The following is a 112,763-nucleotide window of genomic DNA, read 5'->3' as shown; positions in this document are numbered from 1 at the left end:
ATGACCCGGCTCGCGGACGCCGTCGCCGACAAGCTTGGCGCACTGGAACCGTCCTCGGCCGCAACCTTCCGGAGCAACGCGGCGTCGTTCAAGGGATCACTCGCGGATCTGGAAGGCAAGCTCGCGGCGGTGAAGGCTTCCGCGGGGCACGCGGCCGTGGCTGTCACAGAGCCGGTGCCGCTGTACATGCTCGAAGACGCCGGGCTTGAGAACAAGACCCCCGCCGAGTACTCAAAAGCGATTGAAGAAGACGCCGACGTGCCGCCGGCGGTCCTCAAGGCCGCCGTCGATCTCGTGGGATCCGGCGGAATCCGCTTCCTGGCCTACAACCCCCAGACTGAAGGTCCGCAGACCGTGGCGCTGAAGAAGGCGGCCGAGGCGGCGCATATTCCGGTCCTGAACTTCAGCGAGACCCTGCCGGAGGGCCAGTCCTACGTGCAATGGATGACCGGCAACGTGGACAGCATCCGAAAGGCCCTGGGCTAGGACAGCGACACGGGCGAAGCCGGCCGGGACCGCCCGGCCTAAGATGTACGGAAAAGCGCGAGCATATGGCTGCGCAGGAAATCGAGGAAACCTCAGTTGACACCGGTAGTGAGCCTCCGCGGTGCTTCCCTCTCGTTCGGCAGGCGGACCCTCTGGGAGGGCCTGGACCTGGACATCAACCCGGGTGAATTCTTCGCCGTGCTCGGCCCCAACGGCAGCGGCAAGACCACCTTCCTCAAGGTTCTTCTCGGTCTGCAGGAGCTCAGCGCCGGCACGGCCGTGCTCGACGGCAGGCCCGTGGAACGGGGCAGCCGGCGGATCGGCTATGTCCCGCAGCAGAAATCCTTCGACCCCGACACGCCGCTGCGCGCCCGCGACCTCGTGGGCCTTGGCGTCGACGGCCACCGCTGGGGCGTTCGCCTGGGAGCGGCGAAGGTGAACCGCCGGATCGATGAACTCCTGGAACTCGTGGGTGCCGCGGACTACGCGAAGGTCCCGGTGGGCCAATTGTCCGGCGGAGAACAGCAGCGCCTGCGTGTGGCCCAGGCACTTGCGGCGGACCCGAGGGTGCTGCTCTGCGATGAACCGTTGCTCTCCCTTGACCTTCAGCACCAGCAGGCCGTCAGTGCGCTCATCGACAAGCAATGCCACTCCGGGGACAGCGCCGTGGTGTTCGTCACGCACGAGATCAACCCGATCATGGACTATGTGGACCGGGTCCTGTATCTGGCCGGGGGACGGTTCCGGGTGGGGACGCCGGCCGAGGTCATGACCACCGAGGTCCTCTCCGATCTCTATGGCAGCCACGTCGAGGTTGTTGAGGCCAACGGGAGGCTCATTGTGGTGGGGCTCCCGGACGCCACCACGCACCACCACGAGGATGCCCACGTGGTGGCAGGGGAGGTGGGCTAAGTGGATCTTGGCAACGCGCTGAATTCGATCTTCAACTTCGAGAACTACGGCGAGCTGCTGGTTTTGGTGCAGAACTCGATCTGGGCCGGGGCCGTACTGGGGCTGCTGGGCGGCCTGATGGGCACGTTCGTGATGAAACGCGACCTGGCGTTCGCCGTCCACGGGATCTCCGAGCTCTCGTTCGCCGGCGCGGCCTTCGCCCTGCTGATCGGCGCGGACATCATCCTGGGCTCACTGGCCGGATCGATCACCGCGGCCCTGGTGCTGGGGGTGATGGGGGTGCGTGCGCGGGACAAGAATTCGATTATCGGCGTCATCATGCCGTTCGGCCTCGGGCTGGGAATTCTCTTCCTTTCCCTCTATGAAGGCCGCGCGGCCAACAAGTTCGGGCTGCTTACAGGGCAGATTGTGTCCGTGGGGACCGTCCAGCTGCAGGTGCTGGCGGGCGTCGCCGTCGTCGTCATGCTGGCCCTGGTGGCCATCTGGCGGCCACTGACCTTCGCCAGTGTGGACCCCGACGTCGCTACGGCCCGCGGTGTGCCCGTGCGGGCTCTCGCCATCGGCTTTATGGTGCTGCTGGGCATAAGCGTGGCGTTGTCGATCCAGATCGTGGGCGCCCTGCTGGTGCTTGCACTGCTGATCACGCCCGCGGCTGCCGCGCTGCGGGTGACGTCCTCGCCGAGACTGGTGGTGATCCTGAGCGTGGTCTTCGCGATGACGGCCACAGTGGGCGGCATCCTACTGGCGCTTGGCGGGCGGCTTCCCATCAGCCCCTACGTGACCACGCTGTCATTCCTGATCTATGTGGCGTGCCGCGTGATCGGCGGGATACGGACCAAGCGCGGAATCAACGGGCGGGTCCTCAGGAATTCCCCGGTTCCGGCAGCCTGAGCCGCGCCTCTTCCGTTTGCGCTATCACTTTTGGTCGCTCTGAGACCCTCAGAGGCACCAAAAGTGATAGCGCAACCCGGGTAGGCGGTGCGCAACCCGGGGCAGGCCGCTAAGCGCCGGCCTGGCGGGCAGTGCACTCGGGGCAGAGCCCGAAGATTTCCACGGTGTGCTCCACCGCGGTGAACCCGTGTTCGTTCGCAATCCTCGCTGCCCAGGCCTCGACCGCGGGTGCTTCCACTTCCACGGCCTTGCCGCAGCTGCGGCACAGCAGATGGTGGTGGTGGCCGGTCACTGCGCAGCGCCGGTACACCGACTCACCGTCGGCGTTTCGCAGGACATCCACCAGCCCGTCGTCGGCGAGGGACTGAAGAATCCGGTACGAGGTGGCGAGGGACACCGCGGTGCCGCGCTCCTGCAGGATGCGGTGCAGCTCCTGCGTGCTGACGAAGTCCGCCAGCTCGTCCAGGGCCGCGCTGACGGCCAGGCGCTGCTTGGTGACGCGCTGTTCCTTGCCCGCCGCGGGCGCCGTTGCCGGAGTCGCGCTGCTGCCGGCGGTGGCGCCCTGGGACATCGGAACTCGCTTTGCTCAAGTAGGGGTGTGAGGTGGTGGCAATGTCCAAGATTACCAGCCGGGGTGCGTGGACACCGTGACGGCGGTTGCCTAGGCTGGCCGGATGAAGCTCACGAAATTCACCCACGCCTGCGTCCGCCTCGAGAAGGACGGCCGCGTGCTGGTGCTGGACCCGGGAAACTTCTCCGAGACCGATCAGGCGCTTGCCGGCGCCGATGCGGTGCTGATCACGCATGAGCATGCTGACCACGTGGACGCCGACGCCGTCGCGGCCGCCCTGCAGGGCAGCGCCTCACTGCAGCTGTTCGCGCCGGAGGGTGTGGCGGCAACGCTGCGGGGGAAGGCCGATGGTGCTGCGGACAGGATCCACACGGTCGCTTCCGGCGAGGAGTTCGAAGCCGCCGGATTCGCCATCCGCAGTTTCGGCGGCCAGCACGCTTTGATCCACCCCCAGATTCCGGTGGTGGCCAATCTCGGCTACCTCGTGGATTCGAATGTCTACCACCCGGGGGACTCGTTTGCCATTCCCGACGGCATCGACGTGAAGACCCTGCTGGTGCCGATCCACGCGCCGTGGAACAAGGTGGGCGAAGTGGTGGACTTCGTGATCGGCGTTCGCGCTCCGAAGGCCTTTCCGATCCACGACGCCCTGCTCAACCCGAACGGGCTCCGGCTGATCGAGGGCCATGTCACCCGGATCGGCGCCAGGTACGGCACGGAATACCGGCACCTCTCCAGCGGTGACTCCGTCGAGGTCTAGCCGTACTAAGCCGGCTGGCGCCACGAGGGGGCTACGCCGGCCACACTCCGCTTACGAAGAATTCGCGGATGACCGCCTCGAAGGGTTCCGGATCCATCCCCTGGGTCCGCAGCCAGTCAGGGTTGTAGTAGTTCCCGGCATAGCGGTCGCCGCCATCGCACATCAGTGAGACCACGCTGCCTTGGCTGCCCTCGGCGATCATTCCGGCGATGAGTTGCCACACACCCCAGAGGTTGGTGCCGGTGGACGGGCCCGCGTGCAGGCCGGCATGGTCCTGCAGATGCCGCATCGCCGCCACCGAAGCCGCGTCCGGAACCTGGATCATGTGGTCGATCACGGCAGGGACGAAGCTCGGCTCCATACGCGGCCGGCCAATGCCCTCGATTCGCGAAGGCTGGCCAGCCGGTGCCGCAGCCGTTGCGGCCGGTCCCGCCGCGCGGCTTGCCAGCCAGCCCGGATGGAACGCCGAATTTTCAGGATCGACGACGACCAGTGCCGTGTCATGGCGGTGGTAGCGCAGATACCGCCCGATGGTGGCGCTGGTGCCCCCGGTCCCGGCGCCCACGACGATCCAGCGCGGGATCGGGTGCTCTTCCAGTGCCAGCTGGCCGAAAATCGATTCGGCGATGTTGTTGTTGCCCCGCCAGTCCGTGGCCCGCTCGGCGTAGGTGAACTGGTCCATGTAGTGGCCTCCGGTGCTGTGCGCCAGGTCCTCGGCCGCCGCATAGACCTCCGACGCATGATCCACCAGATGGCAGGAGCCGCCGAACTGTTCGATCAGGGCGATCTTCTCCCGGCTGGTGGTCCGCGTCATCACCGCGATGAAGGGCAGCCCCAGGAGCTGGGCGAAGTAGGCTTCCGAGACCGCCGTGCTGCCGCTGGAGGCTTCCACGATGGTGGTTCCCTCCCCGATCCAGCCGTTGACCAGGCCGAACAGGAACAGCGAACGTGCCAGCCGGTGCTTGAGGCTGCCGGTCCGGTGCGTGGACTCGTCCTTGAGGTAAAGCTGGACACCCCAGCGCGCCGGGAGCGGCACCGAATACAGGTGGGTGTCGGCGGAACGGTTGTTTTCGGCATTGATTCGGCGGACGGCCTCATCGGCCCAGGCCCGGTCCTGCAGCTGCGTTTTGGTCACCGCATCAGCCTACCGGGGCAGCCGCGCCCCAAGGATAGAGTTGGTGAATGGACACCCTCTTGGACGCAGCCGCCCTCAAGGAACGCCTTAAGGCCGGAAAACGAACGGTACTCCTCGACGTGCGCTGGGCGCTTGGCGATCCCCACGGCCGGGAGCACTATCTTCGTGGACACCTTCCCGGCGCCGTCTTCGTGGATCTCGCCACAGAACTTGCGGCACCGGCGGACCCGCGCCGGGGGCGCCATCCATTGCCGCCGCGTGAGCAGTTCGAGGAGGCCGCCCGCCGCTGGGGCGTCAATAACGACGACGTTGTGGTGGCCTATGACGACAGCGGGAACATGGCCGCCGCCCGGCTGTGGTGGATGCTGCGCGACGCAGGGTTCGGCAGTGTTCACCTGCTTGACGGCGGCCTGGCCGCTTGGCGCGCAGCGGGGTTCGAACTGGCGTCCGGGCCGGAACAGCCGGAACCGGGCGATGTGACCCTGGGAGACGGGGCCATGCCGGCGATCGATGCCGGAGAGGCTGCTTCCTGGAGCCGTCACGGGTTGCTCCTCGATGCCAGGGCGGGGGAGCGGTACCGCGGGGAAGTCGAGCCGATTGATCCCCGCGCCGGGCACATCCCGGGCGCAGTCAGTGCGCCGACGTCAGCGAATCTCGCTGCGGACGGCCGTTTCCTGTCCCCCGCAGAGTTGCGGGCACGCTTCGAGGCCCTCGGGGTCGGGGCCGGCGTTGCCACCGCGGTCTACTGCGGGTCCGGCGTGACGGCCGCCCACGAAGTCGCCGCCCTCGAGATCGCCGGCTTCCGTGCAGCGCTCTATCCCGGTTCATTCTCCGAGTGGTCCACCGACCCCTCCAACGATGTTGTGACCGGCACGGCGCCCTACGGCCAGGAAGCGGCTTCACGCTAGCGACCGTGTGACCGGGCGCTCCAAAGTGGAATACCTGCCCTGACCGGGGGTAGCGTCGAAGCATGACACCTGGACGTCCCGTACCCCCGCCCCTTGCCCAGCCGCTGCCCGACGTCAAGGACGCCCACGAACGAGGGCAGGCGGGCCCCACCCTTGTTGCCGCCTATGGCGCCACCGCACCTGATAGCGGCCTGGTGCCCCTGACCGTGTCCCGCCGGGCACCCAAACCGGACGATATTGAAATCGCCGTCGAGTTCTGCGGGCTGTGCCACTCCGACGTGCATGCCACCCGCGGCGAATGGGGCGGCGACACGTACCCGCTGGTCCCCGGGCACGAAATCGTCGGCCGGGTGACCCGGGTCGGCTCCGACGTGGACGACTTCACCGTCGGTGAGCGGGTGGGCGTGGGTTGCATGGTCGATTCCTGCCGCGAATGCGAGGCCTGCCTTGACGGACTCGAGCAGTACTGCGAGAACGGCTTGATTGGAACGTACGGCGCCCCCGATCCCCGCAACGACGGTGCGATCACCCAAGGCGGCTATTCCACCTCCATCGTGGTGGACCGCCACTACGTCCTGCGCGTTCCCGAGAGCCTGGATCCCGCGGCCGCGGCGCCCCTGCTGTGCGCCGGCATCACCACCTATTCGCCCTTGAACCACTTCGAGGTGGAGCCGGGCGACGTCGTCGGTGTCGTCGGGCTGGGCGGGCTGGGCCACATGGCGGTCAAGATTGCCAAGGCCATGGGGGCGGAGGTCAAGGTCTTCACGACGTCGGAGACGAAGTTCGCAGCGGCCCGCGAGCTGGGTGCCGACGACGTGATTCTCTCCAAGGATCCGGCGGCCATGGCGGCGGCCCAGCGCAGCATCGACGTCATTATCGACACTGTTGCGGCTCCGCACGACCTCAACCCCTACTTCAACACCCTTCGCCGGGACGGCGCCCTGTTCCAGCTGGGCCTGCCCTCGGAGGCCATGCCCCCCGTGAACCCGGGCGCGCTGATCCGGCGCCGCATCGCGTATGCCGGCTCGCTGATCGGCGGCATCGCCGAGACCCAGGAGATGCTGGACTTCTGCGCCGAACATGGCGTGGCGTCGGACGTTGAGGTCATTGGGGCTGACCAGCTCAATGAGGCCTACGACCGCATGGTGGCGGGCGATGTGAAGTACCGTTTTGTCCTGGACGCCAGCACTCTGGGGTCCCCGGCAGAAAAGGCGGACGCATGAGCACCCTGTTTACCAAAATCATCAACGGCGACATCCCCGGACGCTTCGTGTGGCGCGAAGAGGACGTGGTGGCCTTCCTGACGATGGGCCCCCTCGCCGACGGCCACACGCTTGTGGTACCCACCGAGGAAGTGGACCGCTGGACGGACGCATCGCCGGAGGTCCTGGCCCGGGTCATGGAGGTGGCCCGCAAGATCGGCGCCGTCCAGGTGGACGTGTTCGACGCCGCCCGGGCCGGCCTGATCGTGGCAGGCTACGAAATCAACCACATGCACGTGCACGTGTGGCCCTCCAACTCCATGGCCGACTTTGACTTCGGCTCGGTGGACCAGCACCCGGACCCGGCCAGGCTGGACGCCAATGCGGAGAAGCTCCGTGAAGGCCTCCGCGCAGCGGGCCACGCGGAGCACGTCCCGTCCGCCTAGCCGGGCGGAGGACGCGGGAACGCGGCTGGTGCCGCCTGATGCTGGCGCCTGCTTGGAGCCCCGTCGGGGCGCTAAGCCGGCGCCAGCACCTTGTTAAGTGCGGCGCGGATGCGCTTTTCGGAGACCGAATAGGCGGTCCCGAGCTCAACGGCGAAGAGACTCACCCGGAGCTCCTCGATCATCCAGCGCACCTGGGTTAATTCAGACCCCGCCCGGCGGCCAGGCAGCAGGGCCGAGACGGCGTCGTCGTACTCGTCCTCCAAGGCCTGGACGACGGCCATGTTGAGGGCATCCCGCTGGACATTGCCCGGCAGTTTCTCCAGCCGCTTCTCGATAGCCGCCAGGTAGCGCGGAAGCTGGCTGAGCTGGGCGTAGCCCGTGCGTGCCACAAAACCCGGATACACAAGCTGCTCCAGCTGGCTTTTGACGTCGTTGAGGGCGCTGATCAGCGCCAGGCTGGTGGTCCCCTTGAGCTGTCTTTCAATCCTGCGGGTGCTGGCCAGGATGCGTTCCACGACGGCGGTGACGGTGAACACCGTATCGATTAGCTCCGCCCTCACCTGTTCGTACAGCGCCTTGAACGATGCCTCGTCCCACGGGAGCTCGGCCGGGGTGAGCTTATCGATCGCGGCCAGTGCACAGTCGGCGATCAGGGCGGACACCGAGCCGTGCGGGTTCTGGCTGAACGTCAGCTTCTCGACATTGTTCAGATGCTCCAGCACGTAGCGGTCCGGCGGCGGCACCTTCAGGGCCAGCAGACGGATGACGCCGCCGCGCATGGCCTGTTCCTGCTCGGACCGCGATTGGAACAGCCGAAGGGCCACGGAGCTGCCCTCGTCCACCAACGCGGGGTAGCCGGTGACCGTGTGCCCGCCGACGCTGCCCTGGACTTGGCGCTGCACCGTTCCGAAAGACCACTCGGTGAGCCCTGAGCGCTCGGCGAAGCCGGTGCTGCCGGCGGAGGGCGTGCCCTGGGCGCGCGGGGTGACGGCGGTGGTGCCCCTGCCCGGTGCGCTCCGGGAAGTCTTCCCGTCAATCCTGGGAGCCGTGGTGGCCGGGGTGGCGCCGAGCGATTCGGCGATGGCCCGGCGGGTAGCCGGGGCCAGACGCTCCTGCAACGCGGTAAGGTCCTTGCCCTCATCCAGCACCTTGCCCCGGGAATCCACCACGCGGAAGCTCACACGCAGGTGCGGCGGCACGGCGTCCCAGTTCCAGGATCCCGGCGGGATGACCTGCCCGCGGATCCGGCGCAGCACCAGTTCGAGCGACGGCTCGAGCTCGTCCGTGGCGGGGTCGAAGTCGGCTTCCAGCGCCGCGACGGCCTGGCGTGCCACGTCCGGCGCGGGCACGAAGTTCTTCCGGATCTGCTTGGGCAGCGACTTGATCAGGGCAGTCACGAGTTCCACCCGCTGCCCGGGGATCAGCCAGCGGAACGCGGCGTCGTCGAGCTGGTTCAGGAACAGCACCGGGACCTCGGCGGTGACGCCGTCCGATGGGTTGGGGGGTGAGCCCGGCGCGACGGGGTGGAACTCATAGCTCAGCGGCAGCTCGAAGCCCTTGTGCAGCAGGGTCTTCGGGTAGGCCGAATCGTCCAGGGCAGCGGCGTCCTCGCTGATCAGCAGGGACTGGTCGAAGTCCAGGAGTGCGGGATCCTGCTGCCGGGCATCCTTCCACCACTTATCGAAGTGCCGCTCCGAGACCACGTCCTTGCCGATCCGGGCGTCGTAGAACTCGAACAGCGTCTCGTCATCGACCAGGATGTCCCGGCGCCGCATCCGGGCCTGAAGCTCCTCGACTTCGTGGAGCAGGGCACGGTTGCGGTGGAAGAACTTGTGGTGGGTCTGCCAGTCGCCTTCAACCAGGGCGTGGCGGATGAACAGCTCCCGGCAGAGCTCCGGATCCACGTTGCCGTAGTTGACGCGCCGGCTGGGGATGATGGGCACGCCGTACAGGGTGACCTTTTCGTGGGCCATCACCGCGCCCATCTTCTTGGACCAGTGCGGTTCGCTGTAGCTGCGCTTGACCAGGTCCGGGGCCACCTGCTCGGCCCAGAGCGGATCGAACTTCGCCGCGACGCGGGCCCACAGCCGGCTGGTCTCCACGAGTTCCGCCGCCATGACGAACGTGGGTGACTTCTTGAACAGTGCAGAGCCGGGGAAAATCGCGAAACGGCTGCCGCGGGCCCCGGCGTACTCACGCTTGCGCTCGTCGAGGATGCCGATGTGGCTCAGCAGGCCCGAGAGCAGGCTGATGTGGATGCCGTCGTGGTTGCCAACAGGGTCAGCCAGGCGCTTGTTGTCCAGGCTGATGCCCAGCGGACGGGCGAGCTGGCGGAGCTGGGCGAAGAGGTCCTGCCATTCCCGGACCCGCAGGTAGTTGATGAACTCGTTGCGGCAGAGCCGGCGGAAGGCGGTGGAGGAGAGTTCTTGCTGTTTCTCCTGCAGGTAGTTCCACAGGTTCAGGAAGCCCGTGAAATCCGAGTTCTCGTCCCGGAAACGGGCGTGCTTCTCCGCGGCGAGCTGCTGCTTGTCTGTTGGGCGCTCCCGCGGGTCCTGGATGGTCAAGGCTGCGGCGAGGATCATGACCTCGCGGACGCAGCCACGTTTGCCGGCCTCCACGATCATTCGGCCGAGCCTCGGATCCACCGGCAGCTGGGCCAGTTTCTGCCCGACGGCGGTGAGCCCGCCGCCGTTCCTGCCGGACGCGCCGGCCGCGCCTGCACGCGGGGCGCTGAGGGCGCCAAGTTCCCGCAGCAGGCTGACGCCGTCGTTGATGGCGCGTGAGTCCGGCGGCTCGACGAAGGGGAAGTTCTCCACATCCTTGGGCCCCCGGGCCACGCCCATGGCGGTCATCTGCAGGATAACGGCGGCGAGGTTGGTGCGCAGGATCTCCGGGTCGGTGAACTGCGGCCGGGACTCGAAGTCCTCCTCGGAGTACAACCGGATCGCGATGCCGTCGGACACGCGGCCGCAGCGGCCCGAGCGCTGGTTGGCCGAGGCCTGCGACACCCGTTCGATCGGCAGGCGCTGGACCTTGGTGCGGTGCGAGTAGCGCGAGATGCGGGCTGTTCCGGTGTCGATGACGTACTTGATGCCGGGGACCGTGAGCGAGGTTTCGGCGACGTTGGTGGCCAGCACGATCCGGCGTTTGCTGCCGGGGTGGAAGACCTTGTGCTGCTCCTGCAGGCTCAGCCGGGCGAAGAGGGGAAGGATCTCGGTGCCGGCCAGGCGGCGGTTGCCCGGGATCCTGGCCTGGAGCGCTTCCGCGGCGTCACGGATCTCGCGCTCGCCGGAGAAGAAGATAAGGATGTCCCCGGGCGCCTCGAGCGCCAGTTCTTCGACGGCGTCGCACACGGCGTCCAGCGGGTCGCGGTCCTCCTCGAGTTCGTCGTCGGACGCTGCGACGGCGTCCTCATCGGCTCCGCCGGGACCGCCGGCTCCGGCTGCTCCGCCGGCGGGTTGTGACAGCGGCCGGTAACGGATTTCCACCGGAAAGGTCCGGCCCGAAACCTCGATGATGGGGGAAGGCTCGTCCTCGCTGCCGAAGTGCTTGGCGAAACGCTCCGGATCGATGGTGGCCGAGGTGATGATGATCTTCAGGTCCGGGCGCTGAGGCAGGATCCGCTTGAGGTAGCCGAGGATGAAGTCGATGTTGAGGCTGCGCTCGTGGGCCTCGTCGATGATGATGGCGTTGTATTTGCGCAGCAGCTTGTCGCGCTGGATTTCCGCCAGCAGGATGCCGTCGGTCATGAGCTTGACCTTGGTGGACTTGCTGACTTCGCCGGTGAAACGGACCTGGAAGCCCACCTCCTGGCCGATTTCCACCCCGAGTTCCTCAGCGATGCGCTCGGCAACCGTCCGGGCCGCGAGGCGCCGCGGCTGGGTGTGGCCGATCAGGCCGTTGTCCCCAAGTCCCAGCTCGAGGCACATTTTGGGGATCTGCGTTGTCTTTCCGGAGCCGGTCTCGCCGGCAATGATGGTCACCTGGTTCGCGGCGATGGCCGCCATCAGGTCCTCGCGGCGCTCGGAGACCGGCAGCTCGGCGGGGTAGGAGATATGAAAAGTCATGGCTGGACACAGTCTACTGCGGCAGGGACCGTCCGCTGCTTTCCGCGGTTTCCGCCGCCTTGCCCGGATAGGCCGCTGCAAGTCCCGAGCGGGATGTCACTTTGAGCTTGGCGTAGATCCGTGTCAGGTGGTACTGGACAGTCTTGACGGAGACATAGAGCTCGGCGGCTGCTTCTTTATTGCTGAGCCCCGAGGCGACCAGTGCCGCCACGGATTTTTCCTGCTCGGTCAGGTCGTCCGGGCCGCCGCTCGCCGGCGGACTCGCGGCCCCGTCGGCCTGGCCCGCAGTTCCCGCGGTGCTGACCCCGCTGGCCCGTAGTTCGCGTGAGCACCGGTCCACGTAGGCTTTCGCGCCCAGGACGGAGAACAGTTCACGCGCCTCGGCCAGCATGGTGGCGGCCTCCTTCCTCTTGCCGGCGCGCCGGAACGTCTGGCCGTAGGCGAATTTAACCCGGGCGCGCGCATAAGGCATGGGGAGGGCATCCAGTTGTGCGAGGCCGCCTTGAAACGTCGCGCGGGCGGCGTCGAGGTTGCCGGCCGCGGCCTGGATCCGGCCACGAACGTACGACAACCGCGCCGAGGTGGACCTGTGTCCGCGCCGGGCTGCCAGCTCCTCATGCGGGGCAAGGAAGGAATCCGCTTCACCCACCCGTCCCACCATGACCAGCGCATTGGCGTAGTGGTCCTGCCAGGGCCAGAAACCCGGCTCGTCGATCCCGCCGCCGCGCTGCATGCGCACCACCGGCATCAGCGCGCGGATGACGCCGTCGTAGTCCGCCTTCGTCTCGGCCACCTGGGCCTGTGCGAGGCAATAGGGCAGCAGCATGGTGGGGTAACTGTCACTCGCCGCGGCGCCCCGGTCCAGATGGTGCGCGGCGGCGTCCCAGTTCCCGCGTAGTGCATGGATTTGGGCCCCGCTCCAGTGCAGGAGCGGCCGGAGGAGTTCGATGCCGGATTCTTCCTGCATGGCCACCGCGTTCTCCACGGTCCTGAGGGCTTCGTCCCAGGCGCCCAGGGCGAAGTCCGCCCGGGCAAGCCAGCCCTGGGCCCACAGGGAAATCCGCTGTGAACCCTGGGCGAACTCCGTGGGGACCGCTCCGGCAAGTTCGGCACGTGCCTCTTCCACCCGGTCCATGGCCAGGTGCAGCCAGCCCCTGCCCATGTCGATCCGCTGATATTGCGCGCCCCGCTCCGGCCAGTGGTCCGCGGTCCGGTAACTCATTTCCGCCTCGTCATACCGGCCCATCGCGCCCAGGCCCAGGCCCTCGATCGCCTGCGCTTCCACGGCCGGGGGACTGCCGGGGGACGCCAGACGCTTGGCACGCCCGGCCCACGTGACCAGGTCGCGCCCGTGAAAGCGGGCCAGCGCGTGCAGGACCTGCCGCTGGCAAATGCCGCTGGCAGTCGCGGCATCGGTGGAGGGGTCGACGGCGGTCCAGGCCTTGTGGAGCAATGCCTCCGCTTGGGCCGGGCGCCCCCGAAGGATGGCGAGGTAGCCGCGCACGGCATCGCTTCGGGGGCTCGGGGCGAAGGAGTCCAGGGCCTCCAGGGCCGCTTCGGCGCGGGGCAGTTCCCCCGCCCCCACCATGGCGTCCACGGCCTTGACGAGGAGCGACTCCCGCTCGGAGAGCTTCGGATTTAGGCGGGCCGCCTGGGCGTAGGCCTCTGCGGACCGGTGCCAGGCTCCGCCCGAGGCAAAGTATTCGGCGGTGCTTTCGAGCTCCGCGGCGAGGGAGGCGTCCGGCAGCAGCGCGGCGGCCGCCCTGTGGTTGAGGCGTTGGAGCGGGTCCGTCATGATTGCTGCCGCTGCGGTATGCAGCGCGACCCGACGGCCGGGGCCGAGATGCTGGTAGACGGCCGCACGGACTACCGGCAGGGGAAATTCCAGGCGCGTTTCAGCATGGGCCGTGCTGATGCGCAGGAGCCCGGCGGCATTGGCGGAGTCCACCGCCGCCACCGGGTCCCTCACCCCGGCCAGTTCCACGGCGCGGGCAAGCTGGGACCGCACGCCCAACACAGCGGCCGCTTCCGTGAGTGCGGCGCCTTCGGGAGGCATCCTCTTCAGGGACTCAGCCACCGAAACGACGTAGTCCGCCGGTGCGGGCAGGTGCTCCGGGCTGCCGGACCATACGGCGGCGTCGAACTGCTCCAGGAGCGGGCGTACCAGTGCGGGGTTTCCGCCCGTATGTTCCACAACGGCCCGCGCTGCCGAGGTTGTGAGTCCGGGCCCCGGGGAACCACGCCACATCGAGAGGACGTCAGAGGCCGTTAGCGGCCCCAGCCGGATGGTGACGGCGCCGGGCAGGCTGATGAGGTCCGTGAATCCGTCCTCCGGTTCCGTGTGTTTCCCGTATTCCCGGTGTTCCCCGTACTTTGCCGCGGCCGTGTGCTGATCGACGCACAGTATGGTCAGCAAACGGACGGGACCAACCCTGCGGAGTGCGTAGAGGAGTGCCTGCAGGGAGGCGACATCGCCCAGTTCAAGGTCGTCCAGCCAAAGGACCAGCGTGTGGCCCGGCCGGGCAAGCTCATGGATAACGTGCAGCAGGTTGTCGCCAACCTGGCGCAGCCGCGCCGAACTCTTGGCGGGTTCCGCCGGGCCGGCAGGCTGTGCGCCAACGGAGGCTGCCGTGCCTGGACGCTGCGCAAGAAGTTGTTGGACCAGGCCGAAGTCAAACGGTTGTTCCCAGGCGGCACCGGCGGCACGGAGGACGGTGGTGACCTCCCGGGTGACCTCGTCCTGGCGGAGGAATGCTTCCACCAGGGACGTCTTGCCCATGCCGCGGCCCCCGCTGACGATCGCCAGCGCAGGCAGGCCGGAGCGGACGGACCGCAACAGCGCCAGCAGTTGCTGGAACTGTGCGGTCCGCCCGTTGTGGAAGGCTCCGGCGTCATTGTCAGGCATGGATTTCAACCATATCGGACCCGGTCACGATCCCCAGTGGCCGGCTCCCTGCTCAACGCTCTCGCGGGAGCCGCCGTCGAAGAGCAGGGCGGCGGCGGCAATGCCCATCACCCAGCGGAGGGTTATCGTGCGTTTCGCATCCGCGGATGCAGGGAGAACGTTCATAGTTGGCTCCAGTGTCCTGGGCCGCGTCATCGCGGCAGGGTGGGGTGGAACGGGGATAAACCGGGGCAAAGAACTACAGAGACGGAAGGGGACATTGGACGGGAACAGGACAGGGCGGGCGAAATCAGCCCAAATCGCCACCGGCCACGGCAAGTACGCTGCCGGTGATGTAGGACGCCTCATGTGAGGCCAGGAAGGCGATGGGCCCGGCCTGTTCTTCGAGGGTTCCGTAACGCTTCATCAGGGAGGAATCGATGGTCTGGTCCACAATCTGCTGGTACCAGGCCTTTTCCGTTTCGCCTTCGGGCTGCGGGCCCCGGACCACGCGGCGGGCCGGTGCCTCCGTTCCTCCCGGAGCCGTGGCCACCACACGGATGCCGTGCGGCGCCGCCTCCAGGGCCAGGGCGGCCGTGATGGCTTTGACCCCGCCCTTGGCCGCGGCGTAAGGGACACGGTTGATGCCGCGCGTGGCCACGGAGGAAACGTTCACGATCACGCCGCCCGCCTGACTGATCATGTGCGGCAGCACCGCGCGGCAGGTCCAGAGGGTGGGGAACAACGAACGCTGTATCTCCTTGCTGATTTGCTCGGGTTCGTAGTGTTCAAACGGCTTGGCCCAGATGGTGCCGCCCACGTTGTTGATCAGGACGTCGATGCGTCCGTGCCGGTCCAGCGCTGCCTCAACCGCGTCATTGGCTCCGGCGTAGTCTTCGAGGTCGGCCGTGACGGCGAACGCGGAGCCGCCGTCCGCCGTGAGTTCGGCCGCGGCCTCATGGACGAGCTCGGCGCGGTCCACCAGGACGGTGAGGGCACCCTCGGCGCAGACGCGGGCGGCAACGGCACGCCCGATGCCTTGGGCGGCTCCGGTGACAACCACCACCTGGCCGGCGAACCGGTCCGGGGTGATCACCGGGGATCGGCCGGTGCCCCTGCTGCCGGCGCTCAAGCGGTTGCCCCTGCGAGCGCCGGAGCAGCCGGCGCCACAGCTGAGGTGGCGCCCACGGCGAAGCGTTCGTAGTAGAAGTTCGCGGGGGTGATTCCCCGGGCGTCCCAGTACTTGCGGACGGCGTCCACCATGGCCGGCGGCCCGCAAAGGTACACGTCGACGTCGCCGTCGTTCAATTGCCCTGCGGTGATGTACTGCGTCACGTAGCCCTTGTTCTCCGCGGCGCTCGCCGGGTCCGCCACGCAATAGTCAAAGGAGAAGTTCCCGATGACGTCGGCGTAGCGCTGCAACTTCTCCAGCTCCACCAGGTCCTTGTCGAAGGTGACCCCGTAGACCAGGTGAACGGGGTAGGCGGGTGCTTCTTCGAGCCCGGTGGCGATCTTCTCCAGCATGGACAGCAAGGGGGCGATGCCGGTGCCGCCGGCGAGCATCAGCACCGGGCGCTTGATGTCCCGGAGGAAGAAGCTGCCCATGGGCCCGGTCAGCGGAACCGTGTCCCCGACGGCGGCGCGTTCCTTCAGGTAGGTGGTCATGGCGCCGTCGGGAGCCGTGCGGATCAGGAAGCGCAACTCATCCGCGGCCGGTCCGCTGCTGAACGAATATGACCGTACGGCGTCCGTGCCGGGTACGGCGAAGTTCATGTACTGGCCCGGGAGGAACTTCAGCTCGCCGCGGTTCTCGACTTCGAGGGTGACGGCGGCGGTGTTGTCCGCGAACCACGTCAGTTCCCTGACAGTGGCGGGGAAGGTGGTGGCGCTGACCTTCGCCATTTCCGAGGTTCCGGAGACCTGAAGCACCAGGTCGCTTTCGGGCACCATCTGGCAGGGGAGGCAGAAGCCCTTCTCGGCTTCGTCCTCGGTGAGGGCCTCGTCGATGTAGTCGCCGCCGTCGTACTTGCCGGACTCGCAAAAAGCCTTGCAGGTGCCGCATGCGCCGTCCCGGCAGTCGAAGGGGATATTAATGCGGGCCTTGTACGCGGCGTCGGCCACTGTTTCATTGGGGTGTGCGGTGACAAAACGGGTGACGCCGTCTTCGAAGCTGAGGGCAATCTGGTGGCTCATGGGGGACTCGATTCCAGCCGTTCGGATCTTAGATGTGGTAGATATCCACGACGTGGTGGATGTAGTCGTTCTTGAGGACGACCTTCTTTTTGGTGATGACGGGCTGCGTGCCCGAGAAGTCGATGGTGTAGAACGATGTTCCGAAGTACGGGTCAATGTTCTGGTAGCGGTAGTAGAGCGTGTGCCAGTTGAAGCGGACATCAACCTGGCTGCCGTGGGCGTCCACGATCTCGACGTTCGTGATGTTGTGCCCGGTGCGCGGTTCCGGCAGGCTCGTGGCGCTGGAGCGGTCGGTCTTGATGCGGAAGACCCGGTCCTCCAGGCCGCCACGGTTGGCGTAGTAAATGAGTGAGATTTCGCGCTGCGGGTCGCTGGTGAGCTGGTCGTCATCCGCCCAGGCCGGCATCCAGAACTCGGCTTCCGGGTGGTAGCAGTCCAGCCAGCGGTCGAACTCGCGGTCATCGAGGAATCGTGCCTCGCGGTAGAGGAAGGAACGGATCTCTTCCAGGGAGGCCGGGCTGTCTGTGGCGGCGTCCTGCGTGCCGACGTCGATGGTCTGTGTCATGTGCTCTGGTTCTCCTCGGGCCTGGTGCGGGCTAGTTCTGGGTTGCGTTGTTCGGTGCTGCGCTGTTTGAGCCCTGCGCGGCTGCTTCTTCGGCGGCTGCCGCCGCACGCATCGTCTGCACCCAGTAGCCGTGCTGGACGGGGTACAGTCCTTCGTCCTCGGTCCGGACCCCGCTGGAGATGGGCTTGAGGCCGATGACGTCGGCATTGGCGTCGGGGCCCGTGATCTGGTGAGTGGCGCCGCGGCTGAGGTCATTCCACGGAGCCGCCGTGGCCAGATACGTCTTCTGGCAGGAACGGAATTCCTCGAGGTCGTCCGGCGTGGCCATGCCGGAGGCGTTGAAGAAGTCCTCGTACTGGCGGATGCGGCTGGCGCGTGCCTCCGCACTCTCTCCCTTGGGGGCGATGCAGTAGATGGTCACCTCTGTCTTGTCGACGGAGATGGGGCGGAAGTGCCGGATCTGGGAGCCGAACTGATCCATGAGGTACACGTTGGGGTAGAGGCACAGGTTGCGGGAGATGTTGATCATCCAGTCGGCCTTGGCTTCGCCATACTTCTCCACGAGCTCGGCCCGGCGGTCAAACAGGGGACGGTTGCTGGGGTCAAGCCACTCAGTCCAGAGCAGCAGGTGACCGTGGTCGAAGGAGTAGTAGCCGCCCTTCTGCTTGGCCCAGCCGCCCGCATCCATGTTTTTGGTCTCGTTGGCGGATTCGCCGGTGGTGCGGCGGGCCGTGGTGGCGGCGTAGTTCCAGTGGGTCGCCGAGACGTGGTAGCCGTCGGCGCCGTTTTCGGCCTGCAGCTTCCAGTTGCCGTCGTAGGTGTAGCTTGACGCCCCGCGGAGAACTTCCAGGCCTTCGGGGGACTGGTCCACGATCATGTCGATGATTTTGGTGGACTCGCCCAGGTGTTCCTCAAGAGGCTTGACGTCGGGGTTGATGCTGCCGAACAGGAAGCCACGGTAGCTCTCGAACCGGGCCACTTTCGTCAGGTCGTGGGAACCTTCCTTGTTGAACTGCTCCGGGTAGCCGGCATCGCGGGGGTCCTTGACCTTCAGGAGCTTGCCTGTGTTGTTAAAGGTCCAGCCGTGGAAGGGACAGGTGAACGTTGTGCGGTTATCCGTCTTGCGGCGGCACAACATGGCGCCGCGGTGGCTGCAGGCGTTGATGAGTGCATTCAGGCCGCCCTGCTTATCCCGCGAGATAATGATCGGCTGGCGGCCGATGTACGTGGTGAAGTAGTCGCCCACGCTGGGGATCTGGCTCTCGTGAGCCAGGTAGACCCAGTTGCCTTCGAAGATGTGCTTCATTTCCAGTTCGAACAGTTCTTCGTCGGTGAAGATGCTGCGCCTGGCGCGGAAGATGCCGTTTTCGTGATCCTCCACCAGGGCCTCGTCAAGGTGGGCTCGGATGCCCATCAGTGTCTCAGTCATGTTGGCTCCTGTCGGTTTCGGGCAGCGTCGCCCGGGTTGGCGGGCTACGCTGCCCGGCAGACCGCCGAACGATCGGTCGGTCGATGGTGAATGCAGCCAACTCTGCCAGCCGGTGGCGCGCGTCACACTAGGCATTTGCCTAACCTTGCCTAGGCGCCTATTCGGACTTTTTGCCTCTAAATCACCCCTAATTGAGTATTTGTTGAATACAAAATTCGGCCTTACGCTGTTGAACCAACAACCGATCACGACGCTGGGCCAGGCACCTGGCCGGGCCGGCCCTTCACCGTTGCGGGCCGCCGTCCCCACCCATGAGAGGAGCCGATGCATGGAACTACGTCACCTGCGCTATTTCGTGGTGGTTGCCGAAACCTGCCATTTTGGCCAGGCGGCCGAGCGGCTCCAGATGGCGCAGCCGCCGTTGTCCCAGCAGATACGTCAGCTGGAAGCCGAACTGGGCATCGAGCTCCTCGCCCGGACCACCCGGAGCGTCAAGCTGACTCCCGCCGGGGAAGTGTTCCTTCAGGATGCCCGGCGGATTCTGCGGAGCGTCGATGAGGCTGCGCGCCGTGCCCGCCGCTTCGCGGAAGGGAAAGCTGGCACGCTCCGGATCGGCCTGACCGGCACGGCGTCCTACTCGCAGTTGCCCCTTTTGGCCCGGCTGGCCAAGGAGCAGCTGCCGGGCGTTGTCCTGGACATTCACACTGAAATGCTTACCCCCGCCATCGAACAGGCGCTCGCCGCCGGGGAGCTCGACGTCGGCGTATTGCGGCCGCCGGTCAGGGACACGTCCCTGGCGCTGCGTCCCATCGCCCGTGAGGAGTTTGTGGTGGCACTCCCCGCCGGCCACCGGCTGGCCGCAGGGGAATCAGTGGCCATTGGTGAGCTGCGGGCCGAGGATTTCATCATGTACACCGCGGGTTCCCGTTCGGTGGTCAATGATGCGGTAATCCGCGCATGCCTGGCGGCCGGCTTCCATCCCCAGGTGGCCCACGAGTCCTCGAAGACCTCCACACAGCTCTCACTGGTGGCGGCCGGCCTTGGTGTGGCGGTCCTGCCGGAATCCGTCAGGAGCATCGCGCTGGACGGCGTGCAATACCGTGCAATTTCCGGAACCGAACCCGTGGAACTGGGGCTGTCGTGGCGGCGCAACGAGGACTCGCCACTCGTCGACTCGTTCCTCGCGATGCTCGAGGACAACAACATCTTTATCGACTCCACCCATGCCGGAGGGCTCCCGTGAAAATCACAGCCATGGAGGCGATCCCGTTCGCCATCCCCTACACAAAGCCCCTCCGCTTCGCGAGCGGCGAGGTCCACAGTGCCCAGCACGTCCTGGTGCGCGTCCACAGTGACGACGGGGTAGTGGGCCTCGCTGAGGCGCCGGCCCGGCCGTTCACGTACGGCGAGACTCAGGAATCCATCGTGGCGGCCATCCAGACACTGTTCGCGCCTGGGATTGTGGGAATGTCCGCTATGGACCGGGAAGCTGTTCACGCCGTCATGGACAGGACCGTTGGCAACCCGACCGCCAAATCTGCCGTGGACATGGCCATCTGGGACGTTATTGGAAAGACGCTGGGCCAGCCCGTTACCGCCCTGCTTGGCGGGTACTCGGACAGCATGAGGGTCAGCCACATGCTTGGCTTCGCGGAGCCCGCGAAGATGGTGGCCGAAGCCGAGCGCATGCGTGAAACCTACGGGATCACCACATTCAAGGTGAAAGTGGGCAGGAAGCCGTTCAGGCTCGACGTCGACGTCTGCCGCGCTCTGCGCGAAGAGCTCGGCGAGGAAATCGAACTGTACATCGACGGCAACCGCGGGTGGACGGCGTCGGAATCGCTCCGGGCGCTAAACGCCATGGCCGAGCTCGACCTGACCCTGGCCGAGGAACTGTGCCCGGCGGACGACGTCCTGGGTCGCAAATGGCTGGTGGAACGTTGTCCCGTGCCGTTCGTGGCCGATGAGAGCGCAACGCGGCCCGGCGAGGTCACCCGTGAACTGCTCAACGGTGCAGCCAACGCCGTCAGCATCAAGACGGCCCGGACCGGGTTCTCGCACTCCCAGCGTGTGTTGTTCCAATGCGACGGGCTCGGTGCCGAAGTGGTTATGGGCAACCAGATCGATGGTCAGCTGGGCACCCTGTGCACGGTCACCTTCGGCGCCGCCTTCAAATCCACCACATTGCGCGCCGGCGAACTCTCCAACTTCCTGGACATGAGCGATGACCTCCTGGCGGAGCCGCTGGAGATCGTCGACGGCCGCCTGGCTGCCCGTCAGGTGCCCGGCATCGGGATCGCCATTGACCCGGAGAAGCTTTCCAAATACCGCCTCGACCAGGGCAACTAAGCCCGAAACCAACCCCCGATCAGGCGCCCACACCGAAGTGGCGCCGGTAAAAGAAAGTGAGTCAACGATGACAACCGAGCTGAGTGAATTTGATGCCAAGGCCGCGGAATCCGGCAGCCTCGCAACTGAGCGCTTCCGCGACAGCGGCAAGACGGCGACACTTGAGGTTCCCAAGGAACGAGTGTCCCTGCTCGCCAACGAAGTCCTGGGCGCGGTTTACGGGACCATCCGCAAGCACAAGGTCACCTACGACGAATTCAACGCGCTGAAGTCCTGGCTCATCAGCGTGGGCGAAGACGGCGAATGGCCGCTGTTCCTGGACGTCTGGGTGGAGCACGTGGTCGAAGAGGTTTCCACTGAGGACCGCGAAGGCAATAAGGGCACCATCGAGGGCCCCTACTACGTGCCGGGTTCGCCCCGGCTGGAAACCCCGGCCACGTTGCCCATGCGGGCGGACGAGGGCGGCACCCCGTTGCTGTTCCAGGGCCAGGTCCGCGCCGTTGACGGTACGCCATTGGCCGGTGCCAGTGTGGAAATCTGGCACGCGGATGACAACGGTTTTTACTCGCAGTACGCCCCCGGCCTGCCCGAGTGGAACCTGCGTGGCACCGTCCTTGCCGACGGCGGTGGTAACTTCGCTCTGAACACCGTCCAGCCTGCGCCGTACCAGATCCCCACCGATGGCGCCTGCGGGAAGCTCATCGCGGCGGCCGGATGGCACGCCTGGCGCCCCGCGCACCTCCACCTCAAGGTGTCCGCTCCGGGTTATCAACTGCTGACCGCACAGCTCTACTTCGAAGGTGACCAGCACCTCTCCGACGACATTGCCTCCGCCGTCAAGCCGGAACTGGTCCTCAGCCCCACGGCCCGTGCGGCTGAAGCCGGCAATGAGGTCACCTACGACTTCGTACTGGACGCCGTCCCCGCCTGATTCAGGCGCGAAGCCGAGCTAACGCTCACCAGACACATCAAACAAAGGAGCGCCGCGTGCTGTACGCAGTACGAATGGACGTCAATATCCCGCACCACATGGATGCGCGGGCCAAGGCTGAACTTCTCGCCACGGAGAAGGCGTATTCGCAGAAGCTGCAGCGCCAGGGCGAATGGCAAAGCATCTGGCGTTGCGTCGGCGAATACGCCAACCTGAGCATCTTCGACGTCACCGGACATGAACGCCTGCACGAGATCCTGTGGGGGCTGCCGCTGTTCCCGTACATGAGCATCGACATCACGCCCCTGGCGGAACATCCCTCGGACATCGCCCGGGGCTGACTTTGATGCCAGTAACGCAGCGGGACCCGGCTCGCTGAGCCGGGTCCCGCTGCGTTGTCCGTTTGCTTTGTCGGTGTTCTGGCGGGAGTGCCGCCTCCACGAGCTTCAGTAGTTCCGCAGGCCGTGGGTGTAGTTGGTGCTGGGCAGTTCCCGGGCAGACCAGTCCCTTTCCGAGCGCTCCGGCGGGGTGTGCCCCCGGCCGTCGTGGAGCAGGTCCGCGACGGTGGCTGCAAGGACGATGAGCAACAGGATCACGAGTGCGACTCCGATGGTTTCCATGTCTCTATGGTTCTCCGTCAGAGTGCCAGCGACCAGTGGCAGAAATGCCCAAAAACCTATAATTTCTGCCACTTTTTCTGCCACAATGGAAGCATGCTCAAATCAGTGGCAATGATCGTTGTCCCCAACTTTTCGATCTTCGAGTTCGGGACGGCTTTTGAGGTGTTTGGCATCGACAGATCCGCCCGGGGGACCGGAGTTCCCGCCTTCGACTTCCGGGTCTGCACGCCGGAGCCGGGCCAGATCCCGCTCAAATCCGGATTGTCCATGCACGTGGAGCTGGGATTGGAGGCCGCGGCTGACGCCGACCTCGTGATCATGGCACCCTACGGGCGGGATGCGGATATTCCCCGCGCCGTCCTTGAGGCGCTGCGGGACGCCCACAGCCGCGGGGCCTGGGTGATGTCGATTTGTTCGGGCGCGTTTGCGCTGGCGCGCGCCGGTCTGCTCGATGGCCGCCGCTGCACCACACACTGGCACTACTCCGGTGAGCTTGCAGCCAGCTACCCGGACGCCCGCGTGGACGAGAACGTCCTGTACGTCCAGGACGACAGGATCATCACCAGCGCGGGCACGGCTGCGGGCATCGATGCCTGCTTGCACCTGGTGCGCGTCGAGTTCGGCGCGGCCGTGGCAGCCAGCATCGCCCGGGACATGGTTGTCCCTCCGCACCGCGACGGCGGCCAGGCCCAGTTCATCGACCGTCCCATTCCCGCCTGCGGTTCCCAGCCCATGGAGGAGCTGCTGCAGTGGATGGTCCGCCACCTGGAACAGGAACACAGCGTCAACGAGCTTGCGGCCCGCGTGCACATGTCGCCGCGTACCTTCGCCCGCCGCTTCCGATCCGAGACCGGTGCCACCCCCGCCGCATGGCTGAATTCGCAGCGCGTGCTGCGGGCCCAGGAGCTGCTGGAATCCACGGAGCTCAACATTGACGAAATTGCCCGCGAATCCGGGTTCGGGCACTCCGTGCTGTTGCGCCACCATTTCGGCAAGGTGCTTGCCACCAGCCCCCAGTCCTACCGGCGAGCCTTCAGGGGGCATCTTGAGCCGGCAGTCTAGGAACCGCCGGGCCAGCCGCGGCGCGACTAGTCAGGATTGCCGGCTTCAGCCGCGGCCCTGGTCTGCTCGACGAGCTCGCGCCACGGCCCCGTGACAGCCTGTTCCGGAATCGTGGCCCGGTGCCGTCCTGCCCGGATGGAGAACGTGAACCTGTCTGCCTGCTTCAAGTCGCCTCTTGCGGGCACAGCGTCCCACGGGCACGCGTCAATCAGCGGCGCCCAGCGGCTTTTATCCGTTGGGGTATCCGCCCGCACGCTCCACACCCGCGTCAGCCCAGCGACGCCGCCGGTGCGCTGGACAGTTATCTTCATGGCCCGGTGCCTGTGCTTCCTGCCGTGCTGCTTCCTGCCGTGTTTCCGGGCATCCCTCCCGCACCCCTCCGGGATCGGAGGGCCCGGTTACAGCCTTACTTTGACAGTGTCCCACGCCTCCCGGACCGCGTCGTGCTCCGGGGATTGAGCCCCGTGCAACTCCTTGGCCGAGCCAGCGGTGGCCTTGGCAAACCTGCTGAAGGTGGCGGAGGCGGGCAGTGATCCTCCAGTCAGTGCGTCGTACCAGATCCGGCCCGGAGTCTCCCAGGCGTTACCGCCAAGTGCGGAGCACACCAAGAAGAAGGCGCGGTTGGGGATACCCGAGTTGATGTGCACGCCGCCGTTGTCGGCACTGGTGCGTACGTATGAATCCATGGTGTCCGGCTGGGGATCCTTGCCCAGGACGTCGTCGTCGTACGCCGTGCCGGGGGCCTTCATGGACCGGAGCGCCGCGCCCTGGACCTGGTCGGTAAAGAGACCTTCACCGATCAGCCAACTGGCTTGGGAGGCCGGCTGTTGCCTGACGAACTGTTCCACGAGCGCCCCGAAGACATCGGACAGTGACTCATTGATGGCACCCGCCTGATTGCGGTAGGCCAACCCGGCGGAGTATTGCGTCACGCCATGGGTGAGCTCATGCCCGATCACGCTCAGCGAGCGGGTGAAGCGTTGGAAGATTTCGCCGTCGCCATCGCCGAACACCATCTGGCGGCCATCCCAGAAGGCGTTGTCGTAGAGCTTCCCGAAGTGGACGGAGGCATCGAGGGCAAGTCCCCGGCCGTCAACGGAGTCCCGGCCAAAGGCTTCGGCGTACAGCCGGTGTGTGTGGCCGAGTCCGTCGTAGGCCTCATCCGCCGAGGGATCCCCGGTCACGGGCTCGCCCTCCTTGCGCACCACCTTTCCCGGGAGGGATTCAGTGGACTGGGCATCATAGATGGTCCGCTCGGCTGGCCCCGGGGCCGTCTCCCGCAGCCCGGGCGGCACAGCGGCCGTAGGCAGTGCCCGGGATGCCTGGACGGTTCGGACATGCGCCAGGGCTTCCTTGGCCGCGCGGGCGACAGCCGAGAGCCTGGGCTCGTCACGGGCCGCAAGGCGCCTGAGCATGTAGGGCGGGACGATGGAACAGTACATGTAATTCCCCTCTGCGCTTCGGCGGGGAGGGCGGCTTCCGCATCCCGGTGCAAGGCGCGAATGCCGGCGGCCGCGTAACCCCGCTGCCGATGGGAACAGCCTACGAGTGGGCCCCGACATTGAACGGGACCGGACACGCGGGAGACCTCAGGTAGAGGGGGCAACAAAAAATCCCGCCAGCTTGGCTGGCGGGATGTATTTGTGCCCTCGATAGGATTCGAACCTACGACCTTCTGCTCCGGAGGCAGACGCTCTATCCCCTGAGCTACGAGGGCATCCAGGGTTCCTGCCGTTGCCGGTGGGACGTCCTAGAGCTTAGCAGGAAGGAGGCCCTCAATGGAAAATCGGAGCGATGAAACGCGCCCATCCGGCCCCCGCGACGCCTCGACGCTGGCCACGCGTCCCTCATTCGAACAGCGCGCCCGCAAAGCCGGCTGAGTATTCCGCGCTGCCGCCCGAGAAGACCCTGAGCCAGGACAACTCGAATTCCTGCTCAAGCACGTCTCCGGAGACGAAGAACAGAGCGGTGGCCAGCGCATCGGAAACCATGGCGGTCCGGGCCATGGCCCACGTTGCCACCACGGTCCGCACGGGGACGCCGGTGAGTCCGTCGAGCACGTGATGAAGGCCGTCGCCCCAGGAACGCCGGTTGGCAGCGGATGCGCAGAGGGCGCCCGCACCAAGCTCAACGGTGCCAATGGCGCGGGAAGCGTCATACGGATGTTCAAGCCCGACGGTGAGCGGGGAGCCGCCGGAGTTCAGCAGGTCGCCGCTGGCGTCGATGACGTATTCGGCGACTCCCTGCGAGCGGAGTTCGTCGGCGAGCAGATCAGCCAACTGTCCCTTGCCCGCCGCGCCCACATCCAGGACCACGGGCGCCGTGGTGCAAAGCACGTTCCCCTGCCAGTCCAGCACCTCGTCCCATGCCGGCGCCGGAATCGCCTCTCCCTGAGGGTGAAGCGAATAGCGTGCGTCGTAGCCCAGCTGTTCCAGGCCGCCGCCAATCAACGGCGTCATGGCTCCCGCACTGAGCCGGTAGAGACTCCGGTAAAGGCGGCCCAACCCCGCGGCTTCCTCCGGCATGGCGTAGCGCCCGGGCCGCGTGGCCAACCCGGCCACCACGGAGTCGGACCTGAAACGGGACCACACGGCGTCGTACTCTTCCACGATTCCCAGAAGCCTGCGTCGCTGGGCGGCACCCAGGGGCAGGGGCGTGGAAATCTGCCAGCGGGTGCGATTCCCTCGAAATCAAAATCGTTCCAGCCCCGCACCATCAGCGGTTACTTCGCCTGTGCCTTGATTTTGGCCACAGCCTCGTTGAATCCGCCACCGGTCAGCGAGGAACCGGCCACCTTCGAAACATTGAGTTCATCCAGCTTCTTGCCCACCACCTGATCCTTGATGCCGGCCGCAAACTCGCCCTGGTACTCGCGGGTATTGGGATCGGTGGGATGCGGCGTGATGGTGACATCGGACACCGTTCCGTTGGCGAGGGTCAGCTGCACGCCCACTGTCTGCGGGCCCCCGGGGGAAAGATAGCTTCCGTCCGCGCTGTAGATGCCGTCCTTGTAGCCGGCAGCCGACGCGGTGGCGGCGGAGCCTGCCGCTCCGGTCGGGGATTGCATTGCCGGGGCAGCAGTGGACTGTGTTGCCGTGGATGGGGCCGCTGTGGACTGGACAGCGGCGGACTGGGCCGTCGGTGCGCAACCGGCCACCGTGCCGGCCAGGGAGAGGCCGGCGATACCGACGAAAATGCTCTTGCGGGCGGGGGAGGTCATGGGAGGACTCGTTTCGTGTGCGGGAGGTGCGCCTGCATGCAGACAGGGATTCAGGGTAGGGACTCCACCTGTGACCACCCCGGTGGTTTCCTGTACAGACGCCTGCCGTCGTTGCGGATCCCTGATTCTGCCGGTATGCGGGCCCAACGGTAGGCTAGAGGCGTGACTCCCGAAGAACTCTCCCTCGCCATATCCGCCTGCCTGAAAGACGCCGTCGCCGCCGGCGAGATCGCGCTTTCGGCGTCAGCCGTGCCGGACGAGGTGCGCGTGGAGCGTCCAAAGAACCGGGAGCACGGCGACTGGGCCACCAACATCGCGCTCCAGCTGTCCAAGCAGGCAGCCACCAACCCGCGGGAGTTCGCCTCGATCCTCAGCGCCCGGCTGAAATCGATTGACGGCGTTGCCTCGGTGGACATCGCCGGCCCGGGCTTCCTGAACATCACCGTTGACGCCGCTGCCGCGGGCGCCTTGGCCCAGACCATCGTCGAAGCGGGTCCCGGGTACGGTACCAACTCGGCGCTCGCCGGCCATGTGGTGAACATGGAATTCGTCTCCGCCAACCCCACCGGTCCGCTGCACATCGGCCATACCCGCTGGGCGGCGCTGGGCGACTCGATCGCCCGGGTGCTCCGGGCCTCCGGCGCGAAGGTCACCGCCGAGTATTACATCAACGACGCCGGATCGCAGATGAACGTCTTCGCGCATTCCGTGCTGTCCCGGCTGCACGGACGCGGCGTGCCTGAGGGAGGCTACCCCGGCGAGTACATTTCCGAGTTGGGCCACCACGTCCTGACGGAACACCCGGACATCCGGGAACTGACCGACGTCGCGGCGCTGCCGGTGATCCGCGGAGCGGCGTACAAAGCGCAGATGCACGACATCAAGGAAACGCTCGCCGACTTCGGCGTCGCCTTTGACGTCTACTTCTCGGAGCAGGAACTGCACGACGCCGGCGCCATCGAAAGTGCCGTCGCCCGCCTTCGCGAGCAGGGTCACGTCTTCGACGACGGCGGTGCCGTCTGGTTGCGCACCACGGACTTCGGGGACGACAAGGACCGGGTGATGATCCGCGCGAACGGCGAACCGACCTACTTCGCCGCGGATGCCGCGTACTACCTCTCCAAGAAGGACCGCGGCTACGACCAGAAAATCTACCTGCTGGGAGCGGACCACCACGGCTACATTAACCGGCTCAAGGCCATCGCGGCCGCCGCCGGGGACGATCCCGAGGTCAACATCGAGGTCCTGATCGGCCAGCTGGTTTCTGTCAACGGAGCCAAACTCTCCAAGCGCGCCGGCAACATCATCGAGCTCAAGGACCTCATCTCCTGGCTGGGCAAGGACGCCGTCCGCTACTCCCTCGCCCGGTTCCCCGCCGACTCACCTCTGACCCTGGACCCCGAGCTGCTCAAGAAGCACAGCAACGAGAACCCCGTGTTCTACGTCCAGTACGCCCACGCGCGTTCCCGCGGCACGGCCAGGAACGCCGTGGCCGCCGGAGTGGACCGCAGCGCCTTTGATGCCTCGTTGCTGGAGCACGCCACGGAGAACGAGCTGCTGTCTTACCTGGGCAGCTACCCGTCCATCGTGGCCAAGGCGGCCGAGCTTCGCGAGCCACACCGCGTGGCCCGCCACCTCGAGGTCATCGCGGGCGCCTACCACCGCTGGTACGACGCCTGCCGCGTGGCGCCCCAGGGCGAGGAACCCATTACCGACCTCAACCGCACACGGTTGTGGCTCAACGACGCCACCAGCCAGGTGCTGGCCAACGGCCTTGAACTGCTGGGCGTTTCGGCGCCGGAACGGATGTGAGCGCGATGACCGGCGAACCACTCAACCACGCCTCGCCGCTGGCCCCGGAATGGCTCGCTGTTCCGGCGGACCCCAACGCTCTCCACGAACCGCTTTGGGCGGCCGGGGTGGAGCGCAACGTCGACGGCGAACTCGCCATTGACGGCATGACCGTCAGCGAGCTGCAGCGACAGTACGGTACGCCCTTGTTTGTCATGAGCGAAAACGACTTCCGCGCCCGGGCCCGGGCGTTCAGCGACGCCTTCAATGATGCCTTCGCGGACATCTGCGGGGGAGTGGACGTCTACTACGCCGGCAAGTCCTTCCTGTGCACCGCCGTCGTCCGGTGGGTGGAGGAAGAAGGGCTTCGCCTGGACACCGCATCAGGCGGGGAACTCGCTGTGGCCGCGCGCGCCGGGATTCCCGGCGCCGACGTCGCGCTGCACGGCAACAACAAGTCCGACGGCGAGATCCACCGCGCCCTGGACATGCAGCTTGGCCGGATCGTGGTGGACAGCCTCGCCGAGCTTGAGCGCGTGGCCGCCATTGCCGCCAGCCGCGGCGAAACCGCCAAGGTGATGCTGCGCCTGACCCCCGGAGTGCATGCCCACACCCACGAATTCATCGCCACCGCCCACGAAGACCAGAAGTTCGGCCTCTCCATGGCGGAGGACTCCACGGACCAGGCCGGGCTCTCTGCCGCCGAGGAAGCCGTGGCTGCCGCGGCCGGTCATGCCAGCATCGAGCTGCTAGGCCTGCACTGCCACATCGGCTCACAGATTTTCGAGCCGGACGGCTTCGCCCTCGCCGCCGTGAAGCTCCTGACGTTCCTGGCCGCCATGCAGAAGAAATACTCCATCGTGCTGCCGGAACTGGACCTGGGCGGCGGCTACGGCATCGCCTACACCCCCGTGGACACCCCGCGTCCGGCGGCCGAGATCGCGCAGGCGATGGCCGCCGTCGTCCGCTCCACATGCGCGGACCTGGGCATCACCGCTCCCCGGATCTCCATTGAGCCGGGACGGGCCATCGTGGGAAGCAGCACCTTCACCCTGTATGAGGTGGGCACCCTTAAGACCGTGCGCGTGGACGCACCGGCCGCCGGAACGCACGGTTCCGGTGAGGAACCGGCGGGAAAAAACGTTACGTACCCGCGCCGCTATGTGTCGGTGGACGGCGGGATGAGCGATAACCCCCGTCCGGTGCTGTACGACGCGGATTATTCGGCAATTCTGGCCTCGCGCACCTCCGGCGCCGCGCCGCAGCTGTCCCGCGTAGTGGGCAAACATTGCGAGAGCGGCGACATAGTTGTTAGAGATGTATATCTGCCCGAGGACGTGGCAGCCGGTGATCTGCTCGCTGTACCGGGGACCGGCGCCTACTGCTGGGCCCTGTCAAGCAACTACAACTATCTGGCCCGGCCGGGCGTTGTCGCGGTGCGCGACGGATCCGCCCGGCTGATTGTCCGCGGGGAAACCGAAGAAGATCTGCTCAACCGTGACATGGGAGTCTGAATGACCGAATTGCGAACCCTGAAAGTGGCTCTGCTGGGCTGTGGCAACGTCGGGGCTCAGGTGGCACGGATTCTCATTGACGACGCCGAGGCGCTGGCGCCGCGGACCGGCGCACGCCTGGAGCTGACCGGCATCGCCGTGCGCAACCTCGAGGCCGAGCGTGACGTGGACCTGCCCCGCGAGCTGTTCACCACCGATGCGGAGACCCTGATCAAGGACGCCGACCTCGTGATCGAGCTGATGGGCGGCATTGAACCTGCCCGTTCGCTGATCCTCGCCGCCATCCAGGGCGGAGCGAGCGTGGTGACCGGCAACAAGGCGCTCCTCGCGGCGGACGGCCCCACCCTCTACGAGGAGGCGGACAAAGCCGGCGTCGAGCTTTCCTATGAAGCTGCCGTGGCTGGGGCCATTCCCATCCTGCGCCCCATCCGGGACAGCCTGTCCGGCGACCGCATCACGAGGGTTCTGGGCATCGTGAACGGCACCACGAACTTCATCCTTGACCAGATGGACTCCACCGGCGCGCAGTTTGCCGACGCCCTCGCCGAGGCGCAGCGGCTTGGCTACGCCGAGGCCGATCCCACCGCCGACATCGAAGGATTCGACGCCGCGGCAAAGGCCGCCATCCTTGCCTCGCTCTCGTTCCACACCCGGTTTGACCTTGCAGACGTGCACCGGGAGGGGATCACCCGCGTCAGCGCCGCGGACATTGCCGCCGCCAAGGAGGCAGGCTTCGTCATCAAGCTGCTGGCCATTGCCGAGAAGCTGACGGACGCCGAGGGCAACGAAGGTGTGTCGGTCAGGGTCCACCCCACGCTCCTTCCGCGCGAGCACCCGCTGGCCGCCGTGCGCGGGGCCTTCAACGCCGTCTTCATCGAAGCCGAGAACGCCGGGGAACTGATGTTCTATGGCCAGGGCGCCGGCGGGACCCCCACGGCGTCCGCCGTGCTGGGCGACCTGGTCTCCGCTGCGCGCCGCATTGTCCTGGGCGGGCCCGGGCGGATTGAATCCACCACCGGCCACGTTCCGGCGCTGCCCATTGACGCCGTCAACACCAGCTACTACATCGGCCTGGACGTGGCAGACCAGCCCGGCGTCCTGGCCAGGATCGCCCAGCTGTTCGCCGAACACGGGGTCTCCATCGAAATCATGCGGCAGACAATCCACCGTGATAGTGATTCCAACGTGGAATCAGCAGAACTGCGGATCGTCACCCACCGCGCAACCGAAGCTGCGCTGGCAGCAACCGTCGAGGCCGTCAAGGGACTGGACGTCATCATTTCCGTTACATCCGTACTGCGGGTAGAAGGAGTCTAAGTGGCTCACCAATGGCGCGGAGTCATCCGCGAATACGCTGATCGTTTGCCCGTAACGGAATCCACCAAGGTGATCACCCTTGGCGAGGGGGGCACGCCCCTGGTCCACGCGCGGAAGCTGTCCGAGCTCACCGGCTCCACCGTGTACCTGAAGGTGGAAGGGATGAACCCCACCGGATCCTTCAAGGACCGTGGCATGACCATGGCCATGACCGCGGCCGTCGCCTCCGGAGCCGCGGCCGTGGTGTGCGCCTCCACCGGAAACACCTCGGCCTCCGCCGCCGCCTACGCCACCGCGGCCGGGCTCAAGTGTGCCGTCCTGGTTCCCGAGGGCAAGATCTCCATGGGCAAGCTCAGCCAGGCGATCGCGCACGGCGCCACCCTCCTGCAGGTGGACGGCAACTTCGACAACTGCCTGGACATTGCCCGCAAGCTCGGCGAGTCCTATCCCGTGTTCCTCGTCAACTCGGTCAACCCCGCCCGAATCCAGGGCCAGAAGACCGGTGCGTTCGAAATCGTTGACGCCCTCGGTGACGCCCCGGACATCCACGTCCTTCCGGTCGGCAACGCCGGCAACATCAGTGCCTACTGGAAGGGGTACAAGGAGTACGCCGCCCCCTTTGAATCGGATACGGCCGGGACCCTTCCCGCGGTATCCACCAGGACGCCCGTTATGTGGGGCTTCCAGGCCGCAGGCGCCGCCCCGTTCGTCGCAGGCCATCCCATCACGGAGCCGGACACCATTGCCACGGCAATCCGCATCGGCAACCCGGCCTCCTGGGACACTGCGATCGCGGCCCGCGACGAGTCCGGCGGCCTCATCGAAGCCGTGACCGACGACGAGATTCTGGCAGCCCACCGCTGGCTGTCAGCCCGAGAGGGTGTCTTCGTTGAGCCCGGCTCCGCCGCCGGAGTGGCGGGCCTCATCAAGAAGCACGCGGCCGGGGAAGTTCCCGCCGGCAAGACGATCGTGATCACGGTGACCGGTCATGGCCTGAAGGACCCGCAGTGGGCGCTCCGCACCGAGGACGGCAGCGAGGTAGTGCCCGTCAAGGTCTCCAACGACGTGGTCACCGTGGCCGCTGAACTGGGCCTGGAAGAAAAATAGCCTTGGAAACCACCCTCACAATCCCGGCGGAATCCGCGGCCGGCGCGCCGGCTGTTCCGGCCGGCCAGTTGGTGACCGTCCGTGTGCCGGCCACCAGCGCCAACCTCGGCCCCGGCTACGACAGCCTGGGACTGGCGCTCTCGCTGCATGACACCCTGACGGTGGAGACCCTGGCCAGCGGAGAGCTCCATTTCGAGCTCAGGGGTGAAGGCGCCGAAACACTGCCCCGCGACGCAAGCCACCTCGTGGTCAAAGCCGTGACTGAGGCGTTGCACCGGCTGGGATTCCGCCACGAAGGTCTGCGGATCACGGCAGACAATGTCAATCCGCACGGTCGCGGCCTGGGATCGTCGGCATCGGCAGTGGTGGCGGCGGTGACCGCGGCCAATGCCCTGGTTCCCGAGCAGTCCCGGCGCGGCAAGGAGTGGATCCTGCAGCTCACCAGCGAGATGGAAGGCCACCCGGACAACGTCGCACCGGCCATTTTTGGCGGACTGGCGCTGTCCTGGCAGGACAGTGACCAGTACAGCAGCACATGTGCCACCGTGGCTGACGCCGTGATTCCCGTGGTGGCTGTGCCCGACTACGAGCTTTCCACCGAGGCCGCGCGGGCCCTGCTTCCGGCCTCGGTGGGCCACCACGCCGCCGCGATGAATTCCGGACGGGCCGCCCTGTTGATCCACGCGCTGACCAGCAAACCGGAATTCCTGCTGCCGGGCACCGAGGATTACCTGCACCAGAGCTATCGGGCGGAGGCGATGCGTCCCAGTGCGGACCTGATCCGCGCGCTGCGCTACGCAGGACACGCGGCCGTTGTTTCCGGCGCCGGACCAACCGTCCTGGTGCTGGCCAACGGGGAAAAAGAGGCAGCCGCAGTGCTGAAGTTCATCGACGCCTACACTCAGGCCAACACGCCGGACGTGGCCTGGCGTGTGATGAAGCTGGCAGTGGACGTCGAAGGTGCTAAAGTGGAGTTGCACCGGCGGTAAATCCGCAGGCAGCGAAAAGATCCCGACAATGGCCATGGTGCCGGTCTGATCTTGTGTTGCTTTGATCTTTCTTCTGCGCAATCTTCTCCGGTGCCGCCTGCTTTGGTCTGTCGCAGGAATCTGCAGAGCATTATCTGTACCCCTGAAGCGTCAGCCCGCCATTCCCCATTTGGAGTGTCCAAGGTGAATCAGTATCCGGTCCTGCTGGCCGAAATCCATCCGGCAAGGCCGAAATCCGGCTGCAGATCTGAACTGCAGCCCAGATCAAATCATCGCGTCCAGCTCCCAGTCTGGACGCCGTCGAGGGGGAAGGATCCTTCGTGACCGAAACCACTGAGCTGTCTTCAGCTGTGGACATTACAACTTCTGCTGCCGAGTCATCTACGGCCGCACCCGCCAAGAGCAGTGGCCTTGCCGGCCTAAAGCTCGCCCAGCTTCAGGCTCTTGCCAGCCAGCTTGGCATCTCCGGCGGCTCCCGGATGCGCAAGGGGGACCTGGTTTCAGCCATCTCCGCCCATCGCGCCGGTACCCCTGTCAGCAAGGCACCCGTCAAGGGCGCCGAAAAGACCGGCGAGAACATCTCTGCCCGCACCGCTGCGCCGGTTGCCGCTGCTCCCGCGGTGGAAGCCGCTGAGGCTCCGGCCCAGGAAGGCACCCGTGCCCGTGGACGTGGCCGCAGCCGCCGCGCAGGCAGCGATGGCGTGGTGAGCACCCCCGTTGCCGAGGCACCGGTCGAAGCCGCACCCGCCGAGGCTCCGACAGCGCCTGTCCATGGCGCAGCTGGCGAATCCGCGGGAACCGAAGGTGCTCCTGAGCGCCGTCAGCCCCGGACCCGCAACCGCCGCCGTGGCGAAGCCGCCGCAGCGCCGCAGGGCTCCGGGCAGGCTGTGGAAGCCGAGAGCCAGGGTGAGCAGGCAGCTCCCGCCGAACAGCGCACCGAACAGCGCGGGGCCGAGCAGCGCACCGAACAGCGCGGTGCCGAGCAGCGCACCGAACAGCGTGGTGGCGAGCAGCGCGGTGCTGATCAGGGCGCCGAGGCCGGCGAAGCCGGTCAGCGCACCGACCGCCAGTCAAGCCGGACCCGTGGTGGCCGCGACGGCGGCGAGACGGTAACCCGCGAGACCCGCCGCGAGGACAACCGCAGGGAAGAGACCCGCGAAAGCGAAGACACTGACGGCGGAAGCCGCCGGAACCGCCGGAACCGCCGCGACCGGAACGACCGTTCGGGTTCGCAGGACAGCCGCGACAGCAACCGCAATGACCGCTTCCGCGACCGTAACGACCGCCGTCGCGGACGTGCTCAGGGTCCCGACGTCGACGACGTCGAGGTCACCGAGGATGATGTCCTGCTGCCCGTGGCCGGCATCCTCGACGTGCTGGAAAACTACGCGTTCATCCGCACCTCGGGCTACCTGCCGGGCCCGAACGACGTGTACGTGTCCCTCGCCCAGGTCAAGAAGTACAACCTGCGCAAGGGCGACGCCGTTGTTGGCGCCATCCGCGCTCCGCGTGAAGGCGAGGACCGCAGCCAGCAGTCCGCCCGCCAGAAGTTCAACGCCCTGGTCCGGGTCACCTCGGTCAACGGCAAGACCCCTGAGGAACTCAAGGACCGCGTCGAATTCGCGAAGCTCGTCCCGCTGTACCCCTCCGAGCGTCTGCGCCTCGAGACGGACCCGAAGAAGATCGGACCCCGCGTCATCGACCTGGTCGCCCCGATCGGCAAGGGCCAGCGCGGCCTGATCGTCTCCCCGCCGAAGGCCGGCAAGACGCTGATCCTGCAGTCCATCGCCAACGCCATCACCACCAACAATCCTGAGGTCCACCTCATGATGGTGCTTGTTGACGAACGCCCCGAAGAAGTCACGGACATGCAGCGCACGGTCAAGGGTGAGGTCATTGCCTCCACCTTCGACCGTCCCGCCGATGACCACACCACCGTGGCTGAGCTTTCCATCGAGCGTGCAAAGCGCCTGGTGGAAATGGGCATGGATGTTGTGGTGCTCCTCGACTCGATGACCCGTCTGGGCCGCGCGTACAACCTGGCAGCCCCGGCCTCCGGCCGTATCCTGTCCGGTGGCGTGGACTCCGCGGCGCTGTACCCGCCGAAGCGTTTCTTCGGTGCAGCCCGCAACATCGAAAATGGCGGCTCGCTGACCATCCTGGCAACCGCGCTCGTCGAGACCGGTTCCAAGATGGACGAAGTCATCTTCGAAGAGTTCAAGGGCACCGGCAACATGGAACTGCGACTGTCCCGCCAGCTGGCGGACAAGCGCATCTTCCCGGCCGTGGACGTCAACGCGTCCGGCACCCGCCGCGAGGAGAACCTGCTTTCCCCCGAGGAAGTCAAGATCATGTGGAAGCTGCGCCGCGTACTTTCCGGACTCGAGACGCAGCAGAGCCTTGAACTGCTGACCAACAAGATCCGGGAGACCCAGAGCAACGTTGAGTTCCTCATGCAGGTCCAGAAGACGACGCTTGGCGCGAAGTCCGATAACGACAAATAGCTGAGCAGGGGGTGGGGCCGTCGCATATTTTGCCGGCCCCGCCCCTTCGCGTTGCTGCTGACGTACTGCCTACGCCAGCAGCAACGCTCCGACAGGCCCGATGCCACTCCCGGGCCGGCAAAATATGCGACGGCGCCCGTCAGGTCACCTACCGCTGCGTGCGTCACTAGACTTGGTTCCAAGTCGAAAGAGGTTGTGAAAATGTTTGAGTCCGTACAGGGCCTGTTGGATGAGCATGCTGCTATCCAGGCGCAGCTGGGGGATCCTGCTGTTTACGCTGACCAGAAGCTTGCCCGAAAACTGGGGCGGCGTTCGGCTCAGTTGAACGGAATTGTCGAGGCTTACCACCGCTGGGAGGGTATCCGCGACGATCTGGCGGCCGCGAAGGAAATGGCGGACGAGGATTCTGAGTTTGCCGCTGAGGTGCCTGAGCTGGAGGCCGCCCTGGAGACGGCCTCGGCCAAGCTGCGCCGGCTGCTGATCCCGCGCGACCCGGACGACGCCCGCAACGTGATCCTCGAGGTCAAGGGCGGCGAAGGCGGCGACGAGGCTGCGCTGTTCGCCGCGGACCTGCTGCGGATGTACAGCCGATACGCGGAATCGCGCGGCTGGAAGACCGAGATCATTTCCGCCACTGAATCGGACCTTGGCGGATACAAGGATGTTCAGATGGCCGTGAAGGGCAACTCGAACGATCCCGCGGAAGGCGTGTACGCGCGGCTGAAGTTTGAAGGCGGCGTGCACCGCGTGCAGCGCGTCCCGGTCACCGAGTCGCAGGGCCGGATCCACACCTCGGCCGCCGGCGTTCTGGTGCTTCCCGAAGTGGACGAACCCGAAGAACTTGAAATCAGCCCGAACGAGCTCAAGATCGACGTCTACCGTTCCTCCGGCCCGGGCGGCCAGTCCGTCAATACCACTGACTCGGCCGTGCGAATCACCCACCTTCCGACCGGCATTGTCGTGGCCATGCAGAACGAGAAATCGCAACTGCAGAACCGCGAAGCCGGCATGCGCGTGCTCAGAGCCCGCATCCTGGCACACCAGCAGGAGCTGATCGACGCCGAGAACTCGGCGCAGCGCAAGTCTCAGATCCGCACCATGGACCGCTCCGAGCGCATCCGCACCTACAACTACCCGGAAAACCGGATCGCGGACCACCGCACTGGCTACAAGGCCTATAACCTGGATCAGGTCATGAACGGCGACTTGGAACCGGTGATCCAGTCGGCCATCGAACTGGATGAGCAGTCCCGGCTCGACGCCATCGGCGAGTAAGCGTTGGCCGGAGCTGAGATGAATCCCGGCAGCGGGCAGAGCCTGGTGGACGCGGTGCGTGAGGCCACGGCCCTGCTGGCGGACGCCGGCGTTCCCAGTCCCAGAGTGGACGCGGAACTGCTGGCCGAGCACTTGCTCGGAGTAGGCCTTGGCCGCCTGCGCGCCCTGATGCTGGGCGACTCGCCCGCGCCGGAGGGGTATGCCGGCCTCGTCGCTGAACGGGCGCAGCGGATCCCGCTGCAGCACATCACCGGAGTGGCGCACTTCCGCCACCTCGAACTCGCCGTTGGCCCGGGTGTCTTCATTCCCCGCCCCGAGACCGAATCCGTGGTGCAGTTGGTCATTGACCGGCTGCAGGGCATGGCGCATCCCAAAGTCGTGGACCTTGGCACCGGATCAGGCGCGATTGCCGGATCCATTGCCTATGAAGTTCCCGGAGCGGAGGTCCATGCGGTTGAATTCAGCGAATTCGCCCATGCCTGGGCGGCGAAGAATCTACAGCCGCTGAGGGTTTCGCTGGTCCGTGGCGATCTGCGGGACGCACTGCCGGAACTCAACGGAACCTTCGACGTCGTGGTTTCAAATCCGCCGTACATCCCGGCCGAGGCGATCCCGAACGAACCCGAAGTGGCCCTGCACGATCCGCCTGAGGCACTCTACGGCGGGGGAGCGGACGGAATGGAACTTCCGACGGCGGCTGCCGCATCGGCCGCGCGGCTGCTGGTACCGGGCGGCTACTTCGTGATGGAACACGCCGAAGTGCAGGCGGCCTGGATCGCCGCGATGCTCCGGAATACCGGTCTGTGGACCGACGTGAGAACCCATTACGACCTGAACGGCAAGGAACGGGCCACCAGCGCCGTCCTCCGCGGACCAACTCACCAAGCGATGAAAGAATAGGCCAGTGACCACAACCTACAACTGCACCGTACCTGACCAGCGCGCCGAAGGCCTGGAGCACGCACAGCGGGCCATCCGGGCCAACAAGTGCGTGGTGTTTCCTACGGATACGGTCTACGGGATAGCGGCCGACGCCTTTTCGCCGATGGCTGTGACCATGCTGCTCGTGTCCAAGGGCCGCAGCCGCACCATGCCTCCCCCCGTGCTGATACCCCGACTGAACGCACTGGACGGGCTGGCCACGGATGTTCCAGCGGAGGCCCGGAAACTGGCTGAGGCCTTCTGGCCCGGCGGACTTACCTTGATCCTCCACGCCCAGCCCTCCCTTGACTGGGACCTGGGCGAAACCAAGGGCACGGTTGCGCTGCGGATGCCGGCTGACGACGTCGCACAGGACCTCCTGACCCTCACGGGTCCGCTGGCGGTGTCTTCGGCGAACCGCACCGGCCAGCCGCCGGCACAGACCGCAGAGGAAGCACGGACCCAGCTTGCCGAGTCCGTGGAGGTCTACCTTGAGGGCGGATTCCGGCCTGCGGAAGGCGCCGACGCCGTTCCGTCCACCATTGTTGATGCGACGACGCTTCCGCCAAGGGTGGTGCGGGCCGGCGCCATCAGCCTGGAGCGCCTCCGCGAAGTCGTCCCGAACCTGCTGGACCTGGACGGGAACGCCCCCGAGGTTGCTGAGCCGGAAGCAGGCGCCCCCGAGGTTACTGACCCGGCAGCAGGCGCCCCCGCCGTTCCGGACCCGGCCGAATGACCTTGAGCCGGCTGACCCTGACAAGGCAAGACATTCCCGTCCTCGGGGTTGACGCCACCCCACTCACGGTCGCGGAGCTGATCGAGGTGCTCAGCACCTTTGTCGCTGAAGGGGCTGCCCGCACGGTGGTGGGGCACAACCTGCACAGCGTCACGCTGTTTCATTCCGACCCCCGGTTCCGGTCCGTCTACGAGAACAGCGATGTGGTCCTGCTGGACGGCGCCCCCGTGCTGTGGCTCTGGGGGAGGAGCGGCGCGGCAGATGCGCCCGTCATGGACTACAGGTTGGGCTCCACCGACTGGATACCGGCGCTGGGCGGGGTCGAGGGCCTTGAACGGATTGCGGTGATAGGCGCCGGTGCCCTGGCTAATGCCAAGGCTGTGGCACGGCTTCAAAGCATGGTCCCGGGGGCTGCTGTGGCCGGGTTGCCCGGGGAAGGCTGGAATGACGAGCTCGAGGAGGCCGCGGTAACGTGGCTGACGGAGCAGCGTCCGCAACTGGTGCTCATCGGCCTGGGGATGCCGCTGCAGGAATCGGTGCTTCAGCGCAGGTGGGCTACTCTGCCGCCGGCTGTTTATTGCGCCGTGGGCGGTGCCATAGAACAGATCGCCGGGGTCCAGAAACTGGCACCGCGCTGGCTCGGGCGCCTTGGCCTGGAATGGGCCTGGCGGCTGATGCTCCACCCGCGGCGGGTGGCGTATCGTGTTTTCGGCGAGCCCTGGGTGCTGTTGGCCCTGCTGGTGCGCCGCCAAGTGCGACGCCGCTTAGGCTCGCGGCGCTAGAACTTCTGGTCCTTCAGTGGACCGAATCCCTTTCCGCGAAGGCCGGCGGAAAAAGCTCCAAACCAGTTGGCGAGGCCCCTGAAGTCTCCGCTGCGCAGGAAGTAGCCCAAGTAGCCGCCCACGTCAGCGATGAGGGACTTGACCCTGAGATGGCGGCGGATGAGGTATCCGCGGTTGCGGTAGTAGTAATGCCGTTTGAATGCCGAATCGGGCACAATCACGTGCCAGCGGGCGCCGAACACGTGCTTGGTTTCGGCGAACGCATGCGGGTGCGTGATGGCCGTGGTGGTGACTGTGCCGAACCTGATGCCGGCCTTCCGCAGCCTGATCGTGAAATCGACCTCGTCGCCGCGGATGAAGAGACGCATGTCCGGCAGGCCCACTTTGAAGAACACATCCGAGCGGATCAGCGCGCCGTTGAAGAAGTGGCCGTCGCTCGGCAGGAAACCGACGGTTTCCACCGCGGCGCGGTCATGCGTCACCTTGCCATCAAGACGGAAGAAGAAGGAAAGCTTGTCGGGGTGGCCGGGTGCCACCACGAGGGGAACCACTGCATCGAGCCCGCGTGCCTCAGCCTCGCGGAGCAGCGTGGCGAGGCATTCCGGGTCGGCGGGCTCGGCGTCGTCGTCCATCATCCAGATCCAGTCAGCGCCGCTGGCAACCGCCTTGAGGATGGCCAGGGAGAAACCGCCCGCGCCGCCAAGGTTGGCCTCTGAACGGATATAGTCCACACGGGCATGCTGTTCCGCGACGTCCTTTGCGGGCACCGTGCCGCTGTCGACGAGGCAAATGGAGCGCACCTCGGCGGTCTGGTTATTGATGGCGTTCAGCAGAACCGCCAACTCCCGCGGACGGTCAAACGTCACGGCAGCGACTGCAACCGACATGGTCATTGCTGGTTCCTTTCAGCACGGCCGTCGGTGGAATTCCCGCCGGTTCTGGGCCATGTGACGCGAGGCCGGGGAGCCGTTGGCATTAGTATCTTGACTAGAGTCCACTGTAATACAGCCCTGTCAGGCACTATGCACTGCCTGCCGTGCGCCCGGCGACGGAGAAGTTCCATTTATCGAAGGTCAGACCCACAGCAAGCGAGCCATCACCTCATCCACAGCCGGGAGCGGACTCCGTGGCTGCCGGGCGGGTGCCGGGACGCTGCCCCAACTGACGATCGTGGACGGGTTCCCTCACCATGATCATGTATATGCTCATGCTGCTGACGGCCGCCTGTGTGTCCTACGCCGCAACGTGGGGCGCGCGGCTGATTGGCGACCGGCTTGAGCTGTTCTCTCCGATCCGCAGCCGGGACACCCATTCCCACCAGGTCTCACGGCTCGGAGGGTTGGGAATCTTCGCTGGCTTCCTCGTGGCGCTCATCGTCGCGAGCCAGTCCTTCTTCGTCAAGGACATCTTCCACGGCAACGCCTCACCGTGGGGAGTACTTGCCGGCGCGGGAGTGATTGTTGTGGTGGGTCTGGCAGATGACCTCCTGGACCTGCGCTGGTGGGTGAAGCTGATCGGACAAAGCGCGGCGGCTTCGGTAGTGGCCATCTGGGGCGTCCGGATGACCGTCATCCCCTTCGTCCCCGAACCGATCCGGGTTGAGTCCGACATCGTCCGGATCGTCCTCACCGCAGGGCTCATCGTGACCACGATGAACGCCTTCAACTTCATCGACGGACTGGACGGGCTTGCAGCCGGAGTGGCCATCATCGGGGGTGTGGCGTTCTTCCTGACAGCGTATTGGGTCCACCGCAATGCGCCCCTGACCGACTACTCGGACCTCGCTACTCTCCTTACGGCCGTGGTGGTGGGAAGCTGCGTGGGCTTCCTTCCGCATAACTGGTTTCCCTCAAAGATCTTCATGGGCGACTCCGGAGCCATGCTGATCGGGCTGCTCATGGCCTCGGCCGGTATTGTTTCCACCGGCCAGATAACGTCCGGCCTGTATGACCGGGCCAATGGTATTCCCACCATCATCCCCATCCTGTTGCCGTTCGCGGTTCTGTTCCTCCCGCTGCTTGACCTCTCCCTGGCGGTTGTCCGGCGGACCGCACTGGGCCGTTCACCGTGGTCCGCGGACAGGGGGCACCTGCACCACAAACTGATGGACATCGGCTACTCGCACCGGACCGCCGTGCTGCTGATGTACATGTGGACCTGCATCCTGGCCTTCGGCGGCCTGGCCTTCGCGGTTTTCCCGTGGCAGATTGTCCTGGCAGTGGACCTTCTGGCGACGCTGGTCATGGGCCTCATCACGGCCTGGCCCTACCTGAGCCGCAGGGATGTCCAGGAGGTGCGGTGAACGCGGCGCAGTTCTTACGGTCTTCACAGGAAAGTCTTCTACAATTCGGGCTTTTCCGAATTATTTCTATCTCATGTAGAATTCAGATGCGGCTCACCACCGCACCCACCCTGACCAGCACGCGCTACACGACGATTGGGATCTTATGACCTCCAACGCCGAACCCGGACCCCGTTCCGGCAATGGACCCGTTGGTGTCTCCGGCCCCACGAAATCCCTGTGGCTGAGGTTGCTGGCCATGAGTTCCGCGGCAGCCGGCGCCGCACTTCTGATCACGGCGATTCCCGCGGTGATCATGAACGGCCCTGCGGGAGCGTTGTCCAGTGTCTTTGGCGGCGTCCTGGTGATGCTGTTCTTTGCCATCAGCCTGCTGATCGGCCACTTTGGGGGCCGCAATAATCCTTCCGGAGCCATCGGACTCTTTGTCGCAAGCTATTTCATCAAGGTGGTCGGCTTCGCGGTGATTCTGTTCGCGATCGGCGCCCCAGAGTGGCTCCATGGACGCTGGTTCCTGATCGGAGCCGTGGTGGCTGTGGTGTTCTGGCAGGCGGCCGAAATTTACGGCTTCAGCAAAGCCAGGCACCAAATCTACAACGACCCCGAGACCCGAAAAGGCGGCACCAATGTTTAGCCGCAAGGAACCGCGGAAAAAGCAGCCCGAACCCGTCCATGCCCCGACGGCTCCGCACGATGAAGCGAGCGGCGGCGGTGACGGCGGATACAACGCCGGCATGGCCGTCTTCAGCTACATAATTGGCGGAATCATCGTCTGGAGTTTGATAGGGTGGGGTCTGGATTATCTGTGGGGAACCCGCTGGATTGTGCTCGTAGGCGCTCTGCTTGGAGCTGCGGGAGGGTTCTATCTTTCTCATATGCACGGCCTCACCAGTCACAGAATTTCAACTGGCGGGAACAGTGCAGCCAGCGGCCCGTCCAAGGACGAGGAACAGTAATGCCAAAAAATTTCACATGGGGAAGGGCGGATTTGAACATCGCCGGACCCTCACCAAAGCCCAATGATGGACACTGCAGAGAGGAAACGCGTTGATCGCGCTTGCGCTCCCGGCCCAAGATTCAGGAACCTTCACGCCTCCCGGAATCGAAGAATTGCACCTGCCGGCTATCCTGCCCTGGGGTGCGGCGGACGGATTCTCCAAGCAGATGCTGCTGGTAATCCTGTCGGTCGTTATTATCGCTACATTCTTTCTGCTAGCTGCGCGGAAGCAGCAGCTTGTTCCCGGCAAACTGCAGTTCGCAGGCGAGATGGCCTATGGCTTCGTCCGCAACGGCATCGCCAAGGACATCATCGGCGGCAGGGACTTCATGAAGTATGTCCCGCTGCTGTTCAGCCTTTTCTTCTTCATCCTCGTGAACAACATCTACGGCGCAATCCCCGTGATCCAGCTCCCGAGCTTCTCGCACGTCGGCGGGGCCTATGTCCTCGCAGTGATCGTGTACGTCACCTGGATCGGCATCGGCATCAAGAAGAACGGCCTGCGCTACTTCAAGCTGGCCACCGTTCCCTCCGGTGTTCCTATTTACATCCTGCCGATCGTTATTCCGATCGAGATCATCTCCAACTTCCTGGTCCGCCCCGTCACGCACAGCCTCCGTCTGTTCGCGACGATGCTGGCAGGCCACCTCATCGTGATGATCGCCGGATCCGGAATCGAGTTCCTGGTGATGCAGGAGAACGTGCTCCTGAAGGGCGCGTCCGTACTGGTCCTCGGCGGCTCGATCGCCATGTACATGCTCGAAGCCCTGATCATGGCGCTTCAGGCCTACGTCTTCACGCTGCTGACTGCGATCTACATCGAAGGCGCGCTGCACGCGGACAGCCACTAGGCACCCTCAAACTTCCCCTCGCGGGGATGAAGTACACCAAACAACCTGCCACACAGATGGCATCTTGAAAGGAAAAAAATGGAAGGCTCCATCAACGGCTCCCTCAACCTCATCGGCTACGGCCTCTCCGCTATCGGCGGTGGTATCGGTGTTGGTCTCGTCTTCGCGGCCTACATCAACGGTGTGGCACGCCAGCCGGAAGCTCAGCGCGTACTGCAGCCGATCGCATTCCTCGGCCTCGCGCTGACTGAAGCCCTCGCCATCCTCGGCCTGGTCTTCGCATTCGTTCTCAAGTAAACCTTCAGAACTAGCGAACATCCAGAACCGAGTAGATAAGGACGGGTGAATTATGCATCAGATGATCATCTCAGCCGCCACTGAAGCGGCGCCCAACCCGCTCATTCCCAACCCATGGGAAATGGGCGTAGTCCTCGTCGGCTTCGCTGTCCTCTTTTACATCGTGGTCAAGTTTGTTGTCCCGATGTTCGAGAAGACCTTTGCGGAGCGCGCCGAGGCCATCGAAGGCGGCATTGCCAAGGCTGAAAAGGCTCAGGCAGAGGCTTCGGCCGCACTCGAAGAATACAAGCAGCAGCTCACTGATGCCCGTGCCGAAGCCAACCGCATCCGCGAGGAAGCCCGTGCCGAAGGCGCTCAGATCCTTGCGGATCTGAAGGAGAAGGCGGCTGCAGAGTCTGCCCGCATCACGGCCCAGGCTCACGCGCAGATCGAGTCCGAGCGTCAGGCCGCCGTTGTGTCCCTCCGCTCGGAGGTGGGCACGCTGGCCACCACGCTGGCAAGCCGCATCGTTGGCGAGTCGCTGAGCGATGACGCACGGGCAGCCCGTGTGGTGGACCGCTTCCTGGCAGATCTGGAGAACCAGAACGCAGGTGTGGCTCAGTAATGGCAGGTGTATCGAGCGAATCGCTGACCGCGGCGCTGATTGCGCTGGAAGCCAAGCTTCCCACCGCATCGCTGCAGTTGGCTAACGAACTCTTCGGAATCCTGGGAACGGTGGACAGCTCGGCCGGCTTGCGCCGCGCATTGACTGACCCGTCCCGCAGCGGTGCCGAAAAGTCGGCGCTGGTCAAGGAGCTCTTCGGTGGAAAAGTTTCCCCCGATGCTGTGGAGATCGCGAGCGGACTGGCCAGCTCACGCTGGGCGTCGGCCCGGGACATCGGCGATGCACTCGAGACTCTTGCCGCTTCGGTGGTAATTGCGGTTGCCGAGAACAAGTCGGCCGTCTCTGCCTCCGGACTCACCGGGCTGGAACAGCTGGAGAACGATCTGTTCTCCTTCAACCATGCCGTGGAGTCCAATCACGAGGTTCAGCGTGCTCTGTCCGAGCCGCAGGCGAGCCCGGCGGCCAAGATTGCACTCGCCGGGAAGCTCGTACCCAGTGCAAGCGAGGAAGCGAAAGTCCTTATCGGACAGGCAGTTTCGCAACCGCGCGGGCTCAAGGCAACCAAGCTCGTCGGCCGTTTCGCCGAGCTTGCAGCCAAGCGCCAGCAGCGCTGGATTGCAACGGTCAGCGTCACCCGTCCGCTGTCGGAGACACAGACCAGCCGCCTGCAGGCAGGGCTTAACGCCCTCTATGGGCGCGAGCTTAAGATCAACATGAACGTTGACCCGGCACTGATCGGTGGAATCCGGATCCAGGTCGGGGACGAAGTGGTTGACGCTTCGCTCCTCGCCCGCCTGGGCCAGCTTCACCGTCAGCTCGCTTAGCCAGCCGGACAAGCACAACTTAACTGATAGAAACCCCGGTCATCGTGAGCAACGATGATCACGAAAACAGGAGAGCAGGGACTGCAGATGGCCGAATTGACCATCAACGCCGACGACGTCCGTAATGCGTTGAACGAGTTCGCGGCGTCCTACGAACCCGGAAACGCAGAGCGCGTAGAGGTCGGCCGTGTAACAACCGCAGGTGACGGCATCGCCCGTGTTGAGGGCCTTCCCTCGGTCATGGCGAACGAGCTGCTTCGCTTCGAAGACGGTACCCTGGGCCTGGCCCAGAACCTTGACGTGCGCGAGATCGGCGTCATCGTCCTCGGCGACTTCACCGGAATCGAAGAAGGCCAGGAAGTACACCGCACCGGACAGGTTCTGTCCGTGCCGGTGGGCGACGCCTTCCTTGGCCGTGTTGTTGACCCGCTGGGCCAGCCCATCGACGACCTCGGCGAGATCAAGGCCGAGACGACGCGTGCCCTGGAACTCCAGGCACCCGGCGTGACCCAGCGCAAGTCGGTCCACGAGCCGATGCAGACGGGTCTGAAGGCTATCGACGCCATGATCCCGATCGGCCGCGGCCAGCGTCAGCTGATCATTGGCGACCGCCAGACCGGCAAGTCGGCAATCGCCATCGACACGATCATCAACCAGAAGGCCAACTGGGCTTCGGGGGATGTCACCAAGCAGGTGCGCTGCATTTATGTCGCCATCGGCCAGAAGGCATCCACCATCGCGGCGGTTCGGCAGACCCTCGAGGACAACGGCGCGCTGGAATACACCACCATCGTGGCTTCCCCGGCGTCCGACCCGGCAGGTTTCAAGTACCTGGCACCATACGCCGGCTCGGCGATCGGCCAGCACTGGATGTACGGCGGCAAGCACGTCCTCATCGTCTTCGATGACCTGTCCAAGCAGGCCGAAGCCTACCGTGCGGTGTCCCTGCTGCTCCGCCGCCCGCCGGGACGCGAAGCTTACCCGGGCGACGTCTTCTACTTGCACTCCCGCCTCCTGGAGCGTTGTGCCAAGCTCTCCGACGAGCTCGGTGCAGGTTCGATGACCGGCCTGCCGCTCATCGAGACCAAGGCGAACGACGTTTCCGCCTACATCCCGACCAACGTGATCTCCATTACCGATGGCCAGATCTTCCTGCAGTCGGACCTCTTCAACGCCAACCAGCGTCCCGCTGTTGACGTCGGTGTGTCCGTCTCCCGCGTTGGTGGAGCCGCACAGGTCAAATCCATGAAGAAGGTCTCCGGTACCTTGAAGCTGGAACTTGCCCAGTACCGCGACATGCAGGCTTTCGCAATGTTCGCGTCGGACCTCGACGCCGCATCGCGCCAGCAGCTGACCCGCGGCGCACGCCTGATGGAACTGCTCAAGCAGGGCCAGTACTCGCCGTTCCCGGTCGAGAACCAGGTAGTCTCCATCTGGGCAGGCACCAACGGCCACCTCGACGACGTCCCGGTTGAGGACATCAACCGCTTCGAAACCGAGTTCCTGGAGCACCTCAAGCACAAGTCCTCCATCCTGACGACGCTGGCCCAGACCAACGTTATGGACGATGACACCGCAGAAGCACTGAAGACCGCGATTGTGGACTTCAAGAAGGGCTTCTTCGGCGAGGGCGACAGCCTCCTGGTGGGTGCGGGGCACGAGGAGTACGCCCCCATCGACGAGGACCAGGTCGACCAGGAAAAAATCGTCAAGCAGAAGCGCTAGTTTCGCTGGCAGGGACTGCCGGGACCCCCGCGGGTTCCGGCAGTCCCGGTCATCGGGATCTTAGGAAAGGATAAGTATGGGAGCCCAGATCCGGGTCTACCGCCAGAAGATCAGCTCGACGACGTCGATGCGCAAGATCTTCAAGGCGATGGAACTGATCGCTACCTCGCGCATCGGCAAGGCCCGGGCACGCGTAGCAGCTTCACTGCCTTACGCAAACGCGATCACGCGTGCCGTTTCTGCTGTCGCAAGCCAGAGCGAAATTGACCACCCGCTGGTCACCGAACCGGCGCAGATCCGCCGCGCCGCCGTTCTGGTCATCACCGCTGACCGCGGCCTTGCAGGGTCCTACTCGGCAAGTGTGCTCAAACAGGCCGAAGGCCTCGCCGAGTTGCTCCGTGAGGAAGGCAAGGAAGTTAAGACGTTCTTGGTTGGCCGCAAGGCCCAGGCGTACTTCGACTTCCGCAGCCGTCCCTACGCTCAGGTGTGGACCGGTAACACGGACGCGCCGGTGTTTGCGACCGCGCAGGAAATCAGCGAATCGTTGCTGGCCGAATTCGCAACGGCCTACGAAGAGGGAGGCGTGGACGAGATCCACGTTGTCTACACCCGCTTCAAGTCGATGGTGACTCAGGAGCCGACGGTCGTCCGTCTTCTCCCGCTGGAAGTTGTTGAAGAGAAGGCGTCCGAATCGGATCTGCTTCCTCTCTACGAGTTCGAGCCGGAAACGGAGCAGGTTCTCGATGCTCTGCTGCCGCGGTACATCGAATCACGTATCTTCGCGGCCATGTTGCAGGCGGCAGCTTCCGAGCTCGCAGCCCGCCAGCGGGCCATGAAGTCCGCCGGTGACAACGCCACGGACCTCATCAAGAAGTACACGCGTCTGCGCAACACTGCCCGTCAGGCTGAAATTACGCAGGAGCTCTCCGAAATCGTGGCCGGCGCCGACGCTTTGAGCGCGTCCTAGCCAGCACGAGTGCGGATCCAGCTGTACCTGCACCAAAAGATAAACTTAACCCCAACGCCATCTACTGAGTGAAGTGAGAGAGATGACTGCCACTGCTACCGAACACGTAGCCGCGACGACCGGTGCTTCCGGCCGTATTGCACGTGTTATTGGCCCGGTTGTCGACGTCGAATTCCCGGCTGACGCAATCCCCTCGATTTACAACGCCCTCACCACGGAGATTACCCTCAACGGTGAGACCAGGACCATCACGTTCGAGGTTGCACTGCACCTCGGCGACAACCTGATCCGTGCGATCTCCCTCCAGGCCACCGACGGGCTCGTCCGCGGTACCACGGTTGTGGACACCGGCGGTCCGATCTCCGTTCCCGTGGGCGACGGCGTCAAGGGCCACATCTTCAACGTCCTCGGCAAGCCGCTTGACGTGGAAGAGTCCGAGATCAACGCCTCGGATTACTGGCCCATCCACCGCAAGGCCCCGGCCTTCGCAACCCTTGAAGGCTCCACCGAGATGCTGGAGACCGGCATCAAGGTGATCGACCTTCTCACCCCGTACATCAAGGGTGGAAAGATCGGCCTGTTCGGTGGCGCCGGCGTGGGCAAGACCGTGCTGATCCAGGAAATGATCACCCGTGTGGCCCGCAACTTCGGTGGCACCTCGGTGTTCGCCGGCGTCGGCGAGCGTACCCGTGAAGGTAACGACCTCTGGGTTGAAATGGAAGAGGCTGGAGTCCTCAAGGACACCGCGCTTGTATTCGGCCAGATGGATGAGCCGCCGGGAACGCGTCTGCGTGTTGCGCTGTCCGCCCTGACCATGGCGGAGTACTTCCGCGATGTGCAGAACCAGGACGTGCTGCTCTTCATCGACAACATCTTCCGCTTCACCCAGGCGGGTTCCGAGGTGTCCACCCTCCTTGGCCGCATGCCGTCGGCCGTGGGCTACCAGCCGAACCTCGCGGACGAGATGGGTCTCCTCCAGGAGCGCATCACGTCCACGAAGGGCCACTCCATCACCTCGATGCAGGCCATCTACGTCCCCGCGGATGACTACACCGACCCGGCTCCGGCCACCACGTTCGCACACCTCGACGCAACCACGGAACTTTCCCGTGAGATTGCTTCCCGTGGTCTGTACCCGGCCGTGGACCCGCTGTCGTCGACCTCCCGAATCCTGGACCCCCAGTACATCGGCAAGGACCACTACAACACGGCCGTCCGCGTGAAGCAGATCCTGCAGAAGAACAAGGAACTCCAGGACATCATCGCCATCCTCGGTGTTGATGAGCTCTCCGAGGAAGACAAGATCGTCGTGTCGCGTGCACGCCGTATCCAGCAGTTCCTCTCGCAGAACACCTACACCGCCAAGCAGTTCACCGGCGTCGAAGGATCCACTGTTTCGATCAAGGACACCATCGAAGGCTTCACGGCCATCTGCGACGGCGACCTTGACCACATCGCAGAGCAGGCGTTCTTCAACGTCGGCGGCCTCGATGACGTCGAGCGCCAGTGGGCCAAGATCCAGGAACAGACCAAGTAATATGGCTGAGCTTGAGGTTGAGATTGTCGCAGCGGATCACTTCGTGTGGTCCGGAGCGGCCAAGATGGTCAAGGCCCGCACCAGCGATGGTGAAATCGGAATCCTGCCCGGCCACTCGCCCCTGCTGGCGATTCTGGCCGAAGGTGAACTGGCAATCGAGCCGGTTTCCGGTGACCGCATTGCCGTAGTTGTCGACGGAGGATTCTTCTCCGTGGACAACAACAGGGTGGTTATTGTTGCTGACAACGCCCAGCTGGGTGACGCGGCTACTGCGGGGATCCGCTAGCACGACCTTGATGGACGATCCAGGTTTTCCGTTCATCGCGTTGGCAGCCGCCTTTGCGTTGCTGATATTTGCACTGTGTCTTTTCGGGGTGCGCCGCTTCAATTTGCGGCGCGCCCTGGGCACGGTGGACGCCTCCATCTGCACGGCTGGGAACAGCTGGCAGTTGGGGGTTTGTCGTTATCAGGACAACGAGCTGGAGTGGTTCAAGCTGCTCTCGCTCAGCGTGCGCCCCAAGTACACCTTCCGCCGCAGTTCCCTGGAGCTGCTGGGGCGCCGGCAGCCCACTGAGACTGAAATCGTGAAGGTGCAGCCCGACGCCGTCATTGTCGAGTTGCGCTACGAGGGGCAGGACGTGCTGCTTGCCATGAAATTCGATGCTTACACCGGCCTGTCATCCTGGCTTGAGGCCGGACCCGTCATCGGCGTGGGCACCTGGCGCTAACGTCAGTGGACTTTATCGCGGATATTCATCTCACCGACGGTCCCGTGCTGTGGCTGGCCTGGGCCGCCGGCGCGGCCGGCGGCGCGTGGCTTTTGTGGCGGCGCGGACCAGGGATCCGGCGCTGGGTCCTGGTCGTTGCGGCCGCAGTGCTGATTTCAGGCGCGCTCATCGCCGCCGTGCATTGGCTCCTGATCTATGTATTATCGACCCTGCCCGAGGAGCTCCCGCGCGAGGTCCTCGCCTGGTTCATCCCCGCAGTGACGGCGCTGCTGCTGTGGGCATATCGTCTGTGGACACTCCGGACCCCCCGTTCCACATCCCCCGGCCGGCCCGCGTTGCGGGGGAGAGTCACGGCGTCCCTGGCCCTGTTGGGTGTCATCCTGCTCACGGCCGTGCAGGTGAACGCGTACTTTGGCCTCAACCACACGGTCAGCGACATCCTGGGAACGGCAGTGGCCCGAATTCAACCGCTTGACTCCGCCTTCACGCGTCAGCGCGGCCACCGGGCCGCCATTCCCCTCGCGGAGTGGACGGCGTCTGCGGACATCCCCGACGGCGGTGTCCTGGGGACGGCCGTTATTCCGGGGGCTGTTTCCGGATTCAGCTCCCGCGAAGCCTATATCTATCTCCCCCCTGCCTATCAGGCCACCCCCCGGCCCGCGCTGCCGGTGCTCGTGCTTTTCTCCGGCCAGCCCGGCGGCCCATCCGATTGGCTCACAGGCGGCGCGCTCCGCAGCCGTCTTGACCGGTTCGCCGCCGCGCATCACGGCGTGGCACCCGTGGCGGTGGTCATCGATCCGAACGGGTCCGCCACGGCCAACACGCTATGCATGGACAGCCGGATTGCCAAGGCAGACACGTTCCTCTCGCAGGACGTGCCGCGGTGGATCAGCCAGACGCTCGACGTCGACACCAACCACCGCCGGTGGGCTGTGGGCGGATTTTCCTTCGGGGCCACCTGCGCCATGCAAATGGGAACGCGCCACCCTGACGTTTACCAGTCCGTGCTCGCCTTCTCGAGCGAGAGGGAGCCCACCCTCGCCAAGGAAAGGAAGAAGACAGTCGAGGCTGCCTTTGGCGATGATACGGCAGCCTTTGACGCCCAAACGCCCTTGAACGTGATGAAGACGCGGCAATTCCCGGGTAACGCCATCTATTTTGGCGCCGGTGCGACGGATCCGGAGTTCGTCGCCTACATGGGCGAGCTCTCAGGCGCTGCCCGCGAGGCCGGCTTCGACGTCGAGGCCGAGCAGATTCCCAATGCGGGGCATTCCTGGGAGACGGCGTCCAAGGGGCTCACGCGTGCACTTGACTTCATGGCAAGTCGATGGGGGATAGCTCCATGACAATCGCCGATGTGCTGCGTCAAAACCTCGTCCGGATGCTTGGCCATTTCAGGGCCGTGCCGTTCACCCTGGCTGTCCTGGCACTGTTTCTTGGCGTGGGTGCCGCAACCCACAGCTTCCTTTCCGGGCCGCCCGAGTCCATTCTCGATATCGCGGCCGTCAACGCAACCGGTTTGAGGGAGGGGCGCTGGTGGTCCCTATTTACCTCGCTCTTTTTCGCCACCAACCCCTTGGCCTACTTTGCGGCCGCCCTGATGATCCTGCTCCTGCTGGGACTCGCCGAGCGGAAGCTGGGCACAGTGCGGACGGCGGTCATCTACTTCGCCGGGCAGTTCGTGGCTGTGTCCCTCTTCCTCCTGCTGACCCAGTTGGCGCGCTACGCCGGCGACGGGTGGCTGGGGCTGATGGTCAACGCGCGGCTCATCGGGCCGTACGCGGCGGTCCTTGCGGCAACTCTTGCGGCCAGCGGTCTGCTGCCCACCCTGTGGCAGAGGCGTTTGCGGACAACGGCCGTCTCCGCCTCACTCCTGCTGGTGCTGTACGTGGGGCACGCCGAGACCGTGGTTGGCCTCATGGGCGCCTTGGCCGGCCTCGGGGCCGGCTGGTGGATCCAGAGTGAGAAGGGAACATTCCACCGGCACCGTTCCACGGGCCGTGAGAGAAGGAACCTGCTCGCATTGACCGTGGGTATTTTTGCCGTCGGTCCCATCCTGACGGCGGCAGTGCGGAGCCCCACGGGGCCGCTTGCCCTCTTGCGCGATGTTGTCCTCAATCCGCTGCCCACGCTGAACCAGCTTGAGCAGAACTGCGGCGGGACAGTGGATCCCGCCTGCCTGGAGGTGGGCCGGGCGGGCTTTGCCGGGCCTCTGGGCTTTGCGCTGGCTGTGGTGCCGGTTGTGCTCCTCCTCATCTGCGCGGACGGCATGAGGCGCGGACGCCGGCTTGCACTGCGGATTGCCATCATCGTCCAGCTCGCTGTGACCGCCCTGGCTGCCGTGTACCTGACACTCTTTGCCCGGATCCCGCACTATCCCAACAGCCCGCACACTGCGGTAATGGGTTCAGGGTTCGTTCACGTCCTGCCCCTCGTGGCGGTGCCGTTGCTGCTGGTGGTGCTTTTGTGGGCCAACCGCCGCCAGTTCCGCGTGGAGTCGTCCTCGCACGCCCGGCGTCTCCTTGGGTTATGGGTCGGCGGAGCCTGGTTGACGCTGGCCGGCGGATACACGGTGGCGTGGTTCGCCGCCGGCGGCATGGACCGGGACGGTGGCCTGCTGGGGCTGGCCGCGGAGCTTGCCCGGCAGTACCTTCCCCTCCCAATACCCGGTTCCTACAACCGCATCTTCCGGGACCGCAACGCGGTCGAATCCTTTCTGTTTGCCTACTCGGGGATTGTCTTTTGGGTCATTGCCCTGGTGGCTGTCTGGCTGGTTCTCCTCCGCAGGCACCACGGCACGGATGCCGGCACCGGGGATCGGGAAATCGCCAAAGGACTTATCCGGCAGGGAGGGGACTCGCTGTCCTGGATGGCGCTGTGGGAGCCCAACAAGTACTGGTTCACGCCAGGCTTCCGAAGCGGAGTGGCCTACCAGCAACACGGGAACGTGGCCCTCACCCTTGCCGGTCCGTTTGGTCCCGCCGGGCTGCGGGAGGAAACAGCGGCCGGATTCATGCGTTATTGTGCCGAGCACGCGCTGATCCCGTGCTTCTACTCATGTACCGAGGAATTGTGGCCGATGCTCCAGGCCCGGGGCTTTCAGCGGGTGACGGTTGCCCAGGAGACCCGGCTCGCGGTGCGGGAGCTTGAATTCAAGGGCAAGGAGTGGCAAAACGTCCGCACTGCCCTGAACCGCGCGGCGAAGTCCGGCGTCAAGGCGGTCTGGGGCCGCTACAGCGGCTTCCCGGCACACCTCCGCGCGCAGCTGATTGAGGTTTCCGAGGAGTGGGCCGCGCAGAAGTCCGTCCCCGAAATGGGCTTCACCCTGGGCGGCATCGACGAACTGGCGGACAATGAGGTCCTGTGCTGCCTGGCGGTGGACGCCGAGGGCCGGGTCCAAGGGGTCACCAGCTGGCTTCCTGTCTATCAGGACGGACGGATCGTGAGCTGGACGCTGGATCTTATGAGACGCCGCACCGACGCGTTTCCCGGAGTCATGGAATTCCTGATTGCATCCGCGGTCAACAAACTGCGCGATTCCGTGGAGGTCATATCGCTCTCCGGATCCCCCCTGTCACAGGACATGGCCGCGGGTGATTCGGGTGGGACCGGAAATGACTCAGGGCAGCGGGCGGATGCCGAACCCGAGGGGTTGGCCGCGATACTGGACGTGGTGGGACGGGCACTGGAACCGGTGTACGGATTCCGCTCATTGGCCACGTTCAAATCGCGCTTTAAGCCCGATTACCGCACCCTCTACCTTTATTATCAGGACCCTCTGCAGCTGCCTGCCATGGGCCGCGCGTTGAGCCTCGCGTATCTTCCCGGTCTCTCCGTGCGCCAGAGCGCCCGGTTGCTCAGGACTCTGGTGCGGTAATTACGGAATGGGGGCGTGAACGTTTTACTTTCGGGAATATATTTGTGACTCCAAAACAATGCACAATGCACATGACGTATTGGCCGAATGCAAAAAATGGCCCCCGGCACTAATGCCGGGGGCCATTGATTCGTGGCTCCCGCCCAAGGGCGGGGTCCGACGGGTGACTAGACCAGCGTTACGCCGGTAGCCTGGGGGCCCTTGGCGCCCTGGCCGATTTCGAACTGAACACGCTGGTTCTCGTCGAGGGTCTTGAAACCACCGGTCTGAATCTCCGAATAGTGAACGAAGACATCGCCATCGGAGTCGTCCGGGGTGATGAAGCCGAAGCCCTTTTCAGCGTTGAACCACTTGACGGTTCCCTGTGCCATTTATTTCTCCTCATTATGGAACTTGTTTAAGTCCGGCACACTTCGTGCTGGACTTGGTCACTCTGCGAGAAGAATCCTGGCTTGCCGCCCGGTGGGACCGGACACTAGCTGCAGAAGCTTCGCGCTCGCAACATGTCTTGCGAGCATGAAAAACACCTACACAAAGACTTAGATAAGAATTTCATGGGACGTCCCTCAGGTCAACGGGCAAAACGGGCAATTCGATAAATTTTGCGTAAAGCCGCAGTGAAAAGCACCCGCGCTAGAACAGCCGTGATTCGCTGTCGTCAACCCCGCGCATGGCGTCGTAGTCGAGGGTGACACAGTCGATCCCGCGGTCGTTGGCCAGTACCTTGGCCTGCGGCTTGATTTGCTGGGCGGCAAAGATGCCCCTGACGGGCGCAAGCAGGGGGTCGCGGTTAAGCAGTTCCAAGTAGCGGGTCAACTGTTCGACGCCGTCAATGTCTCCGCGGCGCTTTAGCTCGATGGCCACTGTGGCACCGTTGGCGTCCCTGGCCAGGATGTCCACCGGGCCGATGGCTGTGAAGTACTCGCGCCGGATCAGGGAGAACCCGGTGCCCAGCCTTTCGATCTGGTCCGCCAGCAGGCGCTGAAGGTCAGCTTCGACCCCGTCCTTGATGAGACCCGGGTCCAGCCCCAGTTCATGGGAGGTGTCGTGCAGCTGCTCGTGGATGTTGATGATGAGCCGGTCATCGGTCTTGGCGGACTGTACTGTCCACTGCTCCGTGACCCCGAGCTCCAGGTCCACTTCGTCCGGGGTGGAGACCCGGAGGCTGGCCGGGGGGCTCATCCAGTTCAGCGGTTTGTAGGAGCCGCCATCGGAGTGCACCAGCACGGACCCGTCGGCCTTGACCAGCAGGAGCCGGGTGGCGAGGGGCAAGTGGGCCTTCAGACGGCCGACATAATCAACAGAGCAACGGGCTATAACGAGACGCACCCGGTACACACTACCGTCTGGGCGGTAAACGGGAACAGCGAACCGTGACGGCGCACCGGGCCGCGCTGGGGCAGAATGGAACCATGCCCCGTTCCAACCGTCCCCGCCGCCCAGCGTCCGGCAAACCAGGGCAGGCAGGCGGGAAGCACTCCGCCGGGCCGGTGCCTGAGTTGGATCTGGAGCGTGCGCGCTCGGGGATCGTCCGGCGGGAAAGTGCGCCCGACGGCGAGTGGATGGTGCGCACCATGACGGCCAAGCGCGCGGAAAAGTCCTACATCTGCCCGGGCTGCTCCACCGCGGTGCCCCCCGGGGTGGCCCACCTGGTCGTTTGGGCCGAGGACCACCTCTTCGGTGCGGCGGTAGCCCTCGCTGAGCGCCGCCACTGGCACTCCAACTGCTGGACCTCACGCAGTTACCGCTATCGCTAAGCTGTTGAGCATGACTTTTGACCCGGCGTCGTTCGTTTTCAGCCAGCCCTCCGACGTGACCCCCATACGCGCATCAACCGTACTCCCGGCCCGCCGGGAAAACATTGAGTTCCGCACGGCGGACGGCCACGTCCTGGTGGGTGAGCTGGCCCTTCCCGAGTCCGGTGTTATCCGCGCCACGCTGATCACGCTGCATCCGCTGCCCACGCACGGCGGCTTTATGGACTCGCACGTGTACCGCAAGGCCTCGTACCGGCTGCCCGCTCTCGCCGGTATCGCCGTTCTCAGGTTCAACACACGCGGCACCGCCTCACCGCGGGGGACCAGCGGCGGGAAGTTCGAGGAAGGAATCGGGGAACGGCTCGACGTCGAGGCCGCCGTCCGGTTCGCGGCTGAGCGCGGATTGCCCAACCGCTGGCTGGTGGGATGGTCTTTTGGCACCGAGCTTGCCCTGATGTACGGAGCCGTGGAACCGGTGGCATCGCAAGTGGAAGGCGCCGTACTTCTCTCGCCGCCGCTGCACCGTGCCACCGACGTTCATCTGAAGGAATGGGCCGCGTCCCGGAAGCCGCTTAAGGTGCTGGTGCCCGAGCACGACGATTACCTGCAGCCGGCCGAGGCCGCTGAACGGTTCAACCTGGTGCCGCAGGCCCGGGTCGTGGGGGTCGAAGGCGCCAAGCACCTCTGGGTGGGGGAGAAGTACGCCGCCCGCGTCCTCAACGAGGTGGTCGAAGAGGTGACCGGGGCCGCTTCCGGGGCAGTGGAGCTTCCGCAGGAATGGGCAGGTCCGGTGGCATCAGCCACCCCCTGAGCCCTGCGCCGGCTGCGTTCCTGCCTCTGCCAGCTTGACCTTCAGTGCTTGTCCTGGCGAACGATGAAAATCTCTTTCACCAGGAGCATCACGGCGGCTGCGGTGGGGATGGCGATGAGCGCACCCAGGACCCCGAGCAGGCTGCCGCCGGCGATCACGGAGATCACGGCCACGGCGCCTGGCACGGCCACCGCCTTCTGCATGATGCGGGGCGAGATGAAGTACGCCTCGAACTGGAGGTAGGCGAAGTAGCAGACGGCGTAGACGACGGCGGTTTGCCACCCGGTAGTCAGTGAAACCAGGATGACCACCACGCCGGCGATCATGCCGCCCACCAGGGGAATGAAGGCGAGCAGGGCCACCACAAACGCCAGCAGCACGGCAAAGGGTATGCCCAGGATTGACATCACAATGAACGCGAAAGTCGCATTGAGCAGGGCCACGCAGGCCTGCCCGATGACGTAGTTGCCCACGGAACCGGTGATCTCTTCGGACAGCGCCTCCACGCGGGCCCGGCGTGACCGCGGCGCCAGCCGGTAGCCCCACTTCTTCATCGCCGGAAGTGCGGCCAGGAAGTAAAGGCTGAGGACCAGCACGATCAGTGTCCCGAAAAGCCCGTTGGCAACGGTGGAGCCAAAGCCCAGGACACCGCCGAAGATGCCGCCCATGGCGTCCGGGTTCTTGACGAACTTGTCCAGTTCCTGGGTGATGCGGTCCCGCACACCGAACTGGGCGTCCATGGTCCGGAAGAATTCCGAGTCGATGAAGTCCCGCACCCACACCGGCGCCTGCACCACAATCTCGGTGACCTGTTCGACGATCGTGGGGATCAGCGTGGCGAAGAACCCGGCAACCGCGGACACCAGGACGCTCACAGCCACCAGGATTCCTATGGGCCTGGGCAGCTTGCGTCCTTCCAGCCACCGGACCACGGGGTCCAGGCCCAGGGCGATGAAGAGGGCGGCCACGATCCACAGAAGGAGCTGTGTGGTGTTGGAACCGATCCAGTAGACCAGCAGCGCCACGCCGACGCCCACGGTTCCCATGAACCCCACGTACAGCGGGTGCTGGGCGGACATCCGGGGTCCCGGGGCCCCGAACCGTGTGGTGTCTTCGCCCTCTGCCCCGTGTTCGGGGCCGGTGGCGAGTTCCGGGGGCATCTCAAACCGCAGGCGGGGCTGGGCGCCGGGGAGGGGCTGGCGCAGCCGGCGCAGCACAGACGCCGCGAGTGCCGGCATTCCCGGTTTCCGGACCGGCTGCATGGCGGCATCGCCGCTTCCCTGGCCGCCGGATCCCCTGGTGTCTTCCCGTCCGGGAGCGGACGAATCCGCGTGTTCAGTCACTGCGCTCAGGTGCCTTACCGTCCGTGGCGCCGCTATTGCGGGCCGGGTGTGATGATCATCGCAAACACTATCAGCAGGCTTGTCTGCGCCCGGATTCAGGGGTGCGCGGACGTCGGGCGGGGCACTGCGCCACGGCTGCCCGTCGGGCCGAAACTGACTCCCTGGTAACAAAATGGTTACTATTGAAGTTAAACCCCCCGCTGATGATAGGTATCCCTTTGCGTTTCAAGACTGCAGTTGCACTAGTGCTGCTCGGCCTCCTGACACTGCTGGCCGGCGTAGGACAGAAGACCGTATGGGCTCCGGCCGAGACGGTCACGGCCACGGCCCCGTCCGACGGCGCCGCCGCACCCCTCACCGTGATCGACCAGAAGCTGCGGACGCTGCACGGGGGACCGGTCAAGATCAGCGTCAAGGGCGAAGGCAGCTTTATGCTCGCCGCCGGCCGCCCCGACGACGTCGACGCCTGGGTGGGCAAGACCGCCCACAACACCGTCTCCGGAGTGTCTGACGACAGCAAGTCACTGCAGCTCAAGCACACCGACGGGGAAGCCTCCGCTCCCTCGCCGGCCGGCTCCGACCTCTGGGTCACCACGGAAAACGCCAGCGGCGAAATGAACTACACGTGGAACGCGCCAGCCGACGGCGAATGGTCGTTGCTGCTGGCATCGGACGGAACCAAACCGGCGCCGTCGTCGATCTCGATGACGTTCCCCAATGACACCTCCACCCCGTGGGCCGTGCCCCTGATGGTGCTGGGCGGACTGCTGATCCTGGCCGGCGCGGCACTGGTGCTGCTCAAGCCCAAGGGCGGCGCCCCTGCTGAGGGCGACGGCGAAGACGGCGGCCACGGCAACGTGGGCACGCTTGCAAGCAGGCTCGCCCAGCGTGCCCGTGCCCTGGCCGGAGCGAAGACCTCCGCTAACGCTGGCCAGCCTGCCGCCGACGCGACAGTCACTGGCACGCCCGGCGCGCCCGGCCCTAGCAAGACCGGCCCTGGCCCGACCGGCCCGGGCAAAACGGGCTCGTCCGGCGCTGACACCGGACGTGCCGGCATGGCCGTGGCACTCCTGGCAGCAACCATCGTGGCCGGATCGGGCGTCGCCGCCCAGGCAAGCACCACTCCCGCGCCGGCACCAACATCCAGTGCGTCCGCGGCCGGCGGGCCGGACAAGGCCTCCGATGCGCCTGTCCTCCTGGATGCGCAGTTCCGCAGGATCCTTGAGCAGGTCTCCAGCACGGTGGATGCCGGAGACGCCGCGAAGGACGCCAGCAAGCTCAAGCCGCGCGTGGACCGGACCGAGCTCGAGGTCCGCACGCAAAACTACAAGATCCGCTCCCAGGTGGGTGCCTACGAGGCGCGCATGCCCGTGCGGGCCACCAAACTGCTGACCACCGTGGTGACCAACAAGCGCGCCTGGCCCCGCTCGGTCATGGCCGTCACCCAGGGTGAGGGCAATGTTGTGCCGCAGTTGCTCACACTTGTGCAGAAGTCCCCGCGGGAGAACTACAAACTGGTGGAGACCACACCGCTGCAGCCGGGCACCACGTTCCCCGCCATTGCCCGGGCAGGCACCGAGACGCTTGCCGCAACGGACAAGTCGGGCCTGCTGTACAGCGGCGCGGAAGCACTCGCCGGCCTGGGCGACCGTCTGACCACGGCGGATTCCCCGTTCAAGGACAAGCTGGTTGAGGGCAAGTCATCGCCTTACATAGCCGACACCCTGGCCTACCAGGCCGATATCGCCAAGACCGGCGTGAACGGAAACTTCAACTTCACGCACAAGGTGGTTCCGGAGGAAACCACGGTGTTCCGGACTGCCGACGGCGGCGCGCTGGTGCTCGGACGCCTGAACTTCGAGTTTGACGGCACCCCGAAGGCTTCCGGAGACAAGCTGGCAATCGGCGACGATGCGGCTGTCCTGGCCGGCGGCAAGGAAACCAGCACGGGCATGGTGCTCAACTTCGCAGAATCCATGGCCGTGTACATCCCGCCCACCGGATCCAAGGATCCGATGAAGCTCGTGGCCGCCACCCGTGGGCTGGTTGGAGCCAGCTTCAAATAGCACCGGCTTCCGGTATGACCGGCAGCGCCCGGAGTGGCTAGAGTGGGGGCTATGAGTTCGCCAGCCTCCCGCCCAGTCCCTCCGGCCGCTGCCAGCCAGATAAACCTGCATGGCGCCGTCGACCTCTCCAGCCTGAAGCAGCGGCCCGCGCCGGCCGCGCCGCCGTCGGGTCCGGCCCCAGGAGCGCCCGGCGCCCCGGGCGAGGCCCCCGGCGCCCACCCCTTGCGGGTCACCGTCACCGAGGCAAATTTTCAGCAACTCGTGGAGCTTTCCGCCCAGGTGCCTGTCGTCTTCGCCCTGTGGGCCGGCTACTCGCCAGCATCCGGGGCGTTGCTGGATGTGCTGGAACAAATTATTGAAAGCTATGCCGGCCGCCTCGTCCTCGGCACCGCGGACATCGAGGCCTTTCCCCAGCTGGCCCAGGCCTTCCAGGTCCAGGCTGTTCCCACTGCCGTCGCCGTGGTCAAGGGCCAGCCGGTTCCGCTCTTCCAAGGGGGCGCCGAGGAACAGCAGGTGCGCGCCCTCCTGGACGAACTGCTCAAGGTTGCTGCCGCCAACGGCGTTACGGGCCAGCTGGATGCAGTCGCCGCGGAAACCGAAGCCGGACCTGCACCACTTCCGCCGCTTCACCAGGCTGCATTCGACGCGATTGAGGCCGGCGACTACGCCGCCGCCGCTGCGGCATACCGCCAGGCCCTCCTGGAAATGCCGGCTGACGCCGAAGCCAAGGCGGGCCTGGCGCAGGTGGAACTCATGGCGCGGCTCCAGGAACTCTCAGGCCCGGACGCTGACGCCCTTCGCCAGCTCGCTGCCGACCAGCCGGACAACCTTGACGCCCAGCTGGGCGTGGCGGACCTGGACATCGCCGGCGGCCACATCGAAGACGGACTTAACCGGATCGTGAGCTTCATCGGCCGGAACTTCGGGCCCGAACGCGAGACCGCAAGGATCCGCCTGCTGGAACTGTTCGACGTCGTCGGGACCTCCGATGACCGCGTCGCCAAGGCACGCCAAGGGCTGGCACGGGTGCTGTTCTAATGGGCTCGGCTCTCTTTGCGCCCCTGGAGCTGCGCTCCCTGAAGCTGCAGCATCGGGGCTGGGTGTCACCCATGTGCCAATACAGCTGTGGTCCGGAAACCGGTGAAGGCGTGCCCCACGACTGGCACCTGATGCATCTGGGATCCTTCGCCGCCGGGGGTGCGGCGCTCATCCTCACCGAGGCTGCGGCAGTTAATGCCATCGGAAGAATCAGCCCGCTGGACGCCGGGATGTACAACGACGACCAGGCAGCGGGCTGGGAGCGGATCACCGCTTTTGTGCACCGGTACGGCGCCGCGGATGCCAAGATCGGCACCCAGCTGGCCCACGCCGGCCGAAAGGCCTCAAGCTACTGGCCATTTTCGGGTAAGCGCGGTTCAGTGCCCGAGGCAGACGGCGGCTGGGACACCCTTGGGCCGGGCACCTCTGCATTCGACGGCTACGCAGCCCCGGCGGCCATGACAACGGAAGAGATTGACGGTGTGATCAGCGATTTCGCCGCCGCGGCCGTCCGTGCCGTGGATGCGGGATTCGACACGATTGAACTCCACGGTGCCCACGGCTACCTTCTGCACCAGTTCCAGAGCCCGCTGATCAACGACCGGACCGACCACTGGGGCGGGGACGAGACCGGCAGGAACAGGCTCACCCTGGCCGTGGTGGACGCGGTGCGTGCCGTCATCCCCGATTCCATGCCGTTGTTGCTCCGGATCTCGGCGTCGGACTGGGCCGAGGGCGGGATCGACGCCGAGGCCTCGGTCAGGCTTGCGGCCGCAGCCGCCGAACGTGGCGTGGACCTGGTGGACGTTTCCAGCGGCGGCGCGGTGGCGCACCAGCAGATTCCCGCTGGCCCGGGATATCAGACAGGCTTTTCGGCCCTGATCCGGCGGGAGGCCGGAGTCCGAACCGGAACGGTGGGGCTGCTGACATCGGCCGGGCAGGCCGAACACGCTGTTGCCACCGGGCAGGCCGACGGGGTCTTTATTGCGCGTGCGGCCCTTCGGGATCCTCACTGGTGGCTGCGCGCGGCATTCGAGCTCGGCCACGAGCTTCCGTGGGTGCCGCAGTACGAAAGGGCAATACCCAGGCACAGCTTCTAGCGCGGGTGCGGGCAGCATCCGGTTACGCTGGCACCATGACTGATCCGCATCCGGAACACCGTCCCCCTGCCGGCCCGCCCGCGGACAGCCGGGCGGGTGTTGTTCCTGCGCTCGTCCTTCGCGGGCTCGCCAAGCGATTTGGCGGAAAAATTGCCGTCGACGGCATCAGCCTCGACGTCCCTGCCGGCTCGTTCTATGGCATCGTGGGGCCCAACGGTGCGGGCAAGACCACCACGCTGTCCATGGCGACGGGACTGCTCCGCCCGGATCTTGGCACGGCGATGATTCACGGGGTGGATGTCTGGGCCAGGCCCCTGGAGGCCAAGAGGCTCGTAGGCATCCTTACCGATGGCGTGCGCCTCTTCGACCGCCTGACCGGGGAACAACTGGTCAGCTATGCGGGCCTCCTGCGCGGCATGGCCCGGGACGTGGTGGCTACCAGGGTGGCGGAACTACTGGCCGCCCTGGACCTCAGCGCCGACGCCGGGACGCTGGTTGTGGACTACTCCGCAGGCATGACCAAGAAGATCGCCCTCGCCTCCGCCCTGATCCATGCTCCGCGGTTGCTCGTCCTGGATGAGCCGTTCGAATCAGTGGATCCAGTGTCCGCCGCGAACATCCGGGACATCCTGGACCGATATGTTGAGTCGGGCGGAACTGTGATCGTCTCCAGCCACGTGATGGATCTGGTGCAGCGGATGTGCGACCACGTTGCAGTGGTGGCGGACGGGCGGCTGCTCGCGGCCGGCACTGTGGAGGATGTACGGGCCGGGGCGACCCTCGAGGACCGCTTTGTGCAGCTGGTGGGCGGCCGGAGCCGGACGGAAGGTCTGGAATGGTTGCGCACCTTCTAAGGCTCAAACTCACTCTCTTGCGGAACAGCCTGCGCCGGAGCCCCTGGCAGCTCGTGGGGCTTGCCATTGCCGGCCTGTACGCCCTGGGAATCACGGGAACGTTGGGCGCGGGGTTGATCCTGCTCCGCAACGCCGACATGGGACTGGCGCAGACCGTGGTGGTCCTGGGTGGCTCCGCTGCCGTCCTGGGCTGGGGGGTCATACCGGTGGTCGCCTCCGCCGCTGACATGACGCTGGACCCGGCGCGGTTTGCCACAGCCGCAGTGCCGATGCCCCAACTGCTGACAGGGCTCGCCCTTGGCGGACTGATCGGAATTCCCGGGATTGCCACATCCTTGGTCGCCCTGGCCACCGTGGCCACCTGGACCAGGGGTGCCCTGCCGGCTGCGGGGGCGGCTGCCGGCGCGGTCCTGGGCGTGCTTACGTGTGTTGTCCTTGCCAAGGTGGTCACCACCCCAACGGCGGGCCTGGCCTCGTCCCGCCGGTTCAAGGACGTCAGCGACCTGGCGTTTCTGGTTCCCTTGATGCTGATGGGCCCGATCATCGCCGGGGTGGCGAAGGGCATGTCCGGCTCCGCCGTTTTTCTGAACGATTTGGCCCGCAGCCTGGCGTGGAGTCCGGCCGGCGCGGCCTGGTCGCTGGGCGGGGACCTCGCAGCCGGAGACGTTGTGGGCGCGGTGCTGAAACTGTTGATCGCGGTCGCCACGCTGGCGGGGCTGGCCTGGGCCTGGAAGGTGCTGCTCCAGCGGGCGCTCACCACCCCCCGCTACGCGGCCAGCGGCCGGAAGCGCGGCGGCAGGATGGGTCTGTTTGGGGTCCTGCCGGCCACCCCCACCGGTGCCATCACGGCACGCGCCCTCAGTTACTGGATCAGGGATCCCCGCTACACGGGATCGCTGGTGGTCATTCCCCTTCTGCCGGTCCTCCTGCTGTTCCAGGCGGGCCAGACCGGCAACTATGGTCACCTCACCATTGCCGGACCCCTGGCGGCCTTCCTGCTGGCCTGGTCCATCTCGGCCGACGTTTCCTACGACAGCACGGCCTTTGCCCTGCACGTGGCAAGCGGCGTCCGCGGCCTCCACGACCGCCTGGGCCGGGCGTTCGGCTGCCTTGCCTTCGCCCTTCCAATCGTGCTCCTGTTCAGCACCGCCCCATTCTTCTTCACCGGGGAATGGGAGCGTCTGCCGGGTCTGCTGGGGCTCTCCCTCGGCGTGCTGTTCACAGGACTGGGTCTGGCATCGGTGGTGTCGGCGCGCTACACGGTGGTGGTCCCCCTGCCGGGCGATAGTCCTTTCAAAAAGCCTCCCGGCAACGTGGCCCAGACCATGGCGGTGCAGTTCGGCGGAATGGCCGTACTGCTGGTGCTCGTGCTGCCGGAAGCGGCCCTGTTCACGGCCCAACTGGTGACAGGTAGCATGTTCCCGGGCTGGCTCAACCTTGTGGTGGGGCCCGCCTTGGGACTGGGGCTGTTCGCCGCCGGGGTCCGACTCGGAGGGACATGGCTCGACGCCCGCGGACCGGAACTGCTGGCGCAGCTGGCGGTCAACCGCTAAACCTGCATGATTGGTACAGGACGTGGAAAGGCGGTTGACCATGGAAGTCGTTATCCTTCCCGGTAGCAGGCAGGTTGGAGTCCTCGCGGCTGACGCCATTGAGGCCCTCCTCCGCCGCAAGCCCCACGCCGTACTCGGACTGGCCACCGGAGCCTCGCCCCTGCCCATTTACGACGAACTTGCCCGCCGGTATGTGGAGGGAAGAATCGATTTCAGCCAGGCCCGCGGCTTTGGCCTGGATGAGTACGTAGGCCTTGAGGAGGGGCATCCGCAGTCCTACCGGGAGGTCATCCGGCGCGAGTTCGCCGACAGGGTGAACATCGCCGCGGAGAATGTGCACAGCCCCGACGGTGCGGCGGCCGACATCCCCGCGGCCTGCGATGCCTATGAAGAAGCCATCAACACCGCCGGGGGCGTGGACCTCCAGCTCCTGGGAGTGGGCACCGACGGCCACATCGGCTTCAACGAACCAGGCTCCTCCCTCGCCTCCCGGACCCGGATCAAGACCCTCATAGAACAGACACGCCGTGACAACGCCCGGTTCTTCAAAAGTGTCCGTGACGTTCCCCACCATGCAATCACGCAGGGCCTGGGCACTATCCTGGACGCCCGCCATGTCATCCTCGTGGCCACGGGGGCCCAGAAGGCACAATCTGTCCGGGATCTGGTGGAGGGCCCCGTAGCAGCCATCTGCCCTGCCTCTGTTCTTCAGTTGCATCCGCATGTCACCACTATTGTTGATGAAGCCGCGGCCTCATCGCTGAGGCTGGCGGACTACTACCGCCACACATACGACAACAAACCAAAATGGCAGGGCCTGTAGTCGCAGCGGCTAAGATGGATGCCATGACCAGCATGACGGATCCCCTCGAAAACGACCCGATGCGTGAGCTTTCCGGAGCCGGAACGTCCACTGCCACAATCGAGCGCGAGGAACTGCGCCAGGAAGTGGAACCCGGAGACCGGGAGCGCTTTGCGCACTATGTGCGTAAGGAAAAGATCATGGAGTCCGCCCTGTCCGGTGAACCGGTCATTGCCCTGTGCGGCAAGGTGTGGACGCCCGGCCGCGATCCGCAGAAATTCCCGGTGTGCCCCGAGTGCAAAGAGATTTACCAGGGCCTTCGGCCCGGCAACGACGGCGGCAAGGGCCCGGGCGGGGACTCCGGCACGTAAGCGGCTTCTTTCGTGACCCCGGCTAAGCGGGGTTAGACCCGCCCGCGTGGGCGGGACGACACTTCCCGGCACGCCGTCGGGCTTTTCGTTCTTATGCGGTCCCGTTCCGGGGATTTCACTTCCTGACCCGTGCTGCTTTACCGCAACAGATTGGTGTTTATGTTTATGTGCGTTTCGCTGACGGCTGCTCCTTTGCGGGGAATTGTGGGCCTCGCATGACAGAGACGCTTTTTGGCGGACCGACACTGCCTCCCGCCTATCCCGAACGGGCGGCCTGGGGCACGGCACCGAAGCTTCGCGCCTGGCAGCAGGATGCGCTGGACCGCTACCTGGCGGCGAGCCCTAAGGACTTCCTGGCCGTGGCGACCCCCGGGGCCGGGAAGACCACCTTCGCCCTGCGGGTGGCCTCCATGCTGATCGAGGCCGGCACGGTTAACCGTGTCACCATCGTGGCGCCCACCGATCACCTCAAACGGCAATGGGCCGACGCCGCTGCGCGGGTGGGTATAGCCATCGACCCGAACTTCAAGAATTCAGACGGCCAGCACGGGCGCGGCTTCATCGGCGTCGCTGTCACCTATGCCCAGGTGGCCAGCAAACCCATGCTGCACCGGGCCAAAACGGAGGCCGCCCGCACCCTGGTCATCCTGGACGAGGTCCACCACGGCGGCGAGGCGCTGTCCTGGGGCGACGGGCTTCGCGAGGCCTTCGATCCCGCCGCGCGGCGGCTGTCCCTGACCGGCACACCCTTCCGCTCCGACACCTCTCCCATCCCGTTCGTGGAGTATGCCGAGGACCGCGACGGGATCCGCCGGTCCAAGGCCGACTACACCTACGGCTACGGCAACGCACTGCGCGACCATGTGGTGCGGCCCGTGATGTTTATGGCGTACTCCGGTCAAATGCGCTGGCGCACCAGCGGCGGCGAGGAGATGGCCGCCTCGCTGGGCGAATCGGCCGTCACCAAGGACATCGTGTCCCAGGCCTGGCGGACGGCGCTGAATCCGGCGGGGGAGTGGATTCCCGCCGTCCTTGCCGGGGCGGACAAACGCCTCAGCGAGGTCCGCAGGTCGGTTCCCGACGCCGGCGGACTGGTTATTGCCACCGATCACGAGGACGCCCGCGCCTATGCGGGCCAATTGAAGAAGATCACAGGCGAGTCGCCCACCGTGATTCTTTCGGATGACGCCAAAGCCTCGAGCAAGATTGAGGAATTCACGGCCAGCGAGAAGCGCTGGATGGTGGCGGTGCGAATGGTGTCCGAAGGCGTTGACGTGCCGCGCCTGTCGGTGGGTGTCTACGCTACGTCGACCTCCACACCGTTGTTCTTCGCCCAGGCCGTGGGACGCTTTGTGCGGGCGCGCAAGCGCGGCGAAACGGCGTCGGTCTTCCTGCCTTCCGTTCCCCAGCTCATGGCGCTGGCCAACACCATGGAGGCGGAGCGGGACCATGCCCTGGACCGTCCGGAGAAGGAGGACGGAGACGGGCTCTTTAATCCGGAGGACTCGCTGATGGACGAGGCGAACCGGGAAGAGAAAGCCTCGGACAGCCTCACCAAAGGAAAATTTGAAGCCCTCGACTCCCAGGCCTCGTTCGACCGCGTCCTGTTCGACGGCGGTGAATTCGGTACCGGCGGGGAAGTGGGCTCGGAGGACGAGCTCGATTTCCTGGGCATCCCCGGCCTCCTGGACGCCGAACAGGTGGGAACCCTGTTGCGCCAGCGGCAGCATGAACAGCAGAGCCGGAAGAAACAGAGGGCGCCCGAAACCGCGCCGGCCGGCCCCGCGGTTCCGGATCACCGCATGCTGATGGACCTGCGCAACGAACTGGCCAAGAACGTGGCCGCCTGGGCGGCGCGGACGGGGACTCCGCATGGTGTGGTTCACACCAAGCTGCGGACCGTGTGCGGTGGCCCTCCGGTGGCCCAGGCCAACGAGGAACAACTGCAGACCAGGCTCCGGAAGCTTCAGGACTGGTTCATCGGCCGCAAGTAGCGTCACCGGCGGCATCGCGACGCGGCCCGGCACGGCCCGGCACGGCAGCAAAAAGGGACCGGGTGACCCGGTCCCTTTTTGCTCTTGCTGATTGTTGTCCGGCCGCTACTGGCCGCTACTGGCCGCAGACCGCGCCGAACTTCTGCCCGGCGTCGGTGTACTTGGCCTTCAGGTCATCCACCTTGGCGGAATCGGGGTTTTCTTTCGTTGATTCGTCCAGGTAGGCGATAACGGACTTCAGCGGGTCCTTCAGGTCATTGGAGGAGGTCACCTCGACGGGCCGCAGCTGGTTGGCGAGCCGGATCATGCCGGGCTTGTCCGAGCCGGCGGTGGGGGAGGAGACGATGGTCTTGATCCGTGCGCAGGTTTCCGCGTTGCTCATCTGCGGCGCGGGGGAGCAACCGGCTGCGGTGAGCAAGGTCCCGGCAGCGATCAGGATGGTGAGGGTTTTCTTCATGGTGTACTCCGGGCCTAACTGGTCAGACGATATTGGCAGGGATTTCGAGTCTACTGGGAGGACAGGAGTTTCCTGCCAGCGGCCGCTCGCCAGCGCCCAGTAAGTCCCGGCAAGCCGGGGGTGTTGTTCAGGCGATGTCCACTCCGCCGAGCTCCATCTCGGCGAAAGCATCCTCCAGGTCATCGGCGATGCCGGCGGTCAAGCTACGCAGCACCGTGACCGAATAGCCCGCCTGGACGGCGTCCAGGGACGTTGCCCTGACGCAGTAATCGGTGGCCAGGCCCACGATCACCACCTCCTCGACGTCATGGCTCTGCAGCCAGTCATCGAGGCCGATGGCATCCTCGTCGATGGCGAAGGCAGCGGCCAGGGACGCGGAGTCCTCCGGCAAAGGCATGGTCCCCGGCTTGCGGTCTCCGGTGGGGACGGCGTCTTCCGGGGCAAGGATGCCCTCGAAGCCGGAGTAGGCGGCCGTGAACTGGCCCTTCTGGAAGTAGGCCTGGATGTACTCAGTATCGAGTTCGGGGTGCAGTTCCGCGCCGCGCGTGCCGGCCACGCAGTGCGGAGGCCAGCTGTCCACGAAGTCAGGGGACGGCGAGAAATGGGCCCCGGGGTCGATGTGCCAGTCCTGGGTGGCCACGATGTGGTCGAACTGCGAGTGGTGGCCGTCGACGTATTCGCTGATGGCGGCCGCGATTTCCGCGCCGCCTGGGACGGGGAGGGAGCCGCCCTCGCAGAAGTCGTTCTGGACGTCGACAATGATAAGGGCGCGGGACATCAGTTCTCCTCGTAGGTGGTGGGGATGGCGGCCTCGCCGCGCTGCAGGCGGTTAACCACTGCGGGCAGTTCCGCCATGGAGTCCATGTGCCGCCGGCGGGCCCGCATGACGCCCTCGGGACCGGTCCAGCCCGGAAGCAGCTCGCCGTTCTTGACGAACTGCTGGAGCAGCGAGCGGTCGTTGCCGTCGTCGTCGGGACGGCGCCCCACGCCGACGATCTCCTGGGTGGCGATACCGCGTTCGTTGAGTTTGCGCAGCGCGTACTTGCGCCCGCCCTTGCTTGTTTTGTTCTTGGCCGCCTTGGCCACCGGGACGAACTCGCCGGAATCGTCGGTGCGGCTGACCAGCTTGTAGACCATGCTGGCGGTCGGGGCGCCGGAGCCGGTCACCAGGGAGGTGCCCACACCGTAGGTGTCCACCGGGGCCGACTGCAGCGCCGCGATGGCATATTCGTCCAGATCCGACGTGACCACAATCTTGGTGGTTTCATTGCCGAGGTCATCCAGCAGCCGCCGGACCCACTGGGCCTGGGCCACCAGGTCGCCGGAGTCCAGGCGCACCCCGCCCAGGGCTGGCCCCGCGAGCTCAACGGCCGCGCGGACGGCGGTTTCGACGTCGTACGTGTCCACCAGCAGCGCCGTTTCGGGTCCGAAGGCGGCAATCTGCGCCTCGAACGCCTGGCGTTCCGAGTCATGGAGGAGGGTGAATGAGTGTGCCGCGGTGCCCACGGTCTTGATGCCGTAGCGGCGCCCGGCCTCTAGGTTGGAGGTGCTGTCGAAGCCGGCAATCACGGCGGCCCGGGCGGCAGCGGTGGCGGACTCCTCCTGGGTGCGGCGGGACCCCATCTCGATGCACGGCCTGCCGCCGGCGGCGGTGATCATGCGCGAGGCCGCCGAGGCGATGGCGCTGTCGTGGTTGAGCACCGAGAGGATATACGTCTCCAGGATGCATGCCTCGGCGAACGTGGATTCGACGATGAGAATGGGGGAATTGGGGAAGTAGGCTTCGCCTTCGGCGTAACCCCAGATGTCTCCGGTGAACCGGAAGCCGGCCAGAAAGTCCAGGGTCTCGGTGTTAACCACTCCGGTCCGCCGCAGGAAGTCCAGTTCCTCGTCGCCGAAACGGAAGTTGGCGATGCCCTCAAGAAGGCGCCCCGTGCCCGCCACGATCCCGTAACGGCGGCCATCCGGAAGCCTGCGGGCAAAGGCCTCAAACACGGACTTGCGGTGCGCTGCTCCGGAGTGCAGCGCGGCCTGCAGCATGGTCAGCTCGTAATGATCGGTGTACAAGGACGTGCGGGGATGGTCCCAGCCAGCAGGGGTACTCACGAATTCACTCTAGTGGGCATCACCCTAGAATGGACAGATGACCCTTAGCGTTGCGCTCGGCCCGGATACCCAGGAGAGCACCCAGACCGGAACAGTGACGTCCATCGACGCCCTGACCGCCCCGGATATTCCCTGGAACCTGGTGGTCTGGAACGATCCCGTCAACCTGATGAGCTACGTCAGCTACGTGTTCCAGAGCTACTTCGGGTACTCGGAACCGAAGGCGAACAAGCTCATGATGGAGGTCCACAAGAAGGGCCGCTCCATCGTTGCGCACGGCAGCAAGGAGCAGGTGGAGCAGCACGCCGTCGCCATGCACGGCTACGGACTATGGGCGACGGTGGAGAAAGCCACCGGCGGGGGTAAAGACGGCGGTTCCGGCAAGGGCAAGGGCAAACGTGGCTAAGGCATTCAAAAACGGACTCAAAGGCATTACGGGGTACCTCGAACCGGCCGAACGCGAGTTGCTCCGCAGCCTCATCGATGACGTCATTTCAATGCTGGAGCCGGAGGAAAGCGCCAGCCAGGATCCGCTGACAGCCCTGATTGGCTTGGACATGGACGTCCAGGAGCCCTCGGACCGGGCGCTGAAGCGGTTGTTGCCCAATGTTATGAAGGACGACGACGCCGCGTCCCTGGAGTTCCGCCAGCTCACCGAGCGCTCGCTGCGGGAAAACAAGATCGGCGCGCTCCGGGCGATGGCCCTCGGGCTCGACAAGGACGATTTGGTCCTGACGCCGGCGGACGCCCGGCACTGGTCCCAGGGGCTCAACGATCTGAGGCTGGTCCTGGCCGAACGGCTGGACATCCGGGACGATGCCGACGCCGAGCATGTCCACCTCATGCAGGACTGGTCGCAGGCCGAGGACGTGGAAAGCTACCTTGCGCTGGTCTACAACTTCACCACCTGGCTGCAGGAGTCACTCGTGCAGGCCATGCTCCAGGCCATGGGTTCGCGCGCCTGAGCGCTCCGCCGGTGCGCAAAATGTGATCCATTCGACATGAGGCAGTGGACACAATGTAATGGCTGCACTAACACCGAAGCCCTATCCTCGAATAATCATGACTTCAGCATCGAGCATTGATCCGGCCGCGGGAGCCGCTGCGGATCCCCCGGCGGGCAGCACGGACAGCAACCACATGGCCCCGCGCCCGATCGGCGTGTTCGACTCCGGCGTCGGGGGACTGACCGTGGCGCGGTCCATCATCGACCAGCTGCCCAACGAATCAATCCTCTATGTGGGGGACACCGCGAATGGACCGTACGGCCCGCTTCCCATTGCGGAAGTGCGTGCCAACGCCCTCGGTGTGATGGACGAGCTGGTCGATTCCGGCGTCAAGCTGCTGACCATCGCCTGCAACTCCGCGTCCGCCGCGGTGCTCCGCGATGCCCGCGAACGGTACACGGCGCGGTACGGAATTCCGGTCATCGAAGTGATCCAGCCCGCCGTGCGCAGGGCGGTATCAGCCACCCGCAGCGGCAGGGTCGGTGTCATCGGAACCTCTGCGACCGTGGGATCCCGGGCCTACGAGGACACCTTTGCCGCCGCCCCGGACCTGGAGATCACCTCGGTGGCGTGCCCCGCTTTTGTCTCCTACGTGGAGGCCGGCATCACCACAGGGCCCGAGTTGCTGGCCGTGGCGCGGGAATACCTTGAACCCCTGCGCGTGGCGGGCGTGGATACCGTGGTGCTTGGCTGCACCCACTACCCGTTGCTCACCGGGGTGATCTCCTACGTCATGGGCGAGGATGTCACACTCGTCTCCAGCGCCGAAGAAACGGCCAAGGATGTCTACCGGGCCCTCGCCACCCACGGGCTGGAACGGATGCTCCAGTCCCCGCCCGAGCACAACTTCATTGCCACCGGGGATGCCGGCCAGTTTGAGAGCCTTGCCCGGCGGTTCCTCGGCCCCGAAGTCCTCAGCGTCCGCCACGTTGACCATGTGGCCGCGCAGTACCCCACCGGGAGCCTGGCCCGGATCACCCCGGAAATGATTGCGGCGGCACAGGCCGGAGCCGTCCGGCGGCGGATCTCCAACTTTGTGGGAGGACCCGGACTGTGAAGCTGACAATCGTTGGCTGCACGGGATCGTTCCCCGGACCCGGCTCGCCGGCGTCGTGCTACTTGTTGACGGCCCACGACGGCGAGCGGAGCTGGAAGATCGTCCTGGATCTGGGCAGCGGGGCCCTCGGTGCGATCCAGCGGTACACGGACCTGGAGGACATCGATGCGATCTTCCTGACCCACCTGCACCCGGACCACTGCATGGACCTATGTGGTCTCCACGTCGCGGTCCGCTGGAAGCCGGGCGGATGGGGACGCGGCCGCATTCCGGTATGGGGCCCGGCGGCAACCGCGGACCGCATGGCCACGGCCTACGGGCTGGAACTGGACCCCGGCATGCACGAGGAATTCGACTTCACCAACTGGATCGAGCGTCAGCCGGTCAGCATGGGGCCGTTCACCGTCACCCCGTTTGCTGTGAACCATCCGGTGGAGGAGGCCTACGCGCTTCGCGTGGAGGTCACCGAGCCCTCGGCCGACGGCGTGCCGGTCACCCGGGTGCTGACCTACTCGGGCGACACGGATTCTTGCCCGGGGCTTGAGGAAGCCGCGAAGGACGCCGACCTGTTCCTGTGCGAGGCGGCCTTTGAGGAGGGCCGGGACGACGGCATCAAGGACGTCCACCTGACCGGCAAGCGTGCCGGCGAGGCGGCGGCGGCCGCCGGTGCACGGCGCCTGCTCCTCACGCACATCCCCGTGTGGACCTCGCAGACCAAGGTCATGGCGGAGGCCAAGCCGGTCTTCGGCGGGGATGTGGCCGTTGCCGTGGCCGGGGTCCACTACACCGTCTGAGCCGTTGCCCGGCTCATGACCGGCAGGGGCGCTGGTATCGATAAGCTAAAGGCATGACTTCTGAAGCAATTACCGCCCCCGTTATCCGTGCCGACGGGCGCACCCCCGATCAACTGCGTCCCATCAGCATCACCCGCGGATGGTCCAAGCAGGCCGAGGGTTCGGCACTGATCGAGTTTGGCAACACGAGGGTCCTGTGCACGGCTTCCCTGACCGAGGGTGTCCCGCGCTGGCTTAAGGGCGAGGGCCGCGGCTGGGTCACCGCCGAGTACGCCATGCTGCCCCGCGCCACCAACACCCGCTCCGACCGCGAGTCCGTCAAGGGAAAGATCGGCGGCCGGACGCACGAAATTTCGCGGCTGATCGGCCGTTCACTGCGCTCCATCATCGACACCAAGGCGCTCGGTGAAAACACCATTGTACTGGACTGCGACGTCCTGCAGGCCGACGGCGGGACCCGCACGGCCGCCATCACCGGAGCATATGTGGCGCTCGCCGAAGCCATCCGCTTTGCCCGCGAGAAGAAAATCATCCCCCGCAACGCCCAGCCCCTCATCGACACCATCGCAGCTGTGTCCGTGGGAATCATCGACGGTATTCCCATGCTGGACCTGCCATATGTTGAGGATGTCCGTGCCGAGACCGACATGAACGTTGTTGTCACCGGCTCCGGCAAGTTTGTCGAGGTGCAGGGAACGGCGGAGGGGGCTCCGTTTGACCGCGACGAGCTGAACAAGCTGCTGGACCTGGCCCTGCTGGGGACGGAGCAGCTGGCCGCCATCCAGCGCGAAACCCTGGCGGAAGCACCTTGAGCCCAGGCCCCGGCAGTCCTGTGAGCCCAGGCCCAGGCCCAGGCCCAGGCCCCGGCAGCGGCGTGCCGGACCGCGACGCTCCCGCGCCCCTGCTGGTGCTTGCCACGCACAACAAGGGCAAGCTTCGCGAGCTCCGAGAACTGCTGCGCGGCCAGGTGCCCGGACTCGACGTCGACACCCAGGTTGTGGACGCCGCAGCGGTGGGTGCGCCGGACGTGGCAGAGACGGGCGTGACGTTTGCCGAGAATTCCCTTCTGAAGGCGCGGGCCGTGGCTGCGGCAACGGGGCTGGTGGCGGTCGCCGATGACTCGGGGCTGTCCGTGGATGTCCTTGGCGGGGCGCCCGGGATCTTTTCGGCCCGGTGGTCAGGCCGGCACGGAGACGACGCCGCCAACCTGCGCCTGCTCCTTGACCAGCTGGCGGACGTTCCCGACGAGTTCCGCGGCGCCGCCTTTGTGTGTGCCGCGGCCCTGGCGGTTCCCGGGCAGGCGGACGGTGGACGCGAAGTGGTGGAATACGGCCAGCTGGAGGGCCTGTTGCTGCGGGAGCCGCGCGGGTCCGGCGGCTTCGGCTACGATCCCGTGCTGCAGCCGAGCGGCCTGGACCGCAGCTGCGCCGAACTGAGCCCGGAGGAGAAGAACGCCATCAGCCACCGCGGCCAGGCCTTCCGGGCCCTGCTGCCGTCCATCGTCGAGGCCTTGGCCGGACGCTAGCGGACAGCTGTTTGCTGGCATCGGAAACCGGTTAAACGAGGAAGGCGCCCACGACGTGGGGCGCCTTCCTCGTTCGCGTGGGGTTGGACTACGGCGTCTTGCGCTCGTCCTCGGGCTCGTGTTCCTCGATGAACTCGTCCATCGCGTCCGTGCCGTACTGTGCGGACTGGCGCTTGGCGATTAGTCCGCGGACAACCTCGATGGCGATCGGGATCACGGAGACCAGCACGATCGCGATGAAGATGATGTCCAGGTTGTCCCGGACCCACGGCACCTTGTCGCCCAGCACATAGCCGAGGAGCGTCACTCCGCCGCCCCACAGCACGGCGCCGATCACGTTATAGATGAAGAACTTCCGCTTGCTCATCTCGGCGACGCCGACGATGACCGGAACGAACGTGCGGATGATGGGCACGAACCGCGCCAGGATCAGCGCCTTGCCGCCGTGCTTTTCGAAGAAGGCGTGGGCGCTTTCGACGTTTTCGCGTTTGAACAGCTTGGAGTCGGGCCTGTTGAACAGGGCGTGGCCTGCCTTGGAGCCGATCAGGTACCCGGCTTGGTTTCCCAGGATTGCCGACACGATAATCAGCGCGGCAAAGAGCCAGATGTTGAACTTGATGGTTTCAGTGGCCACGAGGAGTCCGGCGGTGAAGAGCATGGAGTCACCGGGAAGGAAAAACCCGATCAGCAGGCCGGTCTCGGCAAAGATGATGCCGCACACCACCAGCACCACCCACGGCGCCAGCGCGGGGTTTGCCAGGAACACCTGTGGGTTGAGCCAGTCCGGGAGGAACGAGGACAGATGCGGCTGCACCGGTCCTGCACCCCCGAGGGTGGACACGGCCAAGTCACTCATCGCATGTAGGTTCACCCTTCCAAGGTTACTGGACTGCCGGCGTCGGGCTTTCTGCGACAGACGGGCCGCAGTGCCCGGAGCAGGCACGACCCGGCGGTAAAGTTGAGCCGTGGGATTGGACTTTACGGCGATCGACTTCGAGACTGCCAACGGCTTCCGCGGTTCGCCGTGTGCCGTTGGCCTCAGTAAGGTCCGCGGCGGGGTGGTGGTTGAGGAAGCGTCCTGGCTGATGAGGCCGCCGAAAAACCACGACCGCTTCGACCACCACAACGTGCGGATCCACGGAATCCGGCCGGAGGACGTGGCAGGCCTTCCCCGCTTTGGCGAGCTGTTCCCTGAAATCGGGGCCTTCATCGGGGACGACGTCCTGGCCGCGCACAACGCCGCGTTCGACCTCGGCGTAATCCGCTCCGGCTTGGAGGTCTCTGGCCTGCCGGGGCCGGCCTATGACTACGTCTGCACGGTGATGTTGTCCCGCCGTTGCTACTCGCTGGTGTCCAACTCGCTGCCTTACGCCGCGGAGGAAGCCGGCGTCCCGCTCGTCAACCACCACGACGCCGCCGAGGACGCGAGGGCGTGTGCCGGGATCCTGATAGACATCGCCGGCCGGAATGGGGCCGGCAGCATCGCCGAACTCTACCTTTCGCTGGGCCTCGCGGTTCCGCACCAGCGGGCCTTCGACCCCTTTCGCGACGGACTGTCCAAGGCTACGCTCACCGCGCTGGAATCCCTCTCCGGTCCTCGCGACACCCCGGCGCGGCCGTTTCGCACCGGCTGGCCCGAAGAGGGCGCCAACCCGTTGCCCAATGCCGACGCCGACGCCGGCCATCCGTTGTTCGGGCAGACGGTGGTGTTCACGGGCGAGCTGGCGATTTCACGGCCGGAAGCGAAGAACCGCTCCGCGGACTTTGGGGCGCGCCCGGAGAGCCGCGTGACTGCCCGCACCACAGTGCTGGTGGTCGGGGACGGTTTTGTGGCCGCCGACCTGCGCTCCGGCCGGCTGACCGGAAAGGCACGCAGAGTGCTTGAGCTGCACGAACGCGGACAGTGCATCGAGGTCCTGTCAGAGGGCGAATTCCTGCAGATGGTGGGCGGACACGTGCCGGCTGCCGCCGTCTAGATCCGCCGTCTAGATCCGCCTTCTAGATCCGCCGGAGCGGCCAAACTGAACACCCGCACGCATGGCGGTCCGGAACCGGCGAACCGAACGGCCGGCGGTCATACGGCGCAATAAACATTCCCCTCATGGCGCGGCTGCTCCTAGCCTTGAGGAATGAGCAAACTGATGGATGCACAGACTCCCGCGCCGGCCGCCAGGCGCGGAGTCGATTGGCGGATGGTCTTCGCGTTCCCGAACCCGGTAAACGAATACTCCGCACGCATCACAGCGGCCCTGGTGGTGCTGCTCTCGGCCGTCACATTCCTGACCGGATTCGGTTGGGGACTGGCAGTGATCGCAGCTGGTTTCTGGCTGCGCGTGCTCTTCGGCCCGCGGATCTCGCCCCTCGCTCAACTCTCCATCAAGGTCCTGACGCCGTGGCTGGGCCGTACCCGCCTCGTTCCGGGACCGCCCAAAAGGTTTGCCCAGGGCATCGGCGCCGCCGTTTCAACTGCGGCAGCGCTGCTGCTGGCGGCCGGCGCGGCGCCGGCCGCGTGGGTCCTGCTCGCGGTCCTGATTGTCGCCGCCTCGCTCGAAGCCTTCGCGGGCTTCTGCCTGGGCTGCACCATCTTCGGCTTCCTTCAGCGCCGCGGCCTCATCCCCGAGGACGTGTGCGAGGCCTGCAACAACATTTCGCTCAGGCGCCCGTAACCGCCGTCAGCCGGGCGGCCATTGCCCGAATGACGTCCGGGGCTTCCAAAGCCTCCAGCCAGTCCGCCGGCAGGCATGCCTCACCGTAGTAGGCACCCAGGATGTTGCCCGCGATCGATGCGGTGGAGTCGCTGTCCCCGCTGTGGTTCACGGCGAGCGAAATTGCGGCCTTGAAATGGCGCTCGGGCATGTTTTGGGCCATCCCCGCTTCCGTTCGGGAGTCTTCGGATTGCTCGGGGGGCGCAGTCGCCAGCACCGAGTAAAGGGCGACGGCGAGTGCCTCCTCGGCGACCCAGCCCTCGCCCAGTTCCCGGACAAGGTCCTCCGGGCTGAGCGGACGCGCTGCGCTTCCGCCGGTTTCCTCATACCCTGCCAGCTGGCGGGCCCGTTCCAGCCGCGCGATCAAGGCCGGCTCGGGATCAGTATGGCCCTTGGCGTGGTCCAGCGCGTAGCGCGCCGCTTCCCTCAGGTCCTGGCCGGCGACGAGCGCATGGATCAGGACGCTGAACGTTCCCGCGCTCTGCCGGGCCGAACGGTGTCCGTGGGTGAGGGACGCCGCGTCGGAACTGAGCTTGTAGACGTATTCCATGGGGATGTGCGGAATCAGGCCGAAGGGGGCCGAGCGCATTACGGTGCCGCACCCTTTCGACTCGGGATTGACCGGACGGTACACCGTGCCCATTTCCCCGCTGGCCAGTCCGCTGAGGCAGGCGTTGCCGGGGGCACGGCGGTGTTTGAGCACCTCCTGCTGATCGATCCATCTCGGCTGGGGGACCGGAGCGGACGGCGGAACCGGTACGCCCTGGGTGTTGAGCCACCGCAGGTAGGCGAGCCACAGGCAGGCGTTGGCGTCCGCGCCCACGCCTTCATTCGCCCACTCCAGGGCCTCCACCAGGCCGTCCACCGTGTACAGCGTCATCTGCGTGTCATCCGAGAAGTGGCTGACGCCGTCGAGCATGGCGAAATCCTGCAGCCCGTCGCGGCCGAAACGGCCGTGGATGGCGGAGATGTGATCGAATTCCACGGCGTAGCCGAGCGAGTCGCCCAGGGCGCCGCCCAACAGGCAGCCGTGGATGCGGGACTCAGGCGTCGGCAAGCGGGAAGGATCAGTGCTCATACCCTAAATTTACCAAGGTTGACGTGCGCAACGGCGCGGTCGGCGCCGGAGGGCGGCCCGCTGGGGCAGGGGCTCCGCCCCGTGTGCAAGTAGTGTGCTGTTGGATCTACTCGTTTCCAGCGCCGTGAGGCCGACCGGAGGAAGTTCATGCGGGAACCAGCGTGGCGAAAGACGGGAACCACCCCGGATTACCGGTTCTCGCTGGCCAACGAGCGGACCTTCCTGGCCTGGATGCGCACCTCCCTGGCGCTGCTGGCCGGAGCCCTGGCCATCGATCAGTTTGCGCCCAACATCGCCCCCGCGCCGGTCAGAATCGCCCTCTGTGTTGTCCTTGCGGCCATCGGCGCGGGCTTGGCGGGGTTGTCCTACCGCCGCTGGAGCCGGATGGAGGCAGCCATGCGCAACAACCAGGAGCTGCCGTATTCGGGCCTGATGCTGGTCATGACCATCGGGGTGGCTGTGGCGGCGTTCACCATTGCGGTGCTGATCCTGGTGGCACGTTGACCAACGGCCAGGCGAGGGACCCGGGGCTGCAGCCCGAACGCACCACACTGTCGTGGGGACGGACATTGCTGGCATTGGTGGTGGTGGACCTGTTCATTTGGCGCACGTGGGCCATCTCGGGATCGCGCCCGGACGGCGGCCTTTCCGCGGACGGAATCGACTACCTGGGGATCTGCGCTGTCACCGCCGTGGCTGCCACTGCGGTTTTAGGGCTGTGCGTGCGCAGCAGGGCGCGGCGGCTTCAGCGTTCGACGGGGGCACCCCCGTCGGTTGTTATGCTGGCTGCCGCCCTGGCTGTGGTGGCCCTGGCCGGGGCCGCGGTCGCAGCGATCGCGCTCGGCCGCTAAGCTCGGACCCAGCAAGCGTCCAGACTGTGTTGGCACAATACATCGGACAGAAACTTCTGACAGAACATTGACGGGCGCCGCGCGCAGCCCGGACCGCGCCGGGTTTCCGGCCGCGCACCGAAGCAAAGGATCCTCTGCATATGACCTCCCCTGTGTCTGCAACAGCTACCGAAGGCTCCGAGCTGCACGCCGCACGCGGCGCAGCCCAGCCCGGGCTCGTGGCCCGTTTGTCTGCCGAGGCGTTCGGATCCCTCTTCCTGGCCATCGCAGGCCTGGGCGTGCCCCTGTTCACCATCCCGCAGTCCAACCCGCTCTCCGCATCCCTTGCCGCCGGCCTTGCCGTGACGGCCTCGATGCTGGCGTTCGCGTACATCTCCGGCGGACATTTCAATCCTGCGGTGACCGTAGGCAACGCCATTGCGGGCCGGATCGGGCTTGCGGAGGCCGCGGCCTACGTCGGCGCCCAGCTCGTGGGAGCCTTGGCCGGAGCCTTGGCGCTGTTCGGCATCCTGCGCACGGTCCCCAAGATCGACGACACCCGCACCGCGTTCGACACTGTCACGGCAGGTTTTGGCGAGCACTCCATCGTCCAGGCCCCCATGGCTGGCGTCCTGCTGGTTGAGGTCCTCGGAACCGCCTTGCTGGTTGCCGTGTTCCTGGGCACCACGTCGGCCCGCAACACCAACAAGGCCGCGGCCCCGTTCGCCGTGGGCCTGACCCTCGCGGTCCTGCTCCAGCTTGGCCAGGCCGTTGGCAACACTCCCTTCAATCCCGCCCGGGCAACGGCCTCTGCCATCTTCAGCAGCTCCTGGTCCCTTGAGCAGCTGTGGCTGTTCTGGGTGGCTCCGCTGGTGGGCGCGGCCATTGCCGGCCTCGTCTTCCGCGGCTTCTCCGACAGCACTGCGGCCGCGGCTGCCCACGCTCCTGCCCGTGCGGCCGGTGCCGCCGAATCCGGGCACGTGGAAGCCGCCATGGACGACGATCTTGATGACGACGATCTTGATGATGAGGATTTTGATGGCGAGGATCTTGTTGACGCCGCCCAGGGACCCGGAAGCGATGCGGTGGGCGAGGACGCCCGCGGCCGGGAGAAAGATCCGCGTGGGGCCCACGGGGTTCGGGGCCGGCGAGCCGAAGACGGCTCCGCGGACGGTTCCGCGGACGACGAGGCACGTGACTTCTTCGACGGACGCCGCGGCCAGTAGGCAGCGGATGTGTCTTGGCCGTGCTGTGTCCCTGCGGGAAAATTGTCGGACCCGGCGGATAGCGTAACCACATGAGGTTATTGCACACATCGGACTGGCACCTGGGCAGGTCCTTCCACGGGGTCGGCATGCTCGAGGCCCAACGCGGTTTTGTTGACCAGCTGGTGGCCTACGTCCAGGAGCAGTCCGTGGACGTTGTCCTGATCGCCGGGGACGTATACGACCGCGCCCTGCCCGGCGTCGATGTGGTGGGTCTGCTGGACGAGGCGCTGGTCCGGTTGACCCGCACCGGTGCGCAGGTGGTTCTGACCAGCGGCAACCATGATTCCGCGATCCGGCTGGGTTTCGCCTCGAAGTTGCTGGAGCGCGGCGGCGTGCACCTGCGGACACGGCTGGCGGAACTCGACCAGCCGGTGCTGCTTCCCCTGAACGGTGATTCTGCCGGTGTTGCCGCTGACGGAGCCGCTCCAGTGGTGGCCGTATACGGCATTCCTTGGCTGGAACCCCGTCTGGTGGCCGAGGCGCTGGGCGTTGAAACTGCCAGCCACTTCGAGGTGACGCGCGCCGCAACGGAACGGGTCCGGGCCGACGTCCTCAAACGCTCGGAAACCCGCACGGTGCACAGCGTGGTCCTGGCGCATACCTTTGCCAGTGGCGGGATCAGCTCGGACAGCGAGAGGGATCTGAGCATCGGGGGAGTGGGCGCGGTGCCGCTGGATCTTTTCGACGGATTCAGCTATACCGCCCTGGGCCACCTTCATGGCCGGCAATCCTTATCACCCCGGGTGCGCTATTCGGGCTCGCCCCTCGCGTACTCCTTTTCTGAGGCCAAACACACCAAGGGCGGCTGGCTGATCGACGTTGACGCCGACGGCGTTGCTGCCGTTCAGGAAGTTCGCTGGAAAGCTCCGCGGAAGCTGGCCGTGCTCCGGGGAAAGCTGGAAGATCTGCTCACTGCCGAGGAATTCGCCTGGGCTGAGGAAGCCTATTGCCAGGTCACCCTGACCGACGCTCAGCGTCCCGCCCAGGCCATGGAACGGTTCCGTGGACGCTTCCCTGACACGTTGGTGCTCGGGTTTGATCCTGAAGGCGCCCCCGCAACGTCGAAGACCAGCTACAGCAGCAGGCTCGCCGAGGCCGCGGACGATCTCGCCGTCTGCTGCGGCTTCCTGGAACATGTCCGCGGCCGCAGCGCCGATGACGCCGAACGTGGCGCTCTGGCGGAGGCACTGGAGGCCGTGCGGCTGGAAGGGGTGTCCCTGTGAGGATCCATCGACTCGAAATCTCCGCTTTCGGTCCGTTCGCAGGCACGGAGCGGATCGACTTTGACCGGCTCGGCGCCCACGGCCTGTTCCTGTTGAACGGAGCCACCGGCGCCGGGAAAACCAGCGTCCTGGATGCCATCTGCTTTGCTCTTTACGGGTCCGTCCCCGGTGCGCGCCAGGATGGAAAGCGCCTGCGCAGCGACCATGCGGTTCCCGCCGCGGAGCCCCGGGTCATCTGTGAATTCTCGGCACGCGGCCGCCGCTTTGAAGTGTCCCGGTCCCCGGCTTGGGACAAGCCCAGCGCGAGGGGCAAGAACGGTTTCACCGCGCAGCAGGCCAACACCCTTTTGCGGGAACGGGTGGACGGCGCCTGGGTCGAAAGATCGGGCCGAAACGACGAGGCAGGCGCCGAAATCACGGCCGTCCTCGGCATGGACCGGGAACAATTCACCCGGGTCGTTATGCTCCCGCAAGGTGATTTCGCCGCCTTCCTGCGATCCAAGGCATCCGACCGGCTGGAATTGCTCCAGCAACTCTTCGGCACCGAGCGCTTCGAAGCGGTGGAACAGGAGCTGGCACGGAAGGCCCAGGAGGCCCGCGCAGAGGTCACCAGCCTCAACGACAAACTAGCCGTGCTGCTGGCCCAGGCTGAGTCGGAAGCAGCCATGCTGGACATGGATCCGACTTCCCCGCGCCCGGAGGATGCCGATGCATTGCTTGAGTGGCTTCACGGCTCGGCGGAATCGGCTGCCGCGCGACTGCTTGCCGAATCAGAAGTAGCAGAACAATCACGGGCGGCACTGGCGCGCCAGCTCGAGGACGAGGCTGCGCGTGCGGCGCGGCAGCTGAAGCTGGCGGCCGCGGAAGGCCGCCGGGCTGACGCGGCGGCTGCGGCTCCTGCCCACCGGCAGAGCCTGGCGCAGCTCGACCAGCACCGCAAGGCCGAGGTCCTCGGCGGCCAGCTGCGCGCCGTGGAAACGGCGGAGGCTGCCGAGGCGCTTGCTGCCGGGGCGATGGAAAAGGCCTTCGATCTGCTGCGAACGGCTGCCCGAAAAGATCCCGAGCTCGCACACGTCGATCCGGGACATATCGACATCCCCGCCACGCTGCTGGGGTTGCGGTCATTGCGGGCTGTCATCGAGGCGCGTTTGCCCGACGAAGACCGCCTGACGGACGTCCTGGCCCGTGCCACGCGCCTCCAGCAAACCCGGGACAAGCTCCGGGCCGAGGAACTCTCCACGGCCGCGGTGGTCACTGCGCTGCGCGCCGAACTGGCCGCATTGGCGGCCGGGATCCAGCCCCTGGAAAGTCTCGCGTCCGAGGCCCAGCTGCGGGCCAAGGAAGCCGCCGCCGCCGAGGAGCTCGTGGACGTGGTTCGCCGCCACCGCTCCGCAGTCAGCTTGTGCACCGGGGCTGAAGAGCGTCACCGCCGTGCCCGCGGCGAGTATCTCGACCTCCGGCAGGGATGGCTTGATCTTCGTGAGGAACGCCTGGCCAACGCTGCCGCGGAACTCGCGGCCCAATTGACGCCGGGCGGGTCCTGCCCTGTCTGCGGAAGCGCCGAACATCCGGCACCAGCTCCGGCCGCATCAGTTGCCTTGAGCATTGCCGAGGCCGAACGGACGGCACAGGAGAGATGTGAAGCGGCCGAGAAAGCCTTGGCAGCGATCGAAGGTGAACTGCAGGCGGCCCGGCAGGAGGTTGCGGTATTGGCGGGCCAAGGCGGCGACGCTGATCCCGCGGAAGCCCGTCAAGAGGCGGCCGCGGCGAAGGACCGGGCATCCGAAACAGGCCGCGCTGTTGCTGAACTAGCCGCCGGCCGCGCCCGCAAGGAGCAGCTGGAGGAAGAGATCCAATCCGCGGAAGCTGCCCAGGCAGCCGCTGCCTCCGGCGCCCGGGAGACCCAGTCCACCATGGTGGAAGTCCAGGAACAAGCCGACAGCCTGGAAGCCGCCCTTGGCGAACTGCGGGCCGGGCATCCGAACCTGACGCGCCGGGCCGACGCCGTCACCGCCACCACAGCACTTCTTGAGCAAGCCCAGGAAGCGCAGATGTTGGCCGAACAATCGCAGTCGCGAACAGTTGAAGCCCGGCGCCAGCTACAGGAGGCGCTCCCCGCTGCGGGTTTCGAGTCGGCGCAGGCCGCCCGTGACGTGCTGTTGCCCGCGGCCGGGGCTGCCCGGCTCGAAAAGGAAATCCGAGCCCGGCAAGACGAAAACGCCAGGATCGATGAGCTGTTTGCCAGCGAAGACCTCGTGCTGGCTATGCAGGAGGTGGAAACCAGGGGACCGGTCCGGGAAGACGAGCTCGAGGCGGTTCGCAGTGATGCCGCGGCGGCCGAGAAAGCCGCCCGGGGGGTCGCCGTCGCAGCTGGCCTGGCCGCGAACTCCGCACGGACCCTGACCCGGATCTCGGCTGAGTACGCCGAACTGGCCGCTGCCGGGCGTGAACCACGTGAGCAGGCGGAACTGCTGGCCGCTGTTTCCGACGCCGCCCGCGGTGCCGGAGACAACAATTACAGGATGAGCCTGAACAGCTACGTCCTTGCCGCACGGCTCGAACAGGTGGCCGTTGCGGCTTCTGAACGACTGGTGGGTATGAGCGACGGCCGCTACGTGCTGCAGCACACCGATGCGAAAGCAGCGCGCGGGGCGAAGTCCGGCCTCGGTCTGGAGGTCGTTGACCAGTGGACCGGCCAGCGCCGTGACACCGCCACGCTGTCCGGTGGCGAATCCTTCATGGCCTCGCTTGCCCTTGCCCTCGGGCTGGCTGACGTCGTGCAGCAGGAATCCGGCGGCGTCGATATTGAAACGCTGTTTGTCGACGAGGGCTTTGGCAGCCTGGATGAGCAGGCCCTGGAGCAGGTCATGGATGCGCTGGAAGGCCTCCGCGCCGGTGGACGCATGGTGGGCCTGGTCAGCCACGTGGGCGAGATGAAGCAGCGAATCAATACGCAGCTCCAGGTGATTAAGGGACGCAACGGCTCCACGCTCCGCATTTCGGACGAGCTACCGGCGGCCTAGGCTTCGGCCCGCGGCAGCCCCCGTCGCCCCCTGACCCCCCAACCCCCAAGCCCAACCCCCAAGGATGCGCTATCACTTACGGCTGCTCTGAGGGTGCCAGAGCAGCCGTACGTGATAGCTCAACGGGGCTGGGTGAGCGGTGGGCCGTCGTGACTAGAGTTGCGCGCCCATCTTGAAGCCGCGTTCCTCGCCCGGTTCGCGCGTATAGGAGAAACCGTCCGCGCCCACCGTCACGGCCATTTCGCTCTTTTCCTCGCGGACGACGACCGGCTGAGGGTTGCCGTCCAGGTCCAGGACCAGCGAGGCGTTCTTGTACCAGGACGGGACCACGGGGTTGCCCCACCAGTCGCGGCGCTGGTTGTCATGGACGTCCCACGTGATGATGGGGTTGTCGGGGTCGCCCGTGTAGTAGTCCTGTGTGTAGATCTCGATCCGGTGGCCGTCGGGGTCCAGGATGTAGAGGTAAAAGGCGTTGGAGACGCCGTGCCGGCCGGGGCCGCGTTCGATCCGGTCCGAGATGCGCAGGGCGCCCATTTTGTCGCAGATCTGGATGATGTTGTGCTTCTCGTGGGTGGAGAAGGCGATGTGGTGCATCCGTGGGCCGTCTCCGCCGGTCAGGGCGGTGTCGTGCACGGTCTGCTTGCGGTGCAGCCACGCGGCATACGTCACGCCGTCGGAGTCCTTGATGTCCTCGGAAACCCGGAAGCCCAGGTCCTCAAGGTATTTCCGCCCGCGGGGCACGTCCGGGGTGACCTGGTTGAAGTGGTCCAGCCGGACCAGTTCCGCGGCGCTGTAAATGTCGTAGCGCTGGGTGAGTCGTTCCACGTGCTCCACGTCGTGGAAGAACTCGTAGGGGAAGCCCAGCGGGTCCTCCACGCGGACCGAATCGCCGATCCCGCGGGAGAACCCGTTCCGGCGCCGTTCCGTGCGGCAGCCCATTTCGCGGTAGTAGGCCTCGGCCTTGCCGACGTCCTCCGGGGTTCGTACCCGGTACGCGAAGGCGGCAGCGGCTGCCACGGGACCCTTACGGAGCACCAGATTATGGTGGATGAACTCCTCGAAGGAGCGCAGGTAGATAGCGTCCTGGTCCTCGTAGGTGACATGCAGGCCGAGCAGGTCCACGTAGAACGCGCGGGACGCCGCGAGGTCGGTGACTACAAGATCCATATAGGCGCAACGGACGATGTCCGGGGCCGGGGCGGTGGGGGTGATGATGTCATTGGCCATGTCTAACTCCTCATTGAGTGGTGGCTGTGGGCGGCCGGCCGGCCGCGGGTCCTAGCGCGGCGTCGCTGCGCCGAATTGCGGGGTGTGGACGGGGCCCAGGGTGATGTGGACGGCCTGCTGGTCGGTGTAGAAGTCGATGGAACGGTAGCCGCCCTCGTGGCCCAGCCCGGAGGCCTTGACGCCGCCGAACGGGGTGCGGAGATCGCGGACGTTGTGGCTGTTGAGCCAGACCATGCCCGCCTCGACGTTTTGGGAGAAATTGTGCGCGCGCGTCAGGTTCTGGGTCCAGATGTAGGCCGCGAGACCGTACTTCGTGTTGTTCGCGAGAGCCAGGGCCTCGGCGTCGGTTTCGAAGGGGGTGATCGCGACGACCGGGCCGAAGATCTCTTCCTGGAAGATCCGCGCCTCGGGGGCGACGTCGGCGAACACCGTGGGGGAGATGTAATTGCCCTCGGGCAGGTGGTCGGGGCGGCCGCCGCCGGCGAGGAGACGGCCTTCGGACTTGCCGATTTCCACGTACTTCGCCACCTTCTCGTAGTGCTCGGGGTGGACCAGCGCGCCGACCTCGGTCTTGGGGTCGTGCGGATCGCCCACCACGATGTTCCTGGCGCGGGCCGCGTACTTCTCGCAGAACTCGTCATAGATGCCGCGCTGGACCAGGACGCGGGAGCCGGCGGTGCAGCGCTCGCCGTTGAGGGAGAAAACGCCGAACAGGGTGGAGTCGATCGCGGCGTCGAGGTCGGCGTCGTCAAAGATCACCGCCGGGCTCTTTCCCCCCAGCTCCATTGAAAGGGCCTTGAGGTTCGCCGCGGCGTTGCGGAAGATGGTTTTGCCCGTGGTGGTTTCGCCGGTGAAGGAGATCAGCGGGACGTCCGGGTGCTTGACGAGGGCATCGCCGGCTTCCTCGCCGAGGCCGTTGACGAGGTTGAACACGCCGTCCGGGAGCCCTGCATCCTGGAAGATCTTGGCCCAGAGCGAGGCGGAGAGCGGCGTGAATTCGGCCGGCTTGAGGACCACGGTGTTGCCGGTGGCCAGCGCCGGGGCGAGCTTCCAGGACTCCAGCATAAACGGGGTGTTCCAGGGCGTGATGAGGCCGGCGACGCCGATCGGCTTGCGGTTGACGTAGTTGATCTGGGCGCCGGGGACCTTCATGGCGTCGTCGAACTGGGCCACGATCAGGTCCGCGAAGAAGCGGAAATTCTCGGCCGCGCGCAGCGCCTGGCCCTTGGCCTGGGTGATCGGCAGGCCGGTGTCGAAGGTCTCCAGCTGCGCCAGGCGGTGTTCCTGGGCCTCAACGGCGTCGGCCACTTTGTTCAGGACACGGGCGCGTTCGCGTGGCTTCATCTTCGGCCACGGTCCTGATGTGAAAGCCTTGCGCGCGGCGGCCACGGCGAGGTCGATGTCCTCCTTCTGGCCCGCGGCCGCAGTTGCGTAATTTTCGTTGGAGACCGGGTCCAGGACGTCGAACGTCCGGCCGCTGATGGAGTCCACGAACTCGCCGTTGATGTAGTGCCGGATGCGCGAGGGCAGGTTATCCGGGATGTAGTGCTCAGCCATGGGAGTGATCCTTTGCTTCTGCGGGGGTCTGCTGCGGCCTGGGGAAACTGTGGGGGGTCAGTCGGAAATCCGGAAGCCGTCCACCGGGGTCAGGTACTCCTGCCCGGCGTCAAGCAGCTCTTTGATCTTCTTGAGCCCGGCTTCGGTGGGTGTGATCAGTGGCGGCCGGACGTGGTCGGAGGCAATCAGCCCGGCCTGAGCCATGACCCACTTGCCCGGCGCCGGGTTGGTCTCCACAAACAGCAGGTCCACCAGCGGGTGCACGCCGTAATGGATCTTTCGGGCAGACTCGAAGTCCCCCTCGATCCAGGCTTTGTACATCTCTGCGGAGGCTTTCGGCGCGATGTTGGCCAGCGCGGAGATGAAACCGACGCCGCCGATCGCCATCAGGGGAAGGCACAGCAGTTCGATGCCGGACCAGACCAGCAGGTCCGGGCCCGACAGGTGCATCACGCGGGAGAAGTGTTCGAAGTCCTTGGTGGTCTCTTTGATCCCCACGATGTTCTCGAAATCGTGGAACAGCCGGGCCACGGTTTCCGGCGCCATGTCCACCGCGGTGCGGGACGGCACGTTGTAGATCACCAAGGGCATGTGCGGGAATTCCGTGGCGACCGTGGCGTACCAGCGGTAGAGCGCTTCCTGGGTGGGGCGGGAGTAGTAAGGGGTGATGATCATGGCGGCGTCGGCGCCGGCGTCGACGGCGGCCTGGGTCAGTTCCAGGGTTTCGGGCAGTTTCGCTGTGCCGGTGCCGGCCATGAACGGCACCCGGTCTCCGATCGCTTCCGCTGTGATCTTGATGGCGGCGGCCCGTTCATCCACGGACTGGGCGCTGGGTTCGCCGGTTGAGCCTCCGATGGTGATGCCGGAAGAGCCGCTGGCGATCTGCCATTCGACCATGTTGCGCAGGCCTGCGTGGTCCACGTCGCCGGAAACGGTGAACGGGGTGAACATGGCGGCGAGCGAGCCCTTGAGATGTTGCCGGGGATCGGAACGGAACTTCATTGTTTCTTCCTTATCGTTCGGGGGAATGGGCGGCCGCCGCGTCGCGGCCGCTGTGGGCAAGGTAGGCGTCCAGCGTTGCCGCGCGGTGCGCGCGGGCAGCACGTTCGACGTCGTCCGGCGGCGCGCCGTTCTCCAGCAGCAGCAGCAGTTCCTCATGCTCCGCCACGGACTCCCGGGCGCGCCCGGGCACGTAACTGAAGGTGGAGGCCCGAAGGGCCTGCAGCCGGTTCCAGCCGCGGTGGACCAGGTCCAGGATGTGCGGATTGGGGCAGCGTTCGAACAGCACTCCGTGAAACTCACGGTTCAAGCTGGTGAAGCGCACGGGATCGAAGTCGTCCAGGCATTCGCGCATCCGCGCGTTCACGCTCCGGGCCCGCTGGATGTCGGCGGCGGTGATCCACGGCGCGGCCAGGGCGGTGGCGGCCCCTTCCACGATGCTCAGGGTCTGCATGGTGTAGAGGTACTCCGTGGGTTCGATGCCTGCCACGGTGGCCCCGACGTTACGTTCAAACACCACGAACCGCTCGGCCTCGAGGCGGCGGATGGCCTCCCGGACCGGGACCACACTGACGCCGAGGTCCTCCGCTATCTTCGCCAGGACCAGGCGGTAGCCGGGGGAGTACCCACCGCTGAGGATGCGCTCCTTGATGGCGTTGTAGGCCTGCTCGGATTTGCTGACACCGGCATCGACACTCACAGGGCGTCCGTTCCCTGAGCGGGTTCCTGAGCATCCGGTTCGCGCGTCGCTGACCTGGCCGCAAAGGCTCGGCTCTCCGGCTCGCGGGCCGAGGACCATTCGCGGTACTTCGCCCGCCACTGCGCGTTCATCGGGTAGAGGCCGTCCACGCTGTGTCCGGCGGCGACCATCTCGGCGATGAACGCCTCCTCGGCCTCCTGGACAAGCGCGTCGTCCGCCACCTCCTCCGCCAGCGCCGGCGGAATGACCAGGATGCCGTCCGCGTCGGCCACAATGATGTCCCCAGGCTGAACAGTGGCCCCGCCGCAGGAGATGGTGAGGTCCACGTCCCACGGGATATGGCGCCGGCCCAGCACGGCCGGATGGGCGTTGGAAAAATAGGTGGGCAGGTCAAGGGCGGCCACGGCGGTCAGGTCCCGGACGCCGCCGTCGGTGATGATCGCCTCCGCCCGGTTCACCTGGGCCCGCAGAGCCAGGATGTCGCCCAGGGTCCCGGTCCCCTTTTCGCCCCGGGCCTCCATTACCAGGATTTCGCCTTCCCGGAGCGAATCGATGGCCCGTTTCTGGGCGTTGAAGCCGCCGCCGTGGGTCTTGAAGAGATCCTCGCGGTTGGGCACATACCGCAGGGTGCGGGCCAGCCCCACCACCTTGCGCTGCGGCCGGGTGGACTGCAGGCCGTCGATGCTGACGTTGTCCAGGCCACGCTTGCGCAGCTGGGCGCTGAGGGTAGCCGTGGCCACCGCGGCGAGCTTCGCCTTGAGCTCAGGGGCGAGAAACCCCTCCGGCCCGGCGGCGGGACGGGCATCCGGCGTCGTGCCGTAAGCCTCAGCCCGCTGGGCGTCGTCCGCCCGCGGCTGGGCGCCGTAGTCCGCGAACCGCACCGATCCCTGCGTCACCGTAGTGGCAAGCCGGCCGGAGCTCAGGTCCGTGCCCGGAACGTCGACCTCGACCTCCATGAGGTCCCCTGGCCCGGCAACCGAGGCGCCTGCGGGAGTTCCGGTCAGGATGATGTCCCCGGGCTCGAGGGTGATGAGCTGGGAGAGATCGGCCACAAGCCGGGAGAACGGGAAGAGCAGCGTGTCCGTGGTGTCCTCCTGCGCCAGCCGTCCGTTGATCCAGGTCCGGACCCGGAGCCCGCCCGGCTCCACGTCATCGGCTGGGATGAGGCCCGGGCCCACTGGGGTGAACCCGTCGCCGCCTTTGGAGCGGAGGTTGGATCCCTTGTCCGCGTACCGGAGATCGTAGACGCCCAGATCGTTGGCGGCCGTCACGTACCCCACGTGGTTCCAGGCCTGGTCCGGAGTCACGCGCCGCGCCGTGGTGCCGATGATGAGTGCCACTTCGCCTTCGAAGCCGAGCAGCTCGCAGCCGGCCGGGCGCTCCACTGATCCGCCGCCCGGGCTCAATGACGTGGAGGGTTTGAGAAAGTAGGAGGGCTGCTCCGGGGTGCGCCCGCGTTGCGCGGCGCGGCTTGGATAATTGAGGTGCACCGCGATGACCTTGCCGGCGGCGCCCAGGGCTTCCTGCGAGAGTTCGTTCATCGCATCCTCCTCATTGAGTATGAAATCGTATACGAAACAAGGTCCCTGAGAACCGCGGCTTTGTCAAGGCCCCGGTTCTCAGGGCGGTCCGGGCAGGGCCCCGGCGCAGGCTCCCGGTCCGGGCGGACGGCTAGTCGGACGGTTTAGAGCAGCTGCTTCTCGATCCGGGCGGCGCTCGCGGTGAGCGCGGCCGCCACCTCGGCCGGATCCTGCGAGGATCGGATGTAGACGACGGCGACTGCCGCCGGACGGCCACCCGGCACGGCAATCGGGGCCGCAAGGGAGGAAACCCCCGCAATGACCTCGTCATGGCTGGCCGCGTAGCCCCGCAACCGGGCGGCGGCGGCCTCGGGGCGGTATGGGACCCCGGGTGCCAGCCGCGTCCATTCCTCCTCGGTCAGCGCGGACTGGATGGCGATGCCCGGTGCCCCGGCGCTGATGGGGTGCCGGGAGCCGGGGTGCTGCACCACTGTAGCGGCGGAATGCCGGGGCTCCACGGTGACCAGCGTGATGCAGTCCTGATGATCCCAGACGGCGATGAAGGCGGTCATGTTCAGCGTGTTTGCGAGCTGGGTGAGTTCCGGCAGGGACGCTGTTTGGAGGTTGCGGGAGACCCCCCGGGCCAAGACGGCCAAGCCGGGCCCGGGCTGGACCCGGCCGCCGTCGTCGCGCACCAGCAACGAGTGATCCTCCAGCGTGCGCAGGATGCGGTAGGCCACGGACCGGTGCACGCCCATGGAGTCGGCGAGCTCGGCGATGGTCAGCGGACGCTCGGCCTCGGCGAGAATCTCCAGTGCGCGGATGCCCCTGGAGAGCGTCTGCGAAGGGGAAGCCTGGGTGGTCGCAACCCGTGCGGCGCTGGCGGTTGGGTTCATGGTGTCCATCCTAGGCCGGACGCCGTGGCGTATCCGGAAAGGTCTTGTGCGGAGCCTCACATTGGGCTAGCGTTCTATATGGGAACTACGTGTTCAACTATAGAACTTTGCAGTAATGAACACTAGCCCGGAATTTGCAAGGCCTGAGGGCCAGCCCGCAACCAAAGGGATCAATGATGATTGCCAAGCCCGGGGCAGAAGCGGTTCCGGAAGTCCGCAGCCGGACCTCCGCACCACGAGCCCATCATTTCCGCGGCAGCCTCGGCAGGTTCGCCACCGGCGTCGCGATCGTGACGTTCGACGGTGCCACAAAGCGCCACGGCATCACCGTCAATTCGTTTACTTCGGTCTCCATGGAGCCGCCCCTGGTGCTGGTCAGCATTGCACGGTCCACGAAGGCCCACGACGAACTGGCGGGCCGTCCGTTCACCGTGAACATCCTCGGCGCCGAACAGCGGCAGCTCGCCCTGCATTTTGCCGGCCGCCCGGGGGCCGAGCCGCGGTGGGTTGAAGGGGCAACGGCTCCCCGCCTTGCCAACGTCCTCGCCTATTTTGAATGCAAGCCATGGGCGGCGTACGACGGCGGCGACCACACGCTCTATATCGGCGAGGTGGTGGATTTCAACTACCGCAACGGCGACGCCCTGGCATTTGCCAACAGCACCTTCACCACCATCCCGGAGAGCCAGCTGGGCATGGAAGACCTCCTCTAAGCCCCGCTTCACCGCAAGCCATCAACGGTTCAACACCCACAGCTCAATGACGACTGGAGAAACAACAATGGGCATCCGCACCGGACAGCAGTACCTGGACAAACTCAACGCCATGTCGCCGCACGTGGTGATCGACGGCGAGGTTGTCAGCGAAAAGATCGCCGAGCACCCCGCGTTCCGAAACGTGGCCCGTTCCTACGCCAAGCTTTTCGACATGCAGCACGATCCCCAGTACCAGGAGGCGCTGACCTACACTTCACCCACCACCGGTGACCTGGTCAACGCCTCCTTCCTGGTGCCCAGGACTATCGAGGACCTGGAGCGGCGCCGCAGGGCCATCTCCACGTGGGCGGAGTCCTCCAACGGCTTCCTGGGCCGCTCCGGGGACTACATGAACTCCTCCCTGACGGCCCTCGCCACGGCCGAGAAGTGGTTCTCGCAGGCCGACCCCAAATTTGCCGAGAACATCCGTAACTATTACGAGTGGGCAAGGGAAAACGATGTCCTGGCCACGCACACCCTGATCCCGCCGCAGGTCAACCGCTCAGTGTCCGGCTCCGAGCAACTCGGCGGCCAGCTCTCGGCCCGGATTGTCGAGGAGCGCGAGGACGGCATCGTGATCAGCGGAGCACGCATGCTGGCCACCATTGCCCCGATTGCGGACGAACTGCTCGTCTTCCCCTCCACAGTGCTTCGCGGCACGCCGGAGGACGCCCCCTATTCCTACGCCTTCGCGATCCCGAACGACGCCCCAGGGCTGCGTTACCTCTGCCGCACCTCGCTGTACAACGGCGGAAGCACGCACGACGAGCCGCTGGCCTCCCGCTACGAGGAAATGGATGCGGTGGCGATTTTCGACAACGTGTTTGTTCCGAGCGAACGGATCTTTATGCTCGGCAATCCCCAGCTGTGCAACTCCTTCTACTCCGAGACCGGCGCCGGGGCACTGATGACCCACCAGGTGGTCACCCGCACCATCGCCAAGAGCGAGTTCTTCCTGGGCCTGGCCTCCGAGCTGGCCGAGTCGATCGGCATCGACGGCTTCCAGCACATCCAGGAGGATATCGCCGAACTCATTGTGGACGTCGAGATCGGCAAGGCGCTGGTCCGCGCCTCCGAAGTCGACGCCACGCTCAACGACGCCGGCGTGATGCTGCCCAAGTGGAGCACCCTGAACGCGGCCAGGAACTGGTATCCGAAGGTCGCCCAGCGGTTCCCGCAGATCATCCGCAAGTTCTCGGCGTCGGGCCTCATGGCGCTGCCGGGCGAGGCCGATGTCAACAGCGAGGCCCGGGCCGACATCGAAATGTACCTGCAGGGCAAGACCCTGACCGGCCCCGAGCGTGTCCGGCTCTTCAAGCTGGCGTTCGACGCCTCGATCTCCGGCTTCTCGGGCCGCCAGTCACTCTACGAGTACTTTTTCTTTGGGGACCCCGTCCGTATGGCCGGCGCGATGGTGAACAGCTACGACCGCGGCCCCGTGCGGGCCCGGGTGCGGGAGTTCCTGAACCGCGAGGACTAAAGGCTGAGTAGATCCGCCAGCCGGCGGGGGCTTTTGCCGTCCTTCGGGGCGGCGAAAGCCGTCTCAGAACGAAACAGTGCCCTTTGTCACACTTTCGTAGTATCCTTCTTACCAACTGACCGTTCGATCAGTAAATCACCGCCTTTCGTCTTCGGTAGAAATACTGCCCCAGCCAGGAGTTCCAATGACCGCAACTTCCTCCGTCGATTCCGAGACGGGCCCCAGCAGCAAGCACGAAGAACGCAAGGTCCTCGCGGGGACGCTGGTCGGCACCACCATCGAGTGGTACGACTTTTTCATTTTTGCCCAACTGACAGCAACGCTGCTGTCCCCGCTCTTCCTCACACCCCTTCAGGCCTCGAACCCCGGCCTGGCGCAGATCCTGTCCTTCGCCCTGATCGGCATCAGCTTCCTCTTCCGTCCGCTGGGCGCCGTCATCGCCGGACATCTCGGCGACCGGCTTGGCCGCAAGGCAATGCTGGTGCTCACCCTCGTGATGATGGGCGCCGCCACCGCCCTGATCGGTATGCTGCCCACCTACTCCCAGATCGGCGTCTGGGCTCCAATCCTCCTCATCACGCTCCGGGTGATCCAGGGCTTCTCGGCCGGTGGCGAATGGGGCGGAGCCGCCCTGATGGCGGTGGAGCACGCTCCCATGAGCAAGCGCGGCCTGTTCGGCGCCTACCCCCAGATCGGTGTCCCGGTTGGCATGATCCTGGCCACGGGGCTGCTTTACGTCCTCAACACCGGAATGTCCAAGGAGGACTTCGGGTCATGGGGCTGGCGCGTTCCGTTCCTGCTTTCCATCGTGCTGATCGTGGTGGGATACCTGATCCGCCGTGCCGTGGCCGAGAGCCCGGTCTTCAAGGAGATGGTGGACCGCAAGGAACACGCCAAGGCGCCCCTTGGCCAGTTGATCAAGTTCCACAAAAAGTCGGTGCTGTACTCAACGCTCATCTTCATCGGCAACAACGCCGCCGGCTACCTGCTGATCGCGTTCTTCATCTCCTATGCCACCAAGTCCTTGAAGATGCCGGTGGCGGAAATCCTGCTCGCAACCACCCTGGCATCCTTCGGCTGGCTGATCTTCACCCTGGTGGGCGGCTGGCTCTCGGACAAGATCGGCCGGGTCAAGACCTTCCTGGCCGGCTACGCGATCATCTTCGCCTGGATGATCCCGATGTTCGCCCTCATCGATACCAGGAACATCGTGCTGTACGGTGTGGCGCTGTTCGTCCTGACCGTCGGCCTGGGCCTGTCCTACGGCCCCATGTCCGCCATGTACGCCGAGATGTTCCCGGCCAACGTCCGCTACTCGGGCATCTCGATCGGCTACGCCTTCGGCGCCATCCTCGGCGGCGCCTTCGCTGCCACCATCGCTGAATCGCTGCTGCAGAGCACCAAGTGGACCGGTTCCATCGGTATCTACATCATGATCCTGTGCGTCATTTCCTCCGTTGGCGTGGTGCTGGCAAAGGAAACCAAGGGCCGCCCCTTGGGCGTAGCCCTCCACACGCCGGCGCACACGGCCGCGGACTCCGGCGGCCAAAGCCGGAGCCAGGAGTTCACTGCCTGATCCACTTCACTAGCGCTGCCGGGGCGAGTCGGCCCCGGCAGCGCGAAGCATCCCGACGACGTCCCGGTCCCCGAGCTGGTTGAAGTTCCGGTAGTAGCTGCCCACCGCGTTGAAATTGCCCGGCAGGTGCAGGCTCAGCACGGAATCGGCCACGCGGGAGATCGAGGTGTGCGCCTCCAGCGAGGCGACCGGGACTGCAACCACCACTGCGGCGGCTCCGGCGCCGCGGACCGCCTCCACCGCCGCGCGCATGGTGGCTCCGGTGGCCAGTCCGTCGTCCACCAGCACCACCGTCCGTCCGTGGAGATCATGGCGGAGCGCCGGGTACGACCCCGCCCGCCGCAGCAGTTCCCTACGTTCGCGGCTCTCCACCTGATCCAGCAGTTCCTGGCCGATTCCGTATTCGCGCATCCGGGGAAGAAGCGGCCTGTTCAGAATTCGCACGATTCTCTCCGTCGGCGGTGCATCCGTTGCCGGCGGAGGGGCCAGGGCCAGGGCGCCGTAGGCGGTTTCCTCATGGCCGGGAATGCCCAGCTTCCGGACCAATAAGGCACCGAGGGGCAGGTGCAGGGCAGCCGCCACTGCCGCTGCTACCGGAATACCGCCACGTGCCAGGCCAAGAACCACGGTGTCCGGGCGCTCCCTGAACTGCGGGAGTGCCGCCGCGAGCCGCCGTCCGGCGTCTTCGCGGTCGTTATAACGCATGGGCGTCAAACGCCGAGGAACTCGGCGGCCGCCTGCTTGAACGTCCGGCTGGTGATCACATTGGTGTGGTTCCGCCCCGGAATCAGGAGTTGCTCCACGAGCGCCCCGGACTTCGCCCCCAGCGCGGCCAGATCCGGCATGGTTGCGGCTCGGTCGTCCTTCTCTCCTGCCACCAACAGCATGGGCATGTGCGGGATGGCTTCGGCGGGATCGAAAGGCTCGCCCTTGATGGCCTCCACGAGGGACAGCAGCGCGAATATGTTGTTGCTGGGAAGACCCTGGGCCATCTTCAGCAACCGGGCCGTCGACTCGTCCGCTATGGGGGTGCCGTCTGCCAAGTACCGTTGCGCCGCCACTAGGTCGAACTCCGCGAGCGGGTCCGCCACATTGGGGCCGCCCAGCACCAGGCGGTGGACCAGCTCAGGCTGGGTGGCGCCGAATTCCCAGGCAAGCCGTGATCCCAGGGAGTAGCCCACCACATCCAGGCCGCTGGCAGGGTCGCCGTCGCGCAGCGGGCGGACTCCGGCGTCGAACGCTATTTGCAACAGGTCCGCACGGATCCGGCTGGGGGAGTAGGAGTCTCTGTCCTCGGGGGCGCCGCTGCGGCCGTGGCCGGGCAGGTCCACCGTAATGACGCGTCGGCCGGCTTCGAGCAGCGCGGTCAGCCAGCCGGTGTCTGCCCAGTTGAGTTTGGCGGACGAGGCGAACCCGTGGAGCAACAGGACCGGCCGCAGCCCGGTGTCGGACTCCGGTTCGTGCACCTCCACGTACAGCTGGGGGTCCGTGCCCTCCACGGTGTGGTGGTGCTGCTCGCCGGTGTGCCTGCCGCTCATGGTGTCAGTCCTCATCAAGTACGGCGCTCAGGCGGACCCGGCGCTTCGGTGCCTCTTCTTTCGGGACCGTGCCTACAATGCCGGCGGTGTCATCCGGCACTTCAAACACAATCAGGGGCTCGCCGACGTTGATCTTGTCGCCGGGCCCGCCGTGGATACGCACCACTTTACCTGCCTGCGGGCTGGGCAGTTCAACAGCGGATTTGGTGGTTTCCACTTCGACGAGCGGTTGGTTTCGCTCCACCTGGTCGCCGGGCGAAACCAGCCATTCCAGCACTGTTGCCTCGATCAGCCCTTCGCCAAGATCCGGGAGCGGGAAGGAAATTTCAGCCACGTCGGTACTCCAATACCCGCTGGATCCCAAAGAGGATCCGGTCAATGTTGGGGATGTATTCGTCCTCAAGATCACCCGAGGGGTAGGGGACGTCGAAGCCGGTGATCCGTTCCACCGGCGCCTTGAGGGTGTCAAAGCAGTGTTGGGTGATCAGCTGCGCCACCTCGGCGCCAAGCCCGGAAGTCAGTGGCGCCTCATGGACGACGACGGCGCGGCGCGTCTTCCGCACGGACGCTGCCAGGGCTTCCGCGTCGATGGGCTTGAGCCAGCGCAGGTCCAGAACTTCGACGTCGATGCCGTCCTCTGCGGCGAGTTCGGCCACCTGGAGGCACCGGGCCACCATGGCGCCCCACGCGACGAGCGTGATGTGCCGGCCCGCACGCATGACCTTGGCGCCGGAGGGGGAGCCGGCCCCGTTCACGTCGACCTCGCCCTTTTGCCAGTACCGGGACTTCGGCTCCATGAAGATCACCGGGTCCGGCCGGGTCGCGGCGTGCTTCAGCAGATGGTAGGCCTCGTGCGGGTTCGACGGCGAGACCACCTTCAGGCCGGGGACGTGCGCGAACAGCGCCTCGAGGCTTTCGCCGTGGTGTTCCGGGGCGCGGAGCCCGCCGAAGCTGGGGACGCGCAAGGTGATGGGCATGGGCAGAGTGCCCCGGCTGCGGTAATTCATCCGGGCGATCTGGCAGACGATCTGATTGATGGCCGGGTAGGCGAAGCCGTCGAACTGGACCTCCGGGATGGGGTGGAACCCGGCCATCGCGAGGCCCACAGACATGCCCAGGATGCCGGACTCGGCCAAAGGCGTATCGAACACGCGGTCGGCGCCGTACTTCGCCTGCAGCCCGTCCGTGATGCGGAAGACGCCGCCCAGCCGCCCGCAGTCCTCACCAAAGACCAGTGCTTTCGGGTTCTCGGCCAGCACCTCGCCGAGCGCCCGGTTTAGTGCCTGCTGCATGGACATCACCACGCTGGTTTCGGTGCCACGGCCGGTCCCTGCACCGGTGTTCTCGCCGGCGGTGCTTGCGCTTTCAAGGATCGAGTTAGACATGTTCGGACTCCTCGCGCCAGCTGGCGGCCTGGGCCCGCAACGCCGGGGTGGTTTCCTGGAAGACCAGATCGAACATTTCGGCGCCTGGGCGCGGGCCGAGGGCCTGGATGCCGGTGCGGATTTGTTCCTCCTCGGCCCTGGCGGCGGCCGCGGCGTTCTTGAAGAACTGTTCGTCGGCAATACCGTCGGCCAGCAGGCGCTGCCGGAAGCGGTCCAACGGGTCTGCGCCGGCGTCCGCCCGTTCGGCATCGAGGCTCCGGTAGCGGCCCGGGTCATCGGAGGTGGAATGCGGTCCGCGGCGGTAGGTCATGGCTTCGATGAGCACGGGACCGTTTCCGGACCTGCAGTGCGCAAGGGCACGCCGGGTCGATTGGAAGACTGCGACGACGTCGTTCCCGTCTATCCGGAGCGCCGGCATACCGTAGCCGGCCGCCCGCGCGGCCACCGAGCCCCCAGCCACCTGACGCTCGGTGGGGACAGAGATGGCCCACCCGTTGTTTTGGACGAAGAACACCACGGGCGCATTCATGACGGCGGCGAAGTTCATCGCCTCATGGATGTCCCCCTGCGAGGACGCGCCGTCGCCGAAGTAGGTGAGGGCGGCGCCGAGATCGCTGTTGCCGTTGGCAGAGAGCGTCTGGCCGTGAGCCCAGCCGACCGCGTGCAGGACGGACCCGGCGACGACCGCCTGGATCGGGGCAAGCCTGGACTTTAGGGGGTCATAGAGTCCGCCGTGCCAGGTGGCCTTGTGTGTTGACATGTAGGCCACCATGTCCACGCCCATGGCACGTGCCACGCCCATCTCCCGATAGGTGGGGAACACGAAATCGCGGGATATATCCACGGCGTAGCCGCTGCCCACCTGGGCGGCCTCCTGGCCAAGCTCGGGGGCATAGCCGGGGATGATGCCCTGGCGCTGCCACACGACCGCCGAGGTATCGAGGTGACGCACGGCCGCCATCAGCGAATAGAGCTCACGCAATTGCTCGGAGGTTGGCGGCCCGGGCTCCGGAGCGTTCAGTGGCCGGGGCTCCGACGATGGCAATGGGTCCATAGCTGTGACCCTAGTCACCGGCGCCGGGCCCGGCAATCGGTCCAGGGATCACTGGCCAGATTGCCGAAGAGTGCCATGCGTTCACGTGTATCGCATAGCAAGTTGTATCACTGCGCGGCGTCGGGTCCGCCGCCCATCCCACCCAACTGAGTCGCATTTGATGTCGTTATGAGCCCCCATAACGACATCAAATGCGAGTTAGTTGGGGTTGTTTCCGGCCCGCGCGGAGACCCTCGCGCCAATCCAGCAGGCGGCCGCAATGGCAGCGATCAGGAGAATGGTGCTGACCAGCTGCCTGCTGCTGTCCGCGCTGCTGAACCCGACGGCGAAAATCAGGGCCAGGAGGACGAGCCCAAAGATGGTCAGGCCCGGGAAGCCTTTCATGCGCAATGGCAGCACGGTGCCGTCGCGGTCCGCCCGGCGGCGCAGGATCAGCTGTGAAACCAGGGCCGATCCCCAGACCATGAGGCACGTGGAGCCCACAAGCTGGAAGAGGGCCGGGAGGATCTTTTCCGGGAAGAGGAGTTCCAGCACCGTCGCGAGGAATCCGAACGCCACGGAAATGCCCACGGCCACCATGGGGACCTTGGAGCGGTTGAGCCGGGTCAGGATCCCCGGCGCCTCGCCGCGTTCAGCCAGCGAGTAGATCATCCGGGACGCCCCGTAGAGGTTGGCGTTCAGGGCAGACAGCAGGGCGATGACGGCAACAAGGGTGATGGCGGCACCCGCTCCCGGGATCCGGGCCGCGTCCAGCACCCCGGCGAAGGGCGAGGCCAGGGCCGCGGAGGTGGAAGGGAGAACGGCCGCAATGACGAACACGGAGCCGATGTAGAACACCAGGATTCGCCACACCACGGTGCGGATGGCCTTGGTCACGCTGTGGCTCGGGTTCTCGGTTTCCGCCGCTGCCACGCTGACGATTTCTGTTCCGCCAAAGGCGAAGATCACCACAAACAGGGCGGTGGCGATGCCGCCGAGCCCTGCCGGTGCAAAGTCGGAGGTGAAGTTGCTGAGACCGGGGGAGGGAACCTCGGGAAGCAGCCCTAGAAGGAGCGCCGCCCCGACGGCCAGGAAAAGCAGTATTGCCACTACCTTCAGGATGGCGAACCAGAACTCGAACTCGCCGAAGTTGCTCACGCCGGCGAGGTTGATCGCCGTGAAGAGCACCATAAAGACCAGTGCCAGTGCCCAGACGGGAATGACCGGCCAGACGGTGAAGAGGAGGCCTGCCGCGCCCAGGGCCTCGGCTGCGATCACCACCACGAGCTGCAGCCACCAGAGCCAGCCCACCGTGGCTCCGGCGGTCCGGCCCATTGCCTTCTCCGCGTAGACCGAGAACGCGCCGCTGTTCGGATTTGCGGCGGCCATTTCGCCCAGGGCCCACATCACCAGGATGATCAGGGTTCCGGCAACGAGGTAAGAGATTAGTACGGCCGGCCCGGCGGCCTTCACCCCCGCCCCCGAGCCGAGAAACAGGCCGGCGCCGATGGCGCTCCCGAGGCCCATCATGGTCAGTTGTCGGGGCTTCATGCTGTGGCCAAGGTGTGTGGCCGGACGCTCTGCGGTGGACTTCATCGTCATGCTTGCGAACCTTCTTGTGGTCGGTGTTGGGGGTCCTTGTGGGACATCTTGAATTTACCGTCCCGGAAGGGATCATCAGTGCACCATGCGTGAGAGCATGGGGGCAGTTTGTGGGGATTTTTCCGGAAGGTGCGACTGTTTGTGCCTCCTCGCTGGACCAGGAAGGAAATTCGGTGAAGGTTGACGCCGTGGATGCAAAAATTGTCCGATTCTTTACGGACTCGCCCAGGGCATCGGTGCTGGAGGCGTCCAGGGTCCTGAAGATCGCCAGGGCGACTGTTCAGTCCAGGCTGGACCGTATGATCGGCGCCGGTGTCATCGGCTCGTGGGTGCCCCAGCCGGATCCGGCCTGCTTCGGCTACCCCGTGGTGGCGTTCTGTTCGCTCACCATCAACCAGGACCTGGGCCACGACGCCGTTGTGGCGGCGCTGGCGCGCATCCCGGAACTGATCGAGATTCACACGGTCTCCGGCAGTTCGGATCTTATGGCCAGGATCGCGGCGCGCTCCAACCCGGATCTGCAGCGTGTGCTGGACGCCATGATCGCCACAAAGACCATCCTCCGATCCTCCTCGGTCATTGTGCTCAACACCCATTTCCAGGGGCGCACCCTCCCGCTGTTGGAGGCCGCGGCGGAGACCGCTGTGTAACGCGAAACATTTTGTCTCCGCGGCCCGCGGTCGTACCATTAGTTCTAGTCAAAGTGACTATAACTAATTCCTTCTGCGGGCCGGGCGCAGGATGGATGCGATCCGGGGCCGGGAAGGGGATCATCGTGTACACCAGCTCAGCCAACGTTGCTGAACGTCAACTGGCGCCGCCGTCGCTGGCGATCTCCACGGTGATCTTCGCCCTCCGTCCCAGCGAGCGGTCCGGACGTCCCACGTTGTGGCTTCCGCTGGTCCGACGCATCCGCGAGCCTTTCAAGGGCCTGTGGGCATTGCCCGGCGGCCCGCTGAGCCATTCCGAATCCCTGCAGGACGCGGCATCCAGGAATCTTCAGGAGACCACCGGGCTCACCCCGAAATACCTGGAGCAGCTTTACGCGTTCGGCGGCCTGCACAGGTCCCCAAGCCAGCGTGTGGTGTCCATTGTCTACTGGGCCCTGGTCCAGCCAACCGAAGCCGCGCTCGCTGACGAATCCGAAAATGTCCGGTGGTTCCGGGCCGACCGGCTCGGAGAGCTTGCCTTCGACCACAACGCGATTGTCGACTACGCCCTCGGGCGCCTGCGCAACAAACTGGCCTACGGCTCGGTGGCCTACCACCTGCTTGGCGAGTACTTCACCCTGGCCCAGGTCCGCGAGGTGTACGAGGCCGTCCTGGACCGCGAGCTGGAGCCCGCGAACTTCCGGCGCCAGCTCAAGGCCACCCCCGAAATTGAGGAAACCGGTCAATACCTGCAGGGCGGCAAACACCGCCCTCCCCGTCTCTACCGCTTCACCGGCCGCCCAGGCCTCGACCCAGATAACAGGAGCACACCATGAGCAGCGTCAATACGGCAATTCAGCTGATCACGCGCGAACAGGCCGAGCAGAAGACGCTGGGCCTTGCCGCCGGCGCAGCGGCCACCTGCAGCCCGGCGCTGGCCCGCGGACCCTGGGATTACGATCTGGCCGAAGCCCTCACCGGAGTCCCCGCCTATGGTCCGGGTGCGTCCAGTGCCGACGTCGCCCCGGCCGCCACCCCCCGCCAGGGGCAGCTGCCGGAGGAGTACAAGCGTGCCACCGACGAAGAGCTGGATGCCCGGATCCGTGCGGCCAAGGCCACGCTCGGCGACCGCGCAGTCATCCTGGGGCACTTCTACCAGCGCGACGAGGTCATCGAGTACGCCGATTTCGTGGGCGACTCCTTCCAGCTGGCCAACGCGGCGCTGACCCGGCCCGACGCCGAGGCCATCATCTTCTGCGGCGTGCACTTCATGGCCGAGACGGCGGACATCCTGTCCAGGCCCGATCAGGCCGTGATCCTGCCCAACCTCGCGGCGGGGTGTTCCATGGCAGACATGGCTGACATCGATTCCGTCACCGAATGCTGGGAACAACTGGAGGAGATCTTCGGAACAGAGCCCGACGCCGACGGCCGGGTCCCCGTCATCCCGGTCACCTATATGAATTCCTCCGCAGCGCTGAAGGGCTTCTGCGGGGAGCACGGCGGAATCGTCTGCACCTCATCGAACGCGGCCACCGTGCTCGAATGGGCCTTCCAGCGCGGCCAGCGGGTCCTGTTCTTTCCCGACCAGCACCTGGGCCGCAACACCGCGAAGGCCATGGGGGTGCCCCAGGAGCAAATGCCCATGTGGAACCCGCGCAAGGACCTCGGCGGCAACGACGAACAGAGCCTCCTGGATTCCCGCGTGATCCTCTGGCACGGCTTCTGCTCGGTCCACAAGCGCTTCAACGTTGGCCAGATCGAGAAAGCCCGCACCGAGTTCCCCGGCGTGCAGGTCATCGTGCACCCCGAGTGCCCCATGGAGGTGGTGGACGCCGCGGATTCGGCAGGATCCACGGACTTCATCAGGAAGGCGATCGCCGCGGCCACGGAACCCACCACTTTCGCCATCGGCACCGAGATCAACATGGTGAACCGGCTCGCCGCCGAATACCCGCAGCACACCATTTTCTGCCTGGACCCGGTGATCTGCCCCTGCTCCACCATGTACCGGATCCATCCGGGCTACCTCGCGTGGGTGCTGGAGGCCCTGGTGAACGGCGAGGTCCAGAACCGGATCACCGTGGCCGGTGATGTCGCGGCTCCGGCCCGCGTGGCGCTGGAACGGATGCTGGCGGCGCGGCCATGACCACGCCCCGCGTGACGGCGGCGGCTCGGGAGGACGCCCTGCGCGAGAATCCTGCGCAGGAACTCCGTGCGGGGGACGACACAGTCCGCCGGCTAGTGGTGGTGGGCAGCGGCGTCGCCGGACTGTATGCCGCCCTGCTGGCGGCGGATGCCGCGGCCAGCGGGCACCTTCCGGGGGATGCGGCGCCGGTCGAGGTGGTGCTCCTGAGCAAGGGCGCGCTGGAGCAGAGCAACACCTTCTACGCGCAGGGCGGGGTATCGGCCGTCCTGGAACCTGGCGAGGCGGTGCCGGGCGATTCCGTTGCCGCCCACATCGCCGATACCCTGGCGGCCGGAGCAGGCCTGAACGATCCTGAGGCCGTCCGCGTTCTCTGCACCGAAGCAGTCAGGGACATCGCCGGGCTGCGGCGCTTCGGCGTCCAGTTCGACACGGATTCGCAGGGCAACACCGCGCTGGGCCTGGAGGCGGCGCATTCGGCTCCCCGCATCCTGCACTCCGGGGGCGACGCCACGGGGGCCCGGATTGCCCGCGGCCTGATTGCCTCCGTCCTGGAACGGGCCGTCGCGGGACGGCTCCGGCTCGAAACAGGGGCTTTCGTCACCGCGCTGACCACCTCGGACGGGCGGGTGAGAGGGGTGCGCTACCTCCAGCACGGCGAACTGAAGTCCCTGGACGCCGCCGGCGTGCTGCTTGCCACCGGGGGCGCTGGCCGCATCTTTGCCCGCACCAGTAATCCCTCAGTGGCCACCGCGGACGGGCTTGCCCTCGCGTGGCGGGCCGGGGCCGAGGTCAGGGACCTCGAGTTTTTCCAGTTCCATCCCACCACCATGGCCATGACCGAAACGGCTGGCGGACCGCCGCCGCTGCTGGTGTCCGAGGCTGTCCGCGGCGAAGGCGCGGTGCTGCTGGACGCCCAAGGCCAACGCTTTATGCCCGATTACCACCCGGACGCCGAGCTGGCCCCCCGCGACGTCGTCTCCCGCAGCATTGCGCTGCATCTGGCAAAGACGGGCGCTCCCGCGGACAGCCCGGTTTTCCTGGATGCGCGAGGGATTGAGGCGGCAAGGGGCGCAGGCTTCCTGGCCCGCCGCTTCCCCACCATCAGTGCCGCCACGAAAGCCTCGGGCTATGACTGGACCGCCGAGCCGCTTCCCGTCTCGCCGGCAGCCCACTACTGGATGGGAGGAGTGTCCACGGACCTCAACGGCCGGACCACCGTGCCCGGCCTGTACGCTGCCGGCGAGGTGGCCCGCACCGGGGCCCAGGGCGCCAATCGGCTCGCCAGCAACTCGCTGCTCGAAGGGCTGGTTTTCGGGCGGCGCGCCGTTGAGTCCTTCCTTGGTGAGACGTCGAGCGACCGGGCCGGGGCGCCGTGCGGCGCTGTTCCTCAGCGTGCTGTCCCGGCCGCTGGCGGCCTCCCCCCGGCGCACGCTTCCGGAACAGCCTCGAACGACGGCGGGCAGTCAGCCTTGGGTGCCGCTCCGAAAACCTCAGCGGCTGCCCCCGAAGGTGTTGTTATGACTGTGCTTGGTTCCCGGCCGTTTTCCCGGGACGCTCTGGGGCGGCTGATGACTAGTGCTGCCGGGGTGCTGCGCACGGGTCCTGAACTCCATGCGGCGGCCTTGCAACTGGCTGAGTGGACCGGGTCCATCAGTGCCACTGAGCCTCGGGACCCGCGCGAGCATGAGGACCGCAACCTGCTTCTGGCCGCACGGCTGCTCGTGGATGCCGCCCGGAACCGGGTGGTATCGGTCGGCGCCCATTACCGGGCCGATACGGATCCCGCGTCCGCCCCCACCCATTCCATGCAAAGGATTTCCTCATGACAACCACCACCCAGGAGACGCCGGCCCCGACCCGCGTCGAGCTCGCCGGAAGCCTCCCCGAAACCGCCGTGCTGAACATCCTGCGGGCCGCGCTCGCCGAGGACGCCCCGTACGGCGACATCACATCCCAGGTCCTCATCCCCGCGCAGGCGCGGGCGACGGCGGTGCTGGCCGCCCGGGTGCCCGGCGTCTTCAGCGGAGGTGCTGTTTTTGCCGCCGCCATGCGCCTCACCGACCCGGCCGCCGTCGTTGATGTCCTGGTGCCCGATGGCCAGCCCTTCGCCGCCGGCACCCCGCTGGCGAGGGTCACCGGCAATGCCCGGGCGGTCTTGTTGGCCGAGCGCGTTGCGTTGAACCTCGTGCAGCGGATGAGTGCCATTGCCACCCGGACAGCCGAGTTCGTTGACCTGGTCCAGGGCACGAAGGCGCGGATCACCGATACCCGGAAGACGACGCCGGGGTTGCGCATCCTGGAGCGTTACGCCGTGCGCTGCGGCGGCGGGGCCAATCACCGGTTCAGCCTTTCCGACGCCGTGCTGGCCAAGGACAACCACCTTGCCGTGATTACCGGGGGAGATCCCGCCAAGCTGACAGCGATCCTGCGGCAGGCCAAAGCCCAGCTGGGCCACACCACCCACTTCGAGGTGGAGGTGGACAGCATGGATCAGATCGAACCGGTGCTCGCGGCTGGAGTGGACACCATCATGCTGGATAATTTCACGGCGAACCAGCTGCTGGCAGGGGTGGCCCTGGTCAACGGACGCGCGCGGGTGGAAGCCAGCGGCAACGTCAATCTCCACACAGTTGCGGGCATCGCCGCCACCGGTGTGGACGTGATCTCCATCGGCGGTCTCACGCACAGCGTGGTGGCGCTGGACCTGGGCCTGGACATGGAACTGACGGTCGGCTGAGACGCGCCATGATCTTCCTGGATGCCGCGGCCACCACGCCGGTCCGCCGTGAAGTGCTCGAGGCCATGTGGCCCTTCCTTACCGGCGAATTCGGGAACCCCTCAAGCCATCATTCGTTGGGAGACGCGGCGGCCCGGGCACTCACTGAAGCGCGGCAGGTGGTCGCCGCAGCACTGAATTGCCGACCCGGGGAGGTTACCTTCACCTCGGGCGGCACGGAGGCGGACAACCTTGCGGTCAAGGGGCTTGCCTTGGCCCGCCAGGCGGTGAACCCTGCCCTGAACCGGGTGGCCGTCAGTGCAATCGAGCATCCCGCGGTGGAGGAATCCGCCCGGTACCTCGAACGTTTCCATGGGTTTGCCGTCGACATCATTCCCGTGGATGGCTACGGACGTGTCACCCCGGAGGCCCTGGCGGCCGTGCTCACGCCCGAAACGGCCCTTGCCAGCGTGATGTACGCGAACAACGAGATCGGCACCATCCAGCCCATCAGGCAACTCGCCGCCCTGGCCCGCGAACGCGGCATTCCGTTCCACACCGACGCCGTTCAGGCCGCGGGCTGGCTGCCGCTGGACACAAAATCGCTCGGGGTGGACGCCATGAGTATTTCGGGGCACAAGCTGGGGGCGCCGAAGGGCAACGGGGCGCTGTTCGTGCGTGGCCGGACCCGGGTTGAGCCGCTGATGCACGGAGGCGGCCAGGAGCGGGGACGGCGTTCCGGAACCGAAAACGTGGCCGGAGCCGTTGCGCTGGCCACCGCACTGGCCACCGTGGCCACCGCGCAGCCAACCGCATCGGGATTCACCCGACCTGGTCAACAGCCGACGGCGGAGGGCCAGGGGGCGCCTGCCGTGCCCGGGCACGCGGCCCGGGTCTCCGGACTGCGCGACGCGTTCATCCGCGACATCCTTGCAGGGGTTCCCGGCGCGTTGCTGACCGGGCATCCCGCCGAGCGCCTGCCGTCGGTGGCGTCGTTCTGCTTCCCGGGCACCAGCGGGGAATCGGTTCTCCTGGAACTTGAGCGGCAGGGGATTATCTGCTCCAGCGGATCGGCCTGCGCCGCGGGGTCGGACGCGCCGTCCCCCGTGCTGATGGCACTCGGCATCGATCCGGAGATTGCACAGACCGCCGTGCGGTTCAGCTTTGATTCGACTATCAGCGCGCAGGAGTTGGTGGAGGTAGCGGGAGCCGTGCGGACCGCCGTGGCCAGCGTTCAGGCGCTCAGCGGTGCCTGGCGCGCCTAAAGATCCAGTGCCGCAACAGGGTGAACCGCACGGCGGTGGCCAGGAATCCGGAGAGCGTGGTGGTCCACAGCTCGTCCGACACGGTCGCGGCCGGATTCAACCAGTGCAGCACCCCTAGGCTTCCTCCCGTGATGACAAGCGCGATGACAATGACAATAAGGCCGCTGAGGTGGTCCTTCGCGAGCTTGCGCCGCTCGGTGATCTTGAAGGTCAGACGCCGGTTGAGGGCGGTGTTCATGACCGAGGTGATGATGAGAGCGGAAGCATTGGACGGCTGCGAGCCGATCCATGGCCGGAACAGGGCGTACAGGGCCAGGGAGGTCAGGGTGCACACAACCCCCACGCCGGTGAACCTCAGCAGCTGCCGGACTGCCGGGAAACGGAGGACTCCCCGGTAGTGCCGGGTGGCCGGCGGGCTGCGTACTTTGGTGTCGGGAGTGCTCCGCTGCGTCAACGGGGCCGGTGGCGCAGCAGGTGATTCCATGGGTCAAGCCTGACACATGAGGCTGTGGAATCCGGTCAGGCGGTTGCTGTCACCGGATTGGTGAGCTCGCCGATCCCCTCAACCCGGCAGGTGACAGTGTCCCCGACCTCAAGCCGCCTGCACTCGGCCGGAAAACCGGTCAGCACCAGATCGCCCGGGTAAAGGGTCATGAAGGACGTGATGTACACCAGGATTTCCGCCACGTTCCAGCCCAGGTCCGCCGAGCTGGCAGCGGCGAGTTCCCTGCCGTTATGCACGATGCCAATGGCCAGTGCGGCGGGGTCCAGTTCCGTGACGATCCAGGGTCCCGCCGGTGTGAATGTGTCCTGGCTTTTGGCGCTGATCCACAGTTCGTCGGACTTTTGCCGGTCGCGTCCGGTGACGTCATTGCCCACCGTAAATCCGAGGACGGCGGACCGCGCGTTCTCCAACGTCAGGCCACGGGCCTTGCTTCCCACCACGACGGCGAGCTCCGCTTCCGGGTCCACATGGCCCACCCCCGGGGCAAGCTCGATCGCATCGCCCGGGCCGATCACACTGGTGGCTGCCTTGTGGAAGGCCTGGGGCGGAAGCGCCCGGCCCTGCTGCCCGGTGTTGTGTGCCATGCCCAGGACATTCGCCGGAACACTGGGCGCAAGGAACGTGAACATGTTTTCGGCCACCGTGGCGCCGGATTCCCAGCCCGGCCGCGGCGCGCTGTTGGCATTGGCCGGCGATCCGGGGAACGGCGTGGCCGTTACGGTCCACAGTTTCCCGGCCGCGCTTGCGAAGTCCGGGGCGCTGTTGGAGACGAAAAACTGTTCGCTGGCCGTGGTTGGCTGCAGGGGCCGGACGCGGGCGATGCGGCGGGCATTCACGGGGGTCATCATTGGCGGGACGTCCTTTGCGGCCGGACTCAGTACAGCTCGCCGACCGGAATGTCCACGGCCAGGCGGTTCGCGGGACCGGCCAGGGGGCAGGCCCATGCTTCGTTGTAGGCGCATGAGGGGTTGTAGGCAAAGTTGAAGTCCAGAATGAATTCCGCGTCCGGCCCGGAACCGCGAACCCCGTGGAAGGCGCCCTTGATGGTGTCCAGCAGGTAGCGGCCGGCACCGTAGCTGCCCCCCGGCTGCCCCGCGGTGGCGTCCCGGAACGGCACAAAGATGCCGCCGCCGTAGCCGTGCAGTTTCCACACGGCCAATTGACCCATCTCCGGCAGGTCGAATGTGCCGAGGCGGATGAAATGCACCAGGCCGTCGGTCCCCGTTTCGACGTTCATTTCACGTCCGGCGCCCTCCTTGGTGAGCCGGACGTGGAACCTGTAGATGGGGTCGTAATCGGCGGTGCGCAGTCCGCTGAATGTGGCCTTGTCAGCTGCGGTCAAGGGGGAAGCCGGGTGGGTCGCGAACATCCGGTCCCGTTCATGGCGCCAGTACGAGTGGGCCTCGGCGGGGTTGTCCGCGGCAATCTTGCGAACAGTGTCGTACATGGCAAACGTCCGCAGCCGCCAATCTGCGATGTCCAGGGCCGAGATGTGCTCCACGCTGTCCTGGGCTGCGTCAAAATGCTGTTCCGCCATGCCCCCAGCGTATCCCGCTTTGCCGCCACGAAGTCCCGCCGACCCGGACACCGCGGCGTCAGCATGCATCCCCGGGCGAAACGCTGACGCCGGCGCTCCCCGCACGGCGGCGGCGCGGCTACGCTGGGCTCATGACTGGGATGGGAATATCCGGCAGGGTCCGCCTCGCGGCGGCATTGATGGCCGCGGCCGCAGCCCTGGCGGGCTGTGGCACCGACGGCAAGGGTGGGCCCGCATGGACCGCGGGCAGCAGCCCGTCCGGCACTGCGGCGGCCTCACCGTCCGCCACGGGCCCCGCGGGCTCAGCAAGTCCCGCGGGTTCCACGCCGGGCGCCACCTCCGGAACGACTGCCCCAGGGACAGAGTCCCCGTCCACCGGTGCAACGGCGTCGGCGTGGAAGGTCTTTACGGATCCGGGCAAGAGCGTCAGCTTCGATCTCCCGCAGGAGTGGATTGCGCAGTCTGTCACCCCTGATCAAGGGACGCTTCCCGGGGCTGTGAAGGTGGAGGTCAAGGATGCGAAGGGAGCCTATCTGGCGACCCTGCAGACTGGACTGCCCTCACCGGCGTCGACAGCGTGCGCCGAGGCCGACAAGAAATCCTATGTGGTCATAAGCAGCGTGCCCCTGGAGTTGCCGCACCGGGAAGGGGACGGGCTGATCTCCCCGCACGTGGTGTTCCGGGTGATCCACGGCTATAAGTTCTTTGGCTCCTACGGCATTACCAATGTGGTGGGCGGTGCCGACGGAAAAGCGTGCTCGCTGCTGAACATTGTCCGTGGCCCGGAGGGCAAGGGCGACTATTCCTTCGGCGACCTCACGGCGCTGAAGGCGTTCGCCGCCGATGAAAAGGTGGCGCCGGCAAAGTCCTTTGACACGCTGGACCAGGCGGCAAAATACGTGAACGAGGGCTCGGAATTCGCCAACGTCCAGCGGATGCTAATGTCTCTGAAGATCAAAAGTTAGTCCGTCACCCGCCTCCATATCCAGCCGGCCGGTGCCAAGGGACTGTTCTGCCGCTACCTCACACCCCGGAGATACATGGAACGCAGCGTGGCCGCCCGGCTCGTCTTCAAAACGGTCGCGGAAACCAAAGTGGCATTGGCGGTCTCTGTCGCCAGGAACCCTGGCTACACCTCGTTGGAGGAATCACTCTCCGTGACCTCAGGAGGGGAACAGGTTCCCGTTACCGAGCTGCACGACCACCACGGCGGCCGGTTCCACTACATGGAATTTGCCGAGCCAGCAGAGGTGACTGTTGACTATGCCGCCACAGTCACAGGGGTTGCCACCCCGGAGGTGCCCAACCTCATGGAACTGATCCGCTACGTCCGTCCCAGCCGGTACGCGGAGTCTGACCGGCTGCTGCCCACCGCCTATGCGGAGTTCGGCGGAATCCATGGCGAGGAACTGCTCCACGCCGTCCGTAACTGGGTCTCCAGCGAACTGCGCTACGTCAGCGGGTCCTCCCGGGGCACCGACGGCGCCGTGGAGACCCTGCTGAACCGGCGGGGGGTGTGCCGCGATTTCGCCCATCTGGCCATCTCGCTGCTGCGCTCCAAGGACATTCCGGCCAGGCTGGTGGCGGTCTACGCGCCCGGGCTGGCACCCATGGACTTCCATGCGGTGGCCGAGGCCCACCTCAACGGGGGCTGGTACGTCATTGACCCCACCGGCCTCGCCCCGCGCGAGAGCATGCTAAGGATCACCGCAGGCCGGGATTCGTCCGACACGGCGTTTCTCTCCACGGTGGGGGGAAACCTGTCCCTGAAGGAGCTGAAGGTCACCGCTGTGGTAAACGGGGACCTGCCGCTGGAAGATCCGGCTGCCCTCGTAGCGCTCCAGTAGCCCGGCCCAAAGCACTTTCCGCCGGATCCCTGCTAGCGCGGGGAAGCCACCGAGCGGCGCAGCTTCTGGGTCAGACGCAGTAGTTCCCGCTGTTCCTCGGGAGTCAGGGCCGGGTTGATCAGCGTGGAGATGTCCCGCACGTGCTCGCGGCCGATCTGCTTCTGGAGTTCCCGGCCCGCGTCCGTGAGCTTCAGGAGGACCCCGCGCCCATCATCCGGTGCCGGCATCCGCTCCACAAGCCCGCGCTTCTCCAGCCGCTCCACGAGCCTGCTGAGGCTCGACTGGCTCAGCAGGACGTTGTCGTTCAATTCGTTGAGGCGGAGCCAGCCCGAAGGGCAGCGCGAGAGCGTGAACAGGACGTCATACTCGTTGAGCGCGAGGGCCTTGAAAGCCGGCCCGGACTGCAGCCGGCGCATCACCGCCACCTGGGCGCGGAACAGGGATTCCCAGGTTTCGGCGGCAAGGCGGACCGGTGATTCGGCTGGTTTGCCAGACATCAGGCTTCCCTGGCGGCCGGCTCGCTGAGGGCGGGTTCCCGCACCTGTGCGGCCAGCTTTGCGGCCACTCGGCCGGCATGGGTGGGCGGGTCCGGCACGTGGGCCGGTTTCAGCGCGGCATACTCCTTGCGGAGTACCGGGAGGACCTCTTCGCCGAACAGGTCAAGCTGCTCCAGCACGGTCTTCAGCGGCAGGCCGGCGTGGTCGATCAGGAAAAGCTGGCGCTGGTAGTCGCCGAAGTACTCGCGGAAGGTCAGCGTCTTTTCGATGACTTCCTGCGGACTGCCCACGGTC

The 112,763-nt window shown here is 66.0% G+C and carries 110 protein-coding genes and 1 tRNA gene (2 of these 111 running past the window's edge); 70 read left to right on the top strand and 41 right to left on the bottom strand.

The features are described from left to right. The 3 genes from ACP4XC_RS16410 to ACP4XC_RS16400 form a co-directional block, all read left to right on the top strand. On the top strand, positions 1-486 hold the end of the coding sequence (locus tag ACP4XC_RS16410) for a metal ABC transporter solute-binding protein, Zn/Mn family (RefSeq protein ID WP_427171488.1). The gene continues 486 nt to the left of window position 1, outside the view; only the last 486 of its 972 coding nucleotides appear in the window; the start codon falls outside the window, past its left edge; its stop codon occupies positions 484-486. Positions 487-582: 96 nt separating this feature from the next. Continuing rightward, positions 583-1,398, top strand: coding sequence for a metal ABC transporter ATP-binding protein (locus ACP4XC_RS16405; RefSeq protein WP_427171486.1), 816 nt, complete (start codon positions 583-585; stop codon positions 1,396-1,398). Next, positions 1,399-2,289, top strand: a complete 891-nt coding sequence (locus ACP4XC_RS16400) for a metal ABC transporter permease (protein ID WP_427171484.1) — start codon at positions 1,399-1,401, stop codon at positions 2,287-2,289. It begins immediately after the preceding gene. A 109-nt stretch (positions 2,290-2,398) separates the two neighbouring features. Here the strand turns inward: ACP4XC_RS16400 and ACP4XC_RS16395 are convergent, their stop codons facing one another. Next, a complete protein-coding gene (locus tag ACP4XC_RS16395; RefSeq protein WP_427171482.1) occupies positions 2,399-2,860 on the bottom strand; it encodes a Fur family transcriptional regulator in 462 nt (153 codons plus the stop codon). A 103-nt stretch (positions 2,861-2,963) separates the two neighbouring features. On the opposite strand from ACP4XC_RS16395, the gene ACP4XC_RS16390 reads away from it, so the two are divergent. Beyond that, the gene (locus ACP4XC_RS16390) at positions 2,964-3,620 is read left to right on the top strand and encodes an MBL fold metallo-hydrolase (protein WP_427171480.1); all 657 of its coding nucleotides are present in this window, start codon (positions 2,964-2,966) and stop codon (positions 3,618-3,620) included. A 31-nt stretch (positions 3,621-3,651) separates the two neighbouring features. Here the strand turns inward: ACP4XC_RS16390 and ACP4XC_RS16385 are convergent, their stop codons facing one another. Further along, positions 3,652-4,755 carry a PLP-dependent cysteine synthase family protein gene (locus ACP4XC_RS16385; protein ID WP_427171478.1) on the bottom strand — a complete coding sequence of 368 codons (1,104 nt, stop codon included), beginning with the start codon at positions 4,753-4,755 and terminating at the stop codon, positions 3,652-3,654. A 47-nt stretch (positions 4,756-4,802) separates the two neighbouring features. Between ACP4XC_RS16385 and ACP4XC_RS16380 the strand changes: the two genes are divergently transcribed. The 3 genes from ACP4XC_RS16380 to ACP4XC_RS16370 all read left to right on the top strand — a co-directional run bounded on the left by ACP4XC_RS16380 (position 4,803) and on the right by ACP4XC_RS16370 (position 7,311). Beyond that, positions 4,803-5,663, top strand: a complete 861-nt coding sequence (locus tag ACP4XC_RS16380) for a sulfurtransferase (protein WP_427171476.1) — start codon at positions 4,803-4,805, stop codon at positions 5,661-5,663. 62 nt (positions 5,664-5,725) lie between these two features. Beyond that, positions 5,726-6,886: an NAD(P)-dependent alcohol dehydrogenase gene (locus ACP4XC_RS16375; RefSeq protein WP_427171474.1), complete on the top strand. Its 1,161-nt coding sequence runs from the start codon at positions 5,726-5,728 to the stop codon at positions 6,884-6,886. Continuing rightward, positions 6,883-7,311 (top strand): HIT family protein, encoded by a 429-nt coding sequence (locus ACP4XC_RS16370; RefSeq protein WP_427171472.1) that lies wholly within the window; start codon positions 6,883-6,885, stop codon positions 7,309-7,311. The genes ACP4XC_RS16375 and ACP4XC_RS16370 overlap by 4 nt, the downstream gene beginning before the upstream one ends. Positions 7,312-7,382: 71 nt before the next feature. On the opposite strand, the gene hrpA is transcribed toward ACP4XC_RS16370, so the two are convergent. The 7 genes from hrpA to benA form a co-directional block, all read right to left on the bottom strand. Then, positions 7,383-11,378, bottom strand: coding sequence for an ATP-dependent RNA helicase HrpA (gene hrpA / locus ACP4XC_RS16365; protein ID WP_427171470.1), 3,996 nt, complete (start codon positions 11,376-11,378; stop codon positions 7,383-7,385). A 13-nt stretch (positions 11,379-11,391) separates the two neighbouring features. Next, complete coding sequence (locus ACP4XC_RS16360) at positions 11,392-14,283, bottom strand: AAA family ATPase (protein WP_427171468.1); 2,892 nt, start codon at positions 14,281-14,283, stop codon at positions 11,392-11,394. Positions 14,284-14,307: 24 nt separating this feature from the next. Then, complete coding sequence (locus ACP4XC_RS16355) at positions 14,308-14,448, bottom strand: hypothetical protein (protein ID WP_427171466.1); 141 nt, start codon at positions 14,446-14,448, stop codon at positions 14,308-14,310. 124 nt (positions 14,449-14,572) lie between these two features. Continuing rightward, a complete protein-coding gene (locus ACP4XC_RS16350; protein ID WP_427171464.1) occupies positions 14,573-15,394 on the bottom strand; it encodes a 1,6-dihydroxycyclohexa-2,4-diene-1-carboxylate dehydrogenase in 822 nt (273 codons plus the stop codon). Beyond that, positions 15,391-16,455: a benzoate 1,2-dioxygenase electron transfer component BenC gene (gene benC, locus ACP4XC_RS16345; protein WP_427171462.1), complete on the bottom strand. Its 1,065-nt coding sequence runs from the start codon at positions 16,453-16,455 to the stop codon at positions 15,391-15,393. The genes ACP4XC_RS16350 and benC overlap by 4 nt, the downstream gene beginning before the upstream one ends. Positions 16,456-16,483: 28 nt before the next feature. Next, positions 16,484-17,020: a benzoate 1,2-dioxygenase small subunit gene (gene benB, locus ACP4XC_RS16340; RefSeq protein ID WP_427171461.1), complete on the bottom strand. Its 537-nt coding sequence runs from the start codon at positions 17,018-17,020 to the stop codon at positions 16,484-16,486. Between the two features lie 31 nt (positions 17,021-17,051). Further along, positions 17,052-18,449 carry a benzoate 1,2-dioxygenase large subunit gene (gene benA, locus ACP4XC_RS16335; RefSeq protein WP_427171459.1) on the bottom strand — a complete coding sequence of 466 codons (1,398 nt, stop codon included), beginning with the start codon at positions 18,447-18,449 and terminating at the stop codon, positions 17,052-17,054. Positions 18,450-18,777: 328 nt separating this feature from the next. Here benA and ACP4XC_RS16330 point away from each other — a divergent pair, with 328 nt between their 5' ends. The 4 genes from ACP4XC_RS16330 to catC all read left to right on the top strand — a co-directional run bounded on the left by ACP4XC_RS16330 (position 18,778) and on the right by catC (position 22,070). Then, positions 18,778-19,692 carry a LysR family transcriptional regulator gene (locus ACP4XC_RS16330; RefSeq protein ID WP_427171457.1) on the top strand — a complete coding sequence of 305 codons (915 nt, stop codon included), beginning with the start codon at positions 18,778-18,780 and terminating at the stop codon, positions 19,690-19,692. Then, entirely contained in the window at positions 19,689-20,798 is a 1,110-nt protein-coding gene (locus ACP4XC_RS16325) for a mandelate racemase/muconate lactonizing enzyme family protein (RefSeq protein WP_427171455.1), read from the top strand. Before ACP4XC_RS16330 ends, ACP4XC_RS16325 begins: the two co-directional genes overlap by 4 nt. 67 nt (positions 20,799-20,865) lie before the next feature. Then, entirely contained in the window at positions 20,866-21,729 is an 864-nt protein-coding gene (gene catA / locus ACP4XC_RS16320) for a catechol 1,2-dioxygenase (RefSeq protein ID WP_427171453.1), read from the top strand. A 56-nt stretch (positions 21,730-21,785) separates the two neighbouring features. Further along, entirely contained in the window at positions 21,786-22,070 is a 285-nt protein-coding gene (gene catC / locus ACP4XC_RS16315) for a muconolactone Delta-isomerase (RefSeq protein WP_427171451.1), read from the top strand. 105 nt (positions 22,071-22,175) lie between these two features. Here the strand turns inward: catC and ACP4XC_RS16310 are convergent, their stop codons facing one another. Further along, the gene (locus tag ACP4XC_RS16310; protein WP_427171449.1) at positions 22,176-22,349 is read right to left on the bottom strand and encodes a hypothetical protein; all 174 of its coding nucleotides are present in this window, start codon (positions 22,347-22,349) and stop codon (positions 22,176-22,178) included. A gap of 93 nt (positions 22,350-22,442) precedes the next feature. Between ACP4XC_RS16310 and ACP4XC_RS16305 the strand changes: the two genes are divergently transcribed. After that, positions 22,443-23,411 (top strand): GlxA family transcriptional regulator, encoded by a 969-nt coding sequence (locus ACP4XC_RS16305; RefSeq protein ID WP_427171448.1) that lies wholly within the window; start codon positions 22,443-22,445, stop codon positions 23,409-23,411. Between the two features lie 26 nt (positions 23,412-23,437). Here ACP4XC_RS16305 and ACP4XC_RS16300 read toward each other — a convergent pair whose 3' ends face one another. The 5 genes from ACP4XC_RS16300 to ACP4XC_RS16280 all read right to left on the bottom strand — a co-directional run bounded on the left by ACP4XC_RS16300 (position 23,438) and on the right by ACP4XC_RS16280 (position 26,631). Beyond that, positions 23,438-23,722: a protealysin inhibitor emfourin gene (locus tag ACP4XC_RS16300; RefSeq protein ID WP_427171446.1), complete on the bottom strand. Its 285-nt coding sequence runs from the start codon at positions 23,720-23,722 to the stop codon at positions 23,438-23,440. Between the two features lie 87 nt (positions 23,723-23,809). Continuing rightward, complete coding sequence (locus ACP4XC_RS16295) at positions 23,810-24,853, bottom strand: M4 family metallopeptidase (RefSeq protein WP_427171444.1); 1,044 nt, start codon at positions 24,851-24,853, stop codon at positions 23,810-23,812. A 202-nt stretch (positions 24,854-25,055) separates the two neighbouring features. Next, a tRNA-Arg gene (locus ACP4XC_RS16290) sits at positions 25,056-25,128 on the bottom strand. A 130-nt stretch (positions 25,129-25,258) separates the two neighbouring features. Next, positions 25,259-26,020 carry an FAD:protein FMN transferase gene (locus tag ACP4XC_RS16285; protein ID WP_427171442.1) on the bottom strand — a complete coding sequence of 254 codons (762 nt, stop codon included), beginning with the start codon at positions 26,018-26,020 and terminating at the stop codon, positions 25,259-25,261. A 113-nt stretch (positions 26,021-26,133) separates the two neighbouring features. Beyond that, positions 26,134-26,631 (bottom strand): FMN-binding protein, encoded by a 498-nt coding sequence (locus tag ACP4XC_RS16280; RefSeq protein ID WP_427171440.1) that lies wholly within the window; start codon positions 26,629-26,631, stop codon positions 26,134-26,136. A gap of 162 nt (positions 26,632-26,793) precedes the next feature. On the opposite strand from ACP4XC_RS16280, the gene argS reads away from it, so the two are divergent. The 10 genes from argS to ACP4XC_RS16230 all read left to right on the top strand — a co-directional run bounded on the left by argS (position 26,794) and on the right by ACP4XC_RS16230 (position 39,567). Then, positions 26,794-28,443, top strand: coding sequence for an arginine--tRNA ligase (argS, locus tag ACP4XC_RS16275; protein ID WP_427171438.1), 1,650 nt, complete (start codon positions 26,794-26,796; stop codon positions 28,441-28,443). 5 nt (positions 28,444-28,448) lie between these two features. Continuing rightward, complete coding sequence (gene lysA, locus ACP4XC_RS16270; RefSeq protein WP_427171436.1) at positions 28,449-29,936, top strand: diaminopimelate decarboxylase; 1,488 nt, start codon at positions 28,449-28,451, stop codon at positions 29,934-29,936. After that, positions 29,937-31,253, top strand: coding sequence for a homoserine dehydrogenase (locus ACP4XC_RS16265; RefSeq protein ID WP_427171434.1), 1,317 nt, complete (start codon positions 29,937-29,939; stop codon positions 31,251-31,253). After that, positions 31,254-32,360, top strand: coding sequence for a threonine synthase (gene thrC, locus ACP4XC_RS16260; RefSeq protein ID WP_427171432.1), 1,107 nt, complete (start codon positions 31,254-31,256; stop codon positions 32,358-32,360). A 2-nt stretch (positions 32,361-32,362) separates the two neighbouring features. Continuing rightward, positions 32,363-33,349, top strand: a complete 987-nt coding sequence (thrB, locus tag ACP4XC_RS16255) for a homoserine kinase (protein ID WP_427171430.1) — start codon at positions 32,363-32,365, stop codon at positions 33,347-33,349. 320 nt (positions 33,350-33,669) lie between these two features. Continuing rightward, positions 33,670-35,853, top strand: coding sequence for a transcription termination factor Rho (gene rho, locus ACP4XC_RS16250; RefSeq protein ID WP_427171428.1), 2,184 nt, complete (start codon positions 33,670-33,672; stop codon positions 35,851-35,853). A gap of 201 nt (positions 35,854-36,054) precedes the next feature. Next, positions 36,055-37,128: a peptide chain release factor 1 gene (gene prfA / locus ACP4XC_RS16245; protein WP_427171426.1), complete on the top strand. Its 1,074-nt coding sequence runs from the start codon at positions 36,055-36,057 to the stop codon at positions 37,126-37,128. An 18-nt stretch (positions 37,129-37,146) separates the two neighbouring features. Beyond that, entirely contained in the window at positions 37,147-38,028 is an 882-nt protein-coding gene (prmC, locus tag ACP4XC_RS16240) for a peptide chain release factor N(5)-glutamine methyltransferase (RefSeq protein WP_427171424.1), read from the top strand. A gap of 4 nt (positions 38,029-38,032) precedes the next feature. Then, positions 38,033-38,785 carry an L-threonylcarbamoyladenylate synthase gene (locus tag ACP4XC_RS16235; protein ID WP_427171422.1) on the top strand — a complete coding sequence of 251 codons (753 nt, stop codon included), beginning with the start codon at positions 38,033-38,035 and terminating at the stop codon, positions 38,783-38,785. Between the two features lie 11 nt (positions 38,786-38,796). Further along, entirely contained in the window at positions 38,797-39,567 is a 771-nt protein-coding gene (locus ACP4XC_RS16230; protein ID WP_427175137.1) for a WecB/TagA/CpsF family glycosyltransferase, read from the top strand. Here ACP4XC_RS16230 and ACP4XC_RS16225 read toward each other — a convergent pair. Continuing rightward, a complete protein-coding gene (locus tag ACP4XC_RS16225) occupies positions 39,564-40,460 on the bottom strand; it encodes a glycosyltransferase (RefSeq protein WP_427171420.1) in 897 nt (298 codons plus the stop codon). The two genes, ACP4XC_RS16230 and ACP4XC_RS16225, sit on opposite strands and share 4 nt — an antisense overlap. Positions 40,461-40,756: 296 nt before the next feature. On the opposite strand from ACP4XC_RS16225, the gene ACP4XC_RS16220 reads away from it, so the two are divergent. The 14 genes from ACP4XC_RS16220 to ACP4XC_RS16155 all read left to right on the top strand — a co-directional run bounded on the left by ACP4XC_RS16220 (position 40,757) and on the right by ACP4XC_RS16155 (position 54,273). After that, positions 40,757-41,869, top strand: a complete 1,113-nt coding sequence (locus ACP4XC_RS16220) for an MraY family glycosyltransferase (RefSeq protein WP_427171418.1) — start codon at positions 40,757-40,759, stop codon at positions 41,867-41,869. A 145-nt stretch (positions 41,870-42,014) separates the two neighbouring features. Continuing rightward, a complete protein-coding gene (locus ACP4XC_RS16215; RefSeq protein ID WP_427171416.1) occupies positions 42,015-42,500 on the top strand; it encodes a hypothetical protein in 486 nt (161 codons plus the stop codon). After that, on the top strand, positions 42,493-42,822 hold the full coding sequence (locus ACP4XC_RS16210) for an AtpZ/AtpI family protein (protein ID WP_427171414.1): 330 nt from the start codon (positions 42,493-42,495) through the stop codon (positions 42,820-42,822). Before ACP4XC_RS16215 ends, ACP4XC_RS16210 begins: the two co-directional genes overlap by 8 nt. A 91-nt stretch (positions 42,823-42,913) precedes the next feature. Next, on the top strand, positions 42,914-43,714 hold the full coding sequence (gene atpB / locus ACP4XC_RS16205; RefSeq protein ID WP_427171412.1) for a F0F1 ATP synthase subunit A: 801 nt from the start codon (positions 42,914-42,916) through the stop codon (positions 43,712-43,714). A gap of 78 nt (positions 43,715-43,792) precedes the next feature. Next, the gene (atpE, locus tag ACP4XC_RS16200; protein WP_003804776.1) at positions 43,793-44,011 is read left to right on the top strand and encodes an ATP synthase F0 subunit C; all 219 of its coding nucleotides are present in this window, start codon (positions 43,793-43,795) and stop codon (positions 44,009-44,011) included. 52 nt (positions 44,012-44,063) lie between these two features. After that, the gene (locus tag ACP4XC_RS16195; protein ID WP_427171410.1) at positions 44,064-44,615 is read left to right on the top strand and encodes a F0F1 ATP synthase subunit B; all 552 of its coding nucleotides are present in this window, start codon (positions 44,064-44,066) and stop codon (positions 44,613-44,615) included. Next, positions 44,615-45,439, top strand: a complete 825-nt coding sequence (locus tag ACP4XC_RS16190) for a F0F1 ATP synthase subunit delta (protein WP_427171408.1) — start codon at positions 44,615-44,617, stop codon at positions 45,437-45,439. Before ACP4XC_RS16195 ends, ACP4XC_RS16190 begins: the two co-directional genes overlap by 1 nt. Positions 45,440-45,526: 87 nt before the next feature. Then, positions 45,527-47,164 (top strand): F0F1 ATP synthase subunit alpha, encoded by a 1,638-nt coding sequence (gene atpA / locus ACP4XC_RS16185; protein ID WP_427175136.1) that lies wholly within the window; start codon positions 45,527-45,529, stop codon positions 47,162-47,164. A 76-nt stretch (positions 47,165-47,240) separates the two neighbouring features. After that, positions 47,241-48,131 (top strand): F0F1 ATP synthase subunit gamma, encoded by an 891-nt coding sequence (locus ACP4XC_RS16180; RefSeq protein WP_427171406.1) that lies wholly within the window; start codon positions 47,241-47,243, stop codon positions 48,129-48,131. A gap of 82 nt (positions 48,132-48,213) precedes the next feature. Then, on the top strand, positions 48,214-49,668 hold the full coding sequence (gene atpD / locus ACP4XC_RS16175; RefSeq protein WP_427171404.1) for a F0F1 ATP synthase subunit beta: 1,455 nt from the start codon (positions 48,214-48,216) through the stop codon (positions 49,666-49,668). A gap of 1 nt (position 49,669) precedes the next feature. Further along, the gene (locus ACP4XC_RS16170; RefSeq protein WP_190989724.1) at positions 49,670-49,954 is read left to right on the top strand and encodes a F0F1 ATP synthase subunit epsilon; all 285 of its coding nucleotides are present in this window, start codon (positions 49,670-49,672) and stop codon (positions 49,952-49,954) included. A 10-nt stretch (positions 49,955-49,964) separates the two neighbouring features. Next, complete coding sequence (locus tag ACP4XC_RS16165) at positions 49,965-50,396, top strand: DUF2550 domain-containing protein (RefSeq protein ID WP_427171402.1); 432 nt, start codon at positions 49,965-49,967, stop codon at positions 50,394-50,396. 5 nt (positions 50,397-50,401) lie between these two features. Beyond that, on the top strand, positions 50,402-51,742 hold the full coding sequence (locus ACP4XC_RS16160; protein ID WP_427171400.1) for an alpha/beta hydrolase-fold protein: 1,341 nt from the start codon (positions 50,402-50,404) through the stop codon (positions 51,740-51,742). After that, positions 51,739-54,273, top strand: coding sequence for a bifunctional lysylphosphatidylglycerol flippase/synthetase MprF (locus ACP4XC_RS16155; RefSeq protein ID WP_427171398.1), 2,535 nt, complete (start codon positions 51,739-51,741; stop codon positions 54,271-54,273). Before ACP4XC_RS16160 ends, ACP4XC_RS16155 begins: the two co-directional genes overlap by 4 nt. Positions 54,274-54,440: 167 nt before the next feature. On the opposite strand, the gene ACP4XC_RS16150 is transcribed toward ACP4XC_RS16155, so the two are convergent. Both ACP4XC_RS16150 and nucS read right to left on the bottom strand, forming a co-directional pair. Beyond that, positions 54,441-54,644, bottom strand: coding sequence for a cold-shock protein (locus ACP4XC_RS16150; protein WP_011692441.1), 204 nt, complete (start codon positions 54,642-54,644; stop codon positions 54,441-54,443). Positions 54,645-54,906: 262 nt separating this feature from the next. Continuing rightward, a complete protein-coding gene (gene nucS / locus ACP4XC_RS16145; protein WP_427171396.1) occupies positions 54,907-55,602 on the bottom strand; it encodes an endonuclease NucS in 696 nt (231 codons plus the stop codon). Between the two features lie 83 nt (positions 55,603-55,685). On the opposite strand from nucS, the gene ACP4XC_RS16140 reads away from it, so the two are divergent. Next, positions 55,686-56,030 (top strand): ATP/GTP-binding protein, encoded by a 345-nt coding sequence (locus tag ACP4XC_RS16140; RefSeq protein WP_427171394.1) that lies wholly within the window; start codon positions 55,686-55,688, stop codon positions 56,028-56,030. 10 nt (positions 56,031-56,040) lie between these two features. Next, positions 56,041-56,841 carry an alpha/beta hydrolase gene (locus tag ACP4XC_RS16135; protein ID WP_427171392.1) on the top strand — a complete coding sequence of 267 codons (801 nt, stop codon included), beginning with the start codon at positions 56,041-56,043 and terminating at the stop codon, positions 56,839-56,841. A gap of 41 nt (positions 56,842-56,882) precedes the next feature. Here ACP4XC_RS16135 and ACP4XC_RS16130 read toward each other — a convergent pair whose 3' ends face one another. Next, entirely contained in the window at positions 56,883-58,103 is a 1,221-nt protein-coding gene (locus ACP4XC_RS16130; protein WP_427175135.1) for an AI-2E family transporter, read from the bottom strand. A 284-nt stretch (positions 58,104-58,387) separates the two neighbouring features. On the opposite strand from ACP4XC_RS16130, the gene ACP4XC_RS16125 reads away from it, so the two are divergent. The 8 genes from ACP4XC_RS16125 to ACP4XC_RS16090 all read left to right on the top strand — a co-directional run bounded on the left by ACP4XC_RS16125 (position 58,388) and on the right by ACP4XC_RS16090 (position 67,962). Next, a complete protein-coding gene (locus ACP4XC_RS16125; protein WP_427171391.1) occupies positions 58,388-60,250 on the top strand; it encodes a hypothetical protein in 1,863 nt (620 codons plus the stop codon). 51 nt (positions 60,251-60,301) lie between these two features. Then, positions 60,302-61,288 carry a co-chaperone YbbN gene (locus ACP4XC_RS16120; RefSeq protein WP_427171389.1) on the top strand — a complete coding sequence of 329 codons (987 nt, stop codon included), beginning with the start codon at positions 60,302-60,304 and terminating at the stop codon, positions 61,286-61,288. Next, positions 61,288-62,388: an NADH:flavin oxidoreductase/NADH oxidase gene (locus ACP4XC_RS16115; protein WP_427171388.1), complete on the top strand. Its 1,101-nt coding sequence runs from the start codon at positions 61,288-61,290 to the stop codon at positions 62,386-62,388. Before ACP4XC_RS16120 ends, ACP4XC_RS16115 begins: the two co-directional genes overlap by 1 nt. A gap of 35 nt (positions 62,389-62,423) precedes the next feature. Next, positions 62,424-63,242, top strand: coding sequence for an ABC transporter ATP-binding protein (locus ACP4XC_RS16110; protein ID WP_427171386.1), 819 nt, complete (start codon positions 62,424-62,426; stop codon positions 63,240-63,242). After that, entirely contained in the window at positions 63,224-64,795 is a 1,572-nt protein-coding gene (locus ACP4XC_RS16105; RefSeq protein ID WP_427171384.1) for a transporter, read from the top strand. The genes ACP4XC_RS16110 and ACP4XC_RS16105 overlap by 19 nt, the downstream gene beginning before the upstream one ends. Before the next feature lie 40 nt (positions 64,796-64,835). Beyond that, positions 64,836-65,618 (top strand): glucosamine-6-phosphate deaminase, encoded by a 783-nt coding sequence (gene nagB / locus ACP4XC_RS16100; RefSeq protein WP_427171382.1) that lies wholly within the window; start codon positions 64,836-64,838, stop codon positions 65,616-65,618. A gap of 14 nt (positions 65,619-65,632) precedes the next feature. Further along, a complete protein-coding gene (locus ACP4XC_RS16095; protein ID WP_427175134.1) occupies positions 65,633-65,968 on the top strand; it encodes a DUF3039 domain-containing protein in 336 nt (111 codons plus the stop codon). 215 nt (positions 65,969-66,183) lie between these two features. After that, positions 66,184-67,962, top strand: a complete 1,779-nt coding sequence (locus tag ACP4XC_RS16090) for a DEAD/DEAH box helicase (protein ID WP_427171380.1) — start codon at positions 66,184-66,186, stop codon at positions 67,960-67,962. 115 nt (positions 67,963-68,077) lie between these two features. On the opposite strand, the gene ACP4XC_RS16085 is transcribed toward ACP4XC_RS16090, so the two are convergent. The 3 genes from ACP4XC_RS16085 to ACP4XC_RS16075 form a co-directional block, all read right to left on the bottom strand. Next, entirely contained in the window at positions 68,078-68,419 is a 342-nt protein-coding gene (locus tag ACP4XC_RS16085) for a hypothetical protein (protein WP_427171378.1), read from the bottom strand. A gap of 127 nt (positions 68,420-68,546) precedes the next feature. After that, positions 68,547-69,197, bottom strand: coding sequence for an isochorismatase family protein (locus ACP4XC_RS16080; RefSeq protein ID WP_427171376.1), 651 nt, complete (start codon positions 69,195-69,197; stop codon positions 68,547-68,549). Continuing rightward, positions 69,197-70,525 (bottom strand): nicotinate phosphoribosyltransferase, encoded by a 1,329-nt coding sequence (locus ACP4XC_RS16075; RefSeq protein WP_427171374.1) that lies wholly within the window; start codon positions 70,523-70,525, stop codon positions 69,197-69,199. Before ACP4XC_RS16075 ends, ACP4XC_RS16080 begins: the two co-directional genes overlap by 1 nt. 37 nt (positions 70,526-70,562) lie before the next feature. On the opposite strand from ACP4XC_RS16075, the gene clpS reads away from it, so the two are divergent. From clpS to rdgB, 6 genes are all read left to right on the top strand, one after another. Beyond that, positions 70,563-70,931 (top strand): ATP-dependent Clp protease adapter ClpS, encoded by a 369-nt coding sequence (gene clpS, locus ACP4XC_RS16070; RefSeq protein WP_427171372.1) that lies wholly within the window; start codon positions 70,563-70,565, stop codon positions 70,929-70,931. After that, complete coding sequence (locus ACP4XC_RS16065; protein WP_427171370.1) at positions 70,924-71,490, top strand: DUF2017 domain-containing protein; 567 nt, start codon at positions 70,924-70,926, stop codon at positions 71,488-71,490. Before clpS ends, ACP4XC_RS16065 begins: the two co-directional genes overlap by 8 nt. A 97-nt stretch (positions 71,491-71,587) precedes the next feature. Continuing rightward, positions 71,588-72,589, top strand: coding sequence for a glutamate racemase (gene murI, locus ACP4XC_RS16060; protein ID WP_427171368.1), 1,002 nt, complete (start codon positions 71,588-71,590; stop codon positions 72,587-72,589). Then, the gene (locus ACP4XC_RS16055) at positions 72,586-73,383 is read left to right on the top strand and encodes an MBL fold metallo-hydrolase (protein WP_427171366.1); all 798 of its coding nucleotides are present in this window, start codon (positions 72,586-72,588) and stop codon (positions 73,381-73,383) included. The genes murI and ACP4XC_RS16055 overlap by 4 nt, the downstream gene beginning before the upstream one ends. 53 nt (positions 73,384-73,436) lie before the next feature. Then, complete coding sequence (gene rph, locus ACP4XC_RS16050; protein WP_427171364.1) at positions 73,437-74,195, top strand: ribonuclease PH; 759 nt, start codon at positions 73,437-73,439, stop codon at positions 74,193-74,195. 62 nt (positions 74,196-74,257) lie between these two features. Then, positions 74,258-74,908, top strand: coding sequence for an RdgB/HAM1 family non-canonical purine NTP pyrophosphatase (gene rdgB / locus ACP4XC_RS16045; RefSeq protein WP_427171362.1), 651 nt, complete (start codon positions 74,258-74,260; stop codon positions 74,906-74,908). A gap of 88 nt (positions 74,909-74,996) precedes the next feature. Here the strand turns inward: rdgB and ACP4XC_RS16040 are convergent, their stop codons facing one another. After that, positions 74,997-75,764, bottom strand: a complete 768-nt coding sequence (locus tag ACP4XC_RS16040) for a VTT domain-containing protein (protein WP_427171360.1) — start codon at positions 75,762-75,764, stop codon at positions 74,997-74,999. A 109-nt stretch (positions 75,765-75,873) separates the two neighbouring features. Here ACP4XC_RS16040 and ACP4XC_RS16035 point away from each other — a divergent pair, with 109 nt between their 5' ends. Further along, positions 75,874-76,884: an exonuclease domain-containing protein gene (locus ACP4XC_RS16035; RefSeq protein WP_427171358.1), complete on the top strand. Its 1,011-nt coding sequence runs from the start codon at positions 75,874-75,876 to the stop codon at positions 76,882-76,884. Between the two features lie 153 nt (positions 76,885-77,037). Further along, positions 77,038-77,574, top strand: a complete 537-nt coding sequence (locus tag ACP4XC_RS16030) for a DUF4395 domain-containing protein (protein ID WP_427171356.1) — start codon at positions 77,038-77,040, stop codon at positions 77,572-77,574. Here ACP4XC_RS16030 and ACP4XC_RS16025 read toward each other — a convergent pair. Next, positions 77,561-78,691, bottom strand: coding sequence for an ADP-ribosylglycohydrolase family protein (locus ACP4XC_RS16025; RefSeq protein ID WP_427171354.1), 1,131 nt, complete (start codon positions 78,689-78,691; stop codon positions 77,561-77,563). The two genes, ACP4XC_RS16030 and ACP4XC_RS16025, sit on opposite strands and share 14 nt — an antisense overlap. A 147-nt stretch (positions 78,692-78,838) precedes the next feature. Here ACP4XC_RS16025 and ACP4XC_RS16020 point away from each other — a divergent pair, with 147 nt between their 5' ends. The 5 genes from ACP4XC_RS16020 (at position 78,839) to ACP4XC_RS16000 (ending at position 85,035) form a co-directional block, all read left to right on the top strand. After that, positions 78,839-79,195 carry a YidH family protein gene (locus ACP4XC_RS16020; RefSeq protein ID WP_427171352.1) on the top strand — a complete coding sequence of 119 codons (357 nt, stop codon included), beginning with the start codon at positions 78,839-78,841 and terminating at the stop codon, positions 79,193-79,195. Beyond that, positions 79,192-79,542, top strand: coding sequence for a DUF202 domain-containing protein (locus tag ACP4XC_RS16015; RefSeq protein ID WP_427171350.1), 351 nt, complete (start codon positions 79,192-79,194; stop codon positions 79,540-79,542). The genes ACP4XC_RS16020 and ACP4XC_RS16015 overlap by 4 nt, the downstream gene beginning before the upstream one ends. A gap of 140 nt (positions 79,543-79,682) precedes the next feature. Next, positions 79,683-80,747 (top strand): MIP/aquaporin family protein, encoded by a 1,065-nt coding sequence (locus ACP4XC_RS16010; protein WP_427171348.1) that lies wholly within the window; start codon positions 79,683-79,685, stop codon positions 80,745-80,747. A gap of 71 nt (positions 80,748-80,818) precedes the next feature. Then, positions 80,819-82,012, top strand: coding sequence for an exonuclease SbcCD subunit D (locus tag ACP4XC_RS16005; RefSeq protein ID WP_427171346.1), 1,194 nt, complete (start codon positions 80,819-80,821; stop codon positions 82,010-82,012). After that, positions 82,009-85,035, top strand: coding sequence for an AAA family ATPase (locus ACP4XC_RS16000; RefSeq protein WP_427171344.1), 3,027 nt, complete (start codon positions 82,009-82,011; stop codon positions 85,033-85,035). Before ACP4XC_RS16005 ends, ACP4XC_RS16000 begins: the two co-directional genes overlap by 4 nt. Positions 85,036-85,188: 153 nt before the next feature. Here the strand turns inward: ACP4XC_RS16000 and hpaD are convergent, their stop codons facing one another. The 6 genes from hpaD to ACP4XC_RS15970 all read right to left on the bottom strand — a co-directional run bounded on the left by hpaD (position 85,189) and on the right by ACP4XC_RS15970 (position 91,934). Continuing rightward, positions 85,189-86,262, bottom strand: coding sequence for a 3,4-dihydroxyphenylacetate 2,3-dioxygenase (gene hpaD / locus ACP4XC_RS15995; protein ID WP_427171342.1), 1,074 nt, complete (start codon positions 86,260-86,262; stop codon positions 85,189-85,191). Positions 86,263-86,313: 51 nt separating this feature from the next. Then, positions 86,314-87,819, bottom strand: a complete 1,506-nt coding sequence (gene hpaE / locus ACP4XC_RS15990) for a 5-carboxymethyl-2-hydroxymuconate semialdehyde dehydrogenase (RefSeq protein ID WP_427171340.1) — start codon at positions 87,817-87,819, stop codon at positions 86,314-86,316. A 57-nt stretch (positions 87,820-87,876) separates the two neighbouring features. Continuing rightward, positions 87,877-88,821 carry a 4-hydroxy-tetrahydrodipicolinate synthase gene (dapA, locus tag ACP4XC_RS15985; protein WP_427171338.1) on the bottom strand — a complete coding sequence of 315 codons (945 nt, stop codon included), beginning with the start codon at positions 88,819-88,821 and terminating at the stop codon, positions 87,877-87,879. Positions 88,822-88,831: 10 nt separating this feature from the next. Next, positions 88,832-89,518 carry a GntR family transcriptional regulator gene (locus tag ACP4XC_RS15980; protein WP_427171336.1) on the bottom strand — a complete coding sequence of 229 codons (687 nt, stop codon included), beginning with the start codon at positions 89,516-89,518 and terminating at the stop codon, positions 88,832-88,834. Further along, positions 89,515-91,059: a fumarylacetoacetate hydrolase family protein gene (locus ACP4XC_RS15975; RefSeq protein ID WP_427171334.1), complete on the bottom strand. Its 1,545-nt coding sequence runs from the start codon at positions 91,057-91,059 to the stop codon at positions 89,515-89,517. The genes ACP4XC_RS15980 and ACP4XC_RS15975 overlap by 4 nt, the downstream gene beginning before the upstream one ends. A gap of 143 nt (positions 91,060-91,202) precedes the next feature. Then, positions 91,203-91,934, bottom strand: coding sequence for an IclR family transcriptional regulator (locus ACP4XC_RS15970; protein ID WP_427171332.1), 732 nt, complete (start codon positions 91,932-91,934; stop codon positions 91,203-91,205). Positions 91,935-92,107: 173 nt separating this feature from the next. Here ACP4XC_RS15970 and ACP4XC_RS15965 point away from each other — a divergent pair, with 173 nt between their 5' ends. The 3 genes from ACP4XC_RS15965 (at position 92,108) to ACP4XC_RS15955 (ending at position 95,745) form a co-directional block, all read left to right on the top strand. Next, positions 92,108-92,647, top strand: a complete 540-nt coding sequence (locus tag ACP4XC_RS15965; protein ID WP_427171330.1) for a flavin reductase family protein — start codon at positions 92,108-92,110, stop codon at positions 92,645-92,647. A gap of 67 nt (positions 92,648-92,714) precedes the next feature. Beyond that, on the top strand, positions 92,715-94,169 hold the full coding sequence (gene hpaB / locus ACP4XC_RS15960; RefSeq protein WP_427175133.1) for a 4-hydroxyphenylacetate 3-monooxygenase, oxygenase component: 1,455 nt from the start codon (positions 92,715-92,717) through the stop codon (positions 94,167-94,169). Between the two features lie 184 nt (positions 94,170-94,353). Continuing rightward, positions 94,354-95,745 carry an MFS transporter gene (locus tag ACP4XC_RS15955; RefSeq protein ID WP_427171328.1) on the top strand — a complete coding sequence of 464 codons (1,392 nt, stop codon included), beginning with the start codon at positions 94,354-94,356 and terminating at the stop codon, positions 95,743-95,745. 9 nt (positions 95,746-95,754) lie between these two features. Here the strand turns inward: ACP4XC_RS15955 and ACP4XC_RS15950 are convergent, their stop codons facing one another. The 6 genes from ACP4XC_RS15950 to ACP4XC_RS15925 all read right to left on the bottom strand — a co-directional run bounded on the left by ACP4XC_RS15950 (position 95,755) and on the right by ACP4XC_RS15925 (position 101,303). Beyond that, complete coding sequence (locus tag ACP4XC_RS15950; RefSeq protein ID WP_427171326.1) at positions 95,755-96,450, bottom strand: phosphoribosyltransferase; 696 nt, start codon at positions 96,448-96,450, stop codon at positions 95,755-95,757. A gap of 5 nt (positions 96,451-96,455) precedes the next feature. Continuing rightward, a complete protein-coding gene (locus ACP4XC_RS15945) occupies positions 96,456-97,283 on the bottom strand; it encodes an alpha/beta fold hydrolase (RefSeq protein WP_427171324.1) in 828 nt (275 codons plus the stop codon). Positions 97,284-97,287: 4 nt separating this feature from the next. Then, complete coding sequence (locus ACP4XC_RS15940; protein ID WP_427171322.1) at positions 97,288-97,617, bottom strand: biotin/lipoyl-containing protein; 330 nt, start codon at positions 97,615-97,617, stop codon at positions 97,288-97,290. Then, positions 97,610-98,668 (bottom strand): alpha-ketoacid dehydrogenase subunit beta, encoded by a 1,059-nt coding sequence (locus ACP4XC_RS15935; protein ID WP_427171320.1) that lies wholly within the window; start codon positions 98,666-98,668, stop codon positions 97,610-97,612. The genes ACP4XC_RS15940 and ACP4XC_RS15935 overlap by 8 nt, the downstream gene beginning before the upstream one ends. Continuing rightward, positions 98,661-99,722, bottom strand: a complete 1,062-nt coding sequence (locus tag ACP4XC_RS15930; protein WP_427171318.1) for a thiamine pyrophosphate-dependent enzyme — start codon at positions 99,720-99,722, stop codon at positions 98,661-98,663. The genes ACP4XC_RS15935 and ACP4XC_RS15930 overlap by 8 nt, the downstream gene beginning before the upstream one ends. Before the next feature lie 198 nt (positions 99,723-99,920). After that, the gene (locus ACP4XC_RS15925) at positions 99,921-101,303 is read right to left on the bottom strand and encodes an amino acid permease (protein ID WP_427171316.1); all 1,383 of its coding nucleotides are present in this window, start codon (positions 101,301-101,303) and stop codon (positions 99,921-99,923) included. Between the two features lie 173 nt (positions 101,304-101,476). Between ACP4XC_RS15925 and ACP4XC_RS15920 the strand changes: the two genes are divergently transcribed. The 6 genes from ACP4XC_RS15920 (at position 101,477) to ACP4XC_RS15895 (ending at position 108,083) form a co-directional block, all read left to right on the top strand. Continuing rightward, entirely contained in the window at positions 101,477-101,953 is a 477-nt protein-coding gene (locus tag ACP4XC_RS15920; protein WP_427171314.1) for an Lrp/AsnC family transcriptional regulator, read from the top strand. Positions 101,954-102,048: 95 nt separating this feature from the next. Next, positions 102,049-102,789, top strand: a complete 741-nt coding sequence (locus ACP4XC_RS15915; RefSeq protein WP_427175132.1) for an NUDIX hydrolase — start codon at positions 102,049-102,051, stop codon at positions 102,787-102,789. Beyond that, positions 102,786-104,102 carry a quinolinate synthase NadA gene (nadA, locus tag ACP4XC_RS15910; RefSeq protein ID WP_427171312.1) on the top strand — a complete coding sequence of 439 codons (1,317 nt, stop codon included), beginning with the start codon at positions 102,786-102,788 and terminating at the stop codon, positions 104,100-104,102. The genes ACP4XC_RS15915 and nadA overlap by 4 nt, the downstream gene beginning before the upstream one ends. Next, positions 104,099-105,928 carry an L-aspartate oxidase gene (locus ACP4XC_RS15905; RefSeq protein ID WP_427171310.1) on the top strand — a complete coding sequence of 610 codons (1,830 nt, stop codon included), beginning with the start codon at positions 104,099-104,101 and terminating at the stop codon, positions 105,926-105,928. The genes nadA and ACP4XC_RS15905 overlap by 4 nt, the downstream gene beginning before the upstream one ends. Next, positions 105,925-106,839 (top strand): carboxylating nicotinate-nucleotide diphosphorylase, encoded by a 915-nt coding sequence (gene nadC, locus ACP4XC_RS15900; RefSeq protein WP_427171308.1) that lies wholly within the window; start codon positions 105,925-105,927, stop codon positions 106,837-106,839. Before ACP4XC_RS15905 ends, nadC begins: the two co-directional genes overlap by 4 nt. Positions 106,840-106,847: 8 nt before the next feature. Beyond that, positions 106,848-108,083 carry a cysteine desulfurase family protein gene (locus ACP4XC_RS15895; protein WP_427171306.1) on the top strand — a complete coding sequence of 412 codons (1,236 nt, stop codon included), beginning with the start codon at positions 106,848-106,850 and terminating at the stop codon, positions 108,081-108,083. On the opposite strand, the gene ACP4XC_RS15890 is transcribed toward ACP4XC_RS15895, so the two are convergent. From ACP4XC_RS15890 to ACP4XC_RS15880, 3 genes are read right to left on the bottom strand one after another with little or no spacing between them, the layout of a single operon-like run. Then, positions 108,061-108,567: a GtrA family protein gene (locus ACP4XC_RS15890; protein ID WP_427171305.1), complete on the bottom strand. Its 507-nt coding sequence runs from the start codon at positions 108,565-108,567 to the stop codon at positions 108,061-108,063. The two genes, ACP4XC_RS15895 and ACP4XC_RS15890, sit on opposite strands and share 23 nt — an antisense overlap. A gap of 35 nt (positions 108,568-108,602) precedes the next feature. Next, positions 108,603-109,433: a fumarylacetoacetate hydrolase family protein gene (locus tag ACP4XC_RS15885; RefSeq protein ID WP_427175131.1), complete on the bottom strand. Its 831-nt coding sequence runs from the start codon at positions 109,431-109,433 to the stop codon at positions 108,603-108,605. A gap of 29 nt (positions 109,434-109,462) precedes the next feature. Continuing rightward, positions 109,463-110,125 carry a DUF1684 domain-containing protein gene (locus ACP4XC_RS15880; RefSeq protein WP_427171303.1) on the bottom strand — a complete coding sequence of 221 codons (663 nt, stop codon included), beginning with the start codon at positions 110,123-110,125 and terminating at the stop codon, positions 109,463-109,465. A 131-nt stretch (positions 110,126-110,256) separates the two neighbouring features. Between ACP4XC_RS15880 and ACP4XC_RS15875 the strand changes: the two genes are divergently transcribed. Both ACP4XC_RS15875 and ACP4XC_RS15870 read left to right on the top strand, forming a co-directional pair. Continuing rightward, positions 110,257-111,090: a hypothetical protein gene (locus ACP4XC_RS15875; RefSeq protein WP_427171301.1), complete on the top strand. Its 834-nt coding sequence runs from the start codon at positions 110,257-110,259 to the stop codon at positions 111,088-111,090. A gap of 75 nt (positions 111,091-111,165) precedes the next feature. Further along, positions 111,166-111,972, top strand: coding sequence for a transglutaminase-like domain-containing protein (locus tag ACP4XC_RS15870; protein WP_427171299.1), 807 nt, complete (start codon positions 111,166-111,168; stop codon positions 111,970-111,972). A gap of 32 nt (positions 111,973-112,004) precedes the next feature. Here ACP4XC_RS15870 and ACP4XC_RS15865 read toward each other — a convergent pair whose 3' ends face one another. Next, positions 112,005-112,469 (bottom strand): MarR family winged helix-turn-helix transcriptional regulator, encoded by a 465-nt coding sequence (locus tag ACP4XC_RS15865; RefSeq protein ID WP_427171297.1) that lies wholly within the window; start codon positions 112,467-112,469, stop codon positions 112,005-112,007. Further along, on the bottom strand, positions 112,469-112,763 hold the end of the coding sequence (locus ACP4XC_RS15860) for an LLM class flavin-dependent oxidoreductase (RefSeq protein WP_427171295.1). It continues 830 nt past the right edge of the window; the window shows 295 of its 1,125 coding nt (coding positions 831-1,125); its start codon lies beyond the right edge, outside the window; the stop codon is at positions 112,469-112,471. The genes ACP4XC_RS15865 and ACP4XC_RS15860 overlap by 1 nt, the downstream gene beginning before the upstream one ends.

The organism is Arthrobacter sp. 92 (genome assembly GCF_050260325.1).
GTDB lineage: Bacteria > Actinomycetota > Actinomycetes > Actinomycetales > Micrococcaceae > Arthrobacter.
This window is presented reverse-complemented; position numbering and strand designations above follow the sequence as displayed.

Bases quoted from the DNA above. Each gene is read 5' to 3' on its own strand.
- ACP4XC_RS16295 (WP_427171444.1), bottom strand. From the start codon at position 24,853: ATGTACTGTTCCATCGTCCCGCCCTACATGCTCAGGCGCCTTGCGGCC.
- atpA (WP_427175136.1), top strand. From the start codon at position 45,527: ATGGCCGAATTGACCATCAACGCCGACGACGTCCGTAATGCGTTGAAC.
- benB (WP_427171461.1), bottom strand. From the start codon at position 17,020: ATGACACAGACCATCGACGTCGGCACGCAGGACGCCGCCACAGACAGC.
- ACP4XC_RS15955 (WP_427171328.1), top strand. From the start codon at position 94,354: ATGACCGCAACTTCCTCCGTCGATTCCGAGACGGGCCCCAGCAGCAAG.
- ACP4XC_RS16370 (WP_427171472.1), top strand. From the start codon at position 6,883: ATGAGCACCCTGTTTACCAAAATCATCAACGGCGACATCCCCGGACGC.
- clpS (WP_427171372.1), top strand. From the start codon at position 70,563: ATGACCCTTAGCGTTGCGCTCGGCCCGGATACCCAGGAGAGCACCCAG.
- rph (WP_427171364.1), top strand. From the start codon at position 73,437: ATGACTTCTGAAGCAATTACCGCCCCCGTTATCCGTGCCGACGGGCGC.
- ACP4XC_RS16080 (WP_427171376.1), bottom strand. From the start codon at position 69,197: ATGTCCCGCGCCCTTATCATTGTCGACGTCCAGAACGACTTCTGCGAG.
- ACP4XC_RS16360 (WP_427171468.1), bottom strand. From the start codon at position 14,283: ATGCCTGACAATGACGCCGGAGCCTTCCACAACGGGCGGACCGCACAG.
- ACP4XC_RS15905 (WP_427171310.1), top strand. From the start codon at position 104,099: ATGACCACGCCCCGCGTGACGGCGGCGGCTCGGGAGGACGCCCTGCGC.
- ACP4XC_RS15865 (WP_427171297.1), bottom strand. From the start codon at position 112,469: ATGTCTGGCAAACCAGCCGAATCACCGGTCCGCCTTGCCGCCGAAACC.
- ACP4XC_RS16110 (WP_427171386.1), top strand. From the start codon at position 62,424: ATGACTGATCCGCATCCGGAACACCGTCCCCCTGCCGGCCCGCCCGCG.
- ACP4XC_RS16380 (WP_427171476.1), top strand. From the start codon at position 4,803: ATGGACACCCTCTTGGACGCAGCCGCCCTCAAGGAACGCCTTAAGGCC.
- nadA (WP_427171312.1), top strand. From the start codon at position 102,786: ATGAGCAGCGTCAATACGGCAATTCAGCTGATCACGCGCGAACAGGCC.
- hpaB (WP_427175133.1), top strand. From the start codon at position 92,715: ATGGGCATCCGCACCGGACAGCAGTACCTGGACAAACTCAACGCCATG.
- ACP4XC_RS16330 (WP_427171457.1), top strand. From the start codon at position 18,778: ATGGAACTACGTCACCTGCGCTATTTCGTGGTGGTTGCCGAAACCTGC.
- ACP4XC_RS15890 (WP_427171305.1), bottom strand. From the start codon at position 108,567: ATGGAATCACCTGCTGCGCCACCGGCCCCGTTGACGCAGCGGAGCACT.
- ACP4XC_RS15945 (WP_427171324.1), bottom strand. From the start codon at position 97,283: ATGAGCGGCAGGCACACCGGCGAGCAGCACCACCACACCGTGGAGGGC.
- atpD (WP_427171404.1), top strand. From the start codon at position 48,214: ATGACTGCCACTGCTACCGAACACGTAGCCGCGACGACCGGTGCTTCC.
- ACP4XC_RS16140 (WP_427171394.1), top strand. From the start codon at position 55,686: ATGCCCCGTTCCAACCGTCCCCGCCGCCCAGCGTCCGGCAAACCAGGG.
- ACP4XC_RS16090 (WP_427171380.1), top strand. From the start codon at position 66,184: ATGACAGAGACGCTTTTTGGCGGACCGACACTGCCTCCCGCCTATCCC.
- lysA (WP_427171436.1), top strand. From the start codon at position 28,449: ATGACCGGCGAACCACTCAACCACGCCTCGCCGCTGGCCCCGGAATGG.
- ACP4XC_RS16150 (WP_011692441.1), bottom strand. From the start codon at position 54,644: ATGGCACAGGGAACCGTCAAGTGGTTCAACGCTGAAAAGGGCTTCGGC.
- ACP4XC_RS16005 (WP_427171346.1), top strand. From the start codon at position 80,819: ATGAGGTTATTGCACACATCGGACTGGCACCTGGGCAGGTCCTTCCAC.
- ACP4XC_RS15875 (WP_427171301.1), top strand. From the start codon at position 110,257: ATGACTGGGATGGGAATATCCGGCAGGGTCCGCCTCGCGGCGGCATTG.
- nadC (WP_427171308.1), top strand. From the start codon at position 105,925: ATGACAACCACCACCCAGGAGACGCCGGCCCCGACCCGCGTCGAGCTC.
- ACP4XC_RS16310 (WP_427171449.1), bottom strand. From the start codon at position 22,349: ATGGAAACCATCGGAGTCGCACTCGTGATCCTGTTGCTCATCGTCCTT.
- benA (WP_427171459.1), bottom strand. From the start codon at position 18,449: ATGACTGAGACACTGATGGGCATCCGAGCCCACCTTGACGAGGCCCTG.
- catA (WP_427171453.1), top strand. From the start codon at position 20,866: ATGACAACCGAGCTGAGTGAATTTGATGCCAAGGCCGCGGAATCCGGC.
- ACP4XC_RS15965 (WP_427171330.1), top strand. From the start codon at position 92,108: ATGATGATTGCCAAGCCCGGGGCAGAAGCGGTTCCGGAAGTCCGCAGC.
- ACP4XC_RS16115 (WP_427171388.1), top strand. From the start codon at position 61,288: ATGGGCTCGGCTCTCTTTGCGCCCCTGGAGCTGCGCTCCCTGAAGCTG.
- ACP4XC_RS16105 (WP_427171384.1), top strand. From the start codon at position 63,224: ATGGTTGCGCACCTTCTAAGGCTCAAACTCACTCTCTTGCGGAACAGC.
- ACP4XC_RS16210 (WP_427171414.1), top strand. From the start codon at position 42,493: ATGTTTAGCCGCAAGGAACCGCGGAAAAAGCAGCCCGAACCCGTCCAT.
- ACP4XC_RS16195 (WP_427171410.1), top strand. From the start codon at position 44,064: ATGCATCAGATGATCATCTCAGCCGCCACTGAAGCGGCGCCCAACCCG.
- ACP4XC_RS15915 (WP_427175132.1), top strand. From the start codon at position 102,049: ATGCGATCCGGGGCCGGGAAGGGGATCATCGTGTACACCAGCTCAGCC.
- ACP4XC_RS16395 (WP_427171482.1), bottom strand. From the start codon at position 2,860: ATGTCCCAGGGCGCCACCGCCGGCAGCAGCGCGACTCCGGCAACGGCG.
- hrpA (WP_427171470.1), bottom strand. From the start codon at position 11,378: ATGACTTTTCATATCTCCTACCCCGCCGAGCTGCCGGTCTCCGAGCGC.
- ACP4XC_RS16190 (WP_427171408.1), top strand. From the start codon at position 44,615: ATGGCAGGTGTATCGAGCGAATCGCTGACCGCGGCGCTGATTGCGCTG.
- dapA (WP_427171338.1), bottom strand. From the start codon at position 88,821: ATGAAGTTCCGTTCCGATCCCCGGCAACATCTCAAGGGCTCGCTCGCC.
- ACP4XC_RS15975 (WP_427171334.1), bottom strand. From the start codon at position 91,059: ATGAACGAACTCTCGCAGGAAGCCCTGGGCGCCGCCGGCAAGGTCATC.
- nagB (WP_427171382.1), top strand. From the start codon at position 64,836: ATGGAAGTCGTTATCCTTCCCGGTAGCAGGCAGGTTGGAGTCCTCGCG.
- benC (WP_427171462.1), bottom strand. From the start codon at position 16,455: ATGAGCCACCAGATTGCCCTCAGCTTCGAAGACGGCGTCACCCGTTTT.
- hpaD (WP_427171342.1), bottom strand. From the start codon at position 86,262: ATGGCCAATGACATCATCACCCCCACCGCCCCGGCCCCGGACATCGTC.
- ACP4XC_RS16165 (WP_427171402.1), top strand. From the start codon at position 49,965: ATGGACGATCCAGGTTTTCCGTTCATCGCGTTGGCAGCCGCCTTTGCG.
- ACP4XC_RS16375 (WP_427171474.1), top strand. From the start codon at position 5,726: ATGACACCTGGACGTCCCGTACCCCCGCCCCTTGCCCAGCCGCTGCCC.
- ACP4XC_RS16030 (WP_427171356.1), top strand. From the start codon at position 77,038: ATGAGCAAACTGATGGATGCACAGACTCCCGCGCCGGCCGCCAGGCGC.
- prfA (WP_427171426.1), top strand. From the start codon at position 36,055: ATGTTTGAGTCCGTACAGGGCCTGTTGGATGAGCATGCTGCTATCCAG.
- ACP4XC_RS16265 (WP_427171434.1), top strand. From the start codon at position 29,937: ATGACCGAATTGCGAACCCTGAAAGTGGCTCTGCTGGGCTGTGGCAAC.
- prmC (WP_427171424.1), top strand. From the start codon at position 37,147: ATGAATCCCGGCAGCGGGCAGAGCCTGGTGGACGCGGTGCGTGAGGCC.
- ACP4XC_RS16215 (WP_427171416.1), top strand. From the start codon at position 42,015: ATGACCTCCAACGCCGAACCCGGACCCCGTTCCGGCAATGGACCCGTT.
- murI (WP_427171368.1), top strand. From the start codon at position 71,588: ATGACTTCAGCATCGAGCATTGATCCGGCCGCGGGAGCCGCTGCGGAT.
- ACP4XC_RS15870 (WP_427171299.1), top strand. From the start codon at position 111,166: ATGGAACGCAGCGTGGCCGCCCGGCTCGTCTTCAAAACGGTCGCGGAA.
- ACP4XC_RS16025 (WP_427171354.1), bottom strand. From the start codon at position 78,691: ATGAGCACTGATCCTTCCCGCTTGCCGACGCCTGAGTCCCGCATCCAC.
- ACP4XC_RS15930 (WP_427171318.1), bottom strand. From the start codon at position 99,722: ATGGACCCATTGCCATCGTCGGAGCCCCGGCCACTGAACGCTCCGGAG.
- ACP4XC_RS16300 (WP_427171446.1), bottom strand. From the start codon at position 23,722: ATGAAGATAACTGTCCAGCGCACCGGCGGCGTCGCTGGGCTGACGCGG.
- ACP4XC_RS15925 (WP_427171316.1), bottom strand. From the start codon at position 101,303: ATGACGATGAAGTCCACCGCAGAGCGTCCGGCCACACACCTTGGCCAC.
- ACP4XC_RS16085 (WP_427171378.1), bottom strand. From the start codon at position 68,419: ATGAAGAAAACCCTCACCATCCTGATCGCTGCCGGGACCTTGCTCACC.
- ACP4XC_RS16010 (WP_427171348.1), top strand. From the start codon at position 79,683: ATGACCTCCCCTGTGTCTGCAACAGCTACCGAAGGCTCCGAGCTGCAC.
- ACP4XC_RS16390 (WP_427171480.1), top strand. From the start codon at position 2,964: ATGAAGCTCACGAAATTCACCCACGCCTGCGTCCGCCTCGAGAAGGAC.
- ACP4XC_RS16305 (WP_427171448.1), top strand. From the start codon at position 22,443: ATGCTCAAATCAGTGGCAATGATCGTTGTCCCCAACTTTTCGATCTTC.
- ACP4XC_RS16180 (WP_427171406.1), top strand. From the start codon at position 47,241: ATGGGAGCCCAGATCCGGGTCTACCGCCAGAAGATCAGCTCGACGACG.
- ACP4XC_RS16135 (WP_427171392.1), top strand. From the start codon at position 56,041: ATGACTTTTGACCCGGCGTCGTTCGTTTTCAGCCAGCCCTCCGACGTG.
- ACP4XC_RS16225 (WP_427171420.1), bottom strand. From the start codon at position 40,460: ATGACCATGTCGGTTGCAGTCGCTGCCGTGACGTTTGACCGTCCGCGG.
- ACP4XC_RS16130 (WP_427175135.1), bottom strand. From the start codon at position 58,103: ATGCAGCCGGTCCGGAAACCGGGAATGCCGGCACTCGCGGCGTCTGTG.
- ACP4XC_RS15950 (WP_427171326.1), bottom strand. From the start codon at position 96,450: ATGCGTTATAACGACCGCGAAGACGCCGGACGGCGGCTCGCGGCGGCA.
- ACP4XC_RS16155 (WP_427171398.1), top strand. From the start codon at position 51,739: ATGACAATCGCCGATGTGCTGCGTCAAAACCTCGTCCGGATGCTTGGC.
- ACP4XC_RS15970 (WP_427171332.1), bottom strand. From the start codon at position 91,934: ATGAACCCAACCGCCAGCGCCGCACGGGTTGCGACCACCCAGGCTTCC.
- hpaE (WP_427171340.1), bottom strand. From the start codon at position 87,819: ATGGCTGAGCACTACATCCCGGATAACCTGCCCTCGCGCATCCGGCAC.
- ACP4XC_RS15880 (WP_427171303.1), bottom strand. From the start codon at position 110,125: ATGGCGGAACAGCATTTTGACGCAGCCCAGGACAGCGTGGAGCACATC.
- ACP4XC_RS15885 (WP_427175131.1), bottom strand. From the start codon at position 109,433: ATGACCCCCGTGAATGCCCGCCGCATCGCCCGCGTCCGGCCCCTGCAG.
- atpE (WP_003804776.1), top strand. From the start codon at position 43,793: ATGGAAGGCTCCATCAACGGCTCCCTCAACCTCATCGGCTACGGCCTC.
- ACP4XC_RS16095 (WP_427175134.1), top strand. From the start codon at position 65,633: ATGGATGCCATGACCAGCATGACGGATCCCCTCGAAAACGACCCGATG.
- ACP4XC_RS16170 (WP_190989724.1), top strand. From the start codon at position 49,670: ATGGCTGAGCTTGAGGTTGAGATTGTCGCAGCGGATCACTTCGTGTGG.
- ACP4XC_RS16220 (WP_427171418.1), top strand. From the start codon at position 40,757: ATGATCATGTATATGCTCATGCTGCTGACGGCCGCCTGTGTGTCCTAC.
- ACP4XC_RS16040 (WP_427171360.1), bottom strand. From the start codon at position 75,764: ATGAGTGACTTGGCCGTGTCCACCCTCGGGGGTGCAGGACCGGTGCAG.
- ACP4XC_RS16020 (WP_427171352.1), top strand. From the start codon at position 78,839: ATGCGGGAACCAGCGTGGCGAAAGACGGGAACCACCCCGGATTACCGG.
- ACP4XC_RS16280 (WP_427171440.1), bottom strand. From the start codon at position 26,631: ATGACCTCCCCCGCCCGCAAGAGCATTTTCGTCGGTATCGCCGGCCTC.
- ACP4XC_RS16125 (WP_427171391.1), top strand. From the start codon at position 58,388: ATGATAGGTATCCCTTTGCGTTTCAAGACTGCAGTTGCACTAGTGCTG.
- ACP4XC_RS15935 (WP_427171320.1), bottom strand. From the start codon at position 98,668: ATGTCTAACTCGATCCTTGAAAGCGCAAGCACCGCCGGCGAGAACACC.
- ACP4XC_RS15895 (WP_427171306.1), top strand. From the start codon at position 106,848: ATGATCTTCCTGGATGCCGCGGCCACCACGCCGGTCCGCCGTGAAGTG.
- ACP4XC_RS16120 (WP_427171389.1), top strand. From the start codon at position 60,302: ATGAGTTCGCCAGCCTCCCGCCCAGTCCCTCCGGCCGCTGCCAGCCAG.
- ACP4XC_RS16355 (WP_427171466.1), bottom strand. From the start codon at position 14,448: ATGAACGTTCTCCCTGCATCCGCGGATGCGAAACGCACGATAACCCTC.